The sequence below is a fragment of the Rothia endophytica genome (assembly GCF_928381505.1).
Classification (GTDB): Bacteria; Actinomycetota; Actinomycetes; order Actinomycetales; family Micrococcaceae; genus Rothia; species Rothia endophytica_A.
Genome location: NZ_CAKMSJ010000002.1, coordinates 346,028 through 428,103, shown reverse-complemented (window position 1 = coordinate 428,103; position 82,076 = coordinate 346,028). Strand labels below are relative to the sequence as shown.

The 82,076-nt window shown below is 54.4% G+C and carries 76 protein-coding genes and 2 tRNA genes (1 of these 78 cut by a window edge); 31 read left to right on the top strand and 47 right to left on the bottom strand.

Annotation, left to right across the window (positions count from 1 at the left end):
- Positions 1–264: 264 nt before the first annotated feature.
- From qcrB to ctaE, 4 genes are read right to left on the bottom strand one after another with little or no spacing between them, the layout of a single operon-like run.
- Positions 265–1,929, bottom strand: a complete 1,665-nt coding sequence (gene qcrB / locus L6990_RS03880) for a cytochrome bc1 complex cytochrome b subunit (protein ID WP_237202745.1) — start codon at positions 1,927–1,929, stop codon at positions 265–267.
- Positions 1,929–3,020 (bottom strand): cytochrome bc1 complex Rieske iron-sulfur subunit, encoded by a 1,092-nt coding sequence (gene qcrA / locus L6990_RS03875; RefSeq protein WP_237202744.1) that lies wholly within the window; start codon positions 3,018–3,020, stop codon positions 1,929–1,931. Before qcrA ends, qcrB begins: the two co-directional genes overlap by 1 nt.
- A 49-nt stretch (positions 3,021–3,069) precedes the next feature.
- Entirely contained in the window at positions 3,070–3,864 is a 795-nt protein-coding gene (qcrC, locus tag L6990_RS03870) for a cytochrome bc1 complex diheme cytochrome c subunit (RefSeq protein WP_237202743.1), read from the bottom strand.
- Between the two features lie 53 nt (positions 3,865–3,917).
- Positions 3,918–4,556 carry an aa3-type cytochrome oxidase subunit III gene (ctaE, locus tag L6990_RS03865; RefSeq protein WP_237202742.1) on the bottom strand — a complete coding sequence of 213 codons (639 nt, stop codon included), beginning with the start codon at positions 4,554–4,556 and terminating at the stop codon, positions 3,918–3,920.
- 202 nt (positions 4,557–4,758) lie between these two features.
- Here ctaE and trpD point away from each other — a divergent pair, with 202 nt between their 5' ends.
- On the top strand, positions 4,759–5,805 hold the full coding sequence (gene trpD / locus L6990_RS03860; RefSeq protein WP_237202741.1) for an anthranilate phosphoribosyltransferase: 1,047 nt from the start codon (positions 4,759–4,761) through the stop codon (positions 5,803–5,805).
- A gap of 56 nt (positions 5,806–5,861) precedes the next feature.
- Here the strand turns inward: trpD and L6990_RS03855 are convergent, their stop codons facing one another.
- Complete coding sequence (locus L6990_RS03855; protein ID WP_237202740.1) at positions 5,862–6,257, bottom strand: DUF3054 domain-containing protein; 396 nt, start codon at positions 6,255–6,257, stop codon at positions 5,862–5,864.
- A 198-nt stretch (positions 6,258–6,455) separates the two neighbouring features.
- Between L6990_RS03855 and L6990_RS03850 the strand changes: the two genes are divergently transcribed.
- The 3 genes from L6990_RS03850 to L6990_RS03840 all read left to right on the top strand — a co-directional run bounded on the left by L6990_RS03850 (position 6,456) and on the right by L6990_RS03840 (position 8,476).
- On the top strand, positions 6,456–6,905 hold the full coding sequence (locus L6990_RS03850; RefSeq protein WP_237202739.1) for an NfeD family protein: 450 nt from the start codon (positions 6,456–6,458) through the stop codon (positions 6,903–6,905).
- A 24-nt stretch (positions 6,906–6,929) separates the two neighbouring features.
- On the top strand, positions 6,930–8,030 hold the full coding sequence (locus L6990_RS03845; RefSeq protein WP_237202738.1) for an SPFH domain-containing protein: 1,101 nt from the start codon (positions 6,930–6,932) through the stop codon (positions 8,028–8,030).
- A gap of 107 nt (positions 8,031–8,137) precedes the next feature.
- Positions 8,138–8,476 carry an RNA polymerase-binding protein RbpA gene (locus L6990_RS03840; RefSeq protein ID WP_237202737.1) on the top strand — a complete coding sequence of 113 codons (339 nt, stop codon included), beginning with the start codon at positions 8,138–8,140 and terminating at the stop codon, positions 8,474–8,476.
- Between the two features lie 78 nt (positions 8,477–8,554).
- Here L6990_RS03840 and L6990_RS03835 read toward each other — a convergent pair whose 3' ends face one another.
- From L6990_RS03835 to L6990_RS03765, 15 genes are all read right to left on the bottom strand, one after another.
- A complete protein-coding gene (locus tag L6990_RS03835; RefSeq protein WP_237202736.1) occupies positions 8,555–9,298 on the bottom strand; it encodes a polyprenol monophosphomannose synthase in 744 nt (247 codons plus the stop codon).
- 84 nt (positions 9,299–9,382) lie between these two features.
- On the bottom strand, positions 9,383–10,459 hold the full coding sequence (locus L6990_RS03830; protein WP_237202735.1) for a hypothetical protein: 1,077 nt from the start codon (positions 10,457–10,459) through the stop codon (positions 9,383–9,385).
- A gap of 34 nt (positions 10,460–10,493) precedes the next feature.
- Positions 10,494–13,316, bottom strand: a complete 2,823-nt coding sequence (locus L6990_RS03825) for a DEAD/DEAH box helicase (protein WP_237202734.1) — start codon at positions 13,314–13,316, stop codon at positions 10,494–10,496.
- Between the two features lie 103 nt (positions 13,317–13,419).
- Positions 13,420–14,277 (bottom strand): twin-arginine translocase subunit TatC, encoded by an 858-nt coding sequence (tatC, locus tag L6990_RS03820; protein WP_237202733.1) that lies wholly within the window; start codon positions 14,275–14,277, stop codon positions 13,420–13,422.
- A 108-nt stretch (positions 14,278–14,385) separates the two neighbouring features.
- Positions 14,386–14,646, bottom strand: a complete 261-nt coding sequence (tatA, locus tag L6990_RS03815) for a Sec-independent protein translocase subunit TatA (protein WP_237202732.1) — start codon at positions 14,644–14,646, stop codon at positions 14,386–14,388.
- Positions 14,636–14,962 (bottom strand): hypothetical protein, encoded by a 327-nt coding sequence (locus L6990_RS03810; protein WP_237202731.1) that lies wholly within the window; start codon positions 14,960–14,962, stop codon positions 14,636–14,638. The genes tatA and L6990_RS03810 overlap by 11 nt, the downstream gene beginning before the upstream one ends.
- 139 nt (positions 14,963–15,101) lie before the next feature.
- Complete coding sequence (locus L6990_RS03805) at positions 15,102–17,018, bottom strand: helix-turn-helix transcriptional regulator (protein WP_237202730.1); 1,917 nt, start codon at positions 17,016–17,018, stop codon at positions 15,102–15,104.
- Between the two features lie 61 nt (positions 17,019–17,079).
- Positions 17,080–17,478 carry an FKBP-type peptidyl-prolyl cis-trans isomerase gene (locus L6990_RS03800; RefSeq protein WP_237202729.1) on the bottom strand — a complete coding sequence of 133 codons (399 nt, stop codon included), beginning with the start codon at positions 17,476–17,478 and terminating at the stop codon, positions 17,080–17,082.
- Between the two features lie 20 nt (positions 17,479–17,498).
- The gene (locus tag L6990_RS03795) at positions 17,499–18,530 is read right to left on the bottom strand and encodes an FKBP-type peptidyl-prolyl cis-trans isomerase (protein ID WP_440480479.1); all 1,032 of its coding nucleotides are present in this window, start codon (positions 18,528–18,530) and stop codon (positions 17,499–17,501) included.
- Positions 18,531–18,619: 89 nt separating this feature from the next.
- On the bottom strand, positions 18,620–20,053 hold the full coding sequence (gene pafA, locus L6990_RS03790; RefSeq protein ID WP_237202766.1) for a Pup--protein ligase: 1,434 nt from the start codon (positions 20,051–20,053) through the stop codon (positions 18,620–18,622).
- Positions 20,054–20,093: 40 nt separating this feature from the next.
- The gene (locus tag L6990_RS03785; RefSeq protein WP_237202727.1) at positions 20,094–20,300 is read right to left on the bottom strand and encodes a ubiquitin-like protein Pup; all 207 of its coding nucleotides are present in this window, start codon (positions 20,298–20,300) and stop codon (positions 20,094–20,096) included.
- A gap of 50 nt (positions 20,301–20,350) precedes the next feature.
- Positions 20,351–21,940, bottom strand: a complete 1,590-nt coding sequence (gene dop / locus L6990_RS03780; protein WP_237202726.1) for a depupylase/deamidase Dop — start codon at positions 21,938–21,940, stop codon at positions 20,351–20,353.
- Positions 21,941–21,942: 2 nt separating this feature from the next.
- The gene (gene arc / locus L6990_RS03775; RefSeq protein ID WP_237202725.1) at positions 21,943–23,628 is read right to left on the bottom strand and encodes a proteasome ATPase; all 1,686 of its coding nucleotides are present in this window, start codon (positions 23,626–23,628) and stop codon (positions 21,943–21,945) included.
- Between the two features lie 89 nt (positions 23,629–23,717).
- Entirely contained in the window at positions 23,718–24,734 is a 1,017-nt protein-coding gene (locus L6990_RS03770) for a tRNA (adenine-N1)-methyltransferase (RefSeq protein WP_237202724.1), read from the bottom strand.
- Positions 24,735–24,818: 84 nt separating this feature from the next.
- Positions 24,819–25,874, bottom strand: coding sequence for a site-2 protease family protein (locus tag L6990_RS03765; protein ID WP_237202723.1), 1,056 nt, complete (start codon positions 25,872–25,874; stop codon positions 24,819–24,821).
- Positions 25,875–26,040: 166 nt separating this feature from the next.
- Between L6990_RS03765 and L6990_RS03760 the strand changes: the two genes are divergently transcribed.
- Complete coding sequence (locus L6990_RS03760; protein ID WP_237202765.1) at positions 26,041–26,928, top strand: PAC2 family protein; 888 nt, start codon at positions 26,041–26,043, stop codon at positions 26,926–26,928.
- 68 nt (positions 26,929–26,996) lie between these two features.
- On the opposite strand, the gene mshC is transcribed toward L6990_RS03760, so the two are convergent.
- From mshC to L6990_RS03745, 3 genes are all read right to left on the bottom strand, one after another.
- Positions 26,997–28,289: a cysteine--1-D-myo-inosityl 2-amino-2-deoxy-alpha-D-glucopyranoside ligase gene (gene mshC / locus L6990_RS03755; protein WP_237202722.1), complete on the bottom strand. Its 1,293-nt coding sequence runs from the start codon at positions 28,287–28,289 to the stop codon at positions 26,997–26,999.
- An 89-nt stretch (positions 28,290–28,378) separates the two neighbouring features.
- Positions 28,379–29,209 (bottom strand): undecaprenyl-diphosphate phosphatase, encoded by an 831-nt coding sequence (locus tag L6990_RS03750; protein ID WP_237202721.1) that lies wholly within the window; start codon positions 29,207–29,209, stop codon positions 28,379–28,381.
- A gap of 124 nt (positions 29,210–29,333) precedes the next feature.
- The gene (locus tag L6990_RS03745) at positions 29,334–29,618 is read right to left on the bottom strand and encodes a hypothetical protein (protein WP_237202720.1); all 285 of its coding nucleotides are present in this window, start codon (positions 29,616–29,618) and stop codon (positions 29,334–29,336) included.
- Positions 29,619–29,673: 55 nt separating this feature from the next.
- Between L6990_RS03745 and L6990_RS03740 the strand changes: the two genes are divergently transcribed.
- Complete coding sequence (locus tag L6990_RS03740; protein WP_237202719.1) at positions 29,674–29,916, top strand: DUF5703 family protein; 243 nt, start codon at positions 29,674–29,676, stop codon at positions 29,914–29,916.
- A gap of 103 nt (positions 29,917–30,019) precedes the next feature.
- Here L6990_RS03740 and L6990_RS03735 read toward each other — a convergent pair whose 3' ends face one another.
- Positions 30,020–30,982 carry an L-lactate dehydrogenase gene (locus tag L6990_RS03735; RefSeq protein ID WP_237202718.1) on the bottom strand — a complete coding sequence of 321 codons (963 nt, stop codon included), beginning with the start codon at positions 30,980–30,982 and terminating at the stop codon, positions 30,020–30,022.
- A 324-nt stretch (positions 30,983–31,306) separates the two neighbouring features.
- Between L6990_RS03735 and L6990_RS03730 the strand changes: the two genes are divergently transcribed.
- Entirely contained in the window at positions 31,307–33,133 is a 1,827-nt protein-coding gene (locus L6990_RS03730) for an MDR family MFS transporter (RefSeq protein WP_237202764.1), read from the top strand.
- A gap of 131 nt (positions 33,134–33,264) precedes the next feature.
- Here L6990_RS03730 and L6990_RS03725 read toward each other — a convergent pair.
- Both L6990_RS03725 and L6990_RS03720 read right to left on the bottom strand, forming a co-directional pair.
- Positions 33,265–33,350: transfer RNA gene (locus tag L6990_RS03725), tRNA-Leu, on the bottom strand.
- A 237-nt stretch (positions 33,351–33,587) separates the two neighbouring features.
- A tRNA-Leu gene (locus L6990_RS03720) sits at positions 33,588–33,673 on the bottom strand.
- Between the two features lie 221 nt (positions 33,674–33,894).
- Here L6990_RS03720 and pepN point away from each other — a divergent pair.
- Positions 33,895–36,531: an aminopeptidase N gene (pepN, locus tag L6990_RS03715; protein WP_237202717.1), complete on the top strand. Its 2,637-nt coding sequence runs from the start codon at positions 33,895–33,897 to the stop codon at positions 36,529–36,531.
- 147 nt (positions 36,532–36,678) lie between these two features.
- Entirely contained in the window at positions 36,679–37,842 is a 1,164-nt protein-coding gene (locus L6990_RS03710; RefSeq protein ID WP_237202716.1) for a hypothetical protein, read from the top strand.
- A 128-nt stretch (positions 37,843–37,970) separates the two neighbouring features.
- On the opposite strand, the gene L6990_RS03705 is transcribed toward L6990_RS03710, so the two are convergent.
- From L6990_RS03705 to L6990_RS03690, 4 genes are all read right to left on the bottom strand, one after another.
- Positions 37,971–39,194, bottom strand: a complete 1,224-nt coding sequence (locus L6990_RS03705; protein ID WP_237202715.1) for an LCP family protein — start codon at positions 39,192–39,194, stop codon at positions 37,971–37,973.
- 164 nt (positions 39,195–39,358) lie between these two features.
- Positions 39,359–39,616: a type B 50S ribosomal protein L31 gene (locus L6990_RS03700; protein WP_237202714.1), complete on the bottom strand. Its 258-nt coding sequence runs from the start codon at positions 39,614–39,616 to the stop codon at positions 39,359–39,361.
- 162 nt (positions 39,617–39,778) lie between these two features.
- Positions 39,779–40,660, bottom strand: a complete 882-nt coding sequence (locus tag L6990_RS03695; protein ID WP_237202713.1) for a TrmH family RNA methyltransferase — start codon at positions 40,658–40,660, stop codon at positions 39,779–39,781.
- Positions 40,661–40,742: 82 nt separating this feature from the next.
- Entirely contained in the window at positions 40,743–41,528 is a 786-nt protein-coding gene (locus L6990_RS03690) for an ABC transporter ATP-binding protein (RefSeq protein ID WP_237202712.1), read from the bottom strand.
- A gap of 120 nt (positions 41,529–41,648) precedes the next feature.
- Here L6990_RS03690 and serB point away from each other — a divergent pair, with 120 nt between their 5' ends.
- Positions 41,649–42,584: a phosphoserine phosphatase SerB gene (gene serB / locus L6990_RS03685; protein WP_237202711.1), complete on the top strand. Its 936-nt coding sequence runs from the start codon at positions 41,649–41,651 to the stop codon at positions 42,582–42,584.
- 87 nt (positions 42,585–42,671) lie between these two features.
- Here the strand turns inward: serB and L6990_RS03680 are convergent, their stop codons facing one another.
- Together L6990_RS03680 and L6990_RS03675 are read right to left on the bottom strand one after the other, a co-directional pair.
- Positions 42,672–43,412 (bottom strand): SDR family oxidoreductase, encoded by a 741-nt coding sequence (locus L6990_RS03680; protein ID WP_237202710.1) that lies wholly within the window; start codon positions 43,410–43,412, stop codon positions 42,672–42,674.
- Positions 43,413–43,650: 238 nt separating this feature from the next.
- Positions 43,651–44,361 carry a beta-ketoacyl-ACP reductase gene (locus L6990_RS03675; protein ID WP_237202709.1) on the bottom strand — a complete coding sequence of 237 codons (711 nt, stop codon included), beginning with the start codon at positions 44,359–44,361 and terminating at the stop codon, positions 43,651–43,653.
- A gap of 193 nt (positions 44,362–44,554) precedes the next feature.
- On the opposite strand from L6990_RS03675, the gene L6990_RS03670 reads away from it, so the two are divergent.
- On the top strand, positions 44,555–45,058 hold the full coding sequence (locus L6990_RS03670; protein WP_237202708.1) for a DUF3099 domain-containing protein: 504 nt from the start codon (positions 44,555–44,557) through the stop codon (positions 45,056–45,058).
- A gap of 386 nt (positions 45,059–45,444) precedes the next feature.
- Entirely contained in the window at positions 45,445–46,404 is a 960-nt protein-coding gene (locus L6990_RS03660) for an SURF1 family cytochrome oxidase biogenesis protein (protein WP_237202706.1), read from the top strand.
- Between the two features lie 101 nt (positions 46,405–46,505).
- Here L6990_RS03660 and L6990_RS03655 read toward each other — a convergent pair whose 3' ends face one another.
- Both L6990_RS03655 and L6990_RS03650 read right to left on the bottom strand, forming a co-directional pair.
- Positions 46,506–47,093, bottom strand: coding sequence for a xanthine phosphoribosyltransferase (locus L6990_RS03655; protein ID WP_237202705.1), 588 nt, complete (start codon positions 47,091–47,093; stop codon positions 46,506–46,508).
- The gene (locus tag L6990_RS03650; protein WP_237202704.1) at positions 47,090–48,436 is read right to left on the bottom strand and encodes a nucleobase:cation symporter-2 family protein; all 1,347 of its coding nucleotides are present in this window, start codon (positions 48,434–48,436) and stop codon (positions 47,090–47,092) included. Before L6990_RS03650 ends, L6990_RS03655 begins: the two co-directional genes overlap by 4 nt.
- Positions 48,437–48,663: 227 nt before the next feature.
- Here L6990_RS03650 and L6990_RS03645 point away from each other — a divergent pair, with 227 nt between their 5' ends.
- Positions 48,664–49,392, top strand: coding sequence for a metal-dependent hydrolase (locus L6990_RS03645; RefSeq protein WP_237202703.1), 729 nt, complete (start codon positions 48,664–48,666; stop codon positions 49,390–49,392).
- A 549-nt stretch (positions 49,393–49,941) separates the two neighbouring features.
- Here L6990_RS03645 and L6990_RS03640 read toward each other — a convergent pair.
- The gene (locus tag L6990_RS03640) at positions 49,942–51,540 is read right to left on the bottom strand and encodes an ABC-F family ATP-binding cassette domain-containing protein (protein WP_237202702.1); all 1,599 of its coding nucleotides are present in this window, start codon (positions 51,538–51,540) and stop codon (positions 49,942–49,944) included.
- Positions 51,541–51,736: 196 nt separating this feature from the next.
- On the opposite strand from L6990_RS03640, the gene L6990_RS03635 reads away from it, so the two are divergent.
- The 10 genes from L6990_RS03635 (at position 51,737) to L6990_RS03595 (ending at position 60,813) form a co-directional block, all read left to right on the top strand.
- On the top strand, positions 51,737–52,324 hold the full coding sequence (locus L6990_RS03635; RefSeq protein ID WP_237202701.1) for a biotin transporter BioY: 588 nt from the start codon (positions 51,737–51,739) through the stop codon (positions 52,322–52,324).
- A gap of 10 nt (positions 52,325–52,334) precedes the next feature.
- Positions 52,335–53,141: an energy-coupling factor ABC transporter ATP-binding protein gene (locus L6990_RS03630; protein WP_237202700.1), complete on the top strand. Its 807-nt coding sequence runs from the start codon at positions 52,335–52,337 to the stop codon at positions 53,139–53,141.
- Positions 53,141–53,764, top strand: a complete 624-nt coding sequence (locus L6990_RS03625) for an energy-coupling factor transporter transmembrane component T family protein (protein WP_237202699.1) — start codon at positions 53,141–53,143, stop codon at positions 53,762–53,764. The genes L6990_RS03630 and L6990_RS03625 overlap by 1 nt, the downstream gene beginning before the upstream one ends.
- A gap of 107 nt (positions 53,765–53,871) precedes the next feature.
- A complete protein-coding gene (gene ypfJ / locus L6990_RS03620) occupies positions 53,872–54,801 on the top strand; it encodes a KPN_02809 family neutral zinc metallopeptidase (RefSeq protein WP_237202698.1) in 930 nt (309 codons plus the stop codon).
- Positions 54,802–55,061: 260 nt separating this feature from the next.
- Positions 55,062–56,816, top strand: coding sequence for an ABC transporter ATP-binding protein (locus L6990_RS03615; protein ID WP_237202697.1), 1,755 nt, complete (start codon positions 55,062–55,064; stop codon positions 56,814–56,816).
- Positions 56,813–58,729, top strand: a complete 1,917-nt coding sequence (locus tag L6990_RS03610) for an ABC transporter ATP-binding protein (protein WP_237202696.1) — start codon at positions 56,813–56,815, stop codon at positions 58,727–58,729. Before L6990_RS03615 ends, L6990_RS03610 begins: the two co-directional genes overlap by 4 nt.
- Before the next feature lie 85 nt (positions 58,730–58,814).
- Positions 58,815–59,339 (top strand): mycothiol transferase, encoded by a 525-nt coding sequence (locus L6990_RS03605; protein WP_237202695.1) that lies wholly within the window; start codon positions 58,815–58,817, stop codon positions 59,337–59,339.
- Positions 59,340–59,430: 91 nt separating this feature from the next.
- A complete protein-coding gene (locus L6990_RS11945; protein ID WP_336604465.1) occupies positions 59,431–59,883 on the top strand; it encodes a hypothetical protein in 453 nt (150 codons plus the stop codon).
- Positions 59,820–60,188 carry an SDR family oxidoreductase gene (locus L6990_RS11940; protein ID WP_336604466.1) on the top strand — a complete coding sequence of 123 codons (369 nt, stop codon included), beginning with the start codon at positions 59,820–59,822 and terminating at the stop codon, positions 60,186–60,188. Before L6990_RS11945 ends, L6990_RS11940 begins: the two co-directional genes overlap by 64 nt.
- A 13-nt stretch (positions 60,189–60,201) precedes the next feature.
- Positions 60,202–60,813, top strand: coding sequence for a DJ-1/PfpI family protein (locus L6990_RS03595; RefSeq protein WP_237202694.1), 612 nt, complete (start codon positions 60,202–60,204; stop codon positions 60,811–60,813).
- Between the two features lie 94 nt (positions 60,814–60,907).
- Here L6990_RS03595 and L6990_RS03590 read toward each other — a convergent pair whose 3' ends face one another.
- The 6 genes from L6990_RS03590 to L6990_RS03565 form a co-directional block, all read right to left on the bottom strand.
- Positions 60,908–61,462 carry a hypothetical protein gene (locus L6990_RS03590; protein WP_237202693.1) on the bottom strand — a complete coding sequence of 185 codons (555 nt, stop codon included), beginning with the start codon at positions 61,460–61,462 and terminating at the stop codon, positions 60,908–60,910.
- Positions 61,463–61,681: 219 nt separating this feature from the next.
- Positions 61,682–62,011 carry a metal-sulfur cluster assembly factor gene (locus tag L6990_RS03585; protein WP_237202692.1) on the bottom strand — a complete coding sequence of 110 codons (330 nt, stop codon included), beginning with the start codon at positions 62,009–62,011 and terminating at the stop codon, positions 61,682–61,684.
- 26 nt (positions 62,012–62,037) lie between these two features.
- Positions 62,038–62,796, bottom strand: a complete 759-nt coding sequence (gene sufC, locus L6990_RS03580) for a Fe-S cluster assembly ATPase SufC (protein ID WP_237202691.1) — start codon at positions 62,794–62,796, stop codon at positions 62,038–62,040.
- A gap of 27 nt (positions 62,797–62,823) precedes the next feature.
- A complete protein-coding gene (gene sufD / locus L6990_RS03575; protein WP_237202690.1) occupies positions 62,824–64,074 on the bottom strand; it encodes a Fe-S cluster assembly protein SufD in 1,251 nt (416 codons plus the stop codon).
- Positions 64,075–65,532 (bottom strand): Fe-S cluster assembly protein SufB, encoded by a 1,458-nt coding sequence (gene sufB / locus L6990_RS03570; protein WP_237202689.1) that lies wholly within the window; start codon positions 65,530–65,532, stop codon positions 64,075–64,077.
- A gap of 105 nt (positions 65,533–65,637) precedes the next feature.
- A complete protein-coding gene (locus L6990_RS03565) occupies positions 65,638–66,429 on the bottom strand; it encodes a helix-turn-helix transcriptional regulator (protein ID WP_237202688.1) in 792 nt (263 codons plus the stop codon).
- A 180-nt stretch (positions 66,430–66,609) separates the two neighbouring features.
- On the opposite strand from L6990_RS03565, the gene L6990_RS03560 reads away from it, so the two are divergent.
- The 3 genes from L6990_RS03560 to L6990_RS03550 are packed head-to-tail and all read left to right on the top strand — an operon-like array spanning position 66,610 to position 69,501.
- Entirely contained in the window at positions 66,610–67,635 is a 1,026-nt protein-coding gene (locus L6990_RS03560) for an ABC transporter ATP-binding protein (protein WP_237202687.1), read from the top strand.
- Entirely contained in the window at positions 67,632–68,405 is a 774-nt protein-coding gene (locus L6990_RS03555; RefSeq protein ID WP_237202686.1) for an ABC transporter permease, read from the top strand. Before L6990_RS03560 ends, L6990_RS03555 begins: the two co-directional genes overlap by 4 nt.
- Positions 68,406–68,427: 22 nt before the next feature.
- Positions 68,428–69,501, top strand: a complete 1,074-nt coding sequence (locus L6990_RS03550) for a COX15/CtaA family protein (RefSeq protein WP_237202685.1) — start codon at positions 68,428–68,430, stop codon at positions 69,499–69,501.
- A 74-nt stretch (positions 69,502–69,575) separates the two neighbouring features.
- Here the strand turns inward: L6990_RS03550 and L6990_RS03545 are convergent, their stop codons facing one another.
- Entirely contained in the window at positions 69,576–70,553 is a 978-nt protein-coding gene (locus tag L6990_RS03545) for a heme o synthase (protein WP_237202684.1), read from the bottom strand.
- 423 nt (positions 70,554–70,976) lie between these two features.
- Between L6990_RS03545 and tkt the strand changes: the two genes are divergently transcribed.
- The 5 genes from tkt (at position 70,977) to pgl (ending at position 77,681) form a co-directional block, all read left to right on the top strand.
- A complete protein-coding gene (gene tkt / locus L6990_RS03540) occupies positions 70,977–73,112 on the top strand; it encodes a transketolase (RefSeq protein WP_237202683.1) in 2,136 nt (711 codons plus the stop codon).
- 105 nt (positions 73,113–73,217) lie between these two features.
- Positions 73,218–74,318 carry a transaldolase gene (gene tal / locus L6990_RS03535; RefSeq protein WP_237202682.1) on the top strand — a complete coding sequence of 367 codons (1,101 nt, stop codon included), beginning with the start codon at positions 73,218–73,220 and terminating at the stop codon, positions 74,316–74,318.
- A gap of 93 nt (positions 74,319–74,411) precedes the next feature.
- Positions 74,412–75,947, top strand: coding sequence for a glucose-6-phosphate dehydrogenase (gene zwf / locus L6990_RS03530; RefSeq protein WP_237202681.1), 1,536 nt, complete (start codon positions 74,412–74,414; stop codon positions 75,945–75,947).
- Positions 75,944–76,927 carry a glucose-6-phosphate dehydrogenase assembly protein OpcA gene (locus L6990_RS03525; protein ID WP_237202680.1) on the top strand — a complete coding sequence of 328 codons (984 nt, stop codon included), beginning with the start codon at positions 75,944–75,946 and terminating at the stop codon, positions 76,925–76,927. The genes zwf and L6990_RS03525 overlap by 4 nt, the downstream gene beginning before the upstream one ends.
- Entirely contained in the window at positions 76,920–77,681 is a 762-nt protein-coding gene (gene pgl / locus L6990_RS03520) for a 6-phosphogluconolactonase (protein ID WP_237202679.1), read from the top strand. Before L6990_RS03525 ends, pgl begins: the two co-directional genes overlap by 8 nt.
- A 70-nt stretch (positions 77,682–77,751) precedes the next feature.
- Here the strand turns inward: pgl and secG are convergent, their stop codons facing one another.
- From secG to whiA, 5 genes are all read right to left on the bottom strand, one after another.
- Entirely contained in the window at positions 77,752–78,009 is a 258-nt protein-coding gene (secG, locus tag L6990_RS03515) for a preprotein translocase subunit SecG (protein WP_237202678.1), read from the bottom strand.
- 208 nt (positions 78,010–78,217) lie between these two features.
- A complete protein-coding gene (gene tpiA / locus L6990_RS03510; RefSeq protein WP_237202677.1) occupies positions 78,218–78,994 on the bottom strand; it encodes a triose-phosphate isomerase in 777 nt (258 codons plus the stop codon).
- Positions 78,995–79,120: 126 nt separating this feature from the next.
- The gene (locus tag L6990_RS03505) at positions 79,121–80,347 is read right to left on the bottom strand and encodes a phosphoglycerate kinase (RefSeq protein WP_272879261.1); all 1,227 of its coding nucleotides are present in this window, start codon (positions 80,345–80,347) and stop codon (positions 79,121–79,123) included.
- A gap of 152 nt (positions 80,348–80,499) precedes the next feature.
- On the bottom strand, positions 80,500–81,504 hold the full coding sequence (gene gap, locus L6990_RS03500; RefSeq protein WP_237202676.1) for a type I glyceraldehyde-3-phosphate dehydrogenase: 1,005 nt from the start codon (positions 81,502–81,504) through the stop codon (positions 80,500–80,502).
- Positions 81,505–81,926: 422 nt separating this feature from the next.
- A protein-coding gene (whiA, locus tag L6990_RS03495) for a DNA-binding protein WhiA (RefSeq protein ID WP_237202675.1) crosses the window boundary here: on the bottom strand, positions 81,927–82,076 show its end. 819 nt of this gene lie beyond the right edge of the window; the window shows 150 of its 969 coding nt (coding positions 820–969); the start codon falls outside the window, past its right edge; its stop codon occupies positions 81,927–81,929.

Sequence of the window (82,076 nt, the reverse complement as noted above, 5' to 3'; positions counted from 1 at the left end):
TCAGGACAGCTCAGGACAGCTCAGGACAGCTCAGGACAGCTCAGGACAGCTCAGGACAGCTCAGGACAGCTCAGGACAGCTCAGGACAGCTCAGGACAGCTCAGGACAGCTCAGGACAGCTCAGGACAGCTCAGGACGAGCCAATCGCCAGTGGGGTATGGTCCTTATCATCAACACGCCCAGTTCCCGCCTAAATAATAAATATTTTAAAACAAATGCGGGGCACCTCCGTGAGGTGCCCCGCATCTAGCTACAACCGCTTATTTACTTTTCAAGAGGAGCTGAAACGCTACCTTCAACAGCGTGGTCGCTGTGGTGATCGTGATGAGCTGCTTCGAGCTCAGCAGGAGTCACAGCTACAACTCGATCTTCAAACCAAATCTTTGAAAGACCAGCTCGAGTTTTCTCGATGGGAGAGATCTTACCCTTCTTGTTCGGCTGAGCCGGGAGGGGAGCGGGCGACTCGAAATCCACGAGAGCGTAACGACGGTATTCATCAACAGGCTTGTGAACTTCAATGAATTCACCGTGGGGCAGCTGCACCACATTACCGGTCTCAATACCGTGAAGAACCAGTTCACGATCCTTACGCTGCAGTGCCAAACATATACGCTGAGTAATGTAGAAGCCGATGAGAGGACCGACCAGAAAGCCTGCGCGCAACGCGTAAGCAACATCGTTCAACGAAACGTGGAAGTGAGTTGCAATAAGGTCTGAGCTCGCTGCAATCATAAGGGTTCCGTAACCGATGATACCTGCAACGCCTACACCAGTGCGGAAAGGAGCGTTTCGAGGACGATCGAGAACGTTATGAACTCGGTTGTCCTTAGTAACCCACCGCTCAATCCAAGGCCAGAAGACCATAGCCATTATGACGCTGCCCGCCATGAGAGCGAAGGGGAGCAGAACGCTCAGCACCCAGGTTCCACCCAAGAATTCAAATTCCCAAGGGAAGGGCCATACACCAGGCCACAAACGCAGTGCACCGTCACCGAACCCTACGTACCAGTCGGGCTGGGTACCCGCCTGAACAGGGGAGGGATCGTAGGGGCCGTAGTTCCACAATGCATTGATAGTAAAGGTTGCACTAAGGAGCGCAATAATACCGAAGACAATGAAGAAGAAGCCGCCGGCTTTAGCTGCATATACGGGCCCAACAGGGAAACCAACCACATTGTTCTCAGTGCGGCCGGGGCCAGGGTACTGAGTGTGCTTGTGGATGACCACCATGAACATGTGAATAGCAACTAGCAGAAGCAAAATTGCGGGGATCACCATGATGTGAAGGCTGTAGAGACGGCTAATGATTGCGGAGCCGGGGAATTCACCACCGAAGAAGAACAGTGAAATGTAGGTACCGATGAGCGGAATCGACTTGAAGATACCGTCGATAATACGAAGGCCGTTACCTGACAAAACGTCATCGGGAAGTGAGTATCCAGTAAAGCCAGCAAGAATACCAACAATCATCAGCGTTGCACCAACAACCCAGTTGAGTTCACGAGGACGGCGGAAGGCGCCGGTGAAGAACACACGCAACATGTGCACGGTCATGGCCATCATGAACATGAGGGCTGCCCAGTGGTGAATCTGGCGCATGAGCAGACCGCCGCGTACATCGAAGGAGATGTCCAGGGCAGATGCATAAGCGCCTGACATGTGTACACCCTTCATGGGGACGTACGAACCATCGTAGGTCACCGAAACCATGGTGGGGTTGAAGAAGAAGGTCAGGAAGGTCCCTGACAAAATCAAGATGACGAGGCTGTACAGAGCAACTTCACCAAACATGAATGACCAGTGATCAGGGAAGATCTTACGGCCAAATTCCTTGACGATGCCAGATACGCCTACGCGCTGATCGACGTAGTGAGCAATGCGCCCTGTTGTTGTCTTAGCTTTGTAATCGGACTGCAGTGAGTGCGACATTATGCTTCACCTGCCATTTCTTTAACGTGCTTTGCGCGTTCCCAGTAACCGGGACCGACAGGCTCGTGGAAGTCGCTCTGAGCGACTAGGTAGCCTTCTGAGTCAACACGGATGGGGAGCTGAGGTAGAGCATGTCCTGCAGGACCAAAGACAACTTCGCATTCATTAGCTGCATCGAAGGTTGACTGATGGCAGGGGCACAGCAGATGATGGGTGCGCTGCTCGTAAAGAGCAATAGGGCAACCAACGTGGGTGCAGACCTTGGAGTAGGCGATGATGCCGTCTACGTTCCAGTCCTCACGGCCTTCTGAGACGTTAAGTTCGCTGGGGTCCAGACGCATCAGCAATACAACTGATTTAGCCTTTTCTTCCAGGTAGCCGTTTTCGTGGCTGAGAGTCGAGAGGGTCTCCGGCAATACATGGTAAGCGGAACCTAGGGTTACATCAGCAGCCTTGATGGGAGTGCCAGAGGGGTCACGGACAAGACGTACGCCTTCGTCCCACATGGTGTATTTGAGCACTGAAGGGTCAGCAGGACCAAGATCACGGAAGAGCGTGACAAAGGTCAGGGGAGCGAGGATAACCGAACCAATGAGGGTATTGCGGAGCAGCGGGCGACGCTTGATACCGGTTTCTTCAATGATGGTTTCCATGATTTCCTGAGCTTCTGCGCGGTCTTCTTCAGAAGTTACCGCGTGACGCTCTTCAACCATTTCGTGGTCAGGCATGAGTGAACGTGCCCAGTGGACGATGCCGATACCGATACCGAACATCGCAAAAGCAACGCCAAGACCCATGAGCAGGTTTTGCAGACGAAGCATCTTGTTAGCTTCGGGGTTCATGACATCGTAGAAGTTGCCGCTGACCTCGATACCGAAGTATCCAACCCAGAACAGCAGGGAGCCAAGTATTGAGATGACGAATAGTAGAACTACCTGTCGCTCAGCACCTTTGGCTTTTTTAGAATCCACATCGGTCAGACGTGGAGCGTGCGGGGGAAGCCCCGGATCGGGGAACCTCTCCTGACTTGCCTCTTGAGAGGTAACTACGGCAGAGGTATGAGCCTTTGCGCCGTCACTATGGTTTCCCATGTGTTGCCTCAAATCTTCCTTGGTACGAAATTTATGTGTGTGCTAAAGCTTATGCAGCTCGTGATGTGAGCCATAGGGTGAATGCAATGACAATCACGAGACCGAGAGTCCAGATCAAAAGACCTTCTGACACAGGGCCAAGTGAGCCAAGAGCAAAACCACCAACAGGTGTATTTACTTCCTGAGACTTCAGGTAAGTAATCACGTCGCGCTTTTCTTCAGGGGTGATGTTTACATCACTGAAAACGGGCATATTCTGAGGCCCAGTTTCCATTGCCTCGTAGATGTGCTTCTCTGAAACGCCCATCAGGGTGGGAGCAAACTTGCCGCGAGTCAGCGCGCCACCAACGCCAGCAGCGTTATGGCACATAGCGCAGTTCGCTAGGAATACCTTGGCACCGTTAGCTGCATCGCCTTTGGATACATCGAGGTATTCGCCCTCAGGGATAGTGGGACCTGCGCCGAGTGAAGCTACATAAGCTGAAAGCTGCATCGTCTGCTCGTCGTTGAACTGTACGGGCTTAAGCTGAGCCTGAACACCCTGCATCTGCATGGGCATACGACCGGTTCCAACCTGGAAATCGACAGCAGCGGCACCAACACCAATAAGTGATGGACCATCAACTGACCCTTCAGCATTAGTTCCGTGACAGGTAGCGCAGTTAGATACAAAAAGCTTTTGGCCTTCTGCGATATCTTCTGCGCTGTAAGAGGTGCTTGTTGCAGCCTGAGCTTCGTTAGTTGCTGTGGCAACTGCATAGAGGCCACCAGAGAGAAGCAGAGCAAGGGCAAGCAACACAAGAGCTGCGAGCGGATGGCGCCGCTTTTGAGAAAGTGCCTTCACGTTGTTTGTTCCTTAGTGTGTGCTAGTTATGGATGATTATTTTAGCGATTGGCTTACTTCAGGAAGTAGACGACGAGGAACAGTACGATCCAGATGACGTCAACGAAGTGCCAGTAGTAAGAAACAACGATTGCTGAAGTTGCTTCGTAATGACCAAAACGCTTGGCAATATACGCACGGCCAATGATCAGCAAGAATGCAATAAGACCGCCGGTCACGTGTAGTGCGTGGAAGCCGGTGGTGATATAGAAAGCTGATCCGTAAGCGCTAGAAGCGATAGTCATGCCCTCTGAAACAAGGTTGGCGTATTCGTAAGCCTGCACAGACACGAAGAACGCACCCATGATGAAGGTAAGAAGGAACCACTCGATCATTCCCCACTGGCGAATGTCGAAGATGGAACCGGTACGGCGTGGCTTCAGCTGCTCAGCTTTGAAGACACCAAACTGACAGGTAACGGAGCTCAATACCAACACGATGGTGTTAGCAAGAGCGAGCGGGACTTCAAGCAACGGAGTGTTCTCGGCCCAGATATCGGGGCGTGAAGCGCGAAGCGTGAAGTACATGGCGAACAGGCCGGCAAAAAACATGAGCTCAGAAGCGAGCCAAACAACGGTGCCTACGGCTACCTGGTTTGGTCGATTGAGAGCCGCATGGGCCGACTTACTTGGAGTATGGGTTGCAGTTGTCACATAGACATTATGTCTGTAAAACTCGCCCTGAACCAATAGGCGAGGCTGTTTGTCGTGGGGTGTGTTGTAAATCCTGCCCAAAACAGCCTATTTGAACACGGTGTTACGCAGTTATGTCACGGAGGCGTGGTGGTCGCAGTTCTTCAGGTCAGTAAACCGGGTCATGGGGGATAGGTGGACATTAAACCCCTAGACTGGGATCATGCTTAATTCAACTGATCTGTCATGGAAATACATCCTAAATCGCTTGACCGCGCAACAAGACCTCACCTCGAGTGAAATCTCTTGGGCTATGGAGAAGATCATGAGCGGATCAACCCCAGAAGCCATTATTGGGGCTTTTCTGGTTGGACTTCATGTTAAGGGTGAAACTCCACAGGAGCTTCAAGCACTGGCTCAAGGCATGATTGAAAAGGCAGAACCCATAGAGGTAACCTCGTCGGCCGTAGACATCGTAGGCACCGGGGGAGACCAGCAAAATACTGTAAATATTTCAACAATGGCCTCGTTGGTTGTTGCTGGCGCTGGTGTTCCTGTCATTAAACATGGCAACAGAGCCTCATCCTCATCGAGCGGTAGCGCTGACGTACTCGAAGCTTTAGGTGTTAACCTCAATATGAGCATTAAGGATGTTGCTCAAGCTGTATCTGAAGTTGGAATCACTTTTCTATTTGCTCAGATATTCCACCCCTCCATGAAGCATGTCGCACCCACGCGCAGGACATTAGGGGTCCCCACCGCATTTAATTACCTGGGGCCCATGACCAATCCTGCACAGGTTAGGTCTTCAGCTATCGGTGTTGCTGATCAAGAGATGGCAGAACGAATCGCTGAAGTCTTTGCTTCAAGAGGAGACCATGCCCTCATACTGCGAGGCTCCGATGGGCTGGATGAAATAACAATCACCGGCCCGTCATATGTATGGGAAACCCTTGACGGAGGATTCACCAGGTATGAGCTTAATCCAGAGGATTATGGTTTTAAGCTGGGATCACTAGATGACTTACGGGGCGGAGATGCGAACCATAACGCTCAGGTAGTACGTGAGACTTTACAGGGGGTCACGGGGCCAATTTTAGACGCCGTGCTATTAAACGCGGCAGCGGCAATTACTGCCTTCCGTCCAGTCGATAACTTAAGCTTCAACCAGCGTTTTATCGAAGGACTCGTAACAGCAAAGGAAGCCGTAGAGAGCGGCAAGGCTCTGCAAACACTTGAAAAATGGGTCTCGTATAGCACCGATAAGTAGTGCCAATAGGCTGAGCGAAAAAAGGGGGTTCTACACCTGTGCAGAACTCCCTTTTGCTATGCCTGGTGCCGTCTCGTGCGCCAAATGAGGAAAAGTATGAGCCGCCATCCAAACAAGAACAGAAAAAGTGTTAGGGCAGAAACGATCACAAACGCTGTTGCAGCCGTGTCACCAAAGCTGATCCGTAGAGAGATACCGACAACCAGGGTAATACTCCAGGCAATTATTGCCTCGGCCAGCAAGGGGAGATCCCGCCGCATATTGACAGCCCAGATAAGAATGTGAGCAGAAAGAGCAGATACCAGGAAGGGCGCCGAGGCTCTAGGAAGGTTACTTAAATCCTCACCATGGCTTATCAAGCCGATTGCAATAAAGAGTGAGACCAAAACTAAGTCGATACACAAACGCACAAACTGATGAGGTAGCTGCTGAGCAGTATTTGATATAGGCATACTTATTACTCTAGTCCACTGAAGTTTTTGGTACGTGAGGGGAGCGTTCAAAACGTTACTTTACATAATGTATATTATCGGCGTTTTAATTCAGTCTAGAAATAGCAATATATCGTCTGAACTACGGCCGTAATCGTAGGCTCTTTCCATCAAGTTCATAGAGAATAGTAGTATCCCTAATCTTCACAGGAGGTACACATGATCGAATGGTTCTCGAACAACCTGTGGGCTCTGTGGCTGGCCATCGCAATTATTCTCTGCATCATCGAAATCTTGATGTTGGACTTCGTGTTCCTCATGATGGCTGTTGCTGCTCTTGCTACCGCCGGTAGCTCTGTTTGGGTCGATTCCATTGTGGCTCAGGTAGTCATTTTTGCAGCTGTTAGCATCGCCCTTTTGCTCGGGCTAAGGCCGCCACTCATCAAGAAATTTCATCAAAGTTCACCAGATACTCCGATGAACGCTGATGGTTTGGTTGGACAGACCGCTTTAGTGACTGAAACAGTAACGTCAACAGCCGGTTTAGCGACGCTTGCCGGTGACACCTGGACCGCTAGGCCCTCAAGCCCCGAAATGGTCCTGCCCACTGGCACTAACGCCCGGGTTACGGCCATCAAAGGCGCCACAGCCTATCTGACAGCCCTCTAACCCCCATTTTGGAAGGAAATCCCCATGTCAACCATTAATTTAACGGTTGCAATCATACTGGTTGCCCTTATCATCCTGGTGATTACCGTCTTGCTCAAAGCGGTACGTATCATCCCCCAGGCTCGCGCTGGCATCGTTGAACGTTTGGGTAAGTACCACACAACACTAAACCCCGGCTTCCACGTGACAGTTCCATTTGTTGACCGAGTACTCCCCCTCATCGATTTGCGTGAGCAGGTTGTCTCTTTCCCAGCCCAATCTGTGATTACTGAAGATAACCTGGTCGTTGGTATTGATACTGTCGTCTACTTTCAGGTGACTGATCCCAAAGCAGCAACCTATGAAATCACCAACTACATTCACGCTGTGGATGAGCTCACCAGCGCTACTCTCCGTAACGTCGTGGGTGGGCTGAACCTCGAAGAAACCCTCACTTCACGAGACAAAATTAACACCGAACTTCGCGGAGTGCTTGATACTACGACCGGACGTTGGGGCATCCGCGTTTCCCGCGTTGATATTAAAGAAATTCAGCCTCCACATTCCATTCAGGATTCCATGGAGAAGCAGATGCGCGCTGAACGAGATCGCCGTGCGGCCATCCTTACTGCCGAAGGTCAGAAGCAGTCACAGATCCTAACTGCAGAGGGCGATTCTCGTGCAGCCATTCTGCGTGCTGAGGGTGAAAAGCAGTCACAGATCTTAACCGCAGAGGGTGACGCTAAATCTGCTATTCTTCGTGCAGACGGTGAAGCGCAGGCCATTCAAAAGGTCTTCCATGCCATTCACTCATCTAACCCCAGCCAGAAACTGCTGACTTACCAGTACCTACAGACTCTGCCTAAGCTTGCTGAGGGCGATGCTAATAAGCTGTGGTTCATCCCCACCGAACTCGGCGACGCTCTGCGCGGCATCGGAAATGCTTTCACCCCCGGCAACGTAGGCCCAGATGTAGATGAGCAGACTGACGAATCAGCACCGGTCTCCCCCATCGTTGATACACCCGTTGTTCGGATTACTGAAGAGGATCTCAACCCTAATCTGGATAAGCTAGATTCAGGTATTGAAATACCTACTGATGCTGCAACAGAAACGACTAGCGCTATCAATGATTCAACTCGCTAAAACCGCTCACGCGGCTATAATTAGAGTTTGGTCTTGAACGGGAATAAACCCGTGCTGCATACGCGTTATGCACTTCAGACATACAGTCATCTTTTTGGAGGAAAATAATGAGCGATCGCAGCCTTCGCGGAATGCGTCTTGGTTCTCAGTCAATGGAAACCGAATCTGGCGTTGAGCCGGCACCTCGCCAGCGCGTGGAGTACCGCACTGAAGATGGCGAACGTCTATTTGTCACCTTCGCTCAAGAAGCTGAAATTCCGGCAACATGGCCCGCTAAGTCAGGCAAGGAAGCCTTCCTTGTCTCTGGGGAAGGCAAGGTTGAGGAAAACAACGAAAAGCCAGTGCGTACTCACTGGGATATGCTTCTGGAACGCCGGAGTGTCGAAGAACTTGAAGAGACTCTGCAGCAGCGTCTAGATATCTACCGTGAGCGTCACGCCATCTAAAATCGGTTGTTTTATAAGTTTGAAGCCCCTCGCCTAACAGGTGAGGGGCTTCAAACTTTCATGGAGAAACTAAACGGCTTACTTTTTCAGGTCTGAGATTTTGCTCTTCGCCCCTTCAAAACGAGAGGAAAGACCCCAGCGGGTCACCTTGCTCATGGAGTCGAAAATGATATTGCCGTCCATCTTGGAGCTACCGATTTCTCGCTCAATAAAGGTAATCGGAACTTCCACAACCTTTAGACTGGCTTGTTCTGAACGCCAAGCCAAATCTACCTGGAATACGTAGCCCTTTGAGTCGATACCGTCAAGGTTGAGACGCTGCAAGGCTTCTCGGGTGTAAGCACGGTAGCCGGCAGTGATGTCTTTAATTTTGGTGCCCAGAATAAGGCGGGTGTAGAGGTTAGCCCCACGTGAAAGAAGCAGACGATGCGCTGGCCAGTTCTTGGTCTTACCGCCGGGAACGTACCTTGACCCAATTGCTAGATCGGCTCCGTTCTCGATTGCGCGCAGTAGCAAGGGAAGTTGCTCGGGTTGGTGTGAACAGTCCGCGTCCATTTCTACTAGGACGTCGTACCCCTCAGTCAAGCCCCAGTCAAAGCCTGCTAGATAGGCTCCACCCAAACCGTCCTTGGTGGTACGGTGCAGCACATGAATCTGTGAATCTGAGGTAGCCATGTCATCAGCAAGCTTGCCTGTTCCATCGGGGCTATTGTCATCGACGACGAGAATATCGCAGTCAGGGACAGCAGCACGGAGCCTTTCTACCACACGCGGAAGGTTTTCCTTCTCGTTGTAGGTAGGAATGATCGTCAAGACTCGCATAGTTCTCCTTGGTTAGTCCCTTTGGGCGGGCTGCACGGTTTCATCAACCAACTTCTCATTATATAGTTACCGTCGAGCTTTACATTAATCCTTATGTGACTCAGCCGGACCTATGTTTTTAAGAGCTTTACCGTCTAGATAAACAGATGCTAGGACTGGGCGGTCAACATCAGGCGATAAAGCTGGCAGCAGTGGTGTTCTGGCCCTGGGGTCGGTACTCCAGGCTGAGATACGCGAGTCCGGAGTTTGCACCATCAGCTCAGTCACATTCCACAGGGCAAAGTTAGCCGGAGCACCCGGTACAAGTTGACCTGCCAAGGGTGAAGATACACCATTGGCGCGTTGAAAGCCGCGGGTCAGTGCCTGGAAAGCCGCACGGGCGGAGATTGCCTGATGTTCAGGGGCATTGACAGCATCGCTCACTAAGTCCCAGCCAAATGCCTCAGTCTTAGTCAAAGGATCAGATCCGAGGGTAACAGCGGCACCACTCGATAGAGCTCTCGAGAGGCTATCGCCTGCCGAAGCGTAATCTGATGAAAAGCCCAAAGTCACATGGAGGGACCGTGCTACGTCGATGAGGTCATCATCGAGAGAAAAGAGGCCATCCAGACGCGGGGTAATTCGCAGACGGTCGAGAGGTTCGAGAGCTGAAACTTTGTCCAGGAATACTCTGACAGAGCTGCTGGTAGTGAAAGCCCCTGAAACGATGAGTTGATGCTCCACCGCTACAGGCAGCAGGGACAGGCGGTTCAGAGAATCCTCAGTGAAATACACACCTTTGATATTGGTCGGCAGCTCTGCGGGGTTGAGTAGTGCTTCTGCCGAAAGATAGGTGTGAACCCTAAGCTCCGAACCAGTAGCATCCTCGTTCAGAAAATCGTGCCTACTAAAGAGGTTCACTTCCCCGTAGCCCTGTGACCGGCAAACAGATAAAAGCGCCTTGGCATCTTCTACCGATGTTACGGACGCTGCAGCCAACGAAAAGGTAGGAACGACAAGTGCTCCCCCTAATTCGATGCTTTGCATGCTTTCATCAAGAATTGAACGGGCTCCAGCGTCCTGCCCAACCCATTCAACCGCGCCCTCGTTCATGACCAGGGCTGTGGCAAAGGGGTCAACGGGGCTATAGACAGAGCCATCTAAAAATACGTGAGCAGCCATAAGGCCCTCCTTTCAAAGAATATTGTAGAAATACTTAAATCTGGTCTGCGATAACACCGCGTCGTAAGAGATCGATGGCAGCTTCACACTGTGTACGAAGGCCGGGTTCAGCCGTTGAAACGTGAGCTATTTGGTCCAGCGAGTCAATAACCTGTTTAGTCCAACGCACAAAATCACCCGCGGCTAGGTCCGTGCCATCAATAGCCGAAGCTAATGACTGCCCACGAGCCCACTTATAGATCGGCCACACCATGCCAAAGTCAGGTGCAGAGGTCTGAGGCAGGCGATGAAGTTTCTCAGCATCGGTCAGCTTGCTCCAGTGCTTCACCACCTTCATCAAGGCAGGCTCCAGCTCTCTGGTGGGATACTTCCGCAGAATGTTCTGCTCATCCCTCTTAGCCTCAAAGACCATCACCGAAACAGCGGCAGCCGTTGCTGCGGGGTCCAGTTCATCCATAAAGCCATCTGCCAGGCAAAGAGCTGTTAACAGATCCTTGTCGCCATAGATGCGGCGCAAGGTACTCCCCTGCTGAGTAAGCTGGCGGCTGCTCTGCTCAGTCACCTCAACATAGTCATAGGCAGTTAGAAGAGTCGTGATACGCTCAAAAATCTGGGAAATAGTGTTGGTACGGCGCTCTATTTGCTGGCGCAGACCAGCGGTATCACGCGATAATTTATACCAGCGTTCAGCCCACCTGGCATGATGCTCACGGTCTGAACAGCCATGACAGGGGTGCTGCCTCAGCTGTTTTCTCAGATTTTCAAGCCGGGCAGTCTCACTGTCTTCTCGCTCCGTAAAGTATCGCTTTTGAGATTTCTCGCGAGCAGGCAACCCCTGGTACAGTGCCTCCCGCATCCGCGACGCCATATCCCTACGATCTTTGGCTGTCTTCCCAGTGAACTTTTTAGAGACCTTGATTTTTGAGATAGGCAGAATGGGGCCTTCAAGGTCACGAGAGTCCAGCCTGCGTAAATGAGCGTCCATCGTAAGGATAGATGGCTTAGGGTCATCAAAAGACTCAGCACGTGCCAGCACCACTGCAGGGCCACTGTTGCGCCCGCGAGGAATCTCGATAATATCTCCGGGCATCAGATCAAGCAGTGAAGCACGGGCCTGGGACTGCCGCAACCTATTGCTGCCTTTTTCAAGCTTTTTCTCTAAGTCTTTCAGGTCCCTACGGATGCTGGCGTACTCTGTAAAATCACCCAGGTGGCAGGTCATTGCCTCCTCGAAACCGGCTAAAGTACTCTCATTCTTTCTGACCCGCTGGGCAATTCCCACTACAGATTTATCAGCCTGGAACTGGGCAAAGGATGACTCCAGAATCTTCTTGGTACGTTCAGCACCAAACTGAGCCAACAAATTTGCACTCATATTATAGGTTGGCTTGAAAGAAGAATTCAGTGGGTAGGTTCGCTTGGAGGCTAGACCTGCAACCTGTTGCGGCTCCAGCCCGGGGCGCCACATCACCACTGCATGGCCTTCAATATCGATCCCCCGGCGCCCCGCTCGGCCAGTCAGCTGAGTGTACTCACCTGGGGTTATATCGACGTGGGTATCGCCATTGAACTTAGTCAATTTTTCCAGTACCACTGAACGAGCTGGCATATTGATGCCCAGGGCAAGGGTTTCGGTAGCGAAAACCATACGTACCAGACCCTCAGAAAACAGCGTTTCAACTACCTCTTTAAAGACCGGCAAAAGGCCAGCATGATGAGCAGCAATACCTCGAGTTAGCCCCTCACGCCACTCATAGAACCCCAGTACCGCAAGATCTTTGATGTCCAAGGACGCTGTCGCCTCGGCAACATAGGCGCGGATAGTCTGCGCTTCAGCATCAGTGGTAAGCCGAACATCGGCATCGATGCACTGGGTTACCGCGGCGTCACACCCCACCCTGGAAAAAATAAAGCAGATCCCGGGTAAAAGACCGTTCTTATCCAGAGTGGCAATCATCTCCGGCCGGCTCACTCTAGAACCTCTTGCAGGAGTAGATAAGCCAATGTCGCGCTCGCGACTACGGTGGTATTCCTGAGTACGACTTCGTTTGCCCCGCCCCATGCGTGAGAAGGACTTTTCCTGCCGGGCTCGGGAAGGGCGTCCGCGCCCAATCCTTAGTAGCTCAGGGTTTACCTCGGGCATGTCGGAGGATTCTGCAGCGTCCTGAACGGTTGTGTCACCCTCAAAGAGATCGAGCAGAGACTTGCCCACCATCACGTGCTGCCACAGGGGAACCGGCCGGTGCTCAGAAACAATAATGTCAGTCTGCCCGCGCACTGTATCGAGCCAAGCACCAAACTCTTCGGCATTAGAAATAGTCGCAGAAAGAGCAATTACTGAAATAGGTTCAGGAAGGTGGATGATGATTTCTTCCCACACAGCACCACGGGAACGGTCAGCCAGGTAGTGCACCTCGTCCATGACAACGTAGCCAAGATTATTCAAGGTGGTTGACTCCGCATAAATCATGTTGCGAAGCACTTCAGTTGTCATAACAACAACGGGAGCCTCAGAATTGATGGAAGTGTCCCCTGTCAGCAGACCGATATATTCGCTGCCGTAAACTTCGACTAAATCGTTGTATTTCTGGTTGCTAAGAGCCTTGATGGGGGTGGTATAGAAAGCTTTTCTACCCTGTTTCAAAGCGAGATGGATGGCAAATTCCCCAACGATTGTTTTACCAGCACCGGTGGGAGCCGCTACGAGGACTCCCCTACCTTGTTCAACAGATGAGCAGGCCTCACGCTGAAACGGGTCTAGCGAAAAATTGAGGGTCTGCTCAAAAACTGAGAGTTCAGTCTTTGAATACTCATTGCGTTTTTTTGCTTCAAGATATTGTTCAGCGTAACTTGCCATACATCCATCCTAGTCTTCAGCTGTAGCCTCTCCCCCTGTTTCCTCCTCACCGCGAACAAAGTAAACCCCAGTACCGGGTCGTACTGGGGTAAATGGCAACGCTTTATAAACGGTTGGTATTGCCCATATGCTGAAGGTCATCAAAACTGGTAGCTTGGTCCAACTCGTCCGGGCTGAGCCCGCCAGCAAGTTTTGCTTGCTTTTTGGCCCGACGTTTGTCGTTCCAAAGACAGATCAGAACTGCAACAAAGAAGAAAATGAGTAGAGGAGCCATGAGGTAGAACATGGTCATAATATCGGTGCCGGGAGCAGCCATCGCAGCGAGGAAGGCCACGAGCACAACGACCCAGCGCCACGATTTCTTGATGGTCTTACCGCTCAAAAGACCCATGAAGTTGAGTCCGAACAGAAGGACAGGGAGCACGAAAGCGATGCCGAAGACCAGCATGAATTTGACGACGAATCCAATATAGACGTCAGCTGCAACGATATTATCCGTGCCCTCTGGGTTGAACATTAGTAGGGTGCGAATAGCTGTAGGCAGACAAATCCAGGCTAGCCAGATACCGAAGAAAAACATCGGAACCGCGGTGAACACAAAGCTGAGGGCGTATATTTTTTCTCTCTTATACAAAGCTGGAGTGATGAATGCCCACAGCTGATACAGCCATACTGGGCAGGCCAAGACTAGCCCTATGTAGAGTGAAATCCTGACTAACAGGTCGAAGGGTGAAGCTACAGAAGCATAGTTGAGAGTAGCGTTACGGCCCGCTTGTTCATTGATTGCGGTGAAGGGTTCACTGATGGCCTGAATGAAAGGGTCATAAAGGAAAAAACCTGCGATGGCACACACAAGAGTTGCAAGGGCAGCTTTGATGAGCCGGTTGCGAAATTCACGAAAGTGTTCACCCAAAGCCATTGTTGCTTGGGGGTTATTCTTTCGGCTGTTTGGTTTAGCCATGCCTACCTTTTATTAGCGGTGTACATAGAGCCCCAGAGCCCCGCGCTCCTCTACAAAGGAGCACGGGGTCAGGGGCCACGAACGCTTGGAATGGAGCGCCGAGGCTATTTAGTCGGCGCGGTGTGACCCGGTGTTCTGGTCAGTGGATGAAGGGTTATTGATCACTTCACCTGAAACCACGCCATCGTTGGTGGTAGTTGATGAAGTATTTTTCTTGCCATCATTCTTGAGGCCATCAACCTCAGATTTGAAGATACGCATGGACTGCCCCAGGCTGCGAGCCATACCGGGAAGCTTGGGTGCGCCGAAGAGAAGGATGATAATGATGAGGAGGATGAGCAGATGGACGGGGCCGAGGTTACCGAGCACGTTCGTCACCTTTCTGAGATTTGCTGAGCAAATCTCCGATGAGTTGGGGCTGACCTAGCTGATCGCGGCGCTTAATACGCCTCTGGGCACGGTCTAGCGTTCGTTGGTGTGCGCCTTGAGTAAATTCGCGGGCTGCAACAGACACCGGCTTGAAAAGTGCCACAGGCTGGTGGCATCTGACAGTGGTTGACATAGCGGTGTCCCCTAACTGTGAACTAATGAGATTTTCCCATTCTTCAGCAGCTTTGAGAGTAGCTAACCCTTTACGCAGGACGCGCCACAGCAGCCAGGCTAGAAGGGAGAGCGAGCTCAACACGAGCACGCTCCATAAAACTATCCAAAACCACCAAGGCATACGACCAATTATATATCCGGTTACGGTGATGGCATGAACATATTTGGCTGTGGGCTTGCTTAGAACCGGGCTTACCAAGGTGCCTTTAGTTAATTTATGCTCAGCTGTTTTCTTCTATGCCTGCCAATTTCAGCTGAAAGCGCCGTCGTACGTCGCACGGCAGGAGTAGTTGAGCGCAGCCCCCTAGAGAGATGATGAGCTCAAAAAGCCACATCTCATTTACTACCGGCAGCTTATAAAAGTGGTTTCCGGCCTGCTGGGCTATATGAGAGGCATACTGCTCGAGAATCCACTGAGTTTTGGCGCGTTGTGTGGCCGGCAAGTGAGCTGGGACCAGCAAGGTTGCTTCACGATGGGGCTGATTGACCAGCTGATGACGCCAGCTGTGCAGGCTGGAGTCGGTATTGTCGACAGGATCAGACTGGAATGTATCATCGGTGAGTGCGTGCACAGCTCCGATACGGTCTAGCCTGAAATGGCGTATGTCCTGCGCTGAACGGCACCAGGCGCGAAGATAGCGAGGGCCGTCTCTGTTAACCAATGAGAAAGGCTCCACCGTTCTTTGACTGACCCCGTGATAAGAACTATAGGTAAGTTCCAGGGGAACCTTTGAAGCTATTGCCTCCTGGAACACGTCAGCAGTGTCATTTGAGTACACCGAAAACCGGTGAGAAAAGTGCTGTGTTTGTACAGAGCTCTCACTGAGCTTGATGGCTAGGCTGTCAAGCATTAGCTGCTGCTCAGAACTATGGTTGAGGTTTATTGCCAGTAAGAGTGTTGCCGTCTCTACCGGTGTCAGTGGCGCCCCACCGGTCATTTCTATTTTTCCATCGACCGTTACCCAATCATCGCTATCGATAGTGATAAACAGGGCTCCGAAGGTAACGCTTGCAGCAACAGCGTCTAAGCTGGACCGTATTTTAGACGGTGTTAGATCAAAGTAGCCAGCAAGGTCAGAGAGCGCCATGCCTCCACGGGAACTAATGAGCGAGAGCATGATAAAGGTTCGTGTGAGTTGTTGCGATGCTGTTTCTCGCTCGCGCTGCGCGCTGACGGGCTTCCACACTAAGCCTTGGGGCAGCGTACCCGGTGTTTCTTCATCTGTTCGGTAAAGAGCAGTACGCAGGGATCTTTCAGCCTCGACCACAAGGCTCTGCTGAACCCGATCAACATTAGCTGAAGCTAGCTGCTGTTCAGTAAGCTCATGAGTTTCGCCGTTGAGAACAGCGCGCTCAGCAGATTCTAGCGGTGAATAAGACGGCAACTCCGTTAAATCTTCCGAAGACTCAGCGTGGTTGAGCGGTAGAGATGCCACGAGCGGAAGCTCAGCAAAGCCGACACGGCTCAGTGCCTCTTGCATAGAAAAATCCGTGGGTGCGGGAAAGCTACTGGCAGCAAGGATTTTGATGCCGGACATACGATCTAGCCGAAAGATACGTTCTGCTCTACGGTCTCTATCCCATCCATAAACGTACCAGTGCCCAAATCTAAGGCCCAAACCCCAACAGGATATCTTGCGGGTCTTAACAGAGGTACCGTACAAGAAGCTCAGCCCCTTACCTTCTGCGGTGGCTTCAAGGCATTCAACAAGACCAATTTCGTCTGAGAACCGAGGAGTATCTCCCGGTGATTCGCCCATCTTGAGCCCTGCTTGTGCTCCCACTTTGAGCATCGCTGATGAAGAGTAGCGCTCAAGACTTGTGCCCTGCCAAGCTGTGCTGAGGTGGGACAGAAGTAAGACATCAATAGGCCCCACCGTCAGGGATGGAAGATCACCGGCTCCAACACGATAGGTAAAACCTACTTCTGAATGTTGAACACGGTGAGAAATAAGGTCAAGCCCCACCGACCGCAACACATCCTTATCTCTTTCAAACATACGCTCAAAAGCTGCTTCGCTAGAAGCTTGTGAGTATTGGGGCACGCGGTGGCGAATTTGGTTACGGTCAAGACCGTGCGGGGCTGATACCAGCACATCAAGAAGTGTAATAGCGCGTTCAACTGCTTTAGAAGTCATTACTCATTAAAATAGTCCCCGGTTCTTGAGAACCGGGGACTAAACACGCAAAGCGTTCTAATTACTTGCTGACATCAACGAGGTCAACCACGAAGATGAGAGCTTCATCGGGGCCAATAGCTGCGCCAGCGCCACGTGAGCCATAAGCCATCTCGGAAGGGATCTCCAGACGACGTCGCCCACCGACCTTCATACCCAGCAGACCTTCATCCCAGCCCTGGATTACCATTCCAACGCCCACCTGGAAACGGAGAGGTTCACCGCGGTTCCATGATGAATCGAATTCTTCGCCGGTGGAGAAAGCTACTCCAACATAGTGTGCCGATACCGTGGATCCGCGTTCTACAGTCTCGCCCGCGCCCTCGATTTCATCGATAATCACTAGCTCCTGGGGAACTCCACCCTCAGGAAAGTCGATTTCGGGCTTGCTACGATCAAGGTTTCGCTGTCCAAATGACATGAAAAACTCCTTAGGTATTTCTATTCCGAAGCTGAGGCAGTTGCCTCAGGGGACTGAGTGCTTTCAGGGCTCTCACTGGATTCGGCAGGTGCTGATGAGGCAGCCTCTGCAGTACGAGCCGGTGATGAACCAAGGATATCTACCACAAACACCAGGGCGCCTTCGGGTGCACCTGAGCCCGCGGCGTCCTCACCGTAGGCTAGCTCGCTGGGAATCTGAAGCAGGACTCGGGAGCCAACGGTCTTACCCTTCAGGCCTTCCTTCCAGCCTTCAATAACTCCGTTGAGGGTGAAGTTAAGGGGCTGAGTGCTGAAGTTTTCATCAAAAACAGCACCATCTGACCAGGTGACACCTACATAGTTAGCGTAAACGGTGTCGTTCTCACCAATGACTGCGCCCTCACCGGTGATAAGGTCCTCGGTGTAGAGCTCAGTGGGGGCATCGCCACGATCTTCAGCCAGCTTGAGGGTGGGCGCACCATCATCACCTACGCTAAATTCTTCCAGAGCTGGAGACTTCTTTTCATTCTCCTTGCCCTCTGCTGATTTCAGGAGCTTACTGGTGACAGTGTAAACCTCAACGTTAGTTGCGGTTCCTGGGGAGACAGTAGGTGTTGCCTCCTCTGTTGAGGTAGACGACTGATCAATGTTGGTGGTGTAGGAGAAAGTAGTTCCTACTTTTGCCCCAGCGATTACGTCGTAGAGTTCCGGTGCAGCTTCTTTGAGCTGATCATTAACCGGAATGACCATAGGAGCGTCAGCGTAAGTAGTACCGACAGAGCTACCGTCTGCACCGTTGAATACGGTTGCATCAACAAGAATGGTATCTCCATCGACAACCTCATCGCCATCGCCCTCTTCAATAATGTGGGCTTCGGTACCGGACGCTGCGAAGGGAGTCTCAAAGGAAGCTGAGGGCTGAGCAGTTGCCCCGTTGAGGGAGTAATCAACGTCTTCGAGCTTATCGCCCGAGCCGCCACCGCAAGCGCTGAGTAGCAGGGCAAGGACAGCGCTACCTGTAGCAATATATGTCGTCTTCTTTTTCACGTACATCTCTTTCATTGTTGAAGCGCCCGTCGGACGCAAAACTTCTCGCCGTACATCATAGCTGAGCAAGCTGGGTGCCGGCTATGAGCCCCCTCCTAGATAAAGGGAGGAGCCCAAACCTTAGGTTTCTTTTGCTGTAATTCTTCGATTAGGGAAGTTACCTCTGCGTTTTCAACGGCAAAAGGGTCTTTACACATCACGCTGAGCTGGGGCCGACTATTCAGTTTAAGATGCACCCAGTCTACGGTGAAAGACTCACCAGCCGCGCGGGCTGCGCTGATAAAACTACCCCTAATACGGGCCCGAGTGGCCGGCGGCTCAACCGCTGCCCGCTCAATCTCAGACTCAGATATCACTGTTTTAATGAGCCCCTTGCGGCTCAGCACATTAAAAATTCCGCGGTCAGGGTCAATATCGTGATAGGCAAGGTCAAGCTGCTGAATCTTCGGGTCAGCATACCCGCTAGCGCCTCGTCTGATGTAGGCATCCAGGAGCTTCTTCTTGATGGCCCAATCGATTTCAGTATCGATGCCGCTGCTGTCCCCGGTCTCAACGGCTATCAGAGCACGATCCCAGAGGTCCAGGATATAGGGCACGTCCTCGTGGTGCGGCCCCTTAGCTTCAACGTACTGACAGGCCGCATCATGGTAATGACGCTGCATCTCTAAAGCGCTGCGCTCGCTACCGTCGGCAAGACTAAAACGTGCGCTACCGGTCAGATCATGCGAGATAACACGCAGAGCTGTTGCAGCATCTCTGATTTCAAAGTCAGCTAGGGGGTAGTAATCTTCAAGCATCCGCAGCACAAGATCAGTAGCACCGACCTTGAGCATGGTGGTTGCCTGAGACATATTCGAATCACCGTTGATGACGTGCAGACGGCGGTAGAGTGAGGCGTCAGCATGCGGTTCATCACGGGTGTTGATTAGGGGGCGGGCACGCGTGGTGGCCGTTGATGAGCCTTCCCAGATATGGTTGGCGCGCTGAGAGAAAGAAAAGCTAGGTTCATTCTGAGGTCCCAGCGGACGCCCACTCCACTCCGGCGGGCCGGAAGGGTGCGTTTTACCGGCACCGACCATAATCTGACGTGTAATCAGAAAGGGAATGAGCGACCGTACCAGTCTGCTAAATTCGACTTTGCGTTCGAGCATGTAATTCTCGTGCGACCCAAAGGAGTTACCTGCTGAATCCACGTTGTTCTTGAAAAGGAAAATCTGCCCGTCAAAGCCTTCAGCTTCAAGGTTATCCTGAGCCTGGTTCACCAAGTCATTGAAAAGGTATTCACCGGCTTTATCGTGAGCGAGCAAATCACGTAGGGTGGCAGTTTCTGCCGTTGCATACTCCGGGTGAGAACCGACGTCCAGGTAGAGACGCCCGCCGTTGGGCAGAAAGATATTGGTGGAGCGCCAGCTATCAACCACAGGTTTGAAGAGCTTACGAGCTGCCTCTTCGGGCGCAAGAGGCCCTAGCCCGCGTGGGATATACCTAATTCCGAATTCGGTTTCAACACCAAAAATTCTACGTTCCATCATCGCCCTTCTTTACGCCCTCTTAAATGAAGGCAGCAGTTTATTCGCCGCCCTTTTGAACGAATCCCTTGACGAAGTCTTCAGCATTTTCCTCCAGAAGACCGTCAATTTCAGCCAGAATGTCATCAACTTCTGACACCAGGTTCTGATTAACCTCTGAGGTCTGGTGAGAAATTTGCACCTGACTCTGCTCAAGGGGTGAGCTGGAGCTCATCTGCTGTTGAGCTTGCTGTTGTTGACGTTCCACGGTTGAATCTCCTTTTGAGTTCTTGCTCTGGGTGGTATCGGTTATAAATTTTAGTCGTTGAGGATTTCAAATAACTGGTCAGCGTGATCCAAGCCGAGATGGGGTTCTACAACCTCAGCATTGAAGCCAAGCGGTTCATCCATCTGTAAGCGATGCAGGTCTACCGAGAGAGGGTTACGCACTGAAAGCGTATCCCAGTTCGCGCCCACCACCTCGTCCGGCCAGGTAGTAATCAGTTTTCCGCGCAAAAAAGCGCGGGTATCACGCGGTGGATTGGCGGCGGCCTCAGCGATCTGTGACTCATCAAAGATGGTGGCCAGCCGCCCCAGAGCGACTAGCTTATGGTAGAGCCCCTTTTCCGGCCGGACGTCTGAATATTGCAGATCGATGGCTGCAAGCTTGGGGTCGCTCCAGTCCAGGCCCTGTTTGATGTAGCCCAGCATCAGCGAATATTTGGCCACCCAGTCGAGGGTGCTCGCCAGTGATAGAGGGTCATATTCGAGCGCGTCCAGAACACTTTCCCACAAATCTAGGATTTCAGCCGTAGCGGTATCTGGGTTTTCTTCCAGGGCACGAGCAGCCTGTAGGTAACTGCGTTGAATCTGCAGTGCAGTCGTCTCTCCCCCGTCAGCTAACGGCAAGGGAGCTCTTAGGGTGAGGTCATGGCTGACCGTGTGCATCGCTGAGACCGGGTCAACCAGGCTAATAGCCGGCGCTGCCCCCGCCTCTATGAGGTTGAGTACCAGCGACATCGTTCCAAACTTCAGCAGATTAGAATAGTGCGCCAGATTGGCGTCCCCAGAAATCACGTGAAGACGCCGGTACTTTTCACTGGATGCGTGCGGTTCATCGCGCGTATTAACCATGGGACGGCGAATGGTTGTCTCTAAGCCAACGGTTCGTTCAAAGAAGTCTGCCCGCTGAGAAATCTGGAACCCTGCTTTTTCACCAGCTGGGCCGATGCCCACCCGGCCTGCACCGGTCATGATCTGACGGGTGGCGAAGAAGGGTAAGAGAGCCTGCGTTAGAGCTTCAAAGTCTATATCTCTGGGCAGGAGGTAGTTTTCATGCGAGCCGTAGGATTGCCCCTTACCATCGGTGTTGTTTTTATAGAGGTTAACCACTGGCATAGCCGACTGCTCGGTGGCAGTTACGCCTTCGATAGTAGCCACGGTTCGCGCCGCAATGTAATCCCCCGAAGCATCCCACAGCACGCAGTCCCGAGGGTTACTGGTCTCGGGAGACGAGTACTCCGGGTGGGCATGATCCACGTAAAAGCGTGCACCGTTGGGCAAAATGGAGTTCATGGTGACAGCGTCCCAGTCGATGCGTTCGGCGAATTGACCGGCCTGACTCAGAGCCTCAGCCGCGATGTCCTCACTGGTGAGCACCTTAGACTCATGAGTGAGTTGGCTCCGGTGGGCGTGCTGACGTGCCATGCTAAAGCCGCGGGCATCGTCCAAGGGAGTTTCTGAAGAGTACTCCCACTGGGCTTCAACCTGGGCAGCCAGCTCTTGTTTGAAGAGCGTGTCGTAGGTGTTAACAACGAAAGCTGAAAGAACCGTGGGGTTAGCGCTAGGTTTCTGGGGTGCGAAGACCCCGTACTCGGTTTCAGCTCCCATGACGCGTGAAACACTCATCACTAAACCTCGCTCACAGCTATAGCCGGTGCAACGTTGGTGACCCGTTGGCGAACGTTGAGAGTTGAGAGAACATCTTCAATTTCAGAAATCTGAGGGACCTCAACCTGGTCTTCAAATTCCACGCGAGCAGCCTCTAATAGATGCTGGGTGGTAATGCCTTTGGCTCCACCGGCTAGAAACGACTTAATCGCTTGCTTCTTGGCATGATCCACGATATTTCGCACGACAGCACCCGAGAGGAAATCACCGCGGGTCAGCCAACGGCTTACCCCATTTTTAAGATCAACGCGAATATAACGGTTCTTGGGCTCAGCAGAAAAGAGTGCCTCAACAACCGTTTCAATCATGGTCTCGATAGCAACCTGCTTGGAACCGGCACGGTTTACTTCTTCATCGTTGATGGGGAGACCCTCGGTGAGGTAGAGGGCAAAAATTTCTCTAGCGCCCTCTCGGTCGGGGCGGTTGATGCGAATCTTCACATCAAGGCGGCCCGGGCGCAAGACAGCGGGGTCAATCATATCTTCGCGGTTGGTCGCGCCAATAACAATCACGTTGTCTAGGGACTCGACGCCATCAATCTCCGCAAGAAGCTGGGGAACAATCGTTGTCTCCACATCGGAGGAGCGGCCTGTGCCGCGCGTCCTGAACAGGGATTCCATCTCGTCGAAGAAAACTACCACCGGGTTGCCAGCCTGCGCTTTTTCGCGCGCTGCTGAGAAGATATCACGAATCTGCCGCTCAGTCTCCCCCACATACTTATCCAAAAGTTCTGGGCCCTTGATATTCAGGAAATAGCCGGTCTTCTGACTCTTCCCTGACAGTTCAGCAGCTCGTGCAGCTAACGAGTTAGCCACCGCTTTGGCGATCAAGGTCTTGCCGTTGCCGGGCGGGCCGTAGAGCAAAATGCCTTTGGGAGGAGTCAGTTCGTGCTCACGATAGACCTCAGGGTGTAAGAAGGGAAGCTCGACAGCGTCCCTCATCAGAGCAATCTGAGAACTGAGACCACCAATATTTGAATAGGTGATATCGGGGACTTCTTCAAGGACCAGCTCCTGAGCATCAGTAGACGGAACCAGAGAGGTAACCATTTGCAGCCGGCTGTCATAAGTGACCGAATCCCCCGTCGTCAGGGTGTCAGCGTCCAGAGCACCAGAAATACGGGCCACAGCCTTCAACTGATTAGGCATATCGACCACGACGTGCTCCCTATCGAGCACCTCCCGGATCGTAACAACATCCCCATACCCTTCAAAGCCCAAAGAGAGCACAGCCTGGGTGTTCTCATTGAGCAGGACGGTCATCCCCGGCTTGACCTTAGACAGTGAAAGCAGTGGAGAGGCAGTAATACGAACCAGCCGCCCTCCCAGCAGTACATCAAGGTGCTCCTCAAACTCAGCCGGGGTCTTACCTTCCGCTAAATCGTGATAGGTCATGGCGCCACCCTGCACAGATATCACCAGTGCAGAGTTCAGCGGGGGTGCAACATCCTGGGAGAGAGCTAGGCGCAAATGCTCCATCTCATTTTTGGTTTTGGTCAGAGCATTCACCAGCTTTTGGTTACGCTCCCCCGCAACCCGTAACTGACGGTCCATATTACGGCGATTATCATTAGCGATATTAAGCTGTCGCAGTACCCGCTCATAGTCCTGCTGCGATACATGTCGCTGCTGGTTATTCTCGCTCATGAAAATCCCTGCCTTTTCTCTCTTCTCCACGACCCCGGTAAGAAACCTACTGCCCTGCACTCGCAGCGAGTACAGTGCAAGGCTTCTAATTACTGTTCACTCGTCTGAGCCTGTTCGGTTGCCTGAGCAGCTTTGACCGCAAGATTTTGGGCATCGCGCCCAGCACGGCGCAACTTACGATCTGATACGTTGCGCTCACCCAATGATGCCGGAGTCCAAGCATTCATATCTTCTTCAGAGAAATCAGTCTTGGAAGCCCGACGCTTGGGAGCCAGGCGCTCTGCACCGTCAGCTAGACGGCGAGAGGTAATAAGGAAGCCGGTGTGAGCCACCATACGATGATCAGGGCGAACAGCAAGGCCCTCTACGTGCCAGCCGCGCACCATGGTTTCGTGGGACTCAGGCTCGGTGAAACGACCATCAGCTCGCAGGGCTTCAGCCACACGTGACAGCTGAGTAACGGTTGCAACGTAGCAGATCACCACGCCGCCGGGTGCCAGCGCTGTAGCTACAGCGTCCAGACACTCCCAGGGAGCGAGCATATCAAGTACAGCTCGATCTACTGAGCCTGGCTGTTCCACGGTGCCCAGCTCTTCTGCCAAGTCCCCCAGCGTGAGTGACCATGCAGGGTGCTCGCCACCAAAGAAAGTTTCGATGTTCCCTCGGGCGATATCGGCAAATTCTTCACGACGTTCAAAAGAACGCAGATGCCCGTAGTCACCGACCGCACGAAGCAGAGCGATTGATAGGGCTCCAGAACCAACACCGGCCTCGATAACGCGGGCACCGGGGAAAATGTCAGCCATCGCTACAATTTGGCCAGCGTCCTTGGGGTAAACGACGGCGGCGCCACGAGGCATAGACAGCACAAAGTCCTTGTAGAGGGGACGCAGTGCTTGGAACTTAATGCCCTCAGAGTTCTCGATGACCGTACCCTCGACGTTGCCAATCAGCTCGCCGTGGTTAAAGAAACCGCGGTGTGAGTGATAGGCACCGCCTTCTGTGAGTGTGATGGTGGTGATGCGTCCACGCTCGTCAGTAATCTGTACGCGCTCACCAGCGCGGAAGGGGCCTCGGCGGTTGGTGCTGCCGGTAGGGGTGGTCATAGGGTTTTTTCTTCCGTCAAAAATTAGGTTTTCTTCATTATCTCAGATTGCACCAGGTAAGGCACACCAGCGGGTGTAGCCCAGCTAAGCAGGGTGCGGCGGGTGCTTCACAGAGGCAAGAAGCACCTCGGTTATATCCTTATGGCTCATCACACCAACCACGTCTCCCCCATCTGTAACCGCCCACAGGGGAGCATTCTGCCGGTAGTGTGCCGGCAGTCGGTGGTAGCGGTAACCGTTATAAGAATCCATGATGTCCACCGATGAAGCTGAAGCCGGGATGAATCCAGGAGCCAGGGAGCTAGCTATGGACGCTAATGGCTGGTTGGCGAGGCTCTGGGCTGATCGTAGAACGATAGGTTCTACAACAGACGACGGCGTGGCGGCAGAACCATCGTTCAGAAGCAGATATGACGTTCCGTTCCATCTCGCTAAGACCTCACCGATATTTGCCTCGGAGTCAAAGTATTGAACGGGTCTCATGAGGGAAACCGCCGTCAACGGGTTATGAGGGTTTCTCTCCTGGGAGAGGATCTTAAGGTGCCGAGAAGCGCCACTCCAAAGGAAATAAGCTAACGCCAGGGTAGCTACCACGATTAACGGTGAATTCCACAGCCCTAGAAAGACAACAGCCCCAACCATCAGAGCAGTCACAGCAATACCGGTGTAGGAAGTCACCCGCATGGCTAGGCTGCGGCTTCTTGAAACGTGTGCCACAGCTGCTTCAAGGGCGTGGCCGCCATCCAACGGGTAAGCAGGGATGAGGTTGAAGACTCCAATAGCCATATTGACCTGGGCTGCTATTGAAAAGCCCAGAAAGTCAGCTGTTCCTGTGAGAGACCACACCAGCTGACAGGCTCCGGCCATGAGAAAGTTCGCTAGTGGCCCCACTAAAGAGACCAGGAGCGACGTCATGGGGGTACCGGTGGTCATACTGGTTTGGCCGCCCCAAACCGTCAAGGAGATAGACCTGACCTCTAACCCTCTTTGAGCGCCAACGACCGCGTGAGACAGCTCATGCAAAAAGACACCCAGTGCTAGAGTTACTGCAACCACTGCTGCAGCCGTAAACCCTTGGGGGGCGGTAAGAGCCGGCCAGGCGGAGAGATGATACCCATACCCCACAATGAGAAGAATCATGAATATGAACCACGATGCTTTGAGATAAATGGGAGCTCCGCGATAAGAGCCAATCTGCAGTCCCGAATGATGATGCACTGGTGAGTTACCTTCCCAGGGTTTCGTTTACTTGCTCCATCAGTCTACGGGTGATTGCTGTGGAATTTTGGCGTAGCATATAACGGTGATGCACCAGCTAATACCTCAAGACATTCTTGCCCAGATGAGCGCCCGCCAGGGAAGCCCAGACGATAAGCCCTTAACTGCACTTCTCATCGCTTTCGAAGGGTGGAATGACGCAGGCGAAGCCTCAACAGAAACCCTAAGGCTGATTTCATCTCACTACGGTGTCTCCCCTCTACCAGGGTTTGAGACCTCTGATTACTTTTGCTACCTGAATACCCGCCCCATGTTTGAATCCTTCAGCGATGGAACCGGAGCGGTCAAATGGCCGACCATCACCTTCTCGGAAGTTAACCTCAAGAGCCCAGAGCGTCGATTACTGATCGTCACCGGGCCAGAGCCCTCCCTCAGATGGCAGAGCTTTATTGATAACATCTTCAGTTTCGCCCAAGAGCAGGGTGTTGACCTCATCCTGCAATGCGGTGCCCTTCTGGATGAAGTTCCCCACTCTCGCCCCTTTCCGCTCAACATCACCAGCATGAACCCTGACGTTCTTGCCGTTGAAGGCGTAGAAAAAGTGACCTATAGCGGCCCCACAGGGATTATTGGAGTCACCGCACACGAGGCGGCACAGCGTGGCATACCGGTAGCATCACTCTGGGTATCAGTCCCCCACTACATTAGCCACCCGCCCCATCCTAAAGCCGTCTTCACCCTCATGAGCGCTCTGGAAAGCATGCTGGGGATCTCGCTACCGGTAGACCAACTGGCTGAAGACATCTTGGCATGGGAACGAGGGGCATCTGAGCTCCTAGAAGAAGAGCCTGAGCTGCGCTCCTACGTGCAGCAGCTCGAAAGCTCCGCCGAAGCTGAGGACGATCTCGCGACCTTTGAACATATGGATATTGCAGCTGAGTTTGAAAAATTCCTCAAGCGCAGAGATGACTCCTAAATTTAGGTGAAACGCTAGGGACGCCGGGGGTTCAACCACGGGCATCCCTGTCTCTTCTTGAGTTAAACCTATATAGCTAGACCAAGCCGAGCCATCAGCAAATTACCGACTAGCTCGCCACCGCCGCCACCGTGCTCAAGCACAGAAAAGGCCCACTGATCGATAGCAATCAAGGCAGCAGGGACGTTGAGGTCATCGGCAAGAAGTTCTCGCACCGTTTCCAAGAGCTTAAGAGCTGCTTCGTCATCCTGTTTGTCAGCGTGTTCAAGAGCTGCAGCGTAGGTGTCAAAACGTCCCTGCGCTTTCTCCAGTAGATCTTCGGTCCAGAACCAGTCGGTGCGATAGTGATTATCCATGATGGCAAGCCGGATAACAGCGGGGTCAACCCCGCTTTGCAGAAGCTTAGACACTAACACCAGGTTCCCCAGTGACTTGCTCATCTTCTCGCCATCTAAGCCCACCATGCCAGTATGAGCATAATGACGTGCCATGGGCCGCCCGGTCAGAGCGAAACCGTGGCTGGACCCTAAATCGTGGTGAGGGAACTGGAGGTCAGAACCTCCGCCTTGCACAGAGAAGGGCGAGCCTAAAAACTCCTGGGAGATGACGGTACACTCAATATGCCAACCAGGGCGCCCAGCGCCCAGCTGTCCCCCTTCCCAAGAGGGCTCACCGTCACGCGCTACCCGCCACAGCAGCGGATCTAAGGCATCTTTCTTTCCGGGGCGCTGAGGGTCACCACCGCGCTCACCAAAAATGGTCAGCATCTCTTCATGACTCATATGCGCTACATGGCCTAGAGTCCAGCCCGAGCCCAGCTTCTCATTGAGCTGCGCTGCTGCCTCTAAATCAAAGTAAATGTCGCCGTCAGGGTACACCGCGCCGTCCTCAGCAGTAAAGCCCGGGACTCGGTAGGCAAAGCCCTGTTGCATCAGCTTTTCAACAGCGTCAACCACCAGCGGTATTGAATCGACAACGCTGACATAGTGGTCAGGAGCAATGATGTTGAGCGCTTCCATATCAGTGCAGAAAAGTTCAGTCTGCTCTTCGGCCAGCTCAACCCAGTCAACGCCCGTTGCTGCAGCACGCTCAAGCAGAGGGTCATCAATATCAGTCACATTCTGCACGAACTTCACGGGTACACCAGCGTCGCGCCAGGCCCTGTTGAGCACGTCAAAAGCAACGTAGGTTGAGGCGTGCCCCATATGAGTTGCATCGTAGGGTGTAATACCGCAGACATAGAGCCCTGCCTGCTGCTCACGCTCAAGTTCCACCTGCTGTTGGGCAGCTGTATCAAATATGTGAGGTAGAGGGGCTGCCCCTGGCAGTGATGGAATAGTGGGCTGATCCCAGGCTCTCATGGACTTCCTAACAGTGGTTCTCTTGAAACGTTATATAAAACAATACCCGCCCGGTAATCATTCCGAGCGGGTAAAAAAGGTGAGCCAGATTAAGCGGTGAGGACGCCAGTGCCCAGCAGGATGTAGAGCACTAGACCGAGCGTAATGCGGTACCAGACAAAGAGGCTGTAGCTGTTGTTGGAAACGAACTTAAGGAACCAACCGATGATGAAGTAGGCAACAACAAAGCCAACTGCCGTTGCAAGCATGGTCGAGCCGAAACCGTAGTAACCGGTGAAGCCATCGCCAATACTGCCAACGAGCTTGTAGAGACCAGATGCAAAGACTGCCGGGATAGCCAAGAGGAAGGAATAGCGCGCCGCAGCTTCACGGGTATAGCCCATTAACAAACCAGCGGTGATGGTGCCACCTGAGCGGGAAACACCTGGGATGAGCGCCAGTGCCTGCGCGAAACCAAAAAGAATACCGTGCTTAACGGTAAGTTCTTTTAGCTCTCGCTGCTCTTTGCCTATACGGTCTGCAACACCAAGAATAATCGCAAAGACAATCAGCATGGTGGCTGTGATCCATAGGCTACGGAAGGAGGTGTCAATGTACTCTTCTAGCAGGATTCCGAGGATACCGATGGGCAAAGAACCGATAATGATGAACCAGCCCATACGAGCATCTGGGTCCTTTTTATCGACCTTACCGGTCAGTGAGCCAAACCAGTTCTTGATAATGCGCATGATGTCTTTCCAGAAAAACACCAGTACAGCAGTTTCAGTACCTAGCTGGGTAATCGCAGTAAAAGCTGCACCAGGATCTTCGTTGTGAGGCAGGAACTGCCCCACGATTCTGATGTGCCCCGATGACGAGATCGGCAAAAATTCTGTTAGACCCTGGACTAGACCCAGGATTATTGCTTGTAACCATTCCACGTTTGAAAACTCTACGGGAGAAAAAAGAAAAGCACAGCACCCAAAAGGGTGCTGTGCCAGGAATAACAGAAAAGCTAGCCCCTCAAACAGCCCACAGAGCTAGGTGAGAGGTCAGTCAGCAGGACTAGTTTTCTGCGTTCTGAGATTCGAAATCTTGGTCGTCTTCATCGTCAAAGTCATAGTCAAACTCTTCTTCGTCGTCATCATCTTCAATGAAGACCTCTAGAGGAGTTACTTCTTCGAAGGTTTCAAATAGGGCCTCTTCGTACCGTTCGAAGGCGTTAGCGATAGCAACATATGCATTTTCGATGGAGGCATCCTGCTCACCTCGGCTGTTTGTGATGGCGGCAAGGTGCTCTTCAAGAGCGGACGTCAGAAGTGCCAGTTCGGCGCGAGGATCATTACTCATACAATAGACGTTATCGTGAAAAGTCTATTCCGCGAAATACCCCGGGAGGTTAATTTTGAGGGAACACAAAATTGGCTATGCAGAAGAGCAGATTGCTGGCTCCCAGCAACGATTTGAGTACTTGATCATAACGGTCGAGCCTCACGAAAACCTCAAGGACGCACGGGCAAGATTACTGGAGCACTCTGAATACGGGCGGTGGGAACTGGCGCGATCAGTCATTCTTTACGGTGGTCGCCGAAAGTACTGGTTACGACGGCGGGTGATGAAGCTGCAGAAAACCGTTCACTTTGTCTAGATTCTCACGATTTCTGTTTAATGAAAATTTAGTTTTTATCCACAAAAAGGTGGAGGTGTAGCTAGCTACACCTCCACCTCTATCGCCAGAAATCTCTGTTGTCTTAGAAACCCAGCGTCTTGAGGGAGTTATTGATCGCCTCAGCTGATGCACGCAGGCGATTGACTTCGTCTTCGTCCATGGGGACGTCAAGCACGCGCTTTACGCCTTCACGTGAAACAACTGAGGGGAGGGAAAGCGCTGCTTCGCCTTCGATACCGTATCGTCCCCTAATCTGGGTAGCGACGTTAAGCACAGCATCCTCGCCCTTAAGGATTGCCTCAGCAATTCGGGTAGCCGAAATACCGATGGCGTAGTTGGTTGAGCCCTTGCCTTCGATTACTTTGTAGGCTGCTCGCATTGCCTCTTCAGCAAGTTCTTCCTTGACCTGGTCAGTGAAGACCTTTTCGCCAGCTTCGTCGGTCCACTCATTGAGAGGAACCATGCCGATGTTGGCTGCTGACCATACCGGGAATTCTGAGTCTCCGTGTTCACCAACGATATTAGCGTGAACCGACTTGATAGAAACGCCGGCTTTCTCAGCAATGAGCCAGCGCAGACGTGATGAGTCAAGCACGGTACCGGACGCAAAGCAACGCTCAGTCGGCAGCCCGGTGATATTTTGAGCGACTACTGCAAGCACGTCACAGGGGTTGGTAACGATCATCAGGATAGCCTTAGGGGCTACTTCAATAACCTTTGGCAGCATAGCTTTGAAAATATTGACGTTGGCTTCTGCCAGTTCCAGGCGAGGCTGGCCAGGCTTCTGGCGGGCTCCAGCAGTAACAATAATCAAATCAGAGTCACGAAGAATCTCAATGTCACCGCTACCGGCAACCTCAGCCTCATGAGCAAACATGGTTCCGTGGGCGATATCTAGGCCTTCTGCCTCAGCACGATCACCAGCAATGTCATAAATGACTATTTCATCTGCTGCACCGCGCAAGGTTGCAGCGTAAGCGGTGGCTGAGCCTACTCCGCCTGCGCCAATTACGCCGAGTTTGGTGTGCTTCTTATCGAGAGCCATAGTGGTCCTTTCAAGGGGACGTCTGTCGATTTCTTGGGTTCGTTACTCCTCAATTATGCCACTAAAAATGATGGTTTCTGTTGTTTTACCTGTGTTTTACTTTGGGTTTATGCCACCATAATTAGACAAAGCCCACAAAAACAAATATGTGCATCATGACTCTTTGTTGAAGGTCACAACGTACCTGAGGTGACCAAAAACAAATGACCACCAAACGTTTTTATGCAGAACTGCAAATAAAATGGGTGGGTCCCTTCTACTGCTAACTTCTCAATCTCAAAGGTTCACGTGACTATCCCCTCTGCAACACCCAGTGCCCCACTGATGACCCACCGGCAAATTATGTTGGTTATTGTAGGCCTCATGGCAGGAATGTTCCTGTCTTCACTCGATCAAACTATTGTTTCAACCGCGATTCGTACCATTGGCGATGATTTGCGAGGCCTTGAACAACAGGCCTGGGTCACCACTGCCTATATGATCACATCAACGATCACCACTCCCATCTACGGAAAGCTATCTGACCTCTTTGGCAGAAGGCCCCTTTATCTTTTTGGCATAGCTGTCTTCATTGCGGGCTCTTTTCTCTCAGCTTTCTCAACCTCCATGGCCATGCTGGCTGCTTTCAGAGCATTTCAGGGTATTGGGGCTGGCGCACTCATGTCACTCCCCATGGCAATTATGGGCGATATCCTAGCCCCTCGTGAACGCGCCAAATATCAGGGTTATTTTCTAGCAATCTTCGGTGTTTCTTCTGTACTCGGCCCGCTGACCGGCGGCCTTTTTGCAGGAGCGACAGAAATCCTATGGGTCACCGGCTGGCGCTGGGTCTTTCTGATCAACGTACCGATTGGCTTCATCGCCCTGGCAATGGTGTGGAAGTTCCTGCATCTCCCCCACCGAGCAGCACCCGCCGCCAAGCCTCGCGTGGACTGGTGGGGTTCAACCGCAATTATCGTAGCGCTCCTGCCACTTCTTCTGGTGGCTGAACAGGGGCGAGAATGGGGCTGGGCGTCGGCTATCTCTGTTGTCTGTTTCGTGATTTCGGCTGTCGGCCTTGCTGCCTTTATTATCATTGAGTCAAAGATGGGGCAGGACGCCATCCTACCGCTGGGCCTATTCAGGTCGGGGGCATTCAGCATGTCTTCTATACTCGGCTTCCTGGTGGGGTTTGGCATGTTTGGCGCGATGATGACCATTCCTCTCTATCTGCAGATTGTTGTTGGTCTAACCCCCACTGAATCAGGCTTCGCCACGTTGCCCATGACACTCGGAATTATGATTGCTTCGATTGCTTCTGGGCAGATCGTGGCACGCACCGGTCAGTACCGCATCTTCCCCATCGTGGGTACAGCCCTGATGGCTAGCGCCTACTTCTATCTGACCTTTCTTACCGCGGACCGCCCCTTCTGGTTCCTCATGGTCGGCATGTTCATCATGGGCCTTGGGCTCGGTCAGCTGATGCAATCCATCACTCTTGCCGCCCAGAACGCGGTCTCACCCACCTATATGGGTGTTGCGTCTTCAGGTGCTACCTTCTTCCGTCAGATTGGGGGCACCATGGGCACCGCCGTCCTTTTGTCGGTGCTTTTCACTGGCATGCCTGCAAATATCACCTCAGCAATGACCAATGAGCAGGATCTCAAGAACGGGCTGGACGCAGCGCTTACACCCGCTGTAGCTCAGGCACCAGAGAATCAGGGGGTTATGCAGCAAATCTGGCGCCCGATTGTAGACCCCCTCCAGGCTGAAATTCAAGGGCAGCTAGATCAGGCAAGCCAGCAGGATCCCACTGCGGCCAACGGCGGCTCGCTAGCCGTCGACTGGTCAGATGAAGGTCAGCGTAGGTATTGGGTTGATCAGAAGGCCCCCATGGTTGCTGACTCTATCAACGAGCAGTCTGGCGAGGAGGGCGAGCAAAATGATTCAGTTTCCACGTCAGATACCTCGTATCTCAACGGTGCAGACAGCCGCCTTACACGCCCCTTCATGGTGGGCTTTACACAGTCGGCACTGTCTGTTTACTGGGTGGGACTGGCCGCTACCCTCTTGGCCTTTGTGCTGGCGCTTTTCTTCAAGACTCCACCACTGCGTACGGCCTCAGGACTCCAGGAGTCAGCGGACGCTGCACGTAGCAAGAAGCCAGAGTAAAACCTGCTAGAGCAACCGCACATAGGTAGTAGAAGCATTGAGGAGGACTGCCCCGTTTAGGTAGTCTTCCTCAAAACTAATAAGGTGAGATGCAAAAATCCCCGGCTCACAAGAACCGGGGATCATCTCTGTGCGCGAGGGGGGACTTGAACCCCCACCCTCTAATACGAGGACTAGCACCTCAAGCTAGCGCGTCTGCCTATTCCGCCACCCGCGCAAGGTGTTTACTCAAGCTATAGAAGCTCTCGTAGGCAACGAATAGATACTTTACATGTCTTTGAGCGAACTGGCAAATCAAAGTCAACCCCTGCGTCCCAAGGCTAAAGTCCTCACTCCGCAACCTGCCGTGCTTACCAATAAATTCCAAAAGGCACCCACCAAAAATAATCAGTTTAACTGATTAGATAATTTGCTGAAAAAATCCCCGGCTCACAAGAACCGGGGATCATCTCTGTGCGCGAGGGGGGACTTGAACCCCCACCCTCTAATACGAGGACTAGCACCTCAAGCTAGCGCGTCTGCCTATTCCGCCACCCGCGCAAGGTGTCTTACTAGCAAGCTTTGCAGCCCACTCGTTTGGCAACAAGTAATAACTTACCCCCACCTGCCCGCCCCCCGCAAATCAAAACCACCGCATTTACCTTAAGATGCGTCACACCAACCCCGAACGTTCTCTGCCTATCTACCACTTCACCTGCTTCTTTTCGAAATCCGCCCGGATATCGAGAGGTTTTAGTGGGCCTACAACTACGATAAGTGATGTGAATAACGAGAATCTTACCCAAGAAGAAGCCAGCTACCGTGCCAGCATCATCACCGTAGACACCTACGATGTACATGTTGATCTGACCAATGCGACAGGTGACTTCGACACCTACCCCATCGCAACCACCGTCAAATTCGCCGCTACCCCCGGTGAATCGACCTTCATTGACTACATTCATCAGTCACTAGATTCAGTCAAGCTCAATGGTGAAACGCTGAATATTGAAGACGTCGTTGAAGGGTCGCGAATTACGCTCCCTAATCTGCAAGCAGAAAATCAGCTGACCATTAAAGGGCGCTCATACTTCAGCCGTTCAGGTGAAGGGCTACACCGCTACGTTGACCCGGCAGACGGCAAAATTTACCTCTACACTCAGTATGAACCAGCTGATTGCAGACGCGTCTTTCCTGTTTTTGAGCAACCTGACCTCAAAGCTATCTTCAACTTCCGTGTTACCGCCCCAAAAAACTGGGTGGTCAGCTCCAACGCTGAATTAGAACGGGAAATCGAAGACCCCTCAGATTCCAGCATCAGCAAGCGCGTTTTCAAGCCTACCGCTCGTATCTCGACCTATATCACCACCATTCTGGCGGGTGAGTACTTCACTGCCTTTGATACATATACGCCCCAGGCCAAGGTTAATTCTGGAACAATCCCGCTGGTTGCTTACTGCCGTCAGTCGCTCAAAGAACACTTTGATTACGGGAACATCTTTACCGTCACTAAGCAGGGTCTCGACTACTTTCAAGACCTTTTTGACTATCCCTACCCTTACCCCAAATACGAGCAAGCTTTTGTGCCCGAATACAATCTGGGGGCAATGGAGAACCCGGGGTTGGTGACCTTTACTGAGGCGTATATCTACGTTTCTGGCGCCACTGAATCTCAATTTGAGTCTCGAGCTAACGTTATTTGCCACGAAATGAGCCATATGTGGTTTGGGGATCTCGTCACCATGAAGTGGTGGAACGATTTATGGCTCAAAGAGTCCTTTGCCGACTTTATGGGCCATCTGGGTGCCCGTGAAGCCAACGGGTTTGAGGACGCCTGGGTCACCTTCGCCAATTCACGTAAAGCCTGGGCTTACCGGCAGGATCAGCTGCCCACCACGCACCCCATCGTGGCTGACATACCCCACCTTGAAGCTGCCCGCCAAAACTTTGACGGCATTACCTATGCCAAGGGTGCATCAGCTCTAAAACAGCTGGTCGCCTACGTGGGCTTTGACCGCTTCATTGAAGCCTCCCGAATTTACTTTAAGCGCTTCGCGTGGGTTAACACCACGCTAGAAGATTTTCTGGAGGTGCTGGATGAAGTCTCAGACAGAGACGTTGTCTCCTGGGCCAGCGCCTGGCTACAGACCAGCGGGCTTTCGGAGCTTTCAACCCGCCGCGTTTTCGACGATGCCGGAAAACTCACCGAGCTGCGTCTGACTCAGACGCTGCCCGCCGGCGTCCCGCCTGAGCTTGGACGCCCCCACCAGCTCAAGCTTGCAACCTTTGGCCTCGATGAAGATAAGTTGCAGCAGACCGGGCTCATCAGCGTTGAGGTTCACTCAAATAGCAATGACTTCATCCTTGATTTAACCAACGAGGAGAAGGCTCTGGTAGAAACCGCTGACCTGCTTCTGCTCAACGCTCAGGACCTGACCTACGCCAAAATTAGTCTGACCGAGGATGAAGGCCGCGCTCTAGCGCTGACTCATGTTTCAACCATCGATGATGGCCTTTCCCGCGGCCTAATCTGGGTTAGCCTGTGGAACCAGGTGCGCGACGGCAAGCTGCCTGCACGCCTCTTTGTAAATGCGGTGGGGCATGCCGCCTCCCAGGAGAGCTCTGCAACCCTGCTCTCCAATTTGCTGAATCAGGCGCAGGCAGCCATTTCACTTTATACACCGGCATCCCAACGTGCCGAGCTCTGGGATTCTCTCTATTCAGCACTGGAGCAAGCCCTTGAAGCCGCTACACCGGGCAGCGACACCCAGCTCATCACACTGCGCTCTCTACTAGCTGTTTCTGCACACTCAGCACTGGGGCTGGAGCTCATCGAGGATGTAGCGCGAGGAGCCTGTCAAAGCGTACCCGGTGATATAACCGCAGCACCGGGTGTTAGCTACAACCAAACACTTGGCTGGAACGCGCTGGGAGCCTTGGCCGTGCAGGATGAACTATCTTCTGAGACTCTCGATCAGGCGCGTGACTACAATTCATCTGCGACCTCGGAACGAGGTTTTGCTTATGCTGTGGCGGCCGCTCCAAGGGCCGAAGCAAAAGAGGCAGCTTTTGAAGCTGTCACAGGTGACGAGGAGCTGTCCAATGAACTTCTCTCAGCAACCGCCAGCGGCTACCAGCAGGGTCCAGAAAACCTCCGTATGATCTACCGTGACCGCTACTTCGAGCTGTTGTTACCCACCTGGGAGCAGCGTTCAATCGGCATGGCTACGCGAATCATTCAGGGGCTCTACCCCAATGCAGATATCTCTGAAGGGCCCGCCAATGAGAACCCGCTCATTGCAGCCACCGAAGAATGGCTGGCGAAGAACCCATCGGCGCCAACGGCTCTGATACGCGTCATTCTTGAACTTCACGATGACGCTGTTCGTATTCTGAAAGCCCAGTCCACCTCGCTCTAAAAAGAGTAGGAGACTTTGGTTACTAGCACCTTCAGAAAACCGTGAGAAACTGCTATTGACGCCGGTTTTGGCTGGGCACTTACCCGCCAAAACCGGCAAACCGTGAGAAGCTAGATACAGTAAAAACTTGCAGCTAAGGAGCGGACTTTGACCGACTACGTACTAGGCGATCGCGGCACCGTACACATCATTACCGATGATTTCTATGATGCCGAAATTCTTCAGGTGTTTGAAGAACTCCAGATTGATCGTGAACGTGTTTGGAACGGTGAAGCCCGTCTAGTGCCTGAACCGGATAACCCCTATCAGCCCTACACCATCGCTGTATATGTAGATGATCTCAAAGTAGGCCGTTTCTCTGAAGAAGATGCTGACAGCTACTGGGCCCCCATTACCCGTGTGGTGGCATCGGGCTATGAGGCTGTAGCTCACCTGCAACTGAGCGCAGTGCTACGCAGGCTGAGTGGGGATAGCTTTATTGAAAGTGCCGGCACCCTATCTCTGAGCGCACCGGGTTCCCTCTTCCCCCTTAATCAAGCACCAACTCAGGCAGCTCTGTTGCCCCAAGGCTCTTCCATCAAAGTACTGGACGAGAAAAACTACTCGGAATACCTGCACGGTATTCTGCCTGCCTCAGGTGAGGGACGCGTTATCCTCTCCTTAGAGAACAACCCCATCAAACACAGCGACGGTCGGCTTACAGAGTGCGTTGAAGTTTTCCACGACCGCAAAATGGTTGGACGCCTTTCAACCCAAATCTCTGAGCAGCTTGCCCCGGTTATTCGTTATGCCTACGATCATGACAAGCTGACCAGCGCCTGGGGTACCATTCGCGGCAATGCCTTTGAGCTGTCACTGACTGTTCAGGCGGTGCGCCCCAGTGAAATCAGTGACGAGTGGTTTGAGCACCTGCCGAATAACGTCCCGGAGCTCCTGCCTTTGGCGGATAGCTACGATGTTCCAGATGCTTATGTGGCAACCGACGGGGAGCTTCACAGAGCGAGTACAACTAAAAAGAAGAGGGGCTTCATTGGTTCACGGGCTGCCTCTGAAACAGGTGAGGCTCAGGATTCCCAGGACCAGGAGCTTGCTACTACAGGTGCTCCGATAGGTTTGCAGCGCATTGCTGTGCTGTTGGGCGTTGTAGGCGGCATTGTGCTGGTGATTGGTCTGGTCCTTATTTTCTACAAACCCATGCTGGGTATCCTTGGAGTAGTTTTGGGTGCCTCAGTTGCTTTCCTTGCTCTTTTCTTTGGCAGGGAGAACTCCTATGATGCAGAGGCAGTTTCAGAAGACCCCCTTGAACACTAGATGGACCAATAGGTCAGCCTAGATATCATCCTCATCCTAATAGATAAAGCTGTGGCGGCCCTCCCCGAGGGAGGACCGCCACAGCATGTTTAACAGTGTTACTGTTGAGCCGCTAGGGGGACACGGGTTTAGTCAGCACCGTAGCTTGAGATGTAGCTACCCATTGTGTTGGTGCGCAGTGCGTTCGATAGCGCTCCGGTAGCTTGACCATCGAGGACCACGATTGACTGACCATCAGCAGACCATCCGGTGCCAGCGTTAGGCAGGGTCATGGAAACTAACTGGGTATTACCGTTGCTGAGAACAGGTTGAGCAATGCCCACAATTTGACCGGCAGATAAACCTGAATCCACTGTCATGTAGGGAGAAATGGATTCAATGACCGGCAAGAGCTTGGAAGCTGAGGACAGTGCGCCCTCGGAGCGCATCTGGTTGTAGACCCCACGCAAGAATGCACGCTGGTTACGAACTCGCTGGTAGTCACCGTCAGAGAAGTTATAGCGTTCACGCACGAAGACCAGAGCATCGCCACCGGTCATCTTGTTAGGGCCCTGGGTAAAGCTGTAGCCCGGTGCTGATGCAGTAAAAGCTAGCGGAACATCGACAGTCACTCCACCTAGAGTATCTACCAAGGCCTTGAAACCCTGGAAGTCGATTTCAGCTACGTGGTCCATCTTAATGCCCAGGAGCTGCTCAACAGTAGCTACCTGCAAGGAAACCCCGCCGTAATTTAGGCCGGCATTTACCTTTGCAGAACCATAACCGGGAATATTCACCCAGGTATCGCGCATGATAGAAATCAGGTAGGCAGCTGAACCGTCCTCAGGAATATGCAACACCATAATGGTATCTGCGCGTGCACCCGAGACGTGTGCTGCTTCGGCACCGGAACGCTGATCCGAGCCAAGGAGCAGGACGTCAGTGGAACCGGTCTCAACGGGCTGACCGGTCGCAACGCCACCTTCGAGTGCATCGGGAATACCGTTACCGTTATCATCGCCTTCGCTTGCATTAGTATCTGCCAAGTTTGAGCCGTCAGCATTGGTAATTTCTGCATCAGCACCGCTCTTAACGAGATCACGGAGGGCAGCATCATTGCTTATTTTCAGGGCTGACAGAAATTCATCGCGGTCGACCCCTTCCAATGAAGTACCTGGAACGGTTTCTCCATTGGCAGCGATTGAAGGGGAAAGAGCTTCACCCTCAAACTTCTCGGTACCGTTGATGGCTCTTATCACTGTAAAAATATAAATGCCTACAGCAAGAAGCAGTGCAAGGAGCAAGGCAAGCAACACGAGTAGAATCTTATTGCGTTTTCTCTTAGGTTTTACGTTGACCGCGCTAACTGACACGGCACCTCCTGGGGTATATGCAAGCTAATACGCACACCATAATCGGGGGCTGGTGAGCTGTGAATTGAACCTTATTCTACTGTTTTTAGATACAAAAACACCCCGCTTGCGATAAAAAAATCGCGTTGCGGGGTGTGATGTTCAGCCTGAGGCGCTGAAAAAACTTATGCCTTCTTGCCGAAGTTAGCGAAGCGAGCGTTGAAGCGCTCAACGCGGCCGGCGGCGTCCATGATGCGCTGCTTACCGGTGTAGAAGGGGTGTGAAGCTGATGAGATTTCAACTTCAACGAGGGGGTATTCGTTGCCGTCTTCCCACTTCTCGGTCTTCTGTGAAGTCATGGTTGACTTGGTGAGGAAGCTTTCGCCTGATGCGAGGTCGCGGAACAGAACGTAGTTGTAATCCGGGTGGATGTCCTTCTGCATTTCTTACCTTTTCCTGCCCTGGATTTTGCCAGTGCATTTTTTGTAGCTACCGGGGCTGGTGCCTACCGGTGGTTGCGGTTTAACAACCGAGGGTCAACTCTACCACGGCAGCTCAGACCTTTTAGCGGTTGTGAGGCGGTGCTTGGTCACTTTCTGGCTGGGCTAATCTTGATGAGAATCTGGGCGGGTTTCCCAGAAAGCTACAGCGCTGGCAGCAGCCACGTTGAGGGAGTCGACCCCGTGGCTCATGGGAATCATGACGGTGTACTGCGTGGTGGCGAGGGTTTTAGGTGAGAGCCCGTGCCCCTCAGTCCCGAGAATAAGAGCAAGTTTCTCATCTTTTCTAGCTGAAAGTTCTGACAGGGTTAAGGAGTCAGCTTCTAGAGCCAGAGCAGCGGTCGTAAAACCAGCGCGGTGAAGAACGTCCAGGTCATCGGGCCAGCTTTCAAGCCTCGCCCAGGGTACTTGGAAGACTGTTCCCATGGATACGCGGATAGAACGGCGGTACAGAGGATCAGCGCATCTGGGAGTGACCAGAGTGAGGTCTACATTGAGGGCAGCCGCTGACCTAATAATGGCGCCGACGTTGGTGTGGTCAACGATATCCTCAAGTATGGCAATCCGACGGGCATCTTTGACAAGCTCTTGAAGGTCTGCTGGTTCTGGGCGTGCCATCGCGGCTAGCGCTCCACGGTGTAAAGCGTAGCCGGTGGTGTTTTCGAGTTCTTGATCTGTGCCGATGTAAGCCGGAGTATCGGGGTGTTGCACGAGAACGTCGTGCAGGTCGTCCGCCCATTTTTCGCTCATGATAAAGGCGATGGGTTGGTGGCCTGCTGCCAGCGAGCGGCGGATGACCTTGGAAGATTCTGCGATGTAGATGCCCCATTGGGGTTCTTTCTGGGCGCGGAGTTTTACGTCGGTGAGGTCGTTGAAGTACATGGTGTGGTTCTGAGGTGCACTGGTGAGGGGCTGGGTATTGGGGAGAGCTTGGACGCGGGCGCTACGCTCTGCCAGGTCTTGAGCACTGAGTTGTTTGGGTTTCATGGATGCTTTCGGGATTCGGCGCTGGGTATGAGTGTGCCCCGGGGTTTGACGCCGGGGCTACAGCAGCAGTAGTGAAGTGAGATTAACGAGCAAAGGCGCTGAATCTACCGTTGCTGTGGGTGGTGAGGTCTAGGTCTAGGCCGTAGGTAGCGGAGACATTTTCGGTAGTGATGGTGTCTTCGATGGGGCCAGCTGCCACTACTTTGCCGTCGCGCAGGAGAAGGGCATGGGTAAAGCCAGCGGGGATTTCTTCCAGATGGTGGGTGACCAGGATGGTGGCGGGCGCACCGGGGTCCATAGCAAGGTTAGTTAGACGGGCAACCAGGTCTTCACGACCTGCGATATCCATGCCTGCCCCGGGTTCATCGAGGATGAGCATCTCAGGGTCGGTCATGAGAGCGCGGGCGATCAGGGCGCGTTTCTTTTCACCTTCTGAGAGGGAGCCGAAGGTGCGATCGGCAAGGTGAGCGATGCCCCAATCATCAAGGAGAGCTTTGCCTTGATTATCGTCAAAAGAATCGTATTCTTCGTTCCAGCGGCCAGCGACACCATATGCTGCGGTGATAACCACGTTGAGCACAGTTTCATTGGCAGGGATTTGAGCGGCGACGGGAGCCGAGGAGATACCAATACGGGGGCGGAGTTCGAAGACATCGACGGCTCCGAGGATTTCGTCAAGAATATCTACCTCGCCGGCGGTGGGGTGCAGGCGTGCGGCTGCGATGGAGAGCAGGGTGGTTTTGCCCGCTCCGTTGGGGCCTAGTACCACCCATCGTTCGCCGTCTTGGACGGTCCAGTTAATGGTGTCGAGGATATTTTTGTTTCCTCTGCTAACGGTGACCCGGTTGAGTTTTAGTACTGATGCCATGCTGGCTATTTTAGTCTTTTTTGCTCTGGGGTGGGTAGTTGGAGTCGATGATGGTTTTTTAGCGTGGTGGAGTTGGTCAGCGTACTGGGTTGTGGGGTGCTGCACAGTAGTATTGGGGGTATGTCTACTTCATTAAATATCGTTGCAATTTCCCGTGCTGATGCTCCCGTGCTTGCTAGTGAAGAGCAAATTTTTGAGACGCTATCTTCGGTACCAGGCCTTGAAATTTCTGCTGGCTTGCTGATGGAGGTTCCAGAATCAACTGTTGAGGGTGAGGTTCATGGCCCCGCTTACCGTGTGTATTCGGCTGCTGCTGAGTATTCTCAGGGGACTTTGGAAGATGCCCGGGGCTCGGTAAGCCTCTTGAACCCGGCAGATACTCTGGGTTTTGATGTCAATATCGTTCCCGCCCACCTGGCTGAGGATGAAAAGAAGCTGCTGATCATGGATGTTGATTCAACGCTCATTCAGGCTGAGGTCATTGATGAGCTTGCCCTGGTGGCTGGGTCTGGTGAGCAGGTGGCTGATGTGACGGCACGAGCAATGGCTGGTGAACTCGACTTTGAAACCTCCCTTCGCGAGCGCGTTGCTACCCTTGAGGGCTTAGATGAGTCTGTGCTGACCGGTGTTGCTTCTTCGGTGCGTTTTTCAGCAGGTGCCCAGAAGCTGGTGGAGGTTTTCTTGAAGGCCGGTCACGAGGTCTGCGTGGTTTCGGGTGGTTTTGTGCAGGTGCTCTCCCCCATCGCTGGCAAGCTGAATTTGTCTAAGGCGCGCGCTAATCTTCTGGAGGTCGCAGATGGGCGTCTGACGGGTAAGGTCACTGGTGAGGTGGTGACCGCTGAGATGAAGCGTGATTCCTTGAAGGACTGGGCTAAGGAGTTCGATGTGAAGAAGCAGCAAGTTATTGCTGTGGGTGATGGTGCCAATGACATCCTGATGCTCCAGGAAGCTGAACTGGGTATCGCTTTTAACGCGAAGCCAGCTCTGGCTGAGATTTCTGACGCCCAGCTGAATCTGATGCGCCTGGACGCTGTGCGCCACTTCGCGGGGCTCTAGTCAGATCTCTTGTCGGTGCATTAACCAGAGGACGCCGCTCCATTGTGGGGCGGCGTCCTTTGTGTTGAGTTTGGTGGCTGTCTGGTGCTACTTGATGAAGCCGCCAGCGCCGCCGACGAGTTCAACGTGGCCGGTTTCTACATCAGCGGTAACCATCTTGGCTACCTCGGCTGCGAACTCGGCAACGGTGTAGAGCTTGCCAGCTTCTTCACGGCGAGCTTCAATAGCACCGGGGTGCAGACGGTTGAGTAGCGCAGCGGTTACGGTGCCTTCAATCATGTCAGCGGACACTACAACCAGGGAGATATTCTTCTCTGCGAGCGCAGGGACCTCTGCCAGCAGGGCATCTTCGCCGGCGCGCTTGGATTCGGCGACGGGAGTGTATTCGGCCATGGTGGGTACTTCGCGGATGAAGTGTGCCTGGTGGCTGGTGACGAAGATAATGCGGCCACCGAGGTTCATCTTCTCTGCGGCTAGGCGGGCTAGGCGCAGCTGGGAGTCGCGGTTGAGGGTCATGGCATAGTCTTCGGGCATGCCGGACTCCATGCCGCCGGACGCGTTGAGGATGAGGTAGTCGAGTCCGCCGAAGTTTTCGATGGCTGCATCGACGAGGGCCTGGGCGTCCTCTGATTTGGTGACGTCAGCGCCTACTGCTACGGCCTTACCGCCGGCGTCTTCAATGCCTGCTACAACCTTGTTGGCGCGGGGGGCCTTGGAGCGGTAGCTAACGACAATGTTAGCGCCTTCACCGGCAAGCAGGGCTGCAGTATCTGCGCCGACGCCACGGGAAGAGCCGGTGATGATGATGGTTTTGTTGGTCAGTGTCATGGTTGATCCTTGTTTGTAAGTTGATTTAGGGTGGCGGCGCCTAGGGTTAGTGCCCCATGCCTAGTCCGCCGTCAACGGGATGGAAGGAGCGGGTGCGAGCGCGCGAGCACTCAAGAGCGACTGGAATTGATTCCCGTCGTACTTAGTGGCCCATGCCTAGTCCGCCGTCAACGGGATGGAAGGAGCGGGTGCGAGCGCGCGAGCACTCAAGAGCGACTGGAATTGATTCCCGTCGTACTTAGTGGCCCATGCCTAGTCCGCCGTCAACGGGAATCACGGCGCCGCTGATGTAGCCTGCGCCTTCACCGGCGAGGAAGAGGGCGACGTCTGCGATTTCTTTGGGCTCTGCGAAGCGGCGGGCGGGGATGGCGTCGGTGTACTGCTTCTTGAGGTCATCGGTGAGGGCGTCGGTCATATCGGTCTTGATGAAGCCGGGTGCGATGACGTTGGCGGTGATGTTGCGTGAGCCGAGTTCGCGGGTGATGGAGCGTGCCATACCTACGAGGCCAGCCTTGGAAGCTGAGTAGTTGACCTGACCGGGGTTGCCGTAGAGACCTGAGACGGAGGAGATGAAGATGATGCGGCCGCGCTTGTTTTTGAGCATACCTTTGGTGGCTCGCTGGGCGACACGGAAGGCGCCGGTGAGGTTGGTGTCGATAACGCTGGTGAAGTCGTCTTCGCTCATGCGAATGAGCAGGGTGTCTTTGGTGATACCTGCGTTGGCGATAATAACACCGATGGGGCCGAATTTTGCCTCTACTTCTTTGAAGGCAGCGTCAATGGAGGCGGCGTCGGTGACGTCGGCTTTGACGGCGAAGAAGTCTTCGGGGGCGTCGCCCGAACGGTAGGTGATGGCTACGTTGTAGCCGGCGTTTTTGAATTCGGTAGCAATGGCTTTGCCGATGCCTCGGTTGCCGCCGGTGACGAGTACGGTCTGGGTTTCTGTCATGGGGTTCACCTTCACGTGATGGGGTGGGGGGTTCTGGGTCTATCTTACGCCGCCTGACATGTGTGTGTCATTGGGTCAAGGGGCGCGTGTTATTTGTACCGGGCTGTTTGGTTTGGGGGTCAGCTAGGGATGAGGTGACAGGTGGGTCTAGACTGGTGATGTTAGATAAAAAGGGCAGTGCAAAGGGTGGGTTGTGGCTCAGAAGTATTGGACGGCTGATGACTTAGCGGCTGCCGGTTATACCGGTGGGCGTGAAGAGGTTTATTCCATCACTAATGCTTCGGCGCCTCAGTCAGAGGGCGTTGATGCCCGGGCAAAGAGCTATGCCTTCAAAATGTTTCTGCGTATTGTCTGTATCGTCGCCGCCGTGTGGGTGGGCGAAGGCATATGGCAGTGGGTTTTCCTGGCTGGTGCCGCAATTATCCCTTGGCTGGCCGTAGTGGTGGCTAATGGGGACGCCCGGCAGCAGGGTTCCGGTTTTTCCGCATTTCTGCCGGAGGATCAGCGTCTTGCTATCGAGGCTGCCCAGGCCGATCGAGCGGCTCATGCCCAGGGGCAAGCCGGCCATGCAAACGCAGGTGGTGAAGATGACCCCGAGGCTACTACGGTGAACCACCAGGGTTCTGTGTCTGAAAATGATGTGATCGTCATTGACGGTGAAATTGTAGAACCAGGCGCAGACCAGCAATCTCGCTAACAGAAACATAAGAAAGTCGGGGTATAAGTAATGGATCTTCTCGGTTCTCTTGCTGGAGGGCAGCCCCAGCAGTCACATGAGACCGACAGCGGTGATTTCCTTAAGTGTTCCCGAAAAGGGTGCACCGCTGAGGCGAGTTACCGGCTTCTATGGAACAACCCCAAAATACATACTCCTGAGCGGCGCAAGGTCTGGTTGACCTGCCCAGAGCATACTGATTATCTGCGTGACTTCCTGCATGCGCGAGGGTTTTGGAAGTCCACCGAGCCCCTGGGGCCAGCTGATTCATAGAACCTAACCCCGGCGTCCTTGCTCAGCCTGCACGGTCAGCGCGCAAAGGGTACAGTTGATGAAGTTTGTAGCTTAGGTTGGCAAGAGAGGTTGTTGTGAAAAAATACGGGTTTCTACTCTCCGGTAAATGGATGAGCCTTTTTGCGCTTACCATTCTTGCTGCGCTCCTTTGCCTCTACCTCGCTAACTGGCAGATGAGCCGTAAGCATGAACTGGACTTCTCTAACTCCCGCATCAGCACCAACTACTATGCGGATCCACTGGATTTCGCGGAGAACACCGAGCTCTTTGCGGAGCCTCACCCCGATTTGCGCTGGCACCCGGTTGAGCTTCACGGCACCTACCTGCCCGAGCACCAGCTACTAGTGCGCAACCGCCCCTACAACGGTCTCAACGGTTATGAAGTGCTTGTTCCCTTTGTGACTGACCAGGGCAAGACGGTGCTGGTAAACCGCGGTTGGATGGAGGCCGCCTTCGGGGACGCCGCATCGACCGCCCACGACATCCCCGCACCGCCAGCCGGGCAGGTGACCGTCACCGTGCGTCTGGTGGAAGGTGAAATTGATAACGGGGTCAGCGGGATCTCCGGGCAGGTTTCGTCCATTGACCTGCCAGAAATCGCTGAAATCACCGGCACCGATCTGGGCACCGTCAACTACGGGATTATGAGCTCCGAAGATCCGGCCGTACCAACACCCGTCATCCAAGATAAACCCGAAGAAGATTACGGCCCCAACCTTTCGTACTCAGTACAGTGGTACTGCTTTGCCGTCATGTTCTTCATCGCCTATTTCTGGTCAGCCCGCCAAAAGGTACGCAACGATGAGCTGGATGCCCAGGTATCTGCCGAACTCGAAGCCTACTACGCACAGTTCTACGATGCTGAGGGGCGTTACATTGGTGATGAGGATGAAGAAATCGTGCGTCGTCGTATGGAATTTGTAGACGATATGCCAGCACACATGAAATCTATTGTTCGCCCGCGACCGGCACGCAAGAACAACAAAATGACCGATGAAGAGGCAGAGGACGCCATCATCGATGGCTACCTCTAGGCCGCTTAACCCCAGCCCGTCAGTCCCAGCGCTGAAAGCATATAAGAGCCCCCGCACCTCAGAAGGTGTGGGGGCTCTTCTCTATGAAATTTTCTTTGAGTCTAGGCTTGCTCTAGCTCGTGGCTAAAAACTACCCCGTCATCGGTGAAGTGATCGATCATAGCCAGTGAGTAAACATCGTAGCCTCGGTCGCGGAATTCCTTGCCGCCGCCCTGGAAGACTTTTTCAATGGCGATACCAATACCTGCTACCGTAGCTCCGCCCTGTTCACACAGGTGGGTCAGCCCGTGCAGGGCTTGCCCGTTAGCGAGGAAGTCATCAATGATGAGGATGCGATCTTCGGGGGTGACAAAGCGCTTATCCACGCGGATGTCGTATTCGATTTTCTTGGTGTAGGAGAAAACCTTGGAGTGATAGGTGTCGGTGGAGAGGGTCTTAGAAGAGATTTTCTTGGCAAAAACCATTGGCACCCCCAGGTGCAGGGCGGCGGTCATCGCCATTGAAATACCGGAGACCTCCAGGGTGAGAACGCGGGTGATACCAGCGTCCTTGAAGTGGTCTGCGAAGTCTTTGCCCATGTCCATCATCAGCTGGGGGTCCACCTGGTGGTTGACGAACTGGTCCACTTTGAGGATGTTGCCGGGTAGGATGTATCCGTCTTTGCGAATGCGGTCTTCGAGCAGTTTCATCGGGTTTCCTTTGTCTTTCGATTCACCAAGATGATGTTGAGTAGCAATGCTGCCAGGGTTCCGGTTGAGATACCGGAGGAGAGGATCATCTGCAGAGCTGAGGGCAGGTTGGCCAGCATATCGGGGCGAACCGTCACGCCAATACCCAGCGCAAATGCAACCGAGACAATCAGCAATTCTCGGTCGCCTAGGTCAATGGTTGCCAGAGTTTTGATGCCCTGAGCAGCCACCAGGCCGAACATGATGACGCCAGCACCACCAAGTACAGGCTGGGGCATCACAGAAATCAGTGCTGAGAGTTTAGGGAAAACGCCCAGAGCCAGCAAAATCAGACCCGCAATGATCATGACTCGGCGGGATGCCACCTTAGTCAGGGTCACCAAACCAACATTTTGCGAGAAAGCTGTGTTGGGGCCAGCGCCAAAGACACCAGCGATTGCCGAGCCAACGCCGTCCGCCAGCACACCACCTGAGACTTTTTTACTGCTCATGGTAGTGCCGGAAGCCTGACCGATAGCCATCATGATACCCACCGTGCCGATGGTCGATACGATGTAGGCAGGCACAAAAGCCAGGATAGAAGCCCAGTCAAAGTGAAAACCGTAAGCAAAGATGTTGGGCAGGGCGAACCAGGCCGCATCACCCACGGCTGAGAGGTCAACTAGCCCAAGAGGGATGCAGACCAGGTAGCCCACCACCATGCCGATAAAGACGGCAGCAGCTCGCAGAATACCGCGCCCAAAGTGGGCAATAGCGAGGGTCAGCGCCATAACACCGAAGGCAATGCTGAGGTTCTGGAGAGAACCGTAGTTCTCGGAGCCGACTCCCCCGGCGGCCCAGTCCATGGAAACCGGAAGGAGGGTGATACCGATGAGCGCAACAACGGTTCCGGTAATCAGCGGCGGGAAGAAGCGCATCAGTGGCTTGATGAAGCGGGAAAGCACGATTTCAACCAGAGAGGCGCTCAGGGTTGCAGCGACGATACCCGCCATACCGAACTGGGAGCCCACCGCGATGGTGGGGTTCACGAAAGTGAAGTCAGTGCCCATCATGCCCGGTACGCGAGCGCCCACAGGGCCAATGCCCTTGGACTGAATGAAGGTTGCGATACCCGCCACGAAGATGGAGGCTGAGACCACGAGGGAGGTTTGAGGTACTGAGAAGCCGAGCGCAGTACAAACGACCAGCGGTACGGCTATAATGCCAGCGAAGGCGGCCAGGATGTGCTGTAAAGCCAACAGGACAGAGACACCCATGGGTGGGACGTCCTCGAGTTGGTAGAGCATTTCGGTTGAAGTTTCAGCAGGGGTCGAAGATTCTGACCCTTGGGTATGTTGGTTCAACGGTTGACTTTCGATATGAAGTTAATAGAAAAGGCCGCCCTTGGGTGTGCTGGGCGGCAGAGCACTGTTCAATACTACTCGGATTAGTCTCGCTGTAGGCGAACAACGGGACTGTTTCCTTATTGGGTTTTAGTGGCAGATGATTTACTAGCCGCCATCATTAGAACATATATTCGATGTTGTGTTAAGGTTGTGCTTTCCGATCGCCACAGAAGGATCACACCACCATGATGGGCTACTCCCACTCCGTGAGCGCTGCCGCCGCCTGGTTTGCACTGAACGAAAGCGGGCTCATTCACGTCCACGACACACCCACCCTCATCGTCACCACACTGGTAGCAGCCGGCGCAGGCATGCTGCCTGATATTGACCACCACCGAGGTACGATCGCTCATTCCATCCCACCTATTAGCCGATGGGTGGCTCGACTGGCTGCTGCCGCTTCTGGCGGGCACCGCAAGGGCACCCATTCCATAGTTGGGCTAGCTGTTTTCTGGGGTCTAGCATGTGGTGCCGATCGTCTTCTTTATCAGGGCATTCCGCTGCTAGCTTTAGCCCTCACCGGATTTGCAGGAGGGCTTGCGCTGAGGGTATTTAAAGCGCCGGGTGGCTGGCTGGGCGCCATCGGTCTGTCGGTAGCCACGCTGCACCTGGATGCACTAACCCACATGCCCTGGGCAATTCTCACAGGCGCTACCATACACGTTCTGGGTGACGCCCTTACAGTGCGGGGCGTCAATCCTTTTTGGCCACTAACGGTCAAGCCCGCCGTTGCCAGCATGCTCTGGCGAAAGAGCGGATATATGGCACTGCCCCTGCTGGGCGAAGCAGGCAGTGCCCGAGAGAATATTCTGACCAGCATCCTGACGCTTTATATTGGAGCCTACACTCTGGCGCAGCTGGGAGTTCTGAACACCTATCCCTTAGAAGGTGTAAGAGCTCTATTGAGCCTGTAGCCTCAGGGGTAGGAATCTGAGCTTAAAAAGAAAGTGAACCCCGCGTCTGTGCGGGGTTCACCTTTATTGAAATCGTTGAAGATGAGAGATAGGGGTTTTTAGCCCTCGGTCCAGAAAACGTCGACCTCTACGCCGTCTTCAGCGATTTCGGGGTAACGTACGTCGTGTGATTCCAGCATTGAATCATCCCTTTCAAGTAGCAGCCAACAACGATGTTGACCTATTTAAACCGTGACGACCTGTTTGTCACGGTCTTCTTGATTGGCAACTGAACCATTGGCTCATCTGCTGGTTACTACTTTACGCAGGGCGCCCAGGGGGTTCCACCCCTTTTCTTTTGTTATCAAACCGTGACCTTTGTTTAGCGTCGCAAAACCCACAAAACGCAATGCTATTAATTTTATAACGTGACGGGTTAGACAAAGAGCATCTGTAAGAAACGGACATACAAGAATTTTGGTACGGACCAAGGGTAGATGTAAAGAGGCCCGCATCCACGGGGCATGCGGGCCACTACTCTAACCGCTATGGGCCAGGTGGCTTATCAGCTTAGGCTAGGGAAATGAGGTCCTGGTATTCCTTGCTCCACAAGTCCTCGACCGCATCGGGCAGAAGCAGCACGCGCTCAGGGTTCAGAGCTTCCACAGCGCCTTCATCGTGGCTAACCATCACAATGGCACCCTGATAGTTCTTCAGTGCATTGAGGATTTCCTCGCGGGAGGCCGGGTCAAGGTTGTTGGTAGGCTCATCCAGTAGCAGAACGTTAGCGGACGAGGCCACCAGGGTTGCTAGCGACAGGCGGGTCTTTTCTCCACCGGACAGCACGCCAGCCGGCTTATCAACGTCATCCCCTGAGAACAAGAAGGAGCCCAGAACGGTGCGGACCTTAGTGTCATCAAGATCAGGGGCAGCTGTTTTCATGTTTTCGTAAACCGTGCGGCTGCCATCCAGAATTTCGTGTTCCTGAGCGAAGTAGCCAACTTTAGCCCCGTGCCCATAGACAACCTCACCGGTGTCTGGCTGGGTGGTCTTGGCAAGCATGCGCAGCAAAGTGGTTTTACCGGCACCGTTGAAGCCCAGCACCACCACACGGGCACCGCGGTCAATGGCCAGGTCTACATCGGTAAAGATTTCCAGCGAACCGTAGGACTTTGACAGACCTTCGGCTGACAGCGGGGTCTTACCGCACGGCGCAGGGTCAGGGAAACGAATAGCGGCAACCTTGTCCACCTGACGCTCGTCTTCAAGGCCACGCATCATCTTCTCTGCTCGCTTGATCATCTGCTGAGCGGCAACAGCTTTGGTTGCCTTAGCGCGCATCTTGTTGGCCTGCTCCATGAGCGCCGAGGCCTTCTTCTGGGCGTTGGCGCGCTCACGCTTGCGGCGGGCTTCGTCCTGCTCGCGCTGCAGCAGATAGGTCTTCCAGCCCATGTTGTAAATATCAATAACGCAGCGGTTGGCGTCCAGGTAAAAGACCTTGTTCACTACCAGTTCCATCAGCTCCACATCGTGGCTAATCACCAGGATGCCGCCCGAGTAGTTTTTGAGGAAGTCTCGCAACCAGACCACAGAATCAGCATCCAGGTGGTTGGTCGGTTCATCCAGCAACATGGTATCTGCATTGGCAAAGAGGATGCGTGCCAGCTCAACACGGCGGCGCTGACCGCCAGACAGGGTCGAAAGTGGCTGACTGAGGACGCGTTCGGGCAAGTCAAGGTTAGCTGTGATGGTTGCGGCCTCAGATTCAGCCGCATAACCACCACCGCTAATGAACTCGGCTTCTAGGCGATCGTAGCGGCGCATCCCCTTGGCGTGAATCTCCGGGTCTTCGCTAGCCATCATTTCTTGGGTTTCGCGCATCTTTCGAGCCACACCATCAAGGCCACGTGCAGAAAAAATGCGGTCCTTAGCCAGCTGCGTCATGTCATCGACCTTGGGGTCCTGGGGCAGGTAACCGATGGTGCCACCGCGCGTTACAGACCCGTCAGCTGGCAGTGTTAGACCCGCCAAAACCTTGGTCATGGTAGTTTTACCAGCACCGTTACGCCCCACCAGGCCCACCTTATCGCCCTTATCAATGCGGAAGTTAACGTCTTCCATCAACAGGCGGGCGCCAGCACGGAGTTCTAGGTTAGTAACGGTGAGCAAGGTCATCCTTAGGTTAGGTGTATCGCGCGCATCGGGCTGTGCGCCAACTTTCCATTCTAGGGGGTCAATGCTGGTGCGTCAGTGCCTAGCATCGGCGTGGTTACTCACATCCACCAGCCGAGGCCTGCGGTTCCTAAAACATCAGCATACATACGCTTTTTGAACACTGTTCAAAAATGGGTTTATAGTAGTTCCCATGACAACAACCTACAATCGCGCTAGTGCCCCCAACGTTGGGCGCGACCTAGCCCTTATTGCAGTATTCGCCGCTTTCATCGCTGTCTGCGCTCTTCTGCCTGCTGTGCCCGTTGGCCCTGCCGGGGTTCCCATTACCTTGCAGACTCTGGCTATTTACACCACAGCCCTCATCCTGGGCGGTAAGCGAGCTGCTTTTGCAGTAACTCTTTACCTGGTAGCAGGGCTACTGGGACTACCCGTCTTTGCACGCGGCGGCGCCGGCTTTGGCACCATTGCCAGCCCCTCCTTCGGCTATTTGCTGGGCTTCGTCCCTGGAGCTTTCATTGCAGGTTTCCTCTCCCATCTCGCACTGCGCAAGTATGGTAATAAGAAGTCTCAGGTAATCCACCAGTTTGGAGCAGTCTTAGCAGGTTTCGCGGTCATCCAGATTTTTGGTATCGCAGGCATGATGATTAATGCAGATCTATCCCTCCAAGCTGCAGCGCTGGCAGCTGCCATCTATATTCCCGGTGATCTCATTAAATGCGCTGTTGCCATTATGGTTGCTCTAGCAGTACACCGCGCTTTCCCCACCCTCTCCCGTTAGGTAAACCCACGTGTTCTTTCGCCGCAGCGAAGCTAAAACACCGTCCGTAGAGTTTTCTATGGACGGTGTTTTAGCAACCCGTAACGCCACTGTCACCGTTGAGACCGGCACCGAGCAACGCACTATTCTGAGTGATATTACGGTACGCCTTTCCTCCCCCACGACCGCAGTACTGGGGCTCAATGGCTCGGGTAAATCTACCTTCCTGCGACTATTCAATGGATTGAGCGAGCTAAGTTCTGGCGCAGCAACGGTGCATGGCGTGGATGTCTACACCAATATTCGGGCAGTGCGCCAGCACGTCGGTTTGCTCTTTTCAGACCCGCAGGCGCAGCTGATTATGCCCACCGCTGCCGAAGATGTTGAACTATCCCTGCAGCACATCAAAGACAAGGACGCCCGCCGGGCAGCTGCTCTGGACGCCCTGCAAGCGCGGGGTGTTGAGCATAGGGCTACTGATTCGGTGTTTAGCCTGTCAGGTGGGGAAAAACAGCTGGCCGCCCTAACCTCGGTGTTGGCGGTTGAGCCTCGTGTCCTGCTCCTTGATGAACCAACGACTCTTTTGGATCTGCGGAATAGGTTGAGGTTGTTTGCCTTACTGAAAGACCTTTCACAACAACTGGTGATTTCAACCCACGACCTTGAGCTGGCAGCTCGGTGTGAGGAAGCTCTGGTGATTCACGAGGGGCGTTTGCTGGCGCAGGGGCCGGCAGGGCAGGTCATAGATGCCTATAAGGGCTGGTGTGCATCAGGGTTCCCTGACCCTTCACATCCCCATGCTTCAGGGGTTCCAGGCACTGATGGTCAGGTAGGTTAATGAAACTGACCAATAATCTTTTTGGCACCTATACACCTCTAGATAGCCCACTTCACCGGCTTACCCTAAAGTACAAGGGCGCTTTTATCCTTCTTTTAGCTCTACTACTAGCTATGACTCAGCATTGGGGGGTTGGTCTAGGTGCCCTAGCCCTGGTGCTAACGCTAGGGTTTTGCGCTCGCATTCCGCTCTCTCACTGGTGGCAGGCGGTGCGCTCGCTCTGGCTTCTACTAGCAATCCTGACGGTCTACTATCTCTTTTCAGGCAAAGTTGACACTGGCGCGGACGTTCTGCTGACCCTGCTGACTATGATTTTTGCATCCAAGGTCTTGCTCTGGAGCACCCCCATGCCGGTCATCATCGACGGCTTTATCTGGCTCTGCGCCCCCTTGCGGTGGGTAGGTGGCAACCCGGAGACCGTTGGCCTAGCCCTAGCTCTCATGGTTCGTTCCATCCCCGTCATCATGGATCAGTGGAATGCTCTAACGGTGGCGGTAGCTGCACGGGGTGTGCGGATCAATTCATTCAGGCTCTTCACTCCCCTGGTGATTGCAACGGTTGCCTACGCCCAAGAAACCGGCGATGCCCTAGCCGCAAGAGGCCTGGACCGTCCCGGTCACTAGACCCATTACCCTCAACCACCTGCAAGGTTCATGCCATCTAGTTGATGCGGAAAACTTTTACTCGTGTCGAGCGGGGTAAAAATGGCTCCTTTCAATATGCTGTACCTATGATGGCTTTCAAAGAAAATTCACAGCTTAACACCGATAGAGTTCGCCGTAGCGGTGGCGGCGGTAGAGGCGGCACCGGCATGAAGGTGGGCGGCGGACTGGGCGGTATGCTGCTTGTCCTTGCGGTAGGCGTCTTCTTCGGCCAGGACGGTCTCAACATGCTCAACCAGGTCACCGGCGGTACCTCTTTCGATTACTCAAATGTGAGCCCCGAGTCTGAAGACCAGCTCCAAAATGAATGCAAGACCGGTGAGGATGCTAATAACATCACCGACTGCAATATGGTAGGCACCGCCAACTCTTTGGATTACTTCTGGGAAGATGCTCTGCCTGCAGCTACCGGGACTGCCTACGCACCACCGGTACTCCAGCTTTTTAGCGGTGGAGTGAGCACCGGCTGCGGTCGAGCATCCAGCGCAGTTGGCCCCTTCTACTGCCCCGCAGACCAGACCGCTTATGTGGATACCAGCTTCTTTGACACCATGAAGACCCAGCTGGGTGCAACCGGCGGTCAGGCAGCCGAACAGTACGTGCTGGCCCACGAGTTCGGTCACCACATTCAAAACCAGCTCGGAGATTTGAAATACTCCCAGTACGACCCCAAGGGTGCTGACTCAGGTGCAGTGCGCGTTGAGCTACAGGCAGATTGCTACGCAGGTCTTTGGGCTCGTGAAGCACAGAACGACACCGAATCCCCCGTTCAGCTCAAGCCCATTTCTGAGAGTGAACTGGAAAGCATTATCAACGCTACCGAAGTAATTGGCGATGACCACATCCAGATGACCAGCCAGGGCCACACCGACAGCTCCACCTACACCCACGGCACTAGCGCTCAGCGCACCGCCTGGTACATGGCAGGTTATAACTCTGGTGATATGGCTCATTGCAACACCTTTGAGGCCAGGGATCTGAACAACCCGGGCGCCTAGAAACCTCTAGCCCTCACCCAAGGACGCCGGGGTACAGCTTAGATTGTTGAGCTGCACCCCGGCGTCCTTTTGTGCTTAATTCCCCTCCTGTCTAACCTGTCACCACAACGTGGCAAACCGAACAGTGCAGAAGTGAAAGATACCTGCCCAAGGTGACTTTTTATAGGAATAATAGAAGAGATTTACAAATATTTCGCTGCCTCAGCAGCGCTAGACGACGGGCAAAGAGCACTCAGCATCTACCCGTTGAAACGGACACTATGAAATTTCACCACTTTATTCACCGGCGGGAGTGGGCGCTCGCGCTGCTCGCTGTGCTGATGATTGTTGCCCAGGTTTATCTTGACCTGCGCGTTCCTGAGTATATGGAACAAATAACCGTTACAATCTCCACCCCAGGCAGTCAACTGGCTGATGTTATGGAACACGGCTGGCTCATGCTAGCTACCGCAGCGGGGTCTATGGTGGCGGCCATCATTACGGGTTTCTGCACAGCCCTGTTTGGCACCACCGTAGCCCGCCGCATGCGGGCCGGTGTTTTTGATAAGACTTTTGATATGTCCTCGGCAGAGGTTAACTCCATCGGCACCGACAGCCTCATTACCCGCTCCACCAACGACGTCACCCAGGTTCAGATGTTCATTGTGATGGGCCTGCAAATGAGCGTGAAAGCTCCTATTATGGCGGTTTGGGCAAGCTCAAAAATCGCGAGCGAATCAGTCACCTGGACTATTCCTACCGCCGTGGCTGTTGGTCTCACTCTGCTAGTCCTGGGCATCGCCATGGCACTGGCCATACCCCGCATGATGCGCATGCAGAAAATTACCGACGGGCTCAACCGGGTCACCCGTGAGCACCTGACTGGCCTACGCGTCATCCGTGCCTACCTGACCCAGGGCTTCCACCAGAAACGGTTTGAAGCGGTCAATATGGACCTGCGCAACACCACCCTGTTCGTCAACACCACCATGGCTTTCATCATGCCCATGCTTACCGCGATCATGACCGGTCTTTCCCTCTCCATTTATGTGCTGGGCGCTGTGCTTATTAACGACACCGCCGATGTTAACCAGCGCATCACCCTCTTCGGGCAGATGGTGGTCTTCTCAACCTACGCCCTGCTAGTGGTCACCAGTTTCATGATGATGACCGTCGTCTTCATCATGGGGCCAAGGGCTCTCGTTGCCTGGCGCCGTATTAGGGAGGTTCTGCGCACCGAGCCCTCGATTGTTAGCGGCCCAGTTACCTCGGGCAGCATCTCCGCCGGCACCGTGGAGTTCCGCAACGTTAGCTTCCGATACCCGAGTGCTGATGGCGATGCCCTCCATGAGCTGAGCTTCACGGTCTCTCGCGGCGAAACCGTGGCTCTCATTGGTTCAACGGGTTCAGGTAAGTCCTCGGTGGTTAACCTCATTCCCCGTTTTTACGATGTCCGCGAAGGCTCTGTTTTGGTGGACGGGGTGGACGTACGCCAGTGGAGTCTTGAAGAACTCCGCAACCGCATTGCCTACGTTCCCCAGAAAAACACGCTGTTCTCTGGCTCTATTGCCTCCAACATCGCACTGGGTGAGAACGGTCGGGCTATGAGCGCCCAGGACGTGGTCAGTGCGGCTGCCGCAACGTCGGTCGCCGAGTTTGTGGGCGGCAAAGAAGACGGCTACGCCTCGGTGGTTGCCCAAAATGGTAAGAACTTCTCGGGCGGCCAGAAACAACGTATCTCTATGGCACGGGCGCTTGCACGTGGCGGAGAAATCCTCATCTTTGATGATTCTTTTTCAGCGCTGGACTACAAAACCGAGCGGGATATCCGCCAAGCTCTCAAGACAGCAGCAGCCGGTGCCACCGTTCTGGTGGTAGCCCAGCGCATTGGTACCGTGCGCGATGCTGACCGAATCTTGGTTTTGGACAAGGGGCGAATCGTTGGTAACGGCACCCATGAAACCCTCATGGCAACCAACGAGATCTATCAGGATATCGCCCGCTCCCAGCTCTCTGATGAGGAACTCGCATCATGACCCAGCAAACACCAGCAACTCAGTCGTTTTCTGAGCATGATTTAGAAACTGCTTCTCGGGGTATGTCCGCAGCGGGGCAGCTGCGCGATAGCCAGCTAACCAGCGATAAGGGGATGATGCGTGGTGGCCACGGCGGGCCACCTGCTGCCCATGGCGCATCAGCCCCTAGCGCTCCCTTCAAACAAACCATCGGCAAACTGCTTGCCTACCTGCGTCCGGTTTTGACAGCCATGGTTCTAGCGATTATCGCGGCAATTATCGGGGTAATCCTCAATATCATTGCGCCCCAGTTTCTTGCCGATATCACCGATGAAATCCAAAAGGGATTCATGGGCGATATCGACATGGCAGCCGTCAGCCGGCTCATGTGGATTTCCATCGCTCTTTTGGTCTGCTCGCTCTTACTTAGTCTGGTGGAAGGCGTCATTATGGCTCGAACCACCGTGTGGGTCTCTAAGAACATGCGCTCTGATTTGGACCGCAAGATTGATGCGCTCCCCCTGTCCTACCTGGATCAGGGGTCAACCGGTGACACGCTCTCTCGTGTAACCAACGACGTTGATACCCTGCAGCAGACCCTCAACAACTCACTGGCTACCACCATTACCGGTGTAGTTACTCTGGTGGGCTCAACGGTCATGATGTTCATAACCGACTGGCGCATGGCACTGGCAGCTATTCTGGCATCATTGCTGGGCATCGCGGCGTCCGGCTTTGTACTCAGCAAGAGCCAGAAGTACTTTGTGGCTCAGCAGCAGTTGTTGGGGCGCCTCAACGGCCATATCGAAGAAAGCCTCTCAGGGCACAGCATTATCCGTGCTTATAACGGCGAGCGCGGGGTGCGCGAGGAGTTCGTGTCGCGCAACGGGGAGCTCTACGGGGTGGCGTGGAAGTCCATGTTCTTCTCGGGTCTCATGTTCCCGCTGATGAGCTTCATCGGTAACCTGGGCTACGTGGTGGTTTGTGTGGTTGGTGCAATGCTGGTTCTGAATGAAACCATTACCTTCGGTGTGATTGTGGCTTTCATTGTTTACGTCCGTCTCTTCACGAATCCTCTGGGCCAGCTGGCGCAGTCGGCGACCAGTTTGCAGTCTGCCGCTGCTGCTGGTGGTCGCGTCTTTGACTTCTTGGAGGCTGAAGAGCTGACCGACGAATCAGACAAGGCGCTGATGATCGACGATAACGTCCGCGGAGCCGTGGACTTTGAGGACGTCAAGTTCAGCTATGAGCCGGGCAATGAAATCATTCACGGTTTCACTGCCTCCGTGGAGCCGGGTCAGAAGGTTGCCATTGTGGGGCCGACCGGTGCCGGTAAAACAACTCTGGTGAATCTCTTGATGCGTTTTTATGAGGTGGACTCAGGCGAGATTCGCATCGACGGAGTACCCGTTTCTTCGATGACCCGCGAGCAGGTGGATGGTCTCTTCGCTATGGTGCTTCAAGATACCTGGATGTTTGAGGGCACCCTCCGAGAGAACGTGCTCTATGGCACCGGTGAGGTTTCCCAAGAGCGCTTGGATGCCGTGATGAAGTCCGTGGGTCTGGACGAGCTGGTTAGCCAGTTGCACGATGGCTACGATACGGTGCTCACCGATTCGACTGCCCTGTCTGCCGGTCAAAAGCAGCTGGTTACCATTGCCCGCGCCATGATTGCTGATAAGCCCCTGCTGATTTTGGACGAGGCCACCAGTTCGGTGGATACCCGTACCGAGTTGCTCATCCAGCGCTCGCTGGGCCAGCTAGCCCACGGCAAGACCTCCTTTGTGATTGCCCATCGTCTTTCTACCATTCGTGATGCTGATGTTATCTTCCCGATGCGGGACGGGGATATCGTCGAGTCTGGCTCTCATGCTGAGCTGTTAGAACGCGGCGGTTTCTACGCCGAGCTCTACAACAGCCAGTTCGCACAGTAGAGCCTTCGCGGAAATCTGATAAGCGGCACTGAGTACAACGTTCACGGTGCCGCTTCTGCTATACCCAGCTTGTTATGCTGGTCTCATGAAGACACCATTGGTTGACCCACCGCTTGCTGGCAGCGAAAAAGAGTTAGTGCTGGGCTACACCGCCTTCCAGCAGGACGTTTTCTTGCGCAAATTGCAAGCAACCGACGGGAGCTGGCTGGCCGAGGACGCCCTCAGCCGTGAGCTGCCGCCCAGCAGTATGACGCTGAAAGGTATGGCAGCCCACCTCTGGTTTGTTGAAGACTACTGGCGGGACTACATCCTGCTGGGCAACCCGGAGATAGAGCCCTGGGCATCTACCGAATGGGATGTTGACCCTGACGCCGACTGGCACAGCAGTCTGCCCCTCGAAACTATCATCGAAGAATTGAAACTCAGCACCAACAAAACCCGCCAGCTACTACAGGGTGCTGACTGGGATGACGTGAGCAAGAGAGCCAATGGGGATGGCAACCACTTTTCCTACCGCTGGGTTGCTCTGCATCTCATCGAGGAATGGGGCCGACACCTGGGGCACGCCGACCTCTTGAGAGAAAATATCGACGGCGAAACCGGCGACTAACCGCCGCTAACAACTCATAGATTCGCGGGTTTGTTTTTGCCCCACCATCACCCAGCTCGTTCGAGAGATTAGGCCAAGAGAAAGGCAAAAGATGTCAGAAAAACTAGCGATTATCACGGGAGTTGGCAGAAAGAAGGGTATCGGTTTTGCAATCGCTCAAGAACTGATGAACGATGGCTATGACCTAGTCATCAGCTATTGGTCACCCTACGATGAACGATTGGGCCTTGACCGCTCTCCCACCGACTTTAACGATCTGAAGACTATCGGTGAGCAACTGGGCCGTTCGGTTCACTGTGTTGAAGTTGATCTAGCCGATCCGCACTCAGCTACTGAATTGGTCGATAGAGCATTTTCTGACGGGAATGTAAGGGCAATGGTGATCTCCCACTGCGAATCGGTTGATAGCGACGTCCTCACCACCAGTCGGGAGGCTGGGACCAGCATTTTGCAGTTAATGCTAGGGCACCATGGCTTCTCATCAAAAGGTATGCCGAGCTCTCCAACCAAGACCCCGAGCGCATCAAGTCTGTGGTTGCCCTGACCAGCGACCATACCGCTCATAATTTGCCCTACGGGGCGTCCAAGGGAGCACTGGATCGTTTGGTGATTGCTAGTGGCGTTGAACTCGGCGGCCGGGGTTTTAGATGCAATGTACTTAACCCCGGCCCTGTGAACACGGGCTGGATGACCGGTGAACTCGAGCAGCAGCTAAGAGCGATGACTCCGGCAGGAAGATTGGGAACACCTAAGGACGTCGCTCAACTCGTGGGCTTCCTCTGCTCAGAAAAGGGGTCTTGGGTCAACGGCCAACTGATGCATACCAACGGTGGCTTTAATGCGAGTTAGCAGCGACGCTGAGATGTCAGGAAAAAAGACAATCGCAGTTATCCTCTTTGATGACTTTGAGCTTTTGGACGTTTTTGGGCCGGTGGAGCTGTTGCAGTTTGTGTCTCGTTACCACCTTGAGTTCTATGCACCTACTCCTGGAAAAGTACGCAGTTCTCAGGGTATTGAGGTCATAGCCCCTCACTCCTTGGCAGACCTAGAAGGCGCCGACCTACTTCTCGTGCCCGGGGGCAAAGGCACCCGGGCCCTGGTCAATGATCAAGAGTTTATTAAGCGGCTAACCCTGTTGGGCCATGCCAGTTCAACGGTTGCTTCCGTCTGCACCGGCGCAGCACTTCTTGCACGTGCCGGTCTGCTCTCGGGGCACAAGGCAACCACCAACAAACGGGACTACCACTGGGTCACCAGTTTTGGCCCTGATGTTTTATGGCAGTCTTCAGCCAGATGGGTGCAGGACCGTACCCGCTGGACGTCCTCTGGTATTTCAGCCGGTATCGATATGACAGCAGCTCTCATCGGTCACTTCGAGGGTCAAGAGGTACTGCAAGAAATACTGAATCGAGCCGAGCTCACCGTAGCAACAGACCCCTCACACGACCCCTTCGCGATCACACCCCAAAGATAAAGCGACCCTCCTGGCTTTCGCCCGCACACAAGGCTGGCTAGACACCAGAAGGGTCACCCTCAATGCTGAAGGTCAACCTTCGCTTATTTTTAGTTCAGCTCACCCAGTACGCGTAAGCCGAGCATATTGGCCACAGTTTATGAGGAGTATTAAGCACTGCGGTAGCCCAGACGCAGGTTCTAGGGCTGGTAGTCCCAGGCACCAGCGCGTGATTCCATTCGGCAATGGCGCCCTTGAGGAACATCTCCGAGTCCAGCACGCCTGGAGTGTACCCTTCCGCATTGGTGAGCTCAGAAAGATAGCTGGATTCTACGATAAGACGGTCCAAAGTCTCTAGATATGCCTCTGCATTGGAAACGGACTGCGGAGCGCCAGCGATTTGGCGCTCTAGAGCAGCTTTACCCTGGGGCGCACGGAACTCTACAGCTGCGTAAGTATCCCCTGCCGATTCCTTCCATTCCAAAGCTTTAATCAGCCGGGTCAGTTCAGCCTGAGTCGCGGTATTCATGCCATGAGATACCCCGGTGACTGAATTAGTGCCGTGGGCAGATTTAGCGAGGGGAGCTGCTGCCTGAGCTGCAGGGACCAGGGCTGATGCGACAGGTGCTGCGCTGGCAGATGCCGCTAGAACACCGGAGCGATTCTTCATTACTTAACTTTCGTTTGTTTTCGAAGTAAGTAATTGATGCGAGGCACCACTTTTCAATAAGACCTCTCTCCATCATCGGGTTGATGGGGTGAAAATTGATGCATAGAGGAATTATCTATTCACCGCTCAGGAGTACCCTAGAGCAAAAAACGCCGCCGCCCTTTCCCTGCTCACGATAGGCAGTAAAAGGACGGCGGCGTCTAAGAGGCAACCGTGCGGTTAGATGTTGAACCCGAGGGCACGCATCTGATCACGGCCGTCCTCAGTGATTCGTTCGGGGCCCCACGGGGGCATCCACACCCAGTTGACGTGCCATTCATCAATCATGGTTTCCAGATTCTGCTGAATCTGTTCCTCGATGACATCCTGCAGGGGGCAGGCGGCGGTCGTTAGGGTCATATCGAGCACCAGTGCGCCCTCGTCGTTCCAGCGCATGCCGTAGAGCAGGCCCAGATCAACGATGTTCACACCGAGTTCGGGGTCGATGACGTTACTGAGGGCGTCCTCGATTTCTTCTTGGCTGGGGCGACCAGCTGGGGTTTCGCTCATGAGCGGTCCCTTTCTAAAAGCAGTGGTTACTTCTTGCCGACGTAACGCTCGTAGCCCTCTTCTTCAAGACGGTCAGCGAGCTCGGAGCCACCCTGCTCAACCATCTTGCCGTCAACGAAAACGTGAACGAAGTCGGGTTTGATGTAACGCAGAATGCGGGTGTAGTGGGTAATCAGCATAACGCCCATGTCGTTGGCGTCGTGAGCGCGGTTTACACCTTCAGAAACAACCTTGAGTGCGTCAACGTCCAGGCCGGAGTCGGTCTCATCAAGAATGCCGAACTTGGGCTTGAGCAGTTCGAGCTGCAGGATTTCGTGGCGCTTCTTCTCGCCGCCCGAGAAGCCTTCGTTAACGTTACGGGCGATGAAGGCGGGATCGATGGAAAGGTTTTCCATAGCGCCCTTAACATCCTTGGTCCAGGTGCGCAGTGCGGGGGCTTCGCCGTCCACAGCGGTCTTTGCTGAACGCAGGAAGTTAGACATGGTGACGCCGGGAATTTCCACGGGGTACTGCATGGCCAGGAAGAGGCCGGCGCGGGCGCGCTCGTCCACTGACATTTCGGTGACGTCTACACCGTCTAGCAGGATTTCGCCGGAGTCTACCTGGTACTTGGGGTGACCAGCGATGGTGGCCGCCAGGGTTGACTTGCCGGAGCCGTTGGGGCCCATAACGGCGTGGATTTCACCGGAGTTAATGGTGAGGTTCACGCCCTTGAGGATAGGCTTGGTGTTTTCATCATCGAGGATGACGGATACGTGCAGGTCCTTGATTTCAAGGGTTGCCATGTTGGTTCTCCTAGAGAGGGTAAAAGTTTAGTTGTTGCTGATGGCGAGTTCGGCCTCAAGAGCGTCCATGAGCTGCTCTTCAAGCGAATCGATGCGAATCTGCTGGATGATTTCGTTGAGGAAGCCGCGGACGACCAGCCGGCGGGCTTCTTCAGCGGGGATGCCGCGAGCCTGCAGGTACCAGAGGTGGTCCTCGTCGAGCTGACCGGTGGTGGACGCGTGGCCGGCGCCGGCGATCAGGCCGGTTTCGATTTCCAGGTTGGGCACGGAGTCCGCACGGGGGCCATCCTCAAGAATGAGGTTGCGGTTGAGTTCGTAGGTGTCGGTGCCTTCCGCTTCCTTACCGATCAGAACATCACCAACCCATACCGAGTGAGCGCCACGGCCCTGAAGAGCACCCTTGTAGGTCACGCGGGACTTGCAGTGGGGCACGGTGTGCGCAACAAAGAGACGGTTTTCAATGTGCTGGCCGGCGTCCACAAAGTAGAGGCCGTACATCTCGGTTTCGGCTCCGGGGGCGCTGAAACGGGTGGAAGGGGTGACGCGTACGGTCTTGCCGCCCATAGAGATGTTCACATGCTTGAACTTGGCATCGCGGCCCAAAGCAGCGTATTGAGCGGACGCATGGACGGCGTCATCCTCCCACTGCTGCAGGGTGATAACGGTCAGCGATGATGAGTCACCTACCTTGAACTCAACGTTCTGGGACACCACGGCTGAACCGGTGTGGCGCAGTACGACCACGGCCTTCGAGAAAGGCTTGGTTTCTACCAGGATGTGCTGGGCAGCTGGTGCCATTTCGGTGCCCTTGATAGCAACCTCAATGTGACCTTCAAGCTCAGCCTCTGCAGGTACCGTAATGACGGTGGCCTCTGAGAAGTTGCTCCACGCGTTAGCTGCTACACGATCCTCGGGAATACCGGCTGAGCCGATACGTGAATCCTCGCGACCAACAGTTTCCACGGTTACACTGGCGGGGGCTTCAACCTGGATGGCGGGGGCGGTTCCGGTGAGAGCGTCAGTGTGCAGACCAGCAAGACGCTTAAGCGGGGTAAAGCGCCAATCTTCTTCACGGCCGGTCAGCGGCGCGAAGTCTTCAACCTTGTATGAGGTCTTGCGCTCAGCGCGTGAGCCGTCAATCTCAACCTTGTCGGTGTTGTGCTTTGAGACGCGGATGGTGTCATCAGCGGTGAGCTCTGAAGCGAGCTTCTCTCCTTCAACATCCATACCGGGAATCGCGGGGTTGTTGTGCCCCTGGTTTTCTTCGTTAGCCATCATTTAGCCTACGGATCCTTCCATCTGGAGTTCAATCAGGCGGTTCAGTTCAAGTGCGTATTCCATGGGCAGTTCACGCGCGATGGGCTCCACAAAGCCGCGCACAATCATAGCCATCGCCTCGTCCTCAGGCAGACCGCGCTGCTGAAGGTAGAAGAGCTGCTCTTCTGATACACGTGAAACGGTTGCCTCGTGACCCATGGTGACATCGTCTTCACGGATATCTACGTAAGGGTAGGTATCTGAGCGCGAGATGGTGTCTACCAACAGTGCGTCACAAACGACCGAGCTCTTGGCGTGGTGGGCGCCTTCGCGCACCTGGACCAGACCGCGGTAGGCGCTGCGTCCACCGTTACGTGCCACCGACTTAGAGACAATGGTCGAGGACGTGTTCGGAGCGATGTGAACCATCTTTGAGCCGGTGTCCTGGTGCTGACCTTCACCCGCGAAAGCGATGGAGAGGGTCTCGCCCTTGGCGTGCTCACCGACCATGTAGACGGCGGGGTACTTCTGGGTTACCTTGGAGCCGATGTTCCCGTCGACCCATTCCATGGTGCCACCTTCGTGCACGATGGTGCGCTTCGTGACCAGGTTGTAGACGTTGTTGGACCAGTTCTGAATGGTGGTGTAGCGAACGCGGGCGTTCTTCTTGACCACGATTTCAACAACTGCTGAGTGCAGGGAGTCCGATGAGTAGATGGGGGCGGTGCAGCCCTCAATGTAGTGAACGTAGGAGCCTTCATCAGCGATGATGAGGGTACGCTCAAACTGGCCCATGTTCTCAGTGTTGATACGGAAGTAGGCCTGCAGGGGGATGTCAACGTGGACGCCCGGGGGTACGTAAACGAAGGAGCCACCTGACCACACAGCGGTGTTCAGCGCAGCGAACTTGTTATCGCCCGCGGGGATGACGGAGCCAAAGTACTCTTCGAAGAACTCCGGGTGCTCTTTGAGAGCGGTGTCGGTGTCCAGGAAGATCACGCCCTGAGCTTCAAGGTCTTCGCGGATCTGGTGGTAGACGACCTCAGACTCGTACTGGGCGGCAACACCGGCGACCAGGCGCTCACGTTCAGCTTCAGGAATACCCAGCTTCTCGTAGGTAGTGCGGATGTCCTCGGGCAGATCCTCCCAGGTCTTAGCCTGACCCTCGGTAGAACGCACGAAGTACTTGATGTTATCGAAGTCGATGCCAGAGAGGTCAGCACCCCAGGTGGGCATAGGCTTGCGGTCAAAGAACTTCAGCGCCTTGAGGCGAAGGTCCAGCATCCACTGGGGCTCACTCTTCTTGGCAGAGATGTCGCGCACGACGTCCTCGTCCAGACCGCGCTTAGCGGACTGGCCGGCTTCATCGGAGTCAAACCAACCGTACTCGTAGGTACCGATGCCTTCGAGCTCGGGGTTTGCCTCCAGAATTTCTGAAATGACGGTGTTGTTGGCGTTCTGCTCAACCTGTTCAGTCATTACGGCCTTTCTTGGTGGGTTTGCTTTCACGAGGTGTGCGTGAAAGGTGTCTATCGCCCTCCCGCCGGTATACCCGGCCAGTGGGCGGAAGTCTGTGGTACTGGCTTACTTGCCAGCCTGGTCCTGTGTTTCCTGTGTTGGTGGGACGCTCGGTTCTGGCAGCTCCACCCTACCCAGGGGGATGTGGGTGGTGCAGACGTGGGCGCCCTGAGCCATGGTAGATAGTCTGCGTACATCTACCCCCAGCAGATCAGCGATAATCTGTGTTTCCTGATCGCAGAAGACCGTGAAGTCTTGAGCTAGATCTCGCACAGGGCAGTGCCCCTGACAGAGTTGAATACTGGCCAGTAGGTGTTCAGGGAGGCGGGCTGTAGCTGTTGCAGGTGGGGTCATCTCGTTTGCGCTGGCCACGAATCCGTCGCGGGTCATGGCTTCTGCTAGAGCCCTGGCTCGGTCTGCGACCTCTGAACCTGCCGCCTCAACGATGGGGCGGTAGCGGGCTTCCATTTCTGCTGCCCGTGCAGTGGCGAAGGACCGAAGGGCATCCTCACCTACCGTCTCTTGGAGCATAGCGAGAGCTGAGCGGGCAATATCAAGGTAATCATTACCCAACTCTGAATGTCCCCTGGGGGCGATGACATAGCGTCGAGCCGGGCGTCCGGCACCTGCCCCGGGTTGCCGGTGTGTAGCAACCTCGATGAGGCGGTCTTTTTCCAGAGCGTCGAGGTGGCGTCTGACCGCCGCCGGGGTGAGGTTAAGCAGTTCACCCAGGTTGGCTGCAGAAACAGGGCCGTGGGTGAGAACTCCTTGCAGAACACGATCCCGTGTTCTTTCCTCTGTTTCTGCAGGGCGCACGGCTGTTACTGTCTGCTTGCGAGCTTTATCTGCGGAATACACAAGTAAAGTATGTCCTAATTCCCCCTGCCCGGTCTAGTTAGGTGCACCTATTTCTAGGGTTCTCCCAGTCACATTTTATGAATTATTCATAATTATGCTGGGGAAAGAGGGTTTAAAACCTATGCTCCTCCCCTCAGTCATCTGACAGCAAGGACGAGCAGAAAAGACTAGAATGGTCTGGTGACTATCCCGGTACTATCTCCTCAGAATTCTGCGCACACCAGTGCGCCCGGCCCTGCCTTGCTGATTAATTCTCTGGTGAAGGAGTTCAAGCCCTCCAAAGAACTTGCCGCTAAAAACCCGCACCGCCTGACTGAAGATGGCCTGCACAGAGCCGTTGACGGAGTAAGTCTTACCATCAACCGCGGCGAAGTCACCGTTCTGCTGGGGGCCAACGGTGCCGGAAAAACCACCACCTTAGCCTGCGCCCAGGGTCTACTCAAACCCGATGGTGGCAGTGTAGAACTCCTCGGCAACTCGCCTTGGGGCGCGTCACCAGAACTTCGCTCGCGCGTTGGGATTATGTTGCAGGACGGCGGCCTGCCCCAGCATATGCGCCCCATACCCTTGCTGCGCCACATCGCTCGTATGTACGCCCATCCTCTTGATCTCGATGCCCTCGTGAAGAGACTGGGCATTGACACCTTCAACGGAACTACGGTACGCCGGCTTTCAGGCGGTCAGAAACAGCGAGTAGCACTTGCTGCTGCCATCATCGGCCAACCAGAGGTTCTCTTTCTGGATGAACCCACCGCGGGGCTTGATCCTCAGTCGCGGTCCGTCGTTTTTGACATCATCAGTGAGCTACGGGATGCAGGGGTAGCGATTGTACTCACCACCCACCTGCTCGATGACGCCCAAAGAATAGCTGACCGGGTTTTTATGATTGAGCGAGGCACGGTGGTTCTGTCAGGCAGCATGGCAGAGGTACTGGCCGCCGGGGGGAAAAATCAAAAAACCCTAACCTTTACCGGTGAAACCGGTCTTAAGCTGGCGGACTTCCTTCCCCCTGCCCAAAGCGATGGCCTGGTTCTGCTTGAAAAAACAGCGGGCCGCTACGAGATTAGTGGGGAAATCCAGCCTCACCATTTGGTGGCTCTCACCAACTACTGGCAGAAGCTGGGGGCAATCCCCAGTGAATTCACGCTGGCACCGCGCACCCTTGAAGATATCTTCCTAGAACTATCCGGTAACGAGATCCGATGACACAGACCAGAACCCACAATGCAGCCTCAGCCATCACCCGCGTGCTGGCTCAGGGCCGCTACGAGACCCTGGCGATGCTCAAAAACGGTGAGCAGCTCATGGTCAACCTTGCCTTCCCCATCATGGGCCTCTTGGCCCTCAATTACACTGCTTTCCTGGACCCCTGGGCAGAGCGTTACGGCATCTCCCGCATTGACGTAGCCGTCCCCGGCGTCCTAGCGTTGTGTGTTCTCTCCACTGCCCTATCAGGTCAGGGGATCGCCACCGGTTTTGACCGGCGCTATGGTGTCCTCAAATTCACCTCTACCACTCCCCTCGGCAAAAGCGGTCTGATTCTCGGTAAGGTTTGTGCGGTGTTGACGATGCTGGCGCTTCAGTATTTTGTGATCGGGGCACTGGGCCAGCTTCTAGGGTGGACGGCTACCGTACCCGGGGTTCTACTCTCCCTACCCACGCTATTGCTAGGAGCAGCCTGCTTCACCTCACTGGGGCTGTTCATCGCCGGAACGGTAAGAGCTGAAGCCACCCTAGCCATCGTCAATATGGCCTGGGTCCTACTGGCGGCAGCCGGTGGCATCCTCCTGCCGACCGACCGTTATCCTGCCGTCATTGCACCGCTCGTAGATGCCCTGCCATCAGCCGCTCTGGGTAACGCCCTCCGCGGGGACTACATTTACCAAGAATTTCTTCTCGTCCCCCACCTCATTCTTCTGCTCAGCGCGCTAGTCTTTAGCGCTCTGTGCGTTCGCTTCTTTAAATGGTCCGCCTAACAACTGTGAAGGTCGCACGTTCATGACTAACACCACCGGGGTAGAACCCGACACCCGCCCTACTATCGGCGAAAAACTGATACCACGTCATTACATCTCCTGGGTCAAAAAAATGGCCTGGGCTGTAGCCATTGCCAACATCTTCCTGATTGTCTCAGGTGGCATTGTGCGCCTCACCGGCTCCGGGCTGGGCTGCGATGCCTGGCCCCGCTGTACCTCTGACGGGTCATGGACTACCACCCCCGAGATGGGCATCCACGGTTTGGTTGAATTTGGCAACCGCCTGCTGACCTTCGTACTGATGGCTGTCACCATCCTTGCCTTCCTCTCAATCCTCCGAATCGTCTTTCCGCAACGAATCGAGCCCAGTGCCTTCATCCGCACACTCTTCACAGGCCTACGAGCTCATAACAACCGTTACTCGGACCTCTACAACCTGGCTCTCCTCTTACTCTGGGGCATCCCCCTCCAGGCAGTTGTAGGTGGCATATCAGTCTGGCTCAAACTCAACCCCTGGATGATTACCGCGCACTACATGCTCTCTGCCCTCATGATCGCTATCGCAGCAATCTATGTGAACCGCGTCTACCGCTACTTCAGTGACACCCACAGGGCAGAGGAGCTCACCTCAGCTGACCTGCCGGCAGGTACCTCAACCCTGCGCGCCCTGGGCTGGCTTGGCGTCATCCTGGTCTTTATCCTCATCTTCATGGGCACAGTAACCACCGGCACCGGCCCCCACGCGGGCGACGCCAACACCCACCGTCATGCTTTTGACCCTGTTCTGGTGACCCGCACCCACGGCATTATGGTATGGACCTACTGCGCCAGCGTCCTTGCTGTTTTCGTAACCGTCAAACGATTTGCGCTTCCTAAAATTTTGCTACGGTCGCTACTCTTCGTCCTTGTAGTCCTGGTGTACCAGGCAGTCGTTGGGTACACGCAGTACTTCAACGGTCTACCTATTTGGTTGGTTGAACTGCACCTACTCGGTTCTGGCATTTTCACCCTGGCTGCCGGCTCACTGATCGAACGTCAACTCACCCTCACCAGCTCCAAGCAACGAGAGCTTGCCCTGCAGCGCATTCAGCACTAAGCCGCAAGATCCGCACAGAAAAAAGCCCTCGGCTCCCCATAAGGGGGAGCCGAGAGCTTTTTAAATATGAAGTTCTAGAAGGTAGATGCCAACACTGCTGAGCCAACAAAGGGGTCAACCGCAAGAGCGATAAACAGAACGGTGAGATAGGTAATTGAGCCGTGGAAAACCACCATAGCTGTGCGGCTGGTTGCCTTCTGGGCAAGAGCAAGGCGGTGCAACTTATGGCAGTGATAAAGGAACCAGGCGCCACTTGCACCAGCAGTGAGAGTGTATACCCAGCCAGCACCACCGAGCGGAATAAGAAGCAGAGAGCAGGCCACCATTGCCCAGCCGTAGAGAACTACCTGCACAGAGACACTCTTGGCAGAGTCAGTAGCACCCAGCATGGGGATGCCTGCCGCACGGTAGTCCTCTGCATACTTCATCGACAGCGGCCAGTAGTGAGGAGGAGTCCACAGGAAAATCACCATAAAGAGCACGACAGCTGCCCAGGAGATGGTGTTCTCAACGGCAGCCCAGGCGATAAAGACCGGCATGCAGCCAGCCAAGCCTCCCCATACAATGTTCTGCTTGGTACGCTTTTTGAGCCACAGCGAGTAGAAGACAACATAAAGGAAGATTGCAACGACGCCCAGCCCCGCCGCTAGGGGGTTGACGAGGAAGTAAAGGTAAACGATGGAGACCAGCGATAGCACCCAAGAAAAAATAAGGGCCTCGCGGTCCGTCAGTTCACCGGTCACCAAGGGGCGCTTCTCAGTGCGCTTCATCTTGCGGTCAGCTTCGCGGTCGATGTAGCAGTTAAAGGCACACGAAGCGCCAGCTGCCAACGAACCACCAATCATGGTATTGAGCACCAGCCAGAAGTTGGGGAACCCACCGGCAGCAAAGATCATGGTGGGCGCAGTCGTCACCAGCAAAAGCTCAATAATTTGAGGTTTCGTCAGATGGATATAAGCCCTGATTTTACGTCGCAGGGAAATTTTGCCAGAAGCTCCCGTCGATTCAGGCAACAGCCCGCGATGTTCTTGGCGATCAATCACGCTCTTCATGCCATGGCCCTTCACGTATGCAGGTTCCCTTACAGATGGTGTGCGGTACCCCAGGCGCTAAATGGTGCTGTGACAAGAGTTGTGAAGCGTTGGCTGACTGGTTGAAATGCTGAGCAAGAATTTCCCGTATCAACCGGTGAGATTACAAGTGTGGCGGTCATCACGCTTAACCTCTGCCAGTGCAATAATTGGGCGCACAAGGGGGCTTTCGGTCAACTTATATCGTATAACGACTTACCTATGAGACCTAATACCGATTCTTCTCGTTACCCCATTCTCTCAGCTGTCAGACAAAACCGAGCACCGCTTGCCGTGGTGAACTATTGTTAAGAATTGGGTCACTTTCCACAGGTTTCACCTCGGCAAACTTCTGCCTCCCTGTGTTCTCGGTGTCCAAAGAACTATCCGCATATTTCTGGCAGGATGCCAGAGCAGAGAGGATTACTCGTGCCCAACCTTAATCAGAAGCTTGAGTGGACCGAAAAAGATCAGCGGGCAGTTGATACTGCGCGCGTACTAGCAGCCGATGCCGTCGAGAAGGTTGGCTCGGGCCACCCCGGCACTGCTATGAGCCTAGCACCTGTGGCCTACTTGCTCTTCCAGAAAATCATGCGCCACGATCCCACCGATGATCGCTGGGCCGGCCGTGACCGCTTTATCCTCTCACCTGGACATACATCTTTAACGCTCTACAACCAGCTTTTCTTGGGCGGTTTCGGCCTGGAACTTGAGGACCTCAAGAGTCTTCGCACCGCACGCGCTTTGACCGCAGGGCACCCCGAGTACGGCCACACTAAGGGCGTTGAAATCACCACTGGACCTCTCGGCCAGGGCCTAGCGTCCGCAGTCGGTTTTGCTTACGCCCAGCGCCGTATGCGTGGTCTGTTTGACCCCCAGGCACCTGCTGGCACCTCCCCCTTCGACCACACCATCTTTGCCATTGCTTCTGAAGGTGACATTCAGGAGGGCGTGACCGCTGAAGCCTCTGCCCTCGCAGGGCACCAGCAGTTGGGCAACCTGGTTGTCATTTTTGACCGTAACCATATCTCGATTGAAGACAACACCGATGTTGCCTTCACCGAGGACGTCGCAGCCCGCTACGAAGCTTACGGCTGGGATGTCACCAAGGTGGACTGGACCGTCAGCGGTGAGTACAAGGAAGACCTTGAGGCTCTCTACGACGCTATCGTTGCCGCCACCAAGGTCACCGATAAACCCTCTTTCATTGAGCTGCGCACCATCATTGGCTACCCCGCCCCCAACAAGCAAAACACCGGTGGCATTCACGGCTCCAAGCTGGGTGCCGATGAAGTTGCAGCCACCAAGGAAATTCTGGGCTTTGACCCAGAAGCTCACTTTGTAGTTGAACCTGAAATTCTGGAACACACCCGCGCTCTGGTTGAACGCGGTGCAGCAGAGCGTAAGGAATGGGAAGCTTCGCTGGAGACCTGGCGAGCTGCCAACCCCGAAGCAGCCCAGCTCTTTGACCGTCTAGAAGCTGGTGAACTACCCGAAAACTACGCAGAGGCCTTCCCCACCTTCGAAGCTGGCACTTCCCTGGCTACCCGTGCGGCATCCGGCAAGGTCATCAATGCTATTGCACCGACCTTCCCCGAACTCTGGGGTGGCTCAGCTGACCTCGCCGGTTCAAACAACACCACCATTGATACCGAAAAGTCCTTCAACCCCGAATCACGTACCACCAAGACCTGGACGGCTCACCCCTACGGTCGTGTACTGCACTTCGGCATTCGTGAGCATGCAGCAGCAGCCATTACCAACGGCATCGCGCTCTCATCGCCCACCCGCCCCTTCTCAGGCACCTTCTTTGTCTTCACCGACTACCAGCGCCCCGCAGTCCGCCTGGCAGCGCTCATGGGTGTACCCAATATCTTTGTCTGGACCCACGATTCCATCGGTCTGGGCGAAGACGGCCCCACCCACCAGCCTGTAGAGCACCTGACCGCTATGCGCGCTATCCCTGGCCTGGACGTCGTGCGTCCCGCTGACGCCAACGAAACCGCTGTTGCCTGGCGCAAGATCCTGGAAATCAATGATCACCCTGCCGGCCTGGTGCTATCACGCCAGAACCTCACCACCATTGCGCGTGAGGACCTGCACCCCGATGCTAATGGCGAGAAGTTCGCTTCAGCTGAGGGTGCTGCCCGCGGCGGTTACGTGCTGGCTGATACCGAGGGCGCTCCCGATGTCATCATCATCGCCACCGGCTCAGAGGTAGAAATTGCACTGGACGGCCGCGCCAAGCTGGCTGAGCAGGGTATCGCTGCTCGCGTGGTATCCATGCCCTCTCGCGAGTGGTTTGCCGCTGAAAGCGCTGAATACCGTGAATCTGTCATTCCGGCAGCAATCAAGGCACGCGTTACCGTAGAAGCCGGTCTGCGCATGACCTGGAACGATCTGCTGGGTGATACCGGCCGCGCTGTTTCACTGGAACACTACGGCGCTTCTGCATCGGCTGAAGAGCTCTACCAGCAGTTTGGCATTACTGCTGAGGCCGTAGCTCAGGCTGCTCAGGAATCCATCGAAGCTGCCCGCTAAGAACCTAGCTGTGTCTGCTACCGGAACCCCGGTAGCAGATACAGTATTCACCAGAACTTTTGCCACCGCAGCATCGTGTTCGGTGGCCCCATAGAAAGGGAAAGAATGACAACCCCTACCCAGAAGCTATCTGACGCCGGCGTTTCCATCTGGCTCGATGACCTCTCGCGTGAGCGCCTCACCAGCGCCAACCTCCAAGAACTCATTGACACCAAAAACGTTGTGGGTGTCACCACCAACCCCAGCATCTTTGCCGCCGCACTCTCCAACGGCGCCGCTTACGCTGAGCAGATGAAGCAGCTAGCAGCAGCCGGTGAAACCGCTGAAAATGCCGGCTTCGCTGCCATGATTGACGACGTCCGAGACGCCTGCGACGTCTTCGCCCCCATCTACAGCGCCACCCAGGGCTTTGATGGCCGTGTGTCCATTGAGGTCAGCCCCCTGCTAGCTCGTAAGGCTGAAGAGACCCTTGCTCAAGCTAAGGAGCTCTACTCAATCGTTGACCGCGAAAACGTCATGATTAAGATTCCCGCCACCCTTGAGGGCCTTGAGCCGATTGCTCAGGCTCTGGCTGAGGGCATTTCTGTCAACGTCACCCTTATCTTCTCCCTGGAGCGCTACCGCGCCGTCATCAACGCCTACATGCTGGGCCTTGAAGAAGCACTGGCTAACGGCAAGGATCTTTCAAAGATTCACTCCGTGGCCTCCTTCTTCGTCTCACGCGTAGACGCTGAAATTGACAGCCGCCTGGATGCCATCGGCACCGACGAAGCACTAGCACTCAGGGGTAAGGCTGGCGTAGCCAACGCCCGACTGGCCTTTGAAGTTTATGAGCAGGCTTTCGAATCTGAGCGCTGGGCGCGCCTTGAAGCTGCGGGCGCCAACCGCCAGCGTCCCCTCTGGGCATCAACCGGCGTTAAGAACCCCGCTTACCCTGATACCCTCTACGTCACCGAAATCGCTGCTCCCGGTACCGTCAACACCATGCCCGAAGTGACCCTCAACGCGACCTTCGACCATGCAGAGATCACCGGCGATGCCATCAGCGGCACCTACGAAGAATCCAATGAGGTCCTCAACGCGCTTGAAGCCCTCGGCATCTCGTACAACGACGTTGTAGAGAAGCTAGAAGCTGAAGGTGTAGAGAAGTTCGAGGTTTCTTGGCAGGAGCTTCTTGAAACCGTTGAAGGTGCACTCAAGAACTAACGGTAAAATGGTCACATGCTCTGGTGACCTGAGGCGGCGGCAGGTCACCCCTGCCGCCACCTTCATCGATAACAACCTAAAGGATTCACGACGGTGTCACAAACCTTCGAATCAAACCCGCTCCGCGATCCGCGCGATCGCAGGCTTACCCGCATTGCGGGCCCCAGCTCTCTGGTCTTCTTCGGCGTCACCGGTGATTTGGCGCGTAAGAAACTCCTCCCAGCTGTCTATGACCTGGTCAACCGCGGGCTGCTACCACCCAGCTTTGGTCTGGTTGGCTTCGGCCGGCGTGAATGGAGCCATGATGATTTCCGTGCAGAAGTTCGGACGCACGTTGAGGCTCACGCCCGCACCCCCTTCCGTGAGGACGTCTGGAACCAGTTCGCCGCAGGGATTCGCTTTGTCACCGGAACTTTTGACTCCAATGAGTCATTCGAGAAGCTCAAGGAGACCCTGAGCGAGCTGGATGAAACACGAGGCACCCGAGGTAACCATGCCTTCTACCTCTCCATCCCCCCTAAGGATTTCGACCAGGTTCTGCAGAAACTTGCCGACCACGATCTTGCCAACCACAACCAGCACGAAGGCTGGCGCCGTGTTGTCATTGAAAAGCCTTTCGGCCATAACCTGGAATCTGCCCGTGAGCTGAATGCGATTGTGGAGCGGGTCTTCCCCGCCGATTCGGTCTTCCGAATCGATCACTACTTGGGCAAAGAAACCGTGCAGAATATCCTTGCCATGCGCTTTGCTAATCAGATGTTCGAACCGGTCTGGAATGCCAACAACGTGGACCACGTTCAAATCACCATGGCAGAGGATATCGGTATTGGTACCCGAGCCGGGTACTACGACGGTGTGGGTGCAGCACGCGATATCATTCAGAACCATCTGCTCCAGTTGTTGGCTCTCACCGCGATGGAAGAACCCATCAGCTTCAACGCCGAGCACCTGCGTGCCGAGAAAGCTAAGGTCCTTGAAGCAGTTGAAGTGCCAGCTGATATCGCCAGTGCTTTCGCCATAGGTCAGTATGAAGGTGGCAACCAGGGCGGCGAAGAGGTCAACAGCTTCTTTGAAGAGAACGATATCCCCGCAGATTCCCGGACCGAAACCTTTGCTGCTCTCAAGCTCAATATAAAAACTCGCCGCTGGAACGGCGTCCCCTTCTATCTACGCGCCGGTAAGCGCCTGGGGCGCCGTGTCACTGAAATCGCGGTAGTCTTCAAGAAGTCACCCAACCTGCTCTTTGGCGGTGCCTCTGATGACTCAGGGCAGAACGCCATCGTCATTAGGGTTCAGCCCGATGAAGGCATGACCCTGCGCTTCTCATCCAAGGTGCCCGGCACTCAGATGGGTATTCGCGATGTCAACATGGACTTCGGCTACAGCCATTCCTTCACCGAGGAGTCACCTGAAGCCTACGAGCGCCTCATACTGGACGTCCTTTTGGGCGAGCCGCCGCTCTTCCCTCGCCACGAAGAAGTAGAACTGTCCTGGAAGATTTTGGACCCCTTCGAGGAATACTGGGCTGAACACAAGATTAAGCCCGAAGGCTACGCTCCAGGTTCCTGGGGCCCCACATCAGCCCACGAGATGCTCAAACGTGACAACCGCGCCTGGAGACGCCCGTGATCAAGAAAATTAAAGACACCACCGTTGGCCAGATCGCCAAGGAACTCTCTGACCTCCGTAATGAGGAAGGAGCAACCACTACCAGCCGTGTGCTCACCCTGGTCATCCTTGCCGATAAGGGCCATTCTAAACAAGCTGTTGAAGCCGCCCTCAAGGCTTCCTACGAACACCCCAGCCGCATTATTGTGCACGTGGGGTACGGTGAGGACCACGATGACCGTTTAGATGCCCGCCTGTACTTGGGCGGCGACGCCGGTGCCGCTGAACTTGTCATTCTGAGGGGCTACGGTAGCGCATCGGTACCTACCGAGTCCTTGATTTCGGGCTTGCTACTACCTGACTCCCCCATTGTGGTCTGGTGGCCCCACTCAGTCCCGCAGAACCCCGCTGCACACTCCATCGGCCGTATTGCTCAGCGGCGCATTACTGACTCTGCCCGGTTCTACGACCCCGAGAGCGCGCTTGAAGCGCTTTCAAGTTGTTATGCTGATGGTGATACTGATCTGGCCTGGATTAGATTGACCCTCTGGCGCATTCAGATTGCAGCTGTTTTCGATCAGCTGCAGCCTTCACCGGTCAAAAAGGTGACCGTCTGGGGTTCAGCTAAATCACCGTCAGTAGTGCTGCTGGGTGGCTGGCTTGGTAGCCGCCTCGATGCGGACGTTCATCTGAAGACTACTGCTGTTGACCGCGGGCTCTTCAGGGTGGACCTTGATCGAGAAGATGGAACGGTCACCATTCACCGACCGGGCAAGAAAATTGCTACCATCTCTTCCCCTGGCTCCCCTGACCAGCAGATTTCTTTGCCGGTACGTTCCCTCGCGGACTGCCTAGCTGAGGAGCTGCGACGCCTGGACCCCGATGAGGTCTACGGTGAGGTACTACGCAATTGCGTCTCCAACGAAAGAATGGTCATTGAACACGATGACCAACAGACACCTGAAGAATCTGCTGATTACACGGAGGTTTTTGATGCCTAACCCCGTACTTGTTCCCCATGACGACAAAGACCAACTAGCTCTTGCCGGTGGTAGCCGCATCATCAACGTCCTTTCAACCGCAGTGGCAGAACAGGGCCTAGCCCATCTTTCGGTCACCGGTGGCACCATGGGAATCGCTGTACTAGCCAACATTGCGGAGAACCCTCTGCGTAGCACCGTTGACTGGTCAAAGGTGCACTTTTGGTGGTCAGATGAGCGTTTCGTAACGACCGGCCACGAGGATCGCAATGAGCAGCAAGCTAAAGATGCTCTCTTAGAAGCACTCGATCTACCAGCAGAGAACCGGCACATCATGGGAACCAGCGATGTCTTCGAGACCGCTGAAGCAGCTGCAAAAGCATACGCTAGCGAGCTAGCTCGGTACGCCCCGGCCGGCGAAGCGTCCCCCCGTTTCACCCTGACCCTGCTGGGTATGGGGCCTGACGGGCACATCGCTTCTCTTTTCCCGAACCGCACCGAGATTCTGGAAGCGCAGCAGGTAACTCTTGCAATCCACGATTCGCCCAAGCCCCCACCCACCCGGGTGACCCTCACCCTGCCGGTCATCAACTTCTCAGAGCGTATCTGGTTCTTGATTGCTGGAGCAGACAAGGCTGAAGCTACAGCCCGCCTCCTGAAGGCTAGCCAGCTGGCAGAAACTGAGCTAACCGCGCAGATTCTGCAAGAAACCCCGGCGGCAGGCGCTCGAGGTATGCTCGAAACCCTGGTTCTAGCAACCCAAGACGCCATCTAGGATGAGGCCTTTAAACATTTAGCCCCCGGCTCCTGTGAGAGCCGGGGGCTAAATCTTTAAAAAACGAGTTTTATAGTACCGCGGTGGTTTCAAAACGTAACACCAGAGCGTAACCGATGATAGCGAAAACCCACAGCAGAATAATGGTGACCGTCATGCGGATAAGGTTCTTAGACGCCATACCTGACGAGTTGAGGGAGGTAGTCATACCGCCACCAAACATATCAGAAAGACCACCACCCTTACCGCGGTTCAGCAGAACCAGCAGGATGGTCAGAACGCTCAGAATTGCGATGACGACCATCAGAGTAATCTTAAGAGTTTCCACGCAGAACCTTTCACTTCAAAAAATCTTGGAGCCTATAACTGGCATCCACAAAAACTATACGCGCATACTACGCCAAACGCACCTTTTACACGGGAGGATGCGTTCACCCTGAGCGGTAAGTCTGGGTGAGATAAAGTGAGGACGCCGCACCGCACCAACTGCCAAGAGGGCAGTAATGGCACGGTGCGGCGTCCTCGCTCAGAGCAACTTACGCGTTGAAACGTGCGATATTAGCGAATTCGGTGGCGTCCAGTGAAGCGCCGCCAACCAGCACGCCGTCGACGTCCTGCTCACCCATGATTTCGGGAGCTGAAGCAGCCTTGACGGAGCCGCCGTAGAGTACGCGTACCTTGTCAGCAATCTCTGCTGAGTAAAGCTTGGTCAGCTCGGCGCGGATCGCTGCGCTCATCTCCTGAGCATCGGCTGCGGTAGCAACCTTGCCGGTGCCGATAGCCCAAACGGGCTCGTAAGCAACAACCAGGGTTTCAGCCTGCTCAGCGGTGAGCCCCTCGATGGAGCCGCGCAGCTGTTCTAGGGTGAAGTCAACGTGCTCGCCAGCTTCACGCTTGTCTAGACCTTCGCCCACGCAGAGCACGGGTACCAGCTCGTTGCGGTAAGCAGCCTGTACCTTAGCAGCGCAAACCGCGTCGGTTTCACCGTGGATGGTGCGGCGCTCTGAATGGCCAACCAGAACGTAGGTAGCACCCAGCTTGTTGAGGAAGACACCAGAGATGTCACCGGTGTAGGCACCCGAATCCTGGTCTGAAAGGTCCTGGCCACCGTAGACGATGTTGAGCTTATCGCCGTCGACCAGGCTCTGAACCGAACGGATGTCGGTGAAGGGAGGGAAGACAGCTACTTCTGCAGTGTCATAGTCAAAGTTGGTGTCATCGAGGGTCCATGCCAGCTTCTGCAGCAGGGTAACGCCCTCGGTGTGGTCCATGTTCATTTTCCAGTTACCGGCAATGAGCGGTTTGCGAGTCATAGGCTCGTCCTTTCTGGTGATCCCATTGTGTCTGGGATGAGTGCACCAACGGTACACAGCTTGAAAAAATCTAGTGAAAGTGTGGCAAGGGCGGGCTATCCTTCGATAACCCGCCATTAACTGGCCTTAGGCGCCCAGGGCGTCCAGACCGGGAAGGGTCTTACCCTCGATGTATTCCAGGGAAGCGCCGCCACCGGTTGAGATGTGGCCGAACTGCTCATCTGTGTAGCCCAGGTTGCGCACTGCGGCTGCTGAGTCGCCGCCTCCGATGATGCTGAAAGCGTCCTTGTTAGCAACGATAGCTTCAGCGACAGCCTTGGTGCCGTGTGCAGTGTTGGGGAACTCTGCAACGCCTACGGGGCCATTCCAGAAGATGGTCTTAGCACCGGCAATCTTCTCTGCGAAGAGTTCACGAGTCTTGGGGCCAATATCCAGGCCGTCAGCCTTTTCGCCCAGCTCTCCGCCTTCCATATCTTCGATGGGGCGGATTTCGAAGTTAGCGTCATTCGAGAAGTCATCGCCGCAGACAACGTCCAGAGCGGTGACCAGCTCGGTGCCCTTCTCTGCTGCTTCAGCCAGATAACGCTTGCAGGTGTCTACCTGATCCATTTCGAGGATGGAGGTGCCAACCTTGTACCCCTGCGCAACAGCGAAGGTGTAGCCCATGCCGCCGCCGATCAGGATGGAGTCGGCCTTGCCGATGAGGTTATCAATGACAGCCAACTTATCGGAGACCTTAGCGCCGCCCATGATGACCACGAAAGGACGCTCGGGGTTGTTGAGGGTCTTCTCAAGAACCTCGACCTCGGTCTTAACCAGGTCGCCCAGGTAAGAGGGAAGAACCTTGGCAATATCAAAGACAGACGCATGTGCGCGGTGAACAGCACCGAAAGCGTCGTTGACGTAGGCGCCGTTATCACCGGTCAGAGCAGCAAGTTCAGCGGCGAACTCTGCACGCTCGGCCTCATCCTTTGAAGTTTCGCGAGCGTCAAAACGTACGTTCTCAACGACCAGCAGCTCACCGTCAGCCAGGGCTTCAGCCTTAGCCTTGGCGTCCTCGCCCACCAGGTCGGTGGCGATTGCTACGGGGAAGTCAGCCAGTTCAGCCAGACGCTGGGCAGCAGGTGCGATGGAGTACTGGGGGTCGACCTTGCCCTTAGGGCGGCCCAGGTGAGCGGTTACAATAACGCGCGCGCCAGCCTCGGTCAGCTTCTTAAGCACGGGCAGGGATGCGCGCACGCGACCGTCATCGGTCACCTTGCCATCTGCCAAAGGGACATTGAGGTCGGAACGGACGAGCACGCGGCGGCCAGCAACGCCGCCAGCAATCAGGTCTTCAAGGGTCTTAGCCATGATATTTTGTCTCCTCTAAGGGAAAGTTTGGGTAATGCCTACCATATGTAGGCTGATACAGCACGGGTTAGCGAACCGCATACATAACCAGTATGCCTGTTCGCTAACCCGTAGCTAGTGTCTTATGTTCAAGACAATTTAGTTTTTACAGCTTAGAGAGCTGCGACAACCTTGTTGGTGAACATAACGAGACGTGAAACGTAACCGAACTCGTTGTCATACCAAGCAATAACCTTGACCTGGTTACCAATAACCTTAGTAAGGGGAGCATCGAATACGGTGGAGATAGCTTCACCTTCGATGTCCTTAGACACGATGGGCTCTTCGTTGTACTTGATGATGCCCTTGAAAGAACCCTCGGCTGCTTCCTTCATGGCTGCGTTGACTTCTTCAACGGTAACCTCGCGTGAGGTTTCGATGGTGAGGTCGGTGATGGAGCCGGTGGGGGTAGGTACGCGAACGGCGAAGCCGTCCAGCTTGCCCTTGAGCTCGGGCAGAACCAGGCCAACAGCTGCGGCTGCACCGGTTGAGGTGGGAACCATGTTCAGAGCTGCTGCGCGTGCGCGGCGGAGGTCTGAGTGGGGGGCATCCTGCAGGCGCTGGTCAGCGGTGTAAGCGTGGATGGTGGTCATCAGGCCCTTTTCGATACCGAACTTGTCGTTCAGTACCTTTGCCATGGGTGCCAGGCAGTTGGTAGTGCATGATGCGTTTGAAACGATGTTCATTGAAGCTGAATCGTACTGGTCGTCGTTGACGCCCATAACAAAGGTGCCATCGATGTTCTTTCCGGGAGCTGAGAGGATAACCTTCTTAGCGCCAGCTTCGATGTGAGCCTTAGCCTTCTCACCGTCGGTGAAGAAACCGGTGGATTCGAGAACTACGTCTACACCCAGGTCTGCCCAGGGCAGGTCTGCAGGGTTGCGCTCTGCGAGGACCTTGATTTCCTTGCCGTTAACGGTCAGGCCGTTTTCTGAAACAGCAATTTCGCCGTCGAAGCGACCCATGATTGAGTCGTACTTGAGCAGGTGAGCCAGGCTTGCAACGTCGGTCAGGTCGTTGATTGCTACAATCTCGAAACCTTCGCCGTGCTGCTGAGCTGCGCGGAAGAAGGTGCGGCCGATGCGGCCGAAGCCGTTAATTGCTACGCGTACAGTCACTGAAATCAAACTCCTAGATACAGTTAAGTGACATTCATGGACGGGTTTGCCTTGCGGCTCCCCCAGCCGAACTGTGATGGCCTTGACCATGCTTAGCTCTGCTATTGAGCTCCCGTCCGGTTCTCTTACATCCTACCCTGTTTATGTGAGTTTTGGTGTGTTTCTGTCGTTTTTACCGGTGATTTTTGGGGTATTTTGCCAAATATTGCATCATTTTCACACATAAACGGGTTCTTGAAGAGAAAAATGCTGATAATGCACTCACATAACCTCACGAAACCAAATAAAGCCACACAAGGGTCATGGATTAAGCCTGGTCGTTAAAGTCAGCTGTCGGCTGGTGACTCACTATTTTTGCTCACAAGAGACTCCGGCGCTCTGCACATCAGAGAACGCCGACGACTTAACTTTTGCACGTTTACTTAATAACCGTGAATGGTGGACTCTGTGCCGGGAAGACCCTGCTCCTGGGCTCGTTTATCTGCCATCGCGATAAGCCTGCGAATCCGACCAGCAATAGCATCCTTAGTCATCGGCGGGTCAGCAAGCCTACCGAGTTCATCGAGCGAAGC

Bases quoted from the DNA above. Each gene is read 5' to 3' on its own strand.
- L6990_RS03555 (WP_237202686.1), top strand. From the start codon at position 67,632: ATGACACAGACCAGAACCCACAATGCAGCCTCAGCCATCACCCGCGTG.
- L6990_RS03635 (WP_237202701.1), top strand. From the start codon at position 51,737: ATGACAACAACCTACAATCGCGCTAGTGCCCCCAACGTTGGGCGCGAC.
- L6990_RS03795 (WP_440480479.1), bottom strand. From the start codon at position 18,530: ATGTACGTGAAAAAGAAGACGACATATATTGCTACAGGTAGCGCTGTC.
- tal (WP_237202682.1), top strand. From the start codon at position 73,218: ATGACAACCCCTACCCAGAAGCTATCTGACGCCGGCGTTTCCATCTGG.
- L6990_RS03690 (WP_237202712.1), bottom strand. From the start codon at position 41,528: ATGGCATCAGTACTAAAACTCAACCGGGTCACCGTTAGCAGAGGAAAC.
- L6990_RS03825 (WP_237202734.1), bottom strand. From the start codon at position 13,316: ATGGCAAGTTACGCTGAACAATATCTTGAAGCAAAAAAACGCAATGAG.
- L6990_RS03695 (WP_237202713.1), bottom strand. From the start codon at position 40,660: ATGAAACCCAAACAACTCAGTGCTCAAGACCTGGCAGAGCGTAGCGCC.
- L6990_RS03505 (WP_272879261.1), bottom strand. From the start codon at position 80,347: ATGGCTAAGACCCTTGAAGACCTGATTGCTGGCGGCGTTGCTGGCCGC.
- L6990_RS03835 (WP_237202736.1), bottom strand. From the start codon at position 9,298: ATGCGAGTCTTGACGATCATTCCTACCTACAACGAGAAGGAAAACCTT.
- qcrB (WP_237202745.1), bottom strand. From the start codon at position 1,929: ATGTCGCACTCACTGCAGTCCGATTACAAAGCTAAGACAACAACAGGG.
- sufD (WP_237202690.1), bottom strand. From the start codon at position 64,074: ATGATGGCTAACGAAGAAAACCAGGGGCACAACAACCCCGCGATTCCC.
- dop (WP_237202726.1), bottom strand. From the start codon at position 21,940: ATGAGTGTTTCACGCGTCATGGGAGCTGAAACCGAGTACGGGGTCTTC.
- L6990_RS03550 (WP_237202685.1), top strand. From the start codon at position 68,428: ATGACTAACACCACCGGGGTAGAACCCGACACCCGCCCTACTATCGGC.
- sufC (WP_237202691.1), bottom strand. From the start codon at position 62,796: ATGGCAACCCTTGAAATCAAGGACCTGCACGTATCCGTCATCCTCGAT.
- L6990_RS03590 (WP_237202693.1), bottom strand. From the start codon at position 61,462: ATGAAGAATCGCTCCGGTGTTCTAGCGGCATCTGCCAGCGCAGCACCT.
- L6990_RS03850 (WP_237202739.1), top strand. From the start codon at position 6,456: ATGATCGAATGGTTCTCGAACAACCTGTGGGCTCTGTGGCTGGCCATC.
- qcrA (WP_237202744.1), bottom strand. From the start codon at position 3,020: ATGGGAAACCATAGTGACGGCGCAAAGGCTCATACCTCTGCCGTAGTT.
- L6990_RS03680 (WP_237202710.1), bottom strand. From the start codon at position 43,412: ATGACACTGACCAACAAAACCATCATCATCACCGGCTCTTCCCGTGGC.
- L6990_RS03800 (WP_237202729.1), bottom strand. From the start codon at position 17,478: ATGTCATTTGGACAGCGAAACCTTGATCGTAGCAAGCCCGAAATCGAC.
- L6990_RS03745 (WP_237202720.1), bottom strand. From the start codon at position 29,618: ATGAGTAATGATCCTCGCGCCGAACTGGCACTTCTGACGTCCGCTCTT.
- L6990_RS03610 (WP_237202696.1), top strand. From the start codon at position 56,813: ATGACCCAGCAAACACCAGCAACTCAGTCGTTTTCTGAGCATGATTTA.
- L6990_RS03730 (WP_237202764.1), top strand. From the start codon at position 31,307: ATGACCCACCGGCAAATTATGTTGGTTATTGTAGGCCTCATGGCAGGA.
- L6990_RS03735 (WP_237202718.1), bottom strand. From the start codon at position 30,982: ATGGCTCTCGATAAGAAGCACACCAAACTCGGCGTAATTGGCGCAGGC.
- tpiA (WP_237202677.1), bottom strand. From the start codon at position 78,994: ATGACTCGCAAACCGCTCATTGCCGGTAACTGGAAAATGAACATGGAC.
- L6990_RS03545 (WP_237202684.1), bottom strand. From the start codon at position 70,553: ATGAAGAGCGTGATTGATCGCCAAGAACATCGCGGGCTGTTGCCTGAA.
- L6990_RS03700 (WP_237202714.1), bottom strand. From the start codon at position 39,616: ATGCAGAAGGACATCCACCCGGATTACAACTACGTTCTGTTCCGCGAC.
- sufB (WP_237202689.1), bottom strand. From the start codon at position 65,532: ATGACTGAACAGGTTGAGCAGAACGCCAACAACACCGTCATTTCAGAA.
- L6990_RS03645 (WP_237202703.1), top strand. From the start codon at position 48,664: ATGATGGGCTACTCCCACTCCGTGAGCGCTGCCGCCGCCTGGTTTGCA.
- L6990_RS03855 (WP_237202740.1), bottom strand. From the start codon at position 6,257: ATGCCTATATCAAATACTGCTCAGCAGCTACCTCATCAGTTTGTGCGT.
- pgl (WP_237202679.1), top strand. From the start codon at position 76,920: ATGCCTAACCCCGTACTTGTTCCCCATGACGACAAAGACCAACTAGCT.
- L6990_RS03625 (WP_237202699.1), top strand. From the start codon at position 53,141: ATGAAACTGACCAATAATCTTTTTGGCACCTATACACCTCTAGATAGC.
- trpD (WP_237202741.1), top strand. From the start codon at position 4,759: ATGCTTAATTCAACTGATCTGTCATGGAAATACATCCTAAATCGCTTG.
- L6990_RS03840 (WP_237202737.1), top strand. From the start codon at position 8,138: ATGAGCGATCGCAGCCTTCGCGGAATGCGTCTTGGTTCTCAGTCAATG.
- serB (WP_237202711.1), top strand. From the start codon at position 41,649: ATGTCTACTTCATTAAATATCGTTGCAATTTCCCGTGCTGATGCTCCC.
- L6990_RS03805 (WP_237202730.1), bottom strand. From the start codon at position 17,018: ATGACTTCTAAAGCAGTTGAACGCGCTATTACACTTCTTGATGTGCTG.
- L6990_RS03655 (WP_237202705.1), bottom strand. From the start codon at position 47,093: ATGAAACTGCTCGAAGACCGCATTCGCAAAGACGGATACATCCTACCC.
- ypfJ (WP_237202698.1), top strand. From the start codon at position 53,872: ATGATGGCTTTCAAAGAAAATTCACAGCTTAACACCGATAGAGTTCGC.
- L6990_RS03830 (WP_237202735.1), bottom strand. From the start codon at position 10,459: ATGGCTGCTCACGTATTTTTAGATGGCTCTGTCTATAGCCCCGTTGAC.
- pafA (WP_237202766.1), bottom strand. From the start codon at position 20,053: ATGGAACGTAGAATTTTTGGTGTTGAAACCGAATTCGGAATTAGGTAT.
- L6990_RS03675 (WP_237202709.1), bottom strand. From the start codon at position 44,361: ATGACAGAAACCCAGACCGTACTCGTCACCGGCGGCAACCGAGGCATC.
- L6990_RS03585 (WP_237202692.1), bottom strand. From the start codon at position 62,011: ATGAGCGAAACCCCAGCTGGTCGCCCCAGCCAAGAAGAAATCGAGGAC.
- L6990_RS11945 (WP_336604465.1), top strand. From the start codon at position 59,431: ATGTCAGAAAAACTAGCGATTATCACGGGAGTTGGCAGAAAGAAGGGT.
- mshC (WP_237202722.1), bottom strand. From the start codon at position 28,289: ATGAGAGCCTGGGATCAGCCCACTATTCCATCACTGCCAGGGGCAGCC.
- L6990_RS03595 (WP_237202694.1), top strand. From the start codon at position 60,202: ATGTCAGGAAAAAAGACAATCGCAGTTATCCTCTTTGATGACTTTGAG.
- L6990_RS03845 (WP_237202738.1), top strand. From the start codon at position 6,930: ATGTCAACCATTAATTTAACGGTTGCAATCATACTGGTTGCCCTTATC.
- L6990_RS03765 (WP_237202723.1), bottom strand. From the start codon at position 25,874: ATGATTCTTCTCATTGTGGGGTATGGGTATCATCTCTCCGCCTGGCCG.
- arc (WP_237202725.1), bottom strand. From the start codon at position 23,628: ATGAGCGAGAATAACCAGCAGCGACATGTATCGCAGCAGGACTATGAG.
- tkt (WP_237202683.1), top strand. From the start codon at position 70,977: ATGCCAGAGCAGAGAGGATTACTCGTGCCCAACCTTAATCAGAAGCTT.
- L6990_RS03760 (WP_237202765.1), top strand. From the start codon at position 26,041: ATGCACCAGCTAATACCTCAAGACATTCTTGCCCAGATGAGCGCCCGC.
- L6990_RS03615 (WP_237202697.1), top strand. From the start codon at position 55,062: ATGAAATTTCACCACTTTATTCACCGGCGGGAGTGGGCGCTCGCGCTG.
- L6990_RS03770 (WP_237202724.1), bottom strand. From the start codon at position 24,734: ATGACCACCCCTACCGGCAGCACCAACCGCCGAGGCCCCTTCCGCGCT.
- tatC (WP_237202733.1), bottom strand. From the start codon at position 14,277: ATGGCTAAACCAAACAGCCGAAAGAATAACCCCCAAGCAACAATGGCT.
- L6990_RS03605 (WP_237202695.1), top strand. From the start codon at position 58,815: ATGAAGACACCATTGGTTGACCCACCGCTTGCTGGCAGCGAAAAAGAG.